A 115,343-nucleotide genomic window follows, 5' to 3' on the forward strand; every position below is an offset into this window, starting at 1 on the left:
AGCGCAAGGTCATAAAGATCCCCTGCTTTCTCCCGTAGGACGTATGCGGTATTAGCATCCCTTTCGGAATGTTGTCCCCCACTAATAGGCAGATTCCTAAGCATTACTCACCCGTCCGCCGCTAGCTCAGTTACCGAAGCAACCTCGCCCGCTCGACTTGCATGTGTTAAGCCTGCCGCCAGCGTTCAATCTGAGCCATGATCAAACTCTTCAGTTAAAATCATTTTGAAGCTTTAATCTAAACTTCCAAATCTGGCTCATCAATTTTCTGACTTAAATTTCGCTCAAATAAACTTCGAGTAATTTAAACCAATCAATCAATGAAATATTTTCGATCGATCAATCAGTAAAAATCCACACAAGTTGTTCTTCATAATCTCTTAATGATCTTCTCGATGCTTCGTCAGCATCAAGCTAGGTCGGCTATATTACGCTTTATTTCTAAAGTGTCAACTGGTAATTTAAATTATTTTAAACTTTCTTTCTAAAACCCAACTCAATCATTCTTAACCAAGTCATTGTTTTATCAGAAGTTTTAATCTTCATCACCGCCGATGGATGTGCATTATAGGGCAAATATTTCGCCTTGCAACCCCTCTTTTTAAGTTTTATCAGTTTTTTAATCCAAACGGTTAATTATTCAGCAAAATACTTCACTTTTCCACAAAATACTGTTTATTTCTTTTTCTTGATCATAAAAGGTTCAGGATTCATAACTACATCTGGCATTTTTTCTGGCTGATCATGTTCCTGCCATTTCAGTGCGCGGCAGTCGATATATTCACAATAGCCTCCTTCTCCTTGTTGTTGATCTCCATTTATAGCCAACTGATATTGAAAACTTCCGACATAACCTGCTGCAGCCCCAAATTTAAAATCACCACGACTCTGCGCCTGTAAATGAATTGAGGTGCCATCTTCATCTTGATAACGCCATTCAAACTCACGTGGCAAATACATACACTGACCTGTTGGCGTTTTTACTTTTGGATAAACCCGTTGAATATTAAATTGTACTTGCCCATCAAATACCCGAGTTTGCTCCGTGTTCGCATTTCGCAGATAGATTCGAGATTGTAAAATTCGATTCAACACATCACGACTTTGTAGCAATATCATTTGTTGCTGATGATTCAGATTAATCACTTGATAGCAAAAAAATGCCACAGCGAAATAAGGAAACTGGATTGAGCGGGCAAACTCAAAACTACCCAATTGCTCAATCTGAAAATGCTGATCTTTATAGCGTACACTTCCCTGACACTGACACAGCAAAGACCAATGTTCTGCCAAATTCATTCGCAATTTAGTGAAATATGAAATTGTAGAGCTTGTGGTGATCTTTAAATCAAAGCTAAGTTCGCTATCTTCACGTTGAATATGAAATTGCGGAAAGTGTCCAGTAATGCGCTCTTTATTGGCAAACTGAAAATACTCTGCAGTAAATACGCAATCATGTTGTATTGAATAATGATTGGACTGCCCCACCATGTGTGGGCTGCTACTACAAAGAATACTGGCTGTGTCTAAAGCTGAGGTTGTAATCACATTTTCAGGGCGCAGCATTGCGGTATTTAGGCTGCCCAATAAACCAATAAAGTTGAGATAATGTAAGGGTGCAGGCAAATTAGGAAGAATTAAGCCCTGATAGATAAATTTATAATGATGTTTTGGGGCGTGATAAGGCAGTTTGGCGGTTGCCGCAGGAGTTTGATTGAGTTGTTTGGAACGATCGAGAAAATCTTGAAACAGCTGCATATCAAACTCCTTGTGAGTTGATGCTTTTATGAAAGCTTAATTAACTCACTGCATTTTTTCTTGCCATAAAAGTGGTCACAAAACCTGAAAGTGCATAAATAATTGAAATCACTAAAATTCCAACAGGAATATTATAAGTCATGGCTGCAAGGATAAATACTGCGATTGGCAATACAAAAAACGGCACACGCTTACGATCAAAGGTTTTAAATGAATAATATTTAATATTGGAAATCATCAACAATCCTACTGCAATAATAATCACAGCATTGAGGATTTGTAGACCAATTTCACGAATATCATACAGTTCAGGAAAATCCCGTCCTACCCAAACCAGCGACACGATAATCAGCGCAGCCAAAGGACTTGCAACACCAATAAAGTAGCGTTTATCGACCACACCAATTTGCACATTAAAACGCGCCAAACGGAATGCGGCACAAGCCGTATAAACAAAGCAAGCCGCCAAGCCGATACGACCTAAATCATGCAAACTCCAGCTATACATAAGAATGGCAGGTGCAACACCAAAGGCGAGCATATCGGATAATGAATCAAACTGTTCGCCAAATGGACTTTGCGCACCAATCGCACGTGCCACACGACCATCTAAACCATCAAACAATGCTGCTAGAAAAATGGCATAAATCGCTTGGCTAAATTCGCCATTCATACTGGCAATAATGGAGTAAAAACCCGACAGCAAGGCTGCCGTGGTAATCAGGTTTGGCCACAGATAGATACCACGACGTTTCACCTTTTGCCCTTCACGGGTATGTTCTTCTTCCACCACTTCAAATGTAATTCCGTCATGCTCAAGATCACGGGAACTATATTCTCCTTCGGGTTTGGATGTGTTTGTCATTATTTTGTGTCCTAACTGTAACCTGAACGTCTATTTAAATTTTTTATTCGCCAACTAACCAACGCACTGCAGCATGTCCACCATGTTCTTGCATACGCAAGTGCGGGAACAACCATTGCAGGGCTTCATCTGCATCTTCAGAGAATTTCCATGGTGGATTAATCACCAATAAACCACAACCGTTTAAGCCCACAGGAGTATCGTCAGGCCACACACAAATTTCACAAATGAGTTGACGGCGAATCCCTGTTTTAAACATTTTCTTTTCAAAACGTTCAATCATGGCGCGGTCTTTAATTGGATACCACACCGCAAATACGCCTGTTGGCCATTTTTTATGTGCAGCTGCCAATAATTCAACCAACTGAGGGAAATCTTTACGTTCCAATTCATACGGTGGATCAATCATCACCAAACCGCGTTTTTCTTTTGGTGGAATGACGCCCAATAAACCTTCGTAAGCATCACGCTCATGTAAACCTGCGCGTTTGTCACGAATGTTATGACGCAATTGCTGGAATACATCGCGCTGCATTTCAAAAATAGTTGCTTTGTCGATGTCACGCATAGCTTGTAAAGCAAACCATGGCGAACCGGGATATGCACCTTGCCCATCCGTTTCACGCATTGCTTCAACCAGTTTTAAATACTGCTGTACGCCTTCTGGTGCCTGACGTTTGATTGAATCATCTAGTTTCACTAAACGATGAATACCATTTAAAAATTCGCCCGATTTTTGTGCAGGTGCTAAAGATAAGTCATATTTACCCGCACCGCCATGTGTATCGACATAGCGATAAGGTTTATCTTTGGCATTTAAACGTGTCAAAATTTGCAGCAATAAAACATGCTTCATGACATCGGCAAAGTTGCCCGCATGGAAATGGTGACGATAATTCATGTTTGGTTCATTCCTAAAATCAACCGACATTTTAGCATGAAAAAAAGTTTCATTCAGGAGCTTGTATTCCTCTAAAATAATCAGCTTGTCTTGCATTTTGTCTGAGTATCTATTTTATGGACGCCACACTGCTTCCAAAATCTTGGAATATTGATCAAATTCTTGAAGATTTAGATCTGCATGGTTTTGCCATGTTGGATGATGCCTATTCACCTGAATATCAACAACAAGTTCTAGCAGAGTGTAGTCAAAATTTAGATCAATTTCGTGAAGCAGCCATACAAAATGGTGTGGTCAGCAAAATTCGCAGTGATCATATTTTATGGATTCACGAAGATTTAAGCATTGCACAACAACATACCCAAACTCTTTTGGCTTTGGCCGAACAATTCAATCAGGCATTTTATTTAGGGATTCGTGAGGTCGAAGCGCATTTTGCCAGTTATCAAGCAGGTTCTTTTTATGCCTTGCACCGCGATAACCCACAACAAAAAAATGATCGGGTGATTTCTGCAGTCTATTATTTACATCCTGAGTGGCAGACAGATTGGGGTGGACAACTACGCTTACAAGACAAACATGGAGCATGGCAGATTATAGAACCACGCCCAAATCGGATTGCAATTTTCCAAAGTGATTTATTGCATGAAGTTTTACCTGCAACACAGCAACGTCTTTCCATTACCGCATGGCTCCGCAGCGTCAATCAACTTTGGTAAAGATAGACCGCATTTTTCAGATTATTGGCTTTAAAACTGTAAATTTGCCCCGATGTAGAGCAAATATTGCTATCAGGAATTCACCCATGCGCAACTCGACTCAACAGATTATTCAACGTATTGGGGAAACTGACCAACTTTTTTTACAAGGCAATACGCCTGAATTGGCATTAGAACGTGCCGATTTACGCTTACAATTGGTGAGTTTGAGCGAGTTACGCCAAGAACAGATTTACTTTTTGCAAGAAGCCATTGTGCTGTTGGAACAGGGTCGGATTGAATTTGAAGAAATGCCGTTGACGCTATATATCAACTTGTCTTTGCATTTAGCCAAAGCCTATATGATGTATTTTGAGCTGACCCGCGATGCAAAATACGCCTTAATTACCCAACAAATTTTAAAAGCCATGACTCATTATGTACATGGAGATATTTTCTTTTTCTTGGCTTATGCCAGCGCCAGTAAAAATGAAAGCGCACTGTGTCGCCACTGGTTAGGTAAGTACAGTAAAACTGCCGAATTTGATTTGGAACTCTTACAAATTCACCCTGCTTTTAACGCCTATCAAACCGAAGTCTGGTTTAAACAAATTCTCAAAAGCAGAATGCATTAAAAAAACGCCTCAGAACGTTCTGAGGCGTTTTTTTATACTAAAAATATTAAAAATGATAATGACTTGAACCTAAACAGCTTGTAAACGATAAGCATCTAAATGTAATTGTTGATTGAATTCATCAATCCAAATGGCCCAATCATCGTCTTGTACCAAATGACTGATTAAAAATTCACGTTGTGATTTATTCCAAAACGGCGCTTCATGTAAATTAATATGTGCAGGTAATTGATGCGTACGTACATACAATTCAATGGCTGCAGGGCTGCTGGCTAAACCGAGTTGGCTGAATAACATGGCTAATGATGGAGTATTTTGCATGAGCACCTTGCCCCCTTTTATTAGTTTCGTTGTAATTCCTTATTCAACCAACTTATAACAATTTGTATAAAAAACCCAGTCTTCCGACTGGGTTTGTTGTATCTTTTTGTGAGCACGCAGTTTACTGGCTCTTTTTAGATGAAAAGTATTTGATTTAACTTAAAAACTTTTAACTTAAATACCGATTAAACACTCGGATGTTGATCACTATGTAATTGCTCATTTAAGGTTTCAATCACAATGGCCCAGTCATCATCTTTTTTCCAATGGCTTTGTAGAAATTGACGCTGACCCTCTGTCCAAAATTCAGCACAGTGTAATTTGGTTTCTGCGGGCAATTGATGTTCACGAATAAATTGATCAATTGCAGCATCATCTGCATCTAGACCCAATTGTTGAAATAGCAGTTCTAAAGTTGGTTGTTGATCAAACATGACATCCTCCTTTAACTCTTTCTGTAATTAAGATGACTGTAACTCGCTTTATAAAAGCATTCAGCAGCAGCCGAGTTGCAGCATGTTATTTTTTGTACAACACAACTGTTTCTGTGCAAGTTTCAAAGCATGCAATACAAGTAAGAATGAATCAAAAATTGTTGATAAGAATCATGTCGGATGTTTAGCTTAAAGCTGTAAAGAGACTACAAAATAAAAAAGCCAGTCAAAATTTACGCTGACTGGCTGAATAGGTTTAGTTTTGAATTTAGCAACCTGTTAATTTTTCAGGTTGTGGCTTTTCACTTGGAAAGAAAATTGGGCGCAGTTTTACACCAATCGCATTCCCCATAAAAGCAAATACCAACCACAACCAACCATGCACACTTCCTGAAGCTATACCGCTGAAGTAAGCACCGATATTACAACCGTATGCTAAACGTGCGCCATAGCCAAGTAATAGGCCACCAACAACTGCTGCAACCAGTGAGCGACGTGGAATATTAAAGTTAGGCGCAAACTTGCCTGCCAAACTCGCTGCAAGCAAAGCACCGAGCATGATGCCAAAATTCATCATCGAGGTAATGTCATGCCAAAGTGAATTGGCCAGAGCTTTAGCATTACCAGGTTGTTGCCAGTAATCCCAAGCACTCACATCCATTCCTGCAAAGGTCGCCACTTTTGCTGCCCAAACTGCAAGCGCAGAGGTTACACCCCACGGACGACCTGCCAAGGCCAAGGTAGCAAAGTTAAGCAGGGTTAAAATAATGCCGCCCCAAATCAACGGCCAAGGGCCTTTCAAGAAACGCTTCCAGCCGTGCTGCTGACTTTGTGGCTCTGCCTCTAAACTGCCATGGCGTTTCTTTTCAACCCATACTGTCACGGCTGCAATTAACGCAAAAATAACGAAACTCAACAGCAGCGCAGGAATCACCCCAAAGCTTTCTACAATAGAAATGGGTGCTAAATGTGGTAGGTTAAACCACCAATCCAAATGTGATGTTGCAATCAACGAACCTAAGCAAAAGAAGAATAAGGTCACCAACATGCGGGCACTACCACCGCCAACGGTGTACAAAGTACCTGAAGCACAACCGCCGCCCAATTGCATACCAATACCAAAAATAAAGGCACCAATCATGACTGACATGGAAACAGGATTTACATTACCTTTGACAGGATTTCCAAATAATTCACCTGCGCCTAAGGCAGGAAAAAATAGCAATACCGCCAAACCCAACATAATCATTTGGGCACGTAACCCACGCCCGCGCCCTTCTTTAATAAATACGCGCCAGCTAGAAGTAAAGCCAAAAGAAGCATGATACAAGGTCATCCCCAAAGCACCGCCAATCAAAAATAACAGCGCTTGATTCAGACCAACAATTTGATAGGCACCCAAGGTACCCACAATTAATAAGATAAAAGCCACCCAAACCGAAACATTCGATCTTTGGGAAGCAGCAACAATAACAGACATGGAAGAGAGAATTTGAAAAAGGAAACCCGCGTATTCTACGCAATTTCCCCTACGCTGTTGGGCTGACTGCTTATTTTATCGCAGATAATTCATTCTTACATTTGATAAAAAATATAAGGTAATTTGATTCATAAGTCTTATTTTTATCAGAAATATGAACATAGAAAATAAAAGGCCAGTCAATAAAATTGACTGGCCTAACTCGTAACCGAGTTTTTAATTTAATCTAGAAGATTAAATTATTTAAGCATGTCAGCAATTGCTGCGCGCTCTTCTTCAAGTTCATTTAACGTGAAGTTGATACGCTCACGGCTGAACTCGTCGATTTCAAGACCTTGAACGATTTTGTACTCGCCATTTTCGCAAGTTACAGGGAAACCGAACATTACGCCTTCAGGAATACCGTAAGAACCATCAGAAGGGATACCCATAGTTACCCATTCGCCGTTTGTGCCAAGCGCCCAATCACGCATGTGGTCAATTGCAGCGTTTGCAGCAGATGCAGCAGAAGATAAACCACGTGCTTCGATGATCGCAGCGCCACGCTTACCAACTGTAGGAAGGAATACGTCTTTGTTCCATTCAGCATCGTTGATTTTGTCTTTTAAGCTTTCTCCATTTGCAGTTGCAAAACGGTAGTCAGCATACATTGTTGGAGAGTGGTTACCCCAAACTGTCATTGTTTTGATGTCAGAAACAGCAACGCCAGCTTTTTGAGCAAGTTGAGTTAACGCGCGGTTGTGGTCAAGACGTAACATTGCTGTGAAGTTTTTCGCTGGAAGATCTGGAGCAGATTTCATTGCGATGTAAGCATTCGTGTTCGCTGGGTTACCAACAACTAGAACTTTAACATCACGGCTAGCAACTTCGTTAAGTGCTTGACCTTGACCAATAAAGATTTCACCGTTTACTTTAAGAAGGTCAGCACGCTCCATACCAGGACCACGTGGACGAGAACCAACCAATAACGCGTAGTCAGCATCTTTAAATGCCACTTTAGGATCATCAGTACCGATCATGCCAGCCAATAATGGGAAAGCACAGTCGTCAAGTTCCATCATTACGCCTTTAAGCGCAGCTTGAGCTTTCTCAAAAGGAACTTCTAATAATTGAAGGATAACTGGTTGGTCTTTACCCAACATTTCACCGCTAGCGATACGGAATAATAGGCTGTAACCAATTTGACCAGCAGCGCCAGTAACGGCAACGCGAACAGGTTGCTTCATGTAATTATCTCCAATTGAGAGGATAGTCAATGCGATTAAATAGCTGTTCTATCTAATCTTAATAATCATAAACGCGAAAGATTGTACTCCAATCATTCAGCGGATGCATGCAAAAGCGCATCAAATTCCACAAAAGTCTGATAGAAAATATGAATAAAATTTCTCAAAAAGCTTAAAATTCAGAAATTACAGTCACCTAGCAAACTAGTAAGAACCTTTAATGACAAACTGATTCGGGCAATTTGATTCAATCGCTGCACCGCACTGCTTATAGCGTCCTGCGGTGTTATAACAAATTTTGATTTCAGTTAAATAACTTTTACCCTGATGGTTAGAGCACTGAAAATGCACGCTTTTTGATGACATACCTGAATTGGACTTGAGAAACAAACTCCGTAGTTGTGACAATTGCACCGTCTGCGTGTCTTGGCCTGTCAATACCGAAGGCACGTTCATCCGATCAGCATTGTTAATGATCATACGGAAATACTGACTGGCATTCATGGGCACACAACCACCAATGGCTTGCCACAATTGTACCCGTGCTGCTTCATCAGGCATGACCCGCGCCACCACTTTGGCTTGTAAAGGTGGCAACTTTGCCGATGATTGAGTGCTACACTCGCGCGCAGCAACTTCAGGATATAAGCCTTCAATATTCAGTGAGTAGCCTTCTAAACATTTACGCTTTTTGCTTTTGCTCGAATCGATTAAACACACGGCGGGCGTCATTTGCACGGACATCACATAGCCTTGCACGGGGGCAGAAAATGTATTTTGCGTACACAAAACCAAAGCTGTACCACTCAAACCGAGCAATGTAACTTGAATTGGCTGTAAAACTGTACTCATCCACATTTTCAATGCTTCAGCCCCCTAAATTCTTATACACCCAATGACTCACGCATCTATATATCAACACGCATGATCATCTAACTGTATCACTTGTAACATTTTCCTAAGGTGTATTCCGAGATGGAATATGTTGCATACGGCTACTCATTGATTGTCCACCCTGCCCCAACAGCACACCATAGTGCGTGGCATTGGTCATGACATGCTTGACATAGTCACGTGTTTCTAACAGTGGAATACTCTCAGTATATTGGTCTGCAGCAATCGCCTGAAACTCGGGCTGCCAACGGCGTGCACGGTTCGGGCCTGCGTTGTACCCTGCTGTGGCCAGCACAGGACTATTGCTTAATTGTCGCTGAATGGTCGACAAATAAAATGTGCCATAACGAATATTGGTATTCATATCACTTAACGCGGCAGGATTATAAGTTTCACCCATTTGTCGTGCAACCAAACGTGCCGTGTCTGGCATAATTTGCATGAGTCCACCTGCGCCGACATGCGAACGTGCAGTGGTATTAAAACGGCTTTCCTGACGCATCAATCCATAAGCCCAAGCAGGGTCAATACCTGCATTTTGACTGTGGCTCACAACATAATTACGATGTGGCATAGCATAACGGTAACTATAGTTGTGCTTATTCACAGTACGATCTGCTGCATAAATGGCACGATCATACCAACCCATATCGGTTGCACGTTTAGCCGCTGCCAAAATCAAGCCATCATCTTGTCTTAAATACGCCTGACGCACCGCCCAGTTCCATTCACGATTGACATAATTGGCAGGTGCATTAATTTCACGCAAGGCAAAGGCACGGTTAAAGTGAATATCCTGATTTAAACGCTGTAAATCATTGGTTGTCGGCTGGCTATTTACTGGAATGGCATTGTAACGCTGCCCAAGACGATCTTTCGCCAACAGGTTGTGATAATCATCACCCTGCGCCAGTTTTTTATAAATATTTTGTGCACTACGTTTCGACGCTGCATCATTGCGTTGTTCTGAAGCACGTGCCAACCAATATTGCCAACGATCTTCCTGTTTTTGAGTCACACTCATGCTGTCTACAGCACGAATCACACTTTCCCATGCGCCAAAACGAATCGCCTGACGGGCATAAATTTCTGCTTCTTCGGGACTAAAAGGTAAGCCATAACTGGCATCTAAGGCATTTAACACTTCACGGTTAAAATTGTTCTTCATGACTGTAGTGCCGCCAATATATCCCACAGCACGATATAAGGCTTTTTGTACCGCTTCTGGCGTACCTTCTACACTGCGTTTTAGTGAAGAAAGTGCCGAGTTTAAATCGCTATCGGCTAAACGTCCGATCGCATAGATAAGATAGGCATGGTCTTCATTGCTTGCTTTAGGCGCAGACCACAAATAATTCAGTGGATTGGCTTGAATACTGTTCAATTGTGCCAAACTGATATTCATACCTAAACTTTGGGCAGTCGCTAAAGCGAGTCCTGACTGCCCTGCACGCAATTGTGCCCATAAGCGTTGCTGTTTATCTTGCTGAGTCATTAACGGACTCGACAGCATCATCCGCCCCAAACCTGTACAAGATTCAGGTTGCGTATTGGTATTCAGCCACACATCTTTAAATTCTGCGACCACCAAAGGATCACCCGAACGGGTACGGACTTGTGCTATGGCACAGCTTTCGGCCTGATCAGCATTACTCACATAGGCAAGCACAGGTTGTGCACTGCTAAAATCGGCCTGTTTCACTTTTTCTTCGATGTAATCTGCTGCGAGTTTTTCTGCCATCGCTGATTGTGGATGGCGCTGTGCAAACTGAACAATTGCACTGGCAGGTTGCATGCCCAAATTGGTGTTCAATGCCCAGTATTCAGGATAGTAGCCCAAAACATCATTTTGCATGGCATATTGATACTGCTGCAATAAATCGACATCACCTGAATTGGCTGCACGCAGTGCATCATTAAACTGTTCATTTGCGGCATGCGTACCCGTCATCACGGCAAGCGAAACCAGACTTAGCACAAGCTTTTTCGTTAATTTATTATTTTGTTTCATCATTTGCAGCATTCGCTTGCCTTCAGTCATTTACTTCTGCCTCGAGATCCGCATCCAATCATTCAGCTTAGTTTAATTAGTCTAGAACCCAAGTTGTGTTCTGTTATGTAACCTTATGATTAGACACTATTAATCTTGAAATCAATCTTCCAACAATTTTACTTCACATTTCAAGTATGTGATGCACGGATTAAAGGCTGTCAGTTTATCTTGAATTCCTGCTAAAATACGCCCCTCTGTTTTATCTATTCCGTTTATTTTTATAAACGAACTCGTGAATTATCTCTTAGGAGCCTACATGACGGTTCAAACCTTCATCCCGAATGGTGCCCAAGCTGCCTCAGAAAACACTGTTACCCAGCCACAGCACACCCCAGCCGACGGTTCAGTTAAAAAACTGTATATCGAAACGCAAGGGTGTCAGATGAATGAGTATGACAGTCACCGTATGGCAGACCTTTTGGGCGACTCGCACGGCTATGTGCTGACCAGCAACCCTGCCGATGCCGATATTTTGCTCATGAACACCTGTTCAATTCGTGAAAAAGCCCAAGAAAAAGTATTTTCTGAATTAGGACGTTGGCGCAAGCTTAAAGAAAAAAATCCTGATTTGGTCATTGGTGTAGGCGGTTGCGTGGCTTCTCAAGAAGGCGACAACATTCAAAAACGCGCACCGTATGTGGATATGATTTTTGGCCCACAAACCTTGCACCGCTTGCCACAAATGCTTGATCAGCACCACGATCAAGTTGAAAAACCAAAGAAAGAAAAAATCAAACTGGTGGATATTTCTTTCCCAGACATCGAAAAATTCGACTTTTTACCTGAACCGCGTGTTGAAGGGTTTAAGGCCTTTGTATCGATTATGGAAGGCTGTTCAAAATACTGCTCATTCTGTGTCGTGCCATATACCCGTGGTGAAGAAGTTTCACGTCCTTTAGATGACGTATTGGCTGAAATTGCGACTTTGGCAGAAAAAGGTGTACGTGAAATTAGCTTGCTCGGTCAAAACGTGAATGGTTACCGTGGTGAGACTTTTGACGGCAAAATTTGTACTTTCGCAGATTTACTGCGTTTAGTTGCCGAAGTGCCTGGCATTGGTCGTATTCGCTACACCACATCACACCCTCTAGAATTTAATGATGATTTGATTCAATGCTACCGTGATTTACCGCAAATGGTGTCGCATTTACACTTGCCTGTGCAAAGTGGTTCGAATGATGTGTTACAAGCCATGAAACGTAACCACACTATTGATGTGTATATCGATAAGATTGCCAAATTACGTAAAGTACGCCCAGACATGCACTTATCTAGCGACTTTATTATTGGCTTCCCAGGTGAAACTGATCAAAACTTTGAAGAAACTTATCAGTTTATTCAAGATATGGATTTTGACCATTCTTATAGTTTTATCTACTCAAAACGTCCGGGAACACCTGCATCGGAACTCGAAGACACCACCCCTGAAGATGTTAAAAAAGAGCGTTTGGCCAAAGTTCAGCAATGGATCAAACAATCTAGTATTGATAAGACCGATGCCATGCTTGGGACGGTACAACGTGTCCTAATTGAAAATGTTTCCGACAAAGACCCGAACATTTTAGTGGGTACGGCCGACAATACACGTTTAGTAACATTTATTGGTGACCCTGCTTGGGTCGGACGCTTTGCGGAGATTGAGATTACCGAGATTAAAACTTTGAATTTAGTTTACGGTGAACTCTTGAATCTTGAGCCTGACGTGGCGTAATGTAGGAGCTAAAGTCCAATAACAGATTAAGGAATTCTCTTGACTGCAGCGATTCGACGTACAGTAACTTTTCCTGGCATTTCAATGGAACGTCTAAAAAGCATGCTCGGTGCTTATAACGGACATTTGAAACAAATCGAACAACGTCTAGACGTCCAAATTTCTCATCGTGGTGACGCCTTTTTTATAGATGGGGAAATTGATGCAGTTGAACGAGCCGAAACGCTCTTGCAACGCCTGCATGAAGAAGCGGAAAGCTCTGCACAAATTAGTGCAGACACGCTCCACATGATGATTCAGGGCAGTCAGACTGACCGTGAATTACAATCGGATGATGGGCAAGAGCATACTGGATTGGATGCTGTTTGGTTGCAAACCCGCAAAGGGCGCATTAATCCACGCGGTGCCAACCAAAAGCGTTATGTGCAACGTATTTTGCAAAGTGATATTTCATTTGGTATTGGCCCTGCAGGTACGGGTAAAACCTATTTGGCTGTTGCCTCTGCCGTAGATATGTTGGAACGCAATGAAATCCAGCGGATTCTATTGGTGCGCCCTGCGGTTGAAGCGGGTGAAAAACTGGGCTTCTTACCGGGTGATTTAACCCAGAAAATTGACCCGTATTTGCGTCCCCTTTATGATGCCCTGTATGAAATGCTCGGCTTTGAAAAAGTTGCTAAGCTGATTGAACGTCAAGTGATTGAAGTTGCACCACTGGCGTATATGCGTGGTCGTACCCTCAACCACTCTTTTGTGATTTTGGATGAAGCCCAGAACACCACGCCTGAACAGATGAAGATGTTCCTGACCCGTTTAGGGTTTGGTTCACGTGCAGTGATTACCGGTGATGTGACTCAGGTGGATTTACCACGTGGTCAGCAGTCTGGTCTGGCACATGCCTTACGTGTGATTGATAAAATCCCTGAAATTCATATTACTCGTTTCCATTCTCGTGATGTCGTGCGTCACCAGCTGGTTCAGAAAATTGTTGAAGCCTATGAAGGCTGGGACAGTGAGCAACAGCGTTTAAGTGCCGAAGCGCGTGCAGAACGTAAAGCGCGCCAGGAAGCATTAATTGCGGAAAATGATGCCGCAGCAGATGCACAGCACTAATCGCTGTGCGCTCTGCAACCTACTGAAGTATTAAGGATTCATTTTGAAATTAAGTCTCAGCCTGCAACAGGACATTCAAGCGCCTGAGCTGGTGTTAAAACGTGCCTATCTGAAAAAAGTAGTCGAAACCACTTTAAGACTTATAGACACCCAAAGTGATTGTGAAATTGGAATTGCCTGTGTCGATCATGCCGAAAGTCACAAGCTCAATCTGGAATATCGCAAAAAAGACAAATCTACCAACGTCTTGTCTTTCCCAAGCGATTTACCCGATGAAATGGCACAAGTTTTGCCGAGCTTCCCTATTGGGGATTTGGTAATTTGTATTCCTGTGGTTTTACAGGAAGCTGCAGAACAAGCCAAAACACCATTAGCGCATTTCACTCACATGCTAGTACATGGCACGCTGCACCTTATGGGCTATGATCATGAAACCTCAGATGAGGATGCCGAAGAAATGGAAGCTTTAGAAGTTGAGATTCTTGCCAAGTTGGGTTTGGATAATCCATACATGGAAAGAGATTGAATTTTAAGTTTTAGAAAATCATAAAAATAGCGGGCTAAGGCTCGCTTTTTTGTTTAAAACTACTCCCTCCCAATGGGAGGGAGAACATTCATTAGAGTCCCATGATTGCTAAATACCAGAAGAACATTGCTGCGTAAAGCAGAGAGTAGATTCTTGTTACTTGTCCACAAAGTCCTCTCTCCCTTTGGGAGAGAGCCAGAGAGAGCGAAAAACTAGCGCACCTCAAACTCAGCTTCAGCAGGGTCAAAACGCCACGTCCGTACAATCCGCAATTCAGAAATATCTTTCATTTTGGCATCAAATGCACCAAAAGGTGCGGCTTTACGCACCGAAGCTTTGGCTGCTTCATCTAGCATGGCATGTCCTGAACTTTCAATTAAACGAATGGCACGAATCCCACCATTGTTGTTCAAAATCACCATTAAACGTACTTCGCCTGCCAAATTCTGTGCTTTGGCTTGTTCTGGATAATAACGGTTACCATAAAATTCGACTTTTTGACGGAATTTTTCCATATAACCAGCGGTGTTGTCTTGCTTGGCCTGAATCCCATCGATGGTTTTAATTTTTTGCTGACGGCTAAAATTTTGTTGGCGTTGTAAATATTGCGCTTCAATACTGGCGACCATGGCGGCCTTAGCTTGGAATTGGCTATTCAACTCCTGCATGGCTTTTTTGCGCTGATTTTCTGCAGCCTGTTTTTGCCAACTGAGCGTGGTCATCAATACTTTTTCTTCAAAGTTTAATTCACGCTGTTGCTGCATACGCTCTAAACTTTCCAATTGCTGCTCCCCTGCACTTTGTTCAGTCATGGGTGCAGGCATATCACTCGACATGCGATGTTCTTCACGGAACGTACCTGAACCTTGCTGATCGGCTTGGGCTAAGAAATCTGCATCTTCAACTTTTGCATCGCTCATGCGTACCGATACCGCAATCTCTTTGACCGCAGCATCGCTTTGTTGCGGTGCAACAAACTGCACGGCCAAAATTAATGCGTGCAATACAGCAGCCACCAGCAACGCTGCAGCAAAAATAGGATCTTTCCACCAATCTTGCGTAGAAGGCATCAATTGAATTTTTTTTAGCATCACATTAATCCGACAAAACGTCTGATTCCCCAAGCCGCCAAATGCGGTATAAACTAAAGAGCATATTACTTTGCTCAGTTTTTGCTTTTCTGCAAAACTGCGAAGTTCATCAAAAAGCTGACTACTGAGCCTTAAAATCTTAAAAATGGTGCAATTTATTTTGCTAAACTGCAAGCTTCTATGCCTGTATTTTTAATACAATTCGACAAAATATTTGTATCTGTAAAGAATGAATGAACGACTTGGACGGCCGTATGCAAACCCTGATCACCAATATCTCTCAACGTATCCGTCAAGTGTACCAAAAAGCGGAAGGATTTATTGAGGATGAACGTGAATTTCCATTATCTCAGGTCTTCTTAAATGCGACTTTTCAGCGCTTTGTGACCGATAATGTGAAAATGTTGCAAGATCTGCACGCAGACTTACACGACGACTGGTTACGTCTTTATGCAACCCTAGATTACAACGGCTTGAACATCACTCTGTCTGTCGATTTAAAATTAGTACAGATGGAATTGAATAAAGATACTCAGCTGATTGTGTTTGAACAAATTAGTGACACGCAGGTGATTGAAGCAAGTTATCCAAGTTTTTTGCATAAAATCGCTGTGAAGTGCGCTTTATTTTACTATCAAAAAATACGCAATGATGACCCTTTAGGCATGATTTTAGAAAAACTCAAAGTCATTAAAGTCAAAGATGATTTGCTGCATTTAGATTTAAATCGCTGGTTGGGCAAAAGCCGCTCTATCATTGACACACTCAGCAAAGTTCATGTGAATCATGCGGTATTACGTGAAGCGGAATTGGTGCTCACTGGCAACGTCAATTTAACGGCGTTGTTCCGCAAAATGTCTGAAGAAAGACTAGAAGATGTGGAAGAATCTCTTGCAGATACGCAAGTCACACCGCTGAAACAAAAATAAAGCTAAGCTGAAACTTTAGAAGAGAATACATACAGGAAAACTACACAAGCCGCATAATTCCTAATTTTCTCTTCATATTCAACGCGTATAATGGCAACAAGCAAGCAAATTGCATCTCCCTACATACAGAGGAAATATCTCAGCAATGGCAAATCATGTATTGAAAAAAATGGGTATGGCAGCCGGTGTGTCTACAGCACTGTTTTTGGCTGGTTTCTCTAGCCAAACATTTGCCATGAGTCCTTTCCAAGCCAGTTATCAATTTAACTACAATGGTAAAAACTTAGGTTCTGCAACACGTACTTTAAGCCAAACAGGTAACCAATGGAGTTATGTGTTTGCTGCCAAAGCAGGCGTGATTGCCTCTGCTACAGAAACTAGCCGTTTTAGTTTTAATAATGGCAAAATTGGCTCATCTAGCTTTAGCCGCAGCAGTAAGATTTTGGTGCATAACAACACCATGAGTATTAACTTCAATCCTTCGGCGAAAACCATTAACACCAAAAAGGACAGCGACACCCGTTCTTTTGCGTGGAAAGCGGGCGTGTTGGATGAGTTGAATGCGGAACTGCAAATCCGTGAAGACTTAAAAAGTGGTGGTTTAAAATCGAGCTACTATATTGCCGATAATAAAGAGGTGGAATCACGTCGCTTTATTAAGCAAGGTTCAGAAAAAATCAAAACCAGTTATGGTACTTTTGATACCATTAAAGTGGTGCTGAAACACAACAAACCAAACCGTGATACGATTTTCTGGTTGGCACCAAAACTTGACTACTTGCCTGTCAAAGTTACCCACCAAGACAAAGACAAGTCTTATGGATTATTACTCACAGGCTATAAAGGCCCGACCAACTAATTTAGAATATAACTACTGAGCAAAGCTTGGCAGTTATTCACCATTTGGTAAATTGTTCTTGCATTTTTTCAGGTGCTTTTTAAAATACGCTTTTGCTTTGAAAAGCACCTGCTCTTGAGGATTCTCCCGTGCATGCACTAGAACAGAAAATTTTAGCCGAAGGTATCGTTCTATCTGAAGCGGTTCTAAAAGTCGACTCTTTCTTAAACCATCAAATTGACCCTGTGATGATGCAGCAAATTGGTCAAGAATTTGCGCGTTTGTTTAAAGATGCAGGCATCACCAAAATTATTACCATCGAAGCTTCTGGCATTGCACCAGCTGTGATGGCAGGTTTAGAGCTTGGCGTACCTGTAATTTTTGCACGTAAATATCAATCTTTAACCTTAAAAGATGATTTATACCGCTCTAAAGTATTTTCATTTACCAAGCAAACTGAAAGCACGATTGCCATTTCAAACAAACATATCAGCGCGAGCGACAAAGTCTTGGTGATTGATGACTTTTTGGCAAATGGTCAAGCTGCACTTGGTTTGGCAGATTTAATCCATCAAGCGAATGCAGAAGTCGTGGGTATTGGGATTGTGATTGAAAAATCATTCCAGCCGGGTCGTGAATTATTGCTTGAAAAAGGCTATCGCGTTGAATCATTGGCACGAGTAAAGTCTTTGGCAAACGGTACAGTTGAATTTGTACGCGATTAAGGTCGATTAAAACTGATGTTGGTTCATCATTTAAACCCGATGATCAAAGAGTGCTTAGGCGCTCTTTTTTTTATGCTTTTTTTAAACTTAAACAACTCATTTACATATATTGAATTTACAAAATAGCCGCGCTACGCCATTCTGCACTTGAAATAACAGTGATTCAGCAGTCTAGTTTTTCTGATTGCAGCTCTAGACAGCACTTTTTAGATCGTCTGCGTGCATTGATGCATGCGGCATGAGCATAAGGCAATTTACAGTCATGACACAAGACAATCCGTTGATGCAACACAGTATCACCTGTCCGAAATGTGGTTCAACTCAAGTTGAAAAACGCAACCATCAACAAAACTTACAAAAAATTGGTGGCGTGTTATTAGGCTCTGCAGGTACGGCAGCAGGTACAGTAGGCGGCGCAGCTTCAGGAGCTTCTATTGGTGCGGCAATCGGTACTGCCGCAGGACCTTTGGGCGTAATTATGGGCGGCACGATTGGCACGTTTGTCGGGGCAATTAGTGTGGGAATCACAGGCGGTTTTCTTGGGCATCGCTTTGGTAAAAAAGCAGGTGTAATTGTCGATCAGAATATTTTTCTGGATTTTCAATGCCTCAATTGCAAACACCGCTTTAAAGAAAAAATTCAAACAGCCAAGCAACTCTAAATAGCCCTAAATCAATTTCAAAAAAATGCTGCACATGGCAACACTTTTTGATTGTATCTTTTTATTTTGCAGTGCTGCTTGCAGAAGTCATCACAGTTTTTTGTGCCGCTAAATACTGTGCTTCCGCAGGTTGTTTTTCAATACGTTGTTCTTCTGGAAAACTCAGACTATGCACAATTTCAGTCGCTGCAACACTCGACCATGAACACCCTAAACTCATTAGACCTAACCCAATCAGCATCCACTTATTCATTTTCACTTTCCTCAATCTCTCATTTTTACAGCAGTCCGTTGTGCTCAATACATTAGGGTCTGTTGACAATTCGTCTATGTTTGCGGCATGAGAGATATATCTCGCAAGGTTTTTTAGCTGATATAAGGCATGGGACAGGAAATTTAGTCATTCTAAATGACTGGCACATAACGCAATAGCAGCAAAAAATATGCTCGCCCCGAAAGGCTGTGGCTAAAACTTTCTCAGATTGCGTTATGAAACTTAGCAATAATCTCGCTATTCCTTGCGTTTCATGCCTGATCTGCTCAGTTTTAGCCTACAGCGCAAGCCATTTATGAAATGTCAACAGACCCTAGCCTGCAAAAAAATGCTGCGTGAACCGTGACAGAAAACTCTGCTTTTAAAGCGGTTATTAGACGTGAAAAGAGAAAACTGAATATCACTGCAAATGGTGATTTTAGGTGAAAAGTGAACTTATTTTTTAGCACGCTCAATGCTACATAAGCCAATCGAATTCAAGTACAAAAGATAAAAGCGTAAAACGATATCCACATTTTACGCTTCATCTTAATTAAAGAAAGAATCTCACATGCCCTGTAATTTTTTTACCATTTCACCTAGGCGTTGTCCTTGCACTTCACAAAGGATTTTTTCATCCTGACTCAAAGCCTGATCGTGGCGCGGGCCGCTCACATGCGTTGCACCATACGGCGTACCGCCCGTTTTGGTATTTGATAAAGCAGGATGCGCATTATGCAATCCCATAATCATCATTCCGTGGTGAAACAATGGCGGCAACATGGTCAATAAGGTACTTTCCTGTCCACCATGCATCGAACCCGATGAGGTAAAAACGCAGGCAGGTTTATTGTGCAATGCGCCATTCAGCCACAGACTAGTGGTTTGATCCCAGAAATATTTCATTTCAGATGCCATATTGCCAAAACGTGTAGGTGAACCTAAAGCCAAACCTGCACAATTGGCCAAGTCATCCAAAGTACAATAAATATCACCTTCGGCAGGAATACTTGGCTCTGCTTGTTGCACCACGGTCGAGATATTTGGCACAGTTCTAATTTTAACGGGCATGCCACTAGCCTCCACCCCGTTGGCAATTAAATGTGCCATTTCTTTGGTAGAACCATATTTACTAAAGTACAAAACCAGAATATATGCTTGCATCATGCTAAGAAATCAGACTAAAAATGAAAACTATACGGTATTTTTCTGCTTTTTTGGTTAAGCTTAACCATGAAAACAGATAAAGATGATTAAAAAAGTTGAGACAGCCACTGTATGATCGTTGAGTATTTAAAGAAACTGCCTTTTTATGACAAACAATGGTTTCAATTTGTCTTATTTGTGCTGCGTCGCTTTGAAGCAGATCGCTGCCGTGAACAAGCAGGCTCTTTAACCTACACTACCCTGTTTGCCGTTGTACCTATGCTCACCGTATTTTTGGTGATCATCTCATCCATTAAGGCACTCGAACCTGCACGGCAACAATTACAACAACTGATTTACAGCAACTTTTTACCTAAAACCACCATCGCCTTTGATAAAGCCTTAAATGCCTTTACCGACAAATCTAGCAACTTAACCGTCATCGGGATTTTGTTTTTATTCGTGACCACGGTGATGATGCTGACCAGTATTGAAACTGTGTTTAACCGAATTTGGCGGGTTAAGGAAACCCGTGGCGGCATTATGGGTTTTATGCGTTACTGGACCATTATCTCATTAGGCCCTATTTTACTGGGCAGTGCTTTTGTCATTTCCTCAACTTTGGCATCTATGAATGTGCTGAGTAATAACTTTGCAGGTTATGAACTCAATGGCGCATTTATTTTATGGCTGATTTCATTTGCCCTAACCATTTTAGGTTTTTTTATTCTGAATTGGACCATTCCCAACCGCAGTGTACCTATTAAAGCCGCATTAATTGCGGGGGTTTTCAGTGCTGTTGTATTTGAATTTTTGAAAAACCTGTTTGGTTTTATTATGTCCAACTTCACCAGTTATGAAATTATTTATGGTGCTTTTGCTGCCGTACCTATTTTCTTACTGTGGATTTTCCTGTCTTGGAATATTGTGCTGTTAGGTGTTGAAATTAGTTATGCCTTGACCGCTTTTGAAGCCAGTCGCGAAAAAAAATGCCATCCGCTGCTCATGCTATTGGACTTACTGGAATTGTTTTACAAAAAACAAATGCGCGGAGAAAGTGTCACTGAAGCTGAAGCCTTAGATGTATTGGGACGTAATGAAATTGGGCGCTGGCCGTCTTATGTGCTGATGCTAGAACAACAAAATTTAATTAAACGTACTGAAAATGATGAATTTGTTTTGGTGCGCAATTTATCTCAGGTAGATTTTTGGAGTTTTTATTCACAGCTACCGTATTCATTGCCACGTCGTCAGGACTTGGCCAATGTCTATCCTGATGATGAATGGATGCAAAAACTTGGCCCCGTACTCAGTGAAACCGATGACTATTTGGCTGCCAAATTGTCGATTCCGCTCTCTAAGATTTTTGAAGAAAAATAATCTTGTACGCGCTCGCTAGATTTTAAATATCACCCATCTTCAAATTTAAACCCGTATTGAGCTACTAGGTTATTTGAAGATGATTTTTACATGACAACATTGCTGATGTTGAGTCTTGCTCAAGTTCATGGAAAAGCTGCAAATACTTATTTTCTTTTTAGTACTTGGGTTTTATGTTTAAACCAACATTGAGCATTCACCATCAACACCCCCAGCATGACCAAAACAGCCCCAATCATAAAACTTTGGCTCAAGCTTTCATTCAACAACCATACACCAAACAATACGCCAAATAATGGCGTTAAAAATGAAAACACGCCTAAACTGGATGCTAAATATTGTTTCAGCAACCAAAACCAAGCGAGATAGCTAATAAACGAAATCAATACCGCATGAAAAATCAAACTGCCTATGGCTAAGGCTGTCCAATGAATTTCAGCCTGTCCCATCCACCATGCCATCGGCAGTAAAATCAAAAAACCACCCATCAATTGGTAAAACAAAGTTTGTGTTGCAGGGGCTTCCGATAAACGACTTAGACGTACCGCAACAGTTGTGGCTGCCCAAAGTATGCCTGCACTCAGCGCAAGTAAATCGCCAAAAAGCATCTGGCTGAAGTTTTGGTGGCTCTCTTGTTGCACAGTATCACGCCATAAAAAAGTCACCGCTATGCCAGCAAAAGACAACAGAATCCCGCCCCATTGCAAGCGAGATAAACGCTCTGCAGGTAGTTTCCAATGCAACGCTAAAGCCACAAAAATAGGCGCGGTATATAGTAAAACCACCACATGCGACGCAGAAGTATATTGAATCGCCTGCCCTAACATAAAAAATTCTGCGGCAAATAAAATACCCACCAATATGCCTGCAGGCAGATATTCAGTCGAAGCCCATTGTGTATTTCTTGCAAGCAATAACAAAGGCAACACCATCACAGCAGACAAGCCTGAACGCAGTGCCAATTGCATCAAGGGTGAAATATCTGCCGCAGCAACTTTTAGCACCACTTGTTGCAGACCCCAAAAAACACACAAAATTAGCATCATACTGCTGGCTTTTGCATCAAGTGCTTGGCGTGAACTCATGGCTGAACCTGATCTGAGATAAAAAATAGACTTTAAAGTAAGCAGCGGACTCAACCTAAATCTTTTGGATATTCAACATCATTGAGTACTTGAGGAGTTTTGGCATTATGCGCGACTTTGCATAAAAAAAGCGACCTAAATAGATCGCTAATTTTTAAGGATTAACTTAATCATCTGTTGCGAAAGCAATATCACTGAGTCCGGCTTCACTCGCACGTGACATCACTTGCGCCACAGTATCATAACGCGCATCTTTATCTGCTCTTAACACCACGGTTGGCTGTTGAGCTTGCTGACTAGCATCATTAAAGCGGGTTTGCAACTCATCTAAACTAATGATTTGATCATCCCACGCCACTTCACCATTGGCATTGATACTGACCTGAATTTGCTCAGGCGGTAAATCAACAATTTCTGCGCTGGTTTGCGGTAAGGTTAATGGTATAGATGGGTTGGCAACGGTCGCTGTCACCAAAAAGATGATCATCAATACCAACATAATGTCGATCAGGGGAATAAGGTTCATCTCATTCATGCCTGAATCGTTGTCTTCACCCAATTGAAAAGCCATTAAACCTGACCTCCCACTAAACTTTGTTGTGTTGCATTCACTTCAGTTCTTTGAACAGAAGAATCTTGTTGCAACATGGTGTCAATCAACAAACTATGTGCATGATCTTGCAAATTTGTAGATAAGGTACGGTTCACACGCGAACAAATGTTGTAAGCAATCACGGCAGGAATCGCCACCGCCAAACCGAAGCCCGTCATAATCAACGCTTCACCAACAGGCGTTGCCACTTGAGCCAATCCCGCCTGACCGCTTTTTCCAACCGCAACGAGTGCATGGAAAATACCCCAAACTGTACCAAACAAACCCACAAACGGTGCTAATGACGCAATTGTACCCAGTACCGATACGCCTTTTTCTGCCGATGCTTTTTCTACCGAGATTTGACGCAATAAGGCTTGCTCAGCAACCGCTTTACGCTGCTCAAAATTTAAGGGCACCAGTTTTGCTTTAAGCTGATTTAAAGCCTGTGACAGTTGAGCATAAGCTTGTTGCTTCAATTGGCGCGTGCCTATCAAACGTAATGCGAAGATGGTCCATGTCGCAATCGACATCGCCAATAACACGAAATACAGCGTTTTGCTGACTGCATCTGCGTGTTGCCAATAGACGGAAAAGTTCATACTCGAACTCCTGTTGAAGGTTAGCCGTTAGGGTTCAATGTCAATTCAAAAGGCTGCTCAGCACGAATTGGATAAGCCACGCCATTTTCTTTGTACGGTTTGAATTTTGCACTACGCACTGCGCGTAAAATCTTTTGATCTAAAGCAGGTACACCACTAGAACGCGTAATTTGAGCATCGGTGATCACGCCTTTTTCATTGGCTTCAATCCGAACCACCACGTTACGGGTTTCTCCCTGTAAATCACGATTGGTATAAGAAGGTTTTGGAGAACGACTCCATTGCACGCCTGAGCCGCCAATCGACACTGTTTTTGGAGCAGAAGGTGCGACAGGAGCAGGTGCTGGCGCAACAGGTGCAACTGTCGGTTTCGGTGCAGGCTGTACCACTTTAGTTTCAGTCACCGTTGCTACAGGTGCAGGTTGCACCACACGTTCGACTGGTTTTTCTACGGGCTTCGCCACGGGTTTAGGGGCTTCTGCTTTTTTAACTTGCTGTACTTTTTCTACTTTTTTCGGTGGCGGTGGCAACGGTTTTTCTACCACAGGCACTTCTTTTACAGGCTGAGGCTTGGGTTTTTCAGGCTGTGGTTCAGCCTTAGGTTGCGGTGGCAACGGTTTAGGCTGTTCTTGAATTTTTACAAAGCGTACTTTTAAAGGTTCTTTTTCTATGGGCTTTAAGGTCGGAGTTTGCATTTGCCCCAATGCCCACAACACACCGACATGACCTAATGCAACCACAGCTAAAGCCGTCACAACTTTCTTTTTCATGGCATTGGGCATTTGTAGCATAGCGTTGGGAGATTGGTTCATTAAAGTCAGCGACCTTCAAAAGCAATTGCCAAACCATCACAGTTCCGAACGATCAAACTGATCGGTTAGCACAATTAAAGTAACGCAATAATAAATGAGAAGTGTTTTCATTTGCAACTATTTTTTAATAACAAACGTGAATCATCCAATAAATTTGCTATTTTAAAAACAGTTTAAATAAATGTTATAACATTACAATTTTAGCATAAAAAAACATGCCATGTCGGCATGTTTTAATTCGATTTTTAGATAGCTTTTACCCTATTGAAATACAACAGTTTTGTTGCCATCTACAATAATACGGTCTTCCAAATGCCATTTAACTGCACGTGCCAGTACATTACGTTCCACATCCTGACCCAATTCACGCAGTTGATCTACCGTAAAGTCGTGGTTTACACGCTCTACATCTTGCTCAATGATCGGACCTTGATCTAGGTCTGCTGTTACATAGTGTGCAGTTGCACCAATCAGTTTTACGCCTTTTTCATAAGCTTGTTTATATGGATTTGCGCCCACGAAAGCAGGCAGGAATGAATGGTGAATATTGATCACTTTCATTTCCCACTTAGAGACAAACTCTTCATCCAAAATTTGCATATAACGCGCCAATACCAACAAATCATTGCCTTGCATCAATTCATCAATTTTAGCGTAAGCTTCACGTTTATTTTCTTTATTAACAGGCACTACTTCAAACGGAATACCAAAGTTTTCTACCGCTTCACGCAAGGTGTCATGGTTCGACACCACTTTGGTAATTTCACATGGTAAACCACCACGTGAATGACGCCATAATAGTTCGAGCAAAGCATGATCAACTTTAGACACCAAAATGCCGACTTTTTTCACATCGCTGACCAAAGCCAAACGCCATTGCATTTCATAACGCTCTGCCACGTTAGAAGCAAAGGTTTGCAATAAGCTTTCTTTACGGCTTTGCAAGTGATCCAGTTCAAACTCAACACGCATGAAATAACGCCCGCCCTGAGCTTCTGTTGCGTATTGATCAAGCGCGGTAATGTTGGCTCCTTGATGATACAAAAAGCTCGATACAGCCTGCACAATACCTGGCTTATCTTCACAGGTAATCAGTAAACGTGCAGTATTCGCAGTCGTCATATTCATGTTGTTTTTAGTCACTACTTGGTTAAATTGAAAAACAAGCCGAGTATTCTAGCGCGTTTCTCAGACATTCTAAATAGCCATTCTCAGTCGCTTAGTCGGCTTGAGTATTTTTACTGGATGATAAACTCTCAAACAGTTCAGATGTGCCCAGCGTTTCTAGTAAACGCTCATAGGTTGCACGACTTTCACCCCGTAAATATGCCCCTTCAAGGAACAGCATTTGACGTAAAGCCTGCCAAATCCATTTTTCTTCCAAATGGTTTGAATCGGTAATGTGACCCGACATATATAAGAAGTTCGTCCAGTTGGTCAGCACAATCCAAATATTGATAATCAAGGCTTCAATTTCTGACTCAGTCATTTGCATCAGACCCGCATCCACAAAGGCCTGATAAATTTTTTGTCCCTGCTGCATGACCTGTCCTGCAAAACGTGGATACATTTTGCGGAAATCTTCATTGGTTTCGACCAAATGATAGACATCACGATGCAAAAAACGATAAGCCCACAGCTGACTACTGAGAACCTGAAAATAACGAATTTTGTCATTGGCATCTAAGCCACGATTTTCAGGCAAAGCCAGCATTTCTAAAGTTTCTTGCTGATATTGTTCCATCAGCTCTTTAATAATTTCGTTCTTATTGCGGAAGTGGTAATACAAGTTTCCTGGGCTCATGCCCAGTTCTGCCGCAATATGATTGGTTGTTACCGAACGCTCACCACGCTCGTTAAACAATTGCAAACTCAATTGCAAAATACGTTCTTTGGTTTTCAACGTTTTGGTTTGAGACATCCTAAAAACAACCATTCTTTAAAATTTGGGGGGCATGAAAACATAAAGTCACTTGACTGATTAGAGTAAATACTCTAAAAATTAACTTATATTGCTTTTATTGAATGGTAACATGCCATGAACAGTCAAACAAAAACAACTTCAATGACCCCACATTCACCCGATTTACAACGTCTGGATGATATTTTGGCATTGCAGAAATATGCCTATCAGCGTCATCCTGTCCCAAGTGCCAAAGAACGCATTGAACGCTTAGCCCGCTTAAAACGTGTGATTGTGAAATATCAGGATCAATTTGCCGAAGCCATTAACCGTGACTATGGCAACCGCGCCATTGCAGAAACCAAAATTGGTGAATTACTTACCTGCTTGGAACATATCAAATATTACAGCAAAAACCTGACCGACTGGATGAAGCCATCTAAACGTCAGGTTGGTATTATCCACCAACCTGCAAAAGCATGGGTACAGTATCAGCCTTTAGGCGTGATTGGCATTATTGCACCATGGAATTATCCATTATTACTGTCTTTAGGCCCACTCATTTGCGCCTTGGCAGCAGGCAACCACGCTATGATTAAAATTTCCAGTGCCTCGACCCATTTTGGACGAGTATTGGAAAACGCCTTGAGTGAAGCGTTCCCGCAAGAACTGGTGGCAGTGATTAATGGCGGCGGTAATCTTTCTGACGCCTTCAGCCATTTGCCTTTTGACAAAATGATTTTCACAGGCTCTACCGAAGTGGGTAAAACGGTGATGGCCGCAGCATCCAAAAACTTAGTCCCTGTTATTTTAGAACTAGGTGGAAAATCCCCTGTTTTGGTGCATCCATCTAGCGATATGGTCGATGTAGCGCAGCGTATTGCGGTAGGTAAACTCTGGAATGCTGGACAAACCTGTGTTGCACCCGACTATATGTTCTTGCCTAAAGGCAAAACTGCCGAATTTATGGAGCATTTCGAGCAATTTGTGACCGAAATGTATCCGCATATTCGTGATAACCAAGACTACACTTCTATTATTAATGACAAACAATATCGTCGCTTACAGGGCTATTTAGAAGATGCACGTGAGCGAGGTGCAAATATTATTGAAATTAATCCGCAAAGTGAAAATGTGGCTGCAACCCGTAAAATGGCACCAACGGTACTGACCAATGTCAGTCCAGACATGCAAATTATGCAAAATGAGATCTTTGGTCCAGTCCTGCCAATCTTAGAATATGAACAAATTGATGATGTAATCGAGTTTATTAATAGCCGACCGCGTCCTCTTGCTTTATACTATTTCGACTTTGATCAGGCGCGTGCCGACTATGTCGCACAGCGAACCCATTCAGGGCATTTCGGACTCAATACTGTATTGACCCACGTTGCACAAGATGACTTACCATTTGGTGGTGTTGGTGCATCGGGCATGGGGAAATATCACGGTCCAGAAGGTTTTTTCAGCTTGTCACATGAACGGTCGGTAATGTCTAATCCGAAGCTTTACAGCTTGAAGTTCATTCTCCCCCCATTTGATAAGCCGATTCATCGATTGATTTCGAAGACGCTTCTTCGTTAACTGATCAAGGCATGAGCTATCAAACACGCTCATGCTGTTTTTGAAGAAAATCGCTTGTCTTTTAAGCGTATTTTTGATATAAAACGCCCCTTGAATGAATTCATCCGTTTATTTTTGACTGGCCATACAGATTTGCTGTTGGCTAAATCAATGGAGTTACACCATGTCTAAGGTTTGCCAAGTTACCGGCAAGCGTCCAGTCGTTGGTAACAACGTCTCACACGCCAACAACAAAACTAAGCGCCGGTTCGAGCCGAACCTGCACAACCACCGTTTCTGGTTAGAAAGCGAAAAACGTTTCGTACGTCTTCGTTTAACCACTAAAGGTATGCGTATTATCGACAAATTGGGCATTGAAAAGGTTGTTGCTGACCTTCGTGCTCAAGGTCAAAAGATCTAAGTAAGGAGTCAGGACAATGCGTGATAAGATTCGCTTAGTTTCTACAGCTGGTACAGGTTATTTCTATACCACTACTAAAAACAAACGTACTATGCCGGAAAAAATGGAAATCAAAAAATTTGATCCAAAAATCCGTCAACACGTAGTTTTCAAAGAAGCTAAAATCAAATAATTTTAGCTTTTTTAAAAAACGACCTTATTCAGGTCGTTTTTTTTTGCACTTTTTTTGCCTCACTTGTTAAAATTTCCTCGTTTTCTTTTTTGGCACTATTTGTGCTTGTCTTATTTCAGTCTTTTGACCGCACCTTCACCATGGCTTAGGAGTTTCTCGTGCCTCATGATGTAGAACTCATCATCTTACTTGCCGTTGGTTTTAGCTTGGCACTGGTATTTGGCTATATCGCTGCGCGCTTACGCCTTCCACCGCTTATGGGCTATCTGATTGCAGGTGTCATCATTAGTCCCAACACACCGGGCATTGTGGCAGACATCCATTTAGCTAACCAACTGGCAGAACTTGGGGTGATGTTCCTCATGTTTGGCGTGGGCATGCACTTTTCCCTGAATGATCTCATGCAAGTCCGACGCATTGCCCTACCCGGTGCAATCCTACAAATTGCAGTGGCGACTTTATTGGGTGTGAGTGTGTCGATGATGTGGGGCTGGAGCTTTGGTCCTGCGCTCATCTTTGGCTTAAGCCTGTCCTGTGCCAGTACCGTTGTTTTGCTCAAAGCCTTAGGAGATCGCGGCTTGCTTGACTCCGTTAACGGTAAAATTGCTGTGGGTTGGTTATTGGTTGAAGACTTGGTGATGGTCTTGGCCTTGGTACTGCTTCCCGCAACAGCCGTATTACTGGGTGGACAAGCCATTGAAGGTGCAAATGATGAAAATATCTGGCTAACTTTGGGGCTAACCTTACTTAAGGTATCAGGCTTCATTGCCTTTATGCTCATTGTGGGCAAACGCCTTGTGCCCTTTATCATGCAAATTGTGGCACGTTTAGGCTCAAGGGAACTGTTTACCCTAACTGTAGTTGCAGCAGCGGTATCAATTGCCTTTGGTGCCTATAAAGTCTTTGGCGTATCGATGGCGCTCGGTGCATTCTTTGCAGGTATGGTGGTGAAAGAGTCTGACTTTAGCCATCGTGCCGAAGAAGAAACTCTTCCACTACGTGAAATTTTCTCAATCCTGTTCTTTGTAGCCGTGGGCATGCTGTTTGATCCACGTATTTTAATTGAAGAACCGATACACGTACTGGCTGTGGTCGCCATTATTATGGTGGGTAAAACCATTGCGGCAATGGCGTTGGTGCTGTTCTTCCGCTACCCACTCAACACGGCCTTAACTGTAGGTGCAAGCTTAGCGCAAATTGGTGAGTTTTCCTTCATTTTGGCAACCTTAGGCGTATCGCTACAACTGTTGTCGCTGGAAGGCCAAAACCTGATTCTGGCAGGAGCACTCATTTCTATTACACTCAACTCTTTTGTTTTCTCTGCAATTGAACCCGTGCAAAACTGGATTCGGGAACGTTCTTACTTGGCACGTTTACTGGAACGTAGCAGCGACCCATTAGCGATGCTACCCGATGAAGTCTCACAGGACTATTTACGTGATCAGGTCGTGATTGTTGGACATGGTGAAGTCGGACGCCGCATTACCCAAAACCTCATGGCTGAAAATATTAAGGTCGTGATTGCGGAAGAAAACCGTGAAATTGTCGAAGACTTACGCGAAAAAGGCATTGCTGCAGTCAGCGGCATTGCCACAGAAGTGGGTGTACTGATTCAGGCACATATTCAACATGCACGACTACTCGTTCTCTCGCCTATGGACATTTTGGATATTCATAAAATTGTGGATATTGCCAAAACCCTAAACCCTGAAATTCAGGTTTTGGTGTGTGCAGAAAGCAAAGCCGAAGCGGAAGTAATTCGTAAAGACAACATTGGTGAAGTGTATTTTGCCAAAGAAGAAATGGCGAAAAATATGAGCAATTATATTTTAAATCAAATTGAAATTGCCCATCATCAGCCACCAACGCATTGAGCATCATTCATCTAAAACCCATAGCCAAAATCACAAAAAGCGCACCGTTTAAGCTGCGCTTTTTTTGTTGACGTATAGATTGGCTTTCATTGTGTTGATGAAAAACTATCTAATAATGTCCATGATTTTAACCAAAGCAGATAGACAATCTATTCATTAAAGATAGCTCATCACCGAAAGACCTTTTGGGATTAACTCATAAATTGCGGCTGTTCATCCACAATTTCGGCATGCCATTCATTGACCTGCTTTTCCAACAAGCCAAATAATGCCGCCTGAATCATGTGCTGTGCCACAACAGCCGTCTGATCGCCCAATATGGCTTTGACTTCGTCATTGAACTGGATTTTGACCAATGGCTCTTTCTCTGAGCCTGCATTACGCAATGCCAACTCGCCACCTTCAAGCTGAACCAGCTCTAAAATTGCTTCCTGATTACCAAATAATTCTTTCAATTGCTCTATAGACATATATCCTCCATGCTCGACATGGCGGCAAAGGCGCTTGCACTTTGCATCGTTCAGAATATTTATATCGGGCTGATCAAAAATTTTTCAAGGGCTATTGGTCAGCTTAAAACTCCACCATCTCATTGCGAAAACCATCAATCAATTGGGTCAAATCTCGATGCCATTCGCGTAAAATTTTGGTGTCTGGCAACCATGCTTGCGGCGTTTGCGTGACTTTAATAATTAAATTAGATGATGTTTCATCTTCAGGTTCAGGCGCACTCGGTTCTGGTGTGTACTGACACAAGCGATACGCTCGCTTTAACTCTGCAATAAAGCCCGATTTACTCAGTTGCTGTAAAATAGCCACTTCAGGGGAAATCTGCCCTTTTGCGGCCATTAATTCTTCAATCGATTTAAGGGTCGGATTGCTGTCATTCAGGCGATAATAGCGTACCAATTCCTGCAAAAAAGCCAGTACTGCACCATGCAAATGAAATACCGCAGCTTCACGATGCGCCTGTGCTTGCTGAACGTGTTCGGTTTGTTCTGCCTGTTGGCACGAAAGGCGTGCGAAATATAATTTCTGATTGGTACGATCTGCATGAAAACGAGCAACACGAGACATGAGCCTTTCCTCAATTTAGCGGTCTAAGAGCTTTAGATTAAACCGATTTTTACATGATTCCCAATAAAAAATAGACTGTTTTTATACAACCTAAAATGCGCACCAATACAGTGCCCATATCAGAATTTGCATTAGAAAATGCGCATAAAAAAGGAGCATTTGTTGCTCCCTTTGAACTATTTTGAGGCAGGCTTATCTTCCGCCGCTTTGACTCGAATACCATGTCCATGCAGACGCAATGTGTTCAAGCCTTTAATGGCTTTCACAGCTTCACGTGCATGCGGCATTTCTACAAATGCAAACCCTTTAGATTTTCCTGTTGCAGCATCCAACACCAAATTACAAGATTCTACAGTGCCATATTCCTGAAAAAGTTTTAACAATTCTTCTTCAGTCACTGTGCGCTCTAAACTACGAACTAAAATTTTCATCTTACAACCTTAAAATAGGCAAAAAACATCAAAAAGCACTCGCCTACTCTACTTTTTGCAGGAAACCTTGTGGCATAGTTTAATCGAGATCTATACCAAAATCTAAATTAATCGCTTGGCGTTCCACCAAGGCACTTTTCACAGTTTGCTGACGGGTACGGTGATGAGTTTCCATGCTACACAACTGACGTGTCAAATCATTCAAAAAATAACTGTCTAGCTTGCGCCCCTGTTCATCTACCATGTCACGCGCCCACAAATTCAGATTTTGTTTGGTTAAAATCAGTTCATTTTGGGCGCGGGTCAAGGCCACATACAACACGCGACGTTCTTCTTCAATATCATCAAAACTGCCCTGCGCCCGCGAGTGTGGGTACTGCCCCGGTGTCACATTGGCCACATAACAAACTTTTTGTTCTGTGCCCTTGGCAGAGTGAATCGTAATCAAAGTGACCACATCGGTATCTGACTGACGTTCAATTTCTGAAATAGATACAGGATCGAGTACGTACTCTTCTAAAAATTCACTTAACTGCGCATGCTTGGCTGCCAATTGTTGTACCAACTGAAAATCTCCCTGACGACGATTCCAGTCTTTTTTATAATTTTCTGCCAATTGTTCCTGAATGGCTTCTATCCCCAAACCGACACAAGCAGCGACTTCATGCCGTAAAACGTCCATCTGCTTCATAATCAGTAAAGTTTTTTCAGGCAATTTTCCAAACTTTTCCAACTTTTCAATAATTTTATCCATGCTCGGTTCAAGCAATAGTTGTTGTGCCAACTTACTCGCACCGACATCACCCACGCCATTCCATAAAGTGAGAAAACGCATCCACGCAATATCATCTAAAGGATTGGCAATAACGCGCAATAAACTAAGCAAGTCTTTTACATGCGCAGTTTCCAAGAGCTTCATGCCGCCAATAAAACGATACGGCACACTTGCCGCAATACAGGCAGCTTCAATATGTCGCGCTGCAAAACTTGAACGCACCAAGACCATGTGATCTGACCACGGCGCGCCTTGCAAGAAATGTCGCTCTTTAATATCAATCGCAATCCATTTGGCTTCATCAAATTCATTCGGGAAAATATGCATTTTGGGTTTGATGCCATCACCACGATGCGCCTGCAACCGTTTGTTATAGCGAATCTCACTTTGATCTAACAACCAATTGGACAGGTCTAAAATTTCCTGCGTAGAACGGTAATTTTGCTCTAATTTGAAAATTTGAGCATTGGGTACGCGCTCTGTGAAATGATGAATATTTTCAAAATCTGCACCACGGAAACCATAAATCGATTGTGCATCATCGCCCACACAAAACAAACTGACCCGATCTTTTAAAGGCTCAAGCAAAGCCCATTGCAAAGGATTGGTGTCCTGCATTTCATCGACCAGAAGATGCTGACAAATTGACGCGACATAATCGACCAGACCTTCCGACTGCGCCAATGCCGATGCCACCACAGCCAAAATATCGTCATAATCGAGAAAGCCACGTGCACGTTTACGGCTTTCGTATTCCTGCATAATTTCAGCAATTTGATCTTTTAATGCCAAATATTCAGGCTGTTGCTTTTCTAAAGCCACACTCAGTTTTTGACGGGTATTCCGCGCAAAAGAATACAAATCACATAATTCTTGAGGCTTAGGCAACTGACTTGGATTTTTCTTATCATCTTTTCCGCGAATGAGGCGAAACATCATCAACTGATCATCACGATCAATAATAGAAAATTGTTCCAAGCCAAAAGCTTTAGGAATACGTCGTAACAAGTACATACAAAAAGTATGAAAGGTCGAAGCACGTAAGCCTTTGGCTTGCTCGCCCAGTGCCAACTCCACCCGTGCGACAATTTCACTCGCCGCACGGCGGGTAAAGGTCAAAATTTGAATTTGATTGGCTGGAATACCTTGATCAATCAAGTACGCTGCACGTGCCACAATGGTTTTGGTTTTGCCACAGCCTGCGCCAGCCAAGACCAGACTATGTTGATATGCTGTCGTGGCTGCTTGTTTTTGCTGGGGATTCAATTCATCAATTAGGCTGGCTAAACTCATAGTGACTCATCGTACTGGGTGGATGAATAGTTTAACAGATCGGTTTAGGAATAAACCCATGAATATAAATGGCTCGGTTCATGCCTAAACACATACTTTTACACAAGCTCTATTGTAGAGATGTGGATAAGTACATGCTTATCCACATTATTTCCAGCCCAATTCTATGGCAGTGATTTCGTTAATACGTGTCTGTTGTAACGATTCAGGCATTTTACTTTTGCTTTGCGAAAGTGGCACATAACCCGCCATCAGTTCAGCCTGTCGTTGTGGATACAATGGTTGCTGATTTGGGTCTGCATAACCAATCGGATAAATCGGCTGACCTGTGCTTAAATCATATTTATCTGTGGCACCAAAGGTATGCAGTAATTCATGCACCATCACCAACGTATTACGCTGACTGTGCGCAGCAGAAGCAAATAAATTCACCGAGCCAATTTTGCCTTTTTGCAAAGCGGTGGAATGCTTCAAAATTTGAGTTTGACTCGGATCATAATAATTCAGGTACAGTGTCACTGTTGCAGCACCATCACTGCTTTGTCGTTGCTGCCAAGCGTAAAAACGGAACTTTAAACTCCAAAGTACGGTGCTCAGTAGCGATGCTTGCTCAGGCACTTTTGGTGGCAACTCCTTTAATTCTCGCCCCTGTTTGAAATAAAGCGCAATGGGTTGCCCACGATACTGCAAAGAAGCTTGTTTTAGATAGTCTTGAGCAGAATTTAAATTATTGATATTTAACGTATTGATATAGTTTTGGGTATTTGATCGTCCATCGGCATTGATTGGATGTAACAATACGATGATGGGCTTATTCCAGTCTTGGTTCTGATCACGCCAAGCATTGACTGCGACGACCAGCAAAACCAGCAATAAGCATAAAATTCGGATTTTTTTCCACATACTTTAAATATCTTTAGGCAATCACTTTACCGAGTTTAATCTTATTATCTTTAAACTCGACCCCCACATCGGATTAAGATTCACAAAACCTCTCTGTTTTTTATTTTTCACATTTCAAATTATATGATCTAAAAAAATGCTGACCGAAGCCAGCATTTTGTAATTTGGATAATTAAGCCTCAACCCATTTACCATCTTGGTAAACCAATGACCATTTGGTTTGTTTGCCTTCAGGCGTTTCCGAACCAATATATTGCGCTTGATTCTTACGGCTGAATTTCACTAATGTTGGATTACCCTCTGGGTCTGCATCAGGTGCTTGCAAAATAAATTGATATTTTGGATCAAGCTGTTCTGCAACAGTACGCAATTCCGCGACTTTCGGCGCACGGGTTTCACGTACTTTCGGGAACTTACTGGCTGCCAAAAACAAGCCTGCTGCACCATCACGCAACACAAAGAAATCATCGTGTTTGGTTGAGCGTAAATGTTCCATTTTAATTGGATCAACACGCGGTGGCGCAGGCTGACCATTCTTGAGTACTTTACGTGTGTTTTCACAACTGGTGCAGGCAAAATAAGGGCCAAAGCGACCTGTTTTCAACTGCATTTCGCCATCACACTTGTCGCACGGAATGGTTGGGCCATCATAGCCTTTAATTTTGAACTCGCCTTCTTCTAGCTCAAAACCTGCACAGTCTGGGTTATTCCCACAAATGTGCAGTTTACGACCACCATCAATTACATAGCTGTCCATGGCAGTTTCGCAAATTGGACAGCGTTTTTTAGACATCAAATCTGCAGTTTCAGCGGTATCATCATCCGACAATGCGGCAAGCGACTCGACAGGAGTCAGGTTCAAAGTTCCCTTGCAACGTTCTTTTGGTGGCAAGTTATAGCCTGAACATCCCAAGAAAACCCCTGTTGTACCTGTACGAATCTGCATTGGACGTGAACATTCTTTACAATGTACTGCATCAACCTCTACAGGTAGATTACGGCGCATGCCTTGTTCGCCCTGTGCATTGGTCAAACGCTGCTTGAAGTCACCATAAAAACTGTTGAGTAAGTCTTTCCAGTTACGTTCTCCATCTGCAACTTTATCCAGCTGACCTTCCAAGTCTGCTGTAAAATCGTAGTTCATCAGGTTATTAAAACTTTCATCCAGACGATCTGTAACAATCTCACCCATTTTTTCGGCAAACAGACGACGGTTTTCCAGTTTGACATAACCACGGTCTTGAATAGTTGAAATAATCGCAGCATAGGTCGATGGACGTCCAATACCTTTTTTCTCAAGCTCTTTCACCAAAGAGGCTTCGGTAAAACGCGCAGGCGGTTTGGTAAAGTGTTGTGATGGATCAAGCTTCTCTAATTTAAGAATTTCACCGACTTTAACTGCAGGCAGTAACACATCATCATCCGATTTGTTTTGCCCACGCACTTTGGTAAAGCCATCAAAAACTAGCGTACGACCTTTGGCTTTTAACTCGACACCATTAGCATCAACCAAAATGGTCGATGATAAATATTCGGCTGGTGTCATTTGGCAAGCGACGAACTGACGCCAAATCAGATCATATAAACGCTGTGCATCGCGCTCTACACCCACCAAACTGTCGCCTTTAAGCGCAACATTAGATGGACGAATCGCTTCGTGCGCTTCTTGTGCGCCTGCTTTATTGCCATAACGATTTGGTTTAGCAGGCAGATATTTTTGACCAAACTCCGCTTCAATATGCGTACGCACCATATTGACCGCGTCATCACTCAGGAAGGTCGAGTCTGTACGCATATAGGTGATAAAACCTGCTTCATACAAACGCTGTGCCAGCATCATGGTTTTCTTGACTGAAAAACCAAGACGGGTACTCGCAGCCTGTTGCAGCGTTGACGTGATATACGGCGCACTTGGGTTGACTTTGGTCGGCTTATCTTCACGTGTAGATACGGTGTATTGCGCATCTTTAATCAAGTTCAGTAAAGCATCGGTTTCAGCTTTGTTGCGTAACTTGAGGGTTTTACCCGCTTGCTTAACCGCTTCTAGACGAATGTCATCTTTTTCAGATTTAGTATCTGCAAAGACTTGCCAATATTCTTCGGGTACAAAGGCGCGAATTTCACGCTCGCGCTCCACAACCAGCTTCACCGCAACTGACTGCACTCGTCCTGCCGATAAACCACGGGCAATTTTTTCCCAGAGCAGTGGCGAAATCATAAAACCCACCACGCGATCTAAGAAACGACGTGCCTGTTGGGCATTGACTTTGTTGGTATCTAAACGCGCAGGATGCTTAAAGGCTTCTTGAATCGCATTTTTGGTAATTTCGTTAAACACGACACGTTGATAACGTGAGTCATCTCCACCAATGACTTCTTTTAAGTGCCACGCAATCGCTTCCCCTTCACGGTCCAAGTCCGTTGCGAGATAGACTTCATCGACCTGCGATGCCAGTTTTTTTAATTCCGCGACAACATTTTCCTTGCCTGGCAGCACTTCATAATGTGCTTTCCAGTCATGTTCAGGATCAACCCCCATACGGTTGACTAATGCTTGTTGAGCTTTTTCAGCTTTCTGAGCCTCGGTCAGTTTGGTTCGGGTGGTGGTTTTCTTTTCTGTGGTTTTTGCGCTACCACTGGTTGGTAAATCACGAACATGACCAACCGAAGACTTCACAATGTAGTCCGAACCAAGATATTTATTGATTGTTTTCGCTTTTGCAGGCGACTCCACAATCACTAAGGCACGTTTGTGACCAGCTTCAGATTTGGCTGCAGTGCTTTTGGATGTGGACCGAGGAGCGTTCGCCATAAGTAACCGTATTTCCTATTTAATGTTTTAAAATTAACGTTCAGCCAAGCTATGTAAAAAGGCTTTCATCTCATCTAATTGAGTCGCGCGAAGATCGGCTTCTTCATCCCAATAGATTCCTACACAGTTTGCCTGCATATCAATAGCATAAATACCCTTTAATGCAATGGGTAAGTCTTGGAATTTATCATCACCATGTAGCAGCTCTAGCTTTTGATCTTTCACCAAAGCACGCATTAATGGTAAACGTGCATCGGCAATGAGTACGCTGTAATACGCCACCATACTGGCACGTGATTCCGTAGCTTTCGGAATTTTTGTCCAATCAGGTGCAACCACCAAACGTGGATGTAGTCCCATTTTTCGGGCTTTTTCACGCATCAATCCCAAAGCTTTTTCTCTTGGGCTAACGCGCAAACCAAAAATAGAGCCCATCACAAATATGATGATGGCAACGGCAACCCAAATTCCAGTATTTTCCATAGTACAACCTTTCTATTCTTATATTAGAGTTGCATAAGCACAATATAAAACGCAAGATTAAAATAAGCTGTGATTTATTTATTTCAACTGTTTTAGTCTATCTGCCTACAAACAGCTTAAAATTGTCTTACGTGAAAAGGCATCATTTTCAAAACTTTAAATGGTTGATAAATGATGAATTAAATCAGTCGCATCAATAAAAAACTATCTTGCAGATGGGTTTTAAATCGACTCATGCCATTAATCGAAAAATTCTAAAACTTAGCTTAAAAACATTTCATGACTATATAGAACTTCATGTCCATTCCAATAAATATAGCCTTTTTCTATCAGTTCTTTGAGCAATAAACGAATATCAGATTTTGGAAATAACTGTTCCAGCAAATCACGCAATTCATAAATATCTTTCGGCTTTTCACCTTTTAGCTCACGTAATTTTTTGGCAACTTCCCATTGCACAGGGTCAATTTGGCTAAAGTTTTTAAACAAACTGTGCTGAGGATGTACCTCTGCGGTTTCAGTTTTTGCCGCGATTGTAGGAATGACTGTCGCCTCTTGCGTAGATTCTTCCACGACATCTAGGTCAAGTTGTACCCACTGCTTCAGTACTTTTTTACGAAAGCTAATTTGCTCATCCACTCGCTTTACAATTTTTAGGTTCATCAACATGCCAACCACATGCTGCACTTTGTCTGCCTCAAGTTGCAAAATATTGGCAATCGAGTTTTTTAAAGCCTCTACGTTGGTTGGCTTGCCTGACATTTTTGCTAGTGCATCACAATACTTTTTTACCAACAGCAATTCAGGTTTGCTGCGGATTGCCGTTGGGCTTGGTAAACGATTTTTGCTTTTTCCAGATTGCGTATCAGGCTGAATATGAATCAAGTGACAGGCAATTTCAGATGCTTGCAACATTTCCATTAAAATCTGAATACTGTCTGCCGCAGAAATCACTTCAACTTGTGTTTCTGGCTCTAGCAGTGCCATCAGCTGCCCCACCACCACCGCATATTCAAACTCTTTGAACTCTGCGCGCGGGCTGTCTAAAATCATAAGCTGACCCGTACTGATCCAGCCTGCGAACTCGGTTAGATCCTGCAAGTTATATTCAAATTTTCCTGCACAATTAAACAGATACACACTCGGATGATGCTCAATAATTTCTCGCAACAAAGTCGCGGTAGGCAGGTTGTTTTCAAGGTCAAGTAATACAACTTTAGAGGACATAAACTTTAGCGGACACAATAGGGTTTAAAAGATTCAGGCACAGCAGCCGAGCATTACAGCGGGAAGTACAGCAAAGGTCAAATTAAAATCAGCACGGAAACTAATACCGTTGATTAAGTACGATTGATTAATAGTGTGGTGGGCGATTGGTCATCGGGTCAAATGGTGCAATCCCATCCGACAAATCTGCCGACTCTACCCGCTGATATAACAACTGCATTTGTTTCTTTAAATCAGCAATTTCCAGACTTTGATGAACCACTTGTTCATTCAATTGCTCAACTAAATCGTCCAAAAATGCAATTCGCACTTGCAAATCTTCAATGGGTGCGGAAAATGACGCCTGATCATCTATACTTTGTTTAGTCATTTCAAATCCTCATTTGAGATTTTTTAGGAAACACTATGGCCTATATTACTTTAAGGGATGTCCAACTCGCATTTGGTGGACCTGCCTTGCTCGACGGCGCGAATTTTAACCTAGAACGTGGCGAACGAGTGTGTTTGATTGGCCGTAATGGAGAAGGTAAGTCTACTCTACTTAAACTGATTGAAGGAAGTTTACTGCCCGATGCAGGTGAAGTGTCTATTCAAAATGGCATCACCATTGCCATGTTGGCGCAAGATGTGCCCATGGATTCAGGCAAAGTCGCCGATATTGTTGCTGATGGTGCAGGCGAAGCTGCTGCAGTATTAAAAGCCTATCACGAAGCCAATGATGCCTGTGTATTGGGCGATATGGATGCCTGTGACCGTATGGGGAACTTGCAACACAAGCTAGATCAGCTTGATGGCTGGGCGCTAGAAAATAAGGTCAATGCCATTTTAAGTAAAATGGGACTTGATCCAAATGCCGACTTGGCCGATTTATCGGGTGGACGTAAACGTCGTGTGTTGTTGGCACGTGCCCTACTCACCCAACCTGACGTATTGTTGCTAGATGAGCCGACCAACCACTTAGATGTGGAAAGTATTGAATGGCTAGAAAAATTTTTACTCGATCAAAATAATTTAACTCTACTGTTTATTTCGCATGACCGTGCTTTTGTCGATAGTATCGCCACCCGCATTGTCGAGTTAGATCGTGGTGTATTACGCAGCTACGAAGGCAACTATTCGCGTTATTTAGATTTAAAAGCGCAGCAACTTGAAGCTGAAGAAAAACAAAATGCGCTGTTTGATAAAAAACTGGCCGAAGAAGAAGCATGGATTCGTCAAGGCATTAAAGCACGTCGTACCCGCAACGAAGGACGTGTGCGTGCTTTAAAAGCCTTACGTGAAGAATCCAAAGCACGTCGCTTCCAACAAGGCAAAGTCAATATGGCAGCGCAGGAAGCCAATCGCTCAGGTAAACTGGTCTTTGATATTGAACATTTACAAGTGGCCTTTGGCAATCAAGCTCCAATTATCAAAGACTTTTCAACATTGGTATTACGTGGCGACCGTATTGGTTTAGTTGGTGATAACGGTGTCGGTAAAACCACCCTGATTAAAGCCATTTTAGGTGAAATTGAGCATGGTGGCTCTGTCAAAACAGGCACACAACTGGAAATTGCCTATTTCGACCAATTACGCAATGTCTTGGATTTGGAAAAGTCGGTCAAAGATAACGTGTCTGAAGGTTCAGATTTTGTTGATGTGAACGGACAACGTCGTCATATCTATAGTTATTTACAAGACTTTTTATTCTCACCAGAACGTGCGCGCACGCCTGTTAAAGCCTTGTCTGGCGGTGAACGCAACCGTATTTTACTGGCAAAATTATTACTCAAACCATCTAACCTGATAGTGATGGATGAGCCGACCAACGACTTGGATATGGTCACTTTAGAATTGCTTGAGGAAATGCTCAGCGACTATAAAGGCACCTTATTGCTGATTTCACACGACCGTGCCTTTATGGACAACGTGGTGACTTCAACTTGGGTATTTGATGGCAAAGGCAATATTGATGAATATATTGGCGGCTATCAGGACTATTTGCAGCAACGCCCAGACCAAACTGTGGTTGATCAAAAAAGTGATGTTAAAAAAGCCGTTGCCAAAGCCGAAGCGGCTGCAGCAGCACCAACGGCTAAAAAAGTAAAATTGAGCTACAAAGATCAACGTGCTTTAGAGCAGTTGCCAGGTGAAATTGAAGCACTGGAACAGGAACAAACCGAATTGGCTGAAAAACTGGCGGATGGTTCTTGGTTTGTAACAGATGCCAATGCAGCCACCAAAGCCTCACAGCGTTTGGCTGAAATTGATGAAGAACTGCTGGAAAAACTGGAGCGTTGGGACGAACTGGAAAACTTGGCGAATGGTAACTAGGGTCTATTGACACTTCGTCTACGCTTGTCCTGAAAGACTTCGCAAAACCGTTTTAAGCATCTTTCCCATTGGACGGATGCTTTTAAATTTTAAAATCGGTTCGTGCTAAACTGCAACGATACAACACTTTACACGGTCATTATGAGTCAACACACTGAATATCAACCAGGCGAATTTCAATGGTCTTTCCTGTTGCCAAAATATTGGGGCATCTGGATTGGCATTGTCTGCCTGATGATTTTAGCCATTTTGCCGTGGGCGATTCAGTATCGTTTGGCGCAGCTTTTAGGCAATCTTGCCTTTAACAGCATGAAATCTCGTCGTGTAACAACATTACGCAATTTGGAAGTATGTTTTCCAGAGTGGAGTGAGGCTGAAATTCAAGAGAATGCTCGACAAGTCTTTGTCGATCAGATGCTCGGCGTATTTGAAACCTTAAATGCGTGGTACTGTCCACAGTGGTTTAAAGGACGTACTCAGGTTGAAGGTTTAGAACATATTCAGCAAGCCCAAGCAGCTGGACGTGGAGTTTTATTGTTAGGCACACATTCTACTCTGCTAGATGCAGGCGGCTATGTCTGTGCACAATATTTTGACCCCGATGTGGTCTATCGTCCACAAAACAATCCCTTACTGGACATGCTGATTTACCGTTGTCGCGCCACCATTTACGGTCATCAAATTGACCACGATGACATGCGTGGTTTAATCCGCCACTTAAAAAATGGTCGTGCCATTTGGTATAGCCCAGATCAGGACTTTGGTTTAAAACAAGGTGTTATGGCGCCATTTTTTGGCGTGCCTGCTGCGACAGTTACAGCGCATCGTCGTTTACTTAAAATGACCAAAGCCGCAGCAATTCCGTTATATTTTTACCGTACAGGCAAGCTTTCCAACCCGCAATATAAAGTCTTGATTGAACCTGAACTGCTGGATTTCCCAAGCGCAGATGAAGTTGCAGATGCAACGCGCACCAATTTCATTATTGAGCAGCAATTACGGATCGCTCCTACCCAATATATGTGGTTTCATCGTCGGTTTAAGAGCCGCCCCGAAGGTTATGACAGTATTTACTAATCTGTACGGCAGAAGGAAAGATTCATGAAGGTCATGCAGTTATTACCCGAATTAAACAGTGGCGGGGTAGAACGCGGTACGCTCGAAATCGCCCGAGCCTTGGTCGCTCAAGGACATACGTCATTGGTGGTGTCGAATGGCGGACGGATGGTTAACCAACTCGAAGCTGAAGGTTCCACTCATTTAAAGTTAGCCATCCACAAAAAATCATTATCAAGCTTGTGGCAAATCCGTCCTTTACGCCAACTGATTATGCAACATCAACCTGATATTGTGCATGTACGTTCCCGCGTACCTGCATGGCTAACTCATTTTTCCCTAAAAGGTATTCCAGCCGAAAAACGTCCACACTTAATTTCAACTGTACATGGTTTTTATTCAGTTAACCGTTACAGCCAAATTATGACCCAAGCGGAAAAAGTGATCGCAGTTTCTGACAGTGTAGTCAAATACATTCGTGATCATTATCAAAACTGTCCACCTGAAGATATTGTCCGTATTTATCGTGGAATTGACCCTGCTGCATTTCCGCACGGGTATCAACCTTCGGCACAATGGATGCAACAAACCTATCAAGATTTCCCAGAACTTGAACATAAGTTTTTAATTTGTTTGCCGGGACGTATCACCCGCTTAAAAGGTCATGAAACATTGATTGATCTAATTGCGAAATTAAAAACCCAGTATCCACAGATTCATGCTGTTGTTGTAGGCGGTGCAGATGTTAAAAAAGCAGCTTATTTACAGGAACTGGAACGCAATATTCGAGATAAACATCTGACCGAAGCGATAACCTTTGTTGGACACCGTTCTGACATTCGCGAGTGGCTTGCGTTTAGCGATATTGTACTTTCACTTTCCAATCAGGCGGAAACCTTTGGACGCACTGCACTTGAGGCTTTATCTGTAGGAACACCTGTGATTGGCTGGAACCGTGGTGGTGTGGCTGAAATTTTGTCACAACTGTATCCGCAAGGGCTCATCGCAGCAGATGACCAAGTGGCTTTATTCAATGCAGTGCAATTGCATCTGGAAATACCGCAAAGTGTCACCCCTGTTGAATTGTTCAGCTTGGCAGATATGTGTCATCAAACCTTAGATTTATATCAGCAAGTTTTGCAGTCAAAACACACCTAAAGCCTTAAAACTGAATCGAGCTGATTGAAATTTAATTTGTTTAAAAACAATGAGAATGAAAAAATAAGCCCTAAAAAATCATCGCCCGAGTTCTACATCCTGTAAAACTCGGGCTCATGAGGTTGTGCTTTCAAAACTTATTGTTATTTTATTGTATGGTGTTCCTTACCTACATCATATCCTTGATGTTTATCCCTCAGCGTCGTCTTCCTTAATGGGATATTCCGTTCCCGAGTCCTTGTGCTGATGAATTAATCTTAACCAGACCAGTCAGAATAAACCATGCGTCATGTGCCTAAATCCGTGTAAGCCATTTCGTACACTTTTCGTTTAATTTCTAAACCGATTTATCCTGTGCTTTATACGGTTGTGCAATTTCATCGGTCACCAGTTTTTCTTCTTGCTCTGCTTTTTCAATCCCATCCTGAATCGCCTGTTGTGCTTCCTGCTCATCGGCATCGGTTTGCGGCAGTTCTTCCTGAATTCGATCAAACACCCGCCCAGTTTGCAATACCACATACACAGGAAAATGATCTGAACCAATATGTGCTAAACGCTGCATATCTACCAATGCAAAATCTGTACTATGAAATACATGGTCTAATGACCAACGCAGTAAAGGATAATCGGCATGAAAGGTATTGATATAGTGCCGCCCTACGCGCGGGTCGAGCAAGCCACTGATTCTTTGAAACAAGCGCGTAGTCCGCGACCACGCCACATCGTTTAAATCACCCATTACGATACAGCTTTCATCTAAATCTTTGATTTGATCGCCTACAATCAACAATTCGGCATCTCTTAAAACTGAATCTTTGGCTTCGGTAGGACTTGGTGGTTTAGGATGCAAACAATACAACTGTACAGGCTGCCCCGAAGGCAAAATCACACTGGTATGAATGGATGGAATTTCATCGCTGAGAATAAATTTGATCTCACTGTCTTTTAATGGCAAACGGCTATACAAATGCATGCCATATAAATTATCTAAAGGTGCAGCGACCCGATAAGGATAATCGGCTTCAATCACAGACAAGGCTTTCTGCCAAGCCAAATCAGTTTCTAGAGTCAATACCAAGTCTGGTTTTAAGGCTTGAATATGTTCAATCAACAGATGATATTTCTGATTTGGTGTCAGAACATTGGACACGATTAATGAAATTTGTTTTTCAGGATTTAGCTGTTCTGGACGAACTTGTTTGACCTGTTTTTTCCACAGCAAGGTGTAGGGCAAGACCATTTTGAGCTGATAAGCCAAAGCCGCAATCAGTCCAATTAAAATCACTTGGCTAGACACATCCCACGTCTGCTCCCAAATTAGGAGCAAAACAAAGGCAATGATGCCTAAAACCAAGATCTGTAAACGTGGAAAATCTGCGCCCCGAATCCACCATTCATCACGTGGAATCAGTGACCAAAAACTTAACCAAATGACTAATATTGCAAGCCCTTCTACCCAAATCATCTTGCTTTACTCTTTTGTATTTTTTGTCGTTTTTACATGAAAACCAAAGTTATCAATTTTGTATGTAACACAAACAAGAGATTTCACTCAATAATACTCATGTTTTGTTCATGTAATGCTTGCAGTTGCGCCCCCTTTTGATAGACTTATATTCCTTTATTGTTTTTTAACGCACCGAGGCAAAGTGACATGAAAGTAGGTCTGGTCGGTTGGCGCGGGATGGTGGGTTCCGTCCTTATGCAACGTATGGTTGAAGAAAATGATTTTGCTCATTTTGAGCCATTCTATTTCTCTACCAGTAATGCTGGCGGTGAAGCACCAGCGTTTGGTGGTAAGACTGCCCCAGCACTTATGGATGCAACAGATATTGAAAGTCTGAAGCAAATGGATGTCATTATTACCTGTCAAGGTGGTGATTACACTTCTGCCGTTTTCCCGAAGCTTAAAGCTGAAGGATGGAATGGTTACTGGATTGATGCTGCATCTACCCTACGTATGGATGATGAAGCGATTATCGTACTTGATCCAGTCAACATGAATGTCATTAAAGATGGCTTGGTGAATGGCACCAAAACATTTGTGGGCGGTAACTGTACTGTTTCACTCATGTTGATGGGCTTGGGTTCATTATTCCAAAACAATTTGGTGGAATGGGCAACTTCAATGACCTATCAAGCAGCTTCTGGTGCAGGTGCGCAAAACATGCGTGAGCTGATCACAGGCATGGGCTACTTGTATAACAACACCAAAGACTTGTTGGATGACCCACGTTCACCAATTTTAGACATCGACTCTAAAATTGCCGAATTACAACGCGGCGAAGGTTTCCCATCGGCAAACTTTGGTGTGCCTTTAGCGGGTTCTCTCATTCCATATATCGACAAACAGCTTGAAAGCGGTCAGTCAAAAGAAGAATGGAAAGGTCAGGTTGAAACCAACAAAATTTTAGGCAATCAGCAGATCGTTCCTATTGATGGTCACTGTGTACGTATTGGTGCAATGCGTTGTCACTCTCAGGCAATCACGTTGAAGCTGAAAAAAGACGTTCCATTGAACGAAATTGAAGATATGATTCGTCAATCAAGCCAATGGGCAAAAGTGGTACCAAATACACGCGAAGCATCAATGACCGATCTTACCCCAGTTGCAGTTACAGGGACTTTAACAGTACCTGTTGGTCGTTTACGCAAAATGAACATGGGTAAAGAGTACCTTGGTGCATTCACTGTAGGTGACCAATTACTTTGGGGTGCAGCAGAGCCATTACGTCGCATGTTACGCATCTTAATTGATTACAAAAATGCTTAAGCCTCGTCTTGAGCACTGAATCATTTTTGATTCTGTGATCAATCTCAACAAGCCAGTCAAATTTGACTGGCTTTTTTATGTAATCAACGTGTTAATATTTTACAATCGACCTACAACTCGCTACTCTATCCTTTTCGCCTTGCGATAAATGACCGAGCTAACAATTAAGATGACTGTATATAACAAATTAAAGATCGCCATTTTATCTATTTTGGCTTCACAGCAAATGTATGCAATGAATGTTGACCCGATTCAAATTCAGTCAACAACTGGGGAATTGCTCTATGCCGAAATCAACTTTCGTCAATCGAATGTGAATGAAGCGATTGATGTTAGTTTAGCTACGGCCGAAGATCTGATGTCGATTGGTGCGAGCCACCGTCCGCCTGGTCATCTTAACTTTTTTACACGTCGTAACAGCAACGGTACAGGGGTCATCACCATTACCTCATCTCGACCTCTAACCGAGTCTGAGTTGAATATTGTGGTCAAAATTAAAGAAGGTAATGCAACTCGCCTGCAACATATTCGTACACCATTAAAACGCAGTGCACCTGCGCCATTGGCCGCTATGCAACGTAGCAATGAACAAGCTTTAATGCCTGTTATGATTGTCAATGAGCAAGATATTGCTTTAAATTTACCTGTAAGTACGGCCTATCAGGTTGAAACACCCAAAGCAATTGAACAACAGGCTTTTGAAGCACCGCTAACCATTAAACGCAATACACCGCCTGCGTTAAACCATCAAGCAGTAACAGTGATTCAAACTGCGCCAAGCCGTAGCGCAGCGAGTGAAAATACGACTGTTGCTGCTCCAAAAGCAGCGCCAGCAAAAACAAATAACAACCCAACACCGACAGCATCTACAGCCACCACTTCAGTCACCGCACAACAATCGGCTGATCCATTGGTACAAAAATTTGCTGAACAGCAACGCACGAAGCAACTGGGACAAACTCAGCCTGCTGCTGCCGTGAAAAAGCCTGCACAAACAGCGGCTGCACAGGCTAAACCAAGCCCTGCCACAGCCATGCCTGCAGTCAATACCCAACACGTGGTGCAATCGAATGAATCATTATGGGCAATTGCCTCACGCATTGCGGGTGAAAATAACCGCCCTGTTGCTGAAGTGATGCAGCAAATTAAAGCCAATAATGAGCATGCTTTTATTCAAGGCGATGCCAATCGTTTGCGTCGTGGTGCGACCTTAAACTTACATGCACAAGCTAACTCTAAACCAGAGAAAAAAGCCGCAATTCCAAAACCAGAAACGGCCAGTGCACCACAATCAGGCAAAGCCAAATATCGTTTAAATCAAGCAGAAATGAGCCTTGTGGCAGAGAATCAACAAGACTCGACCCACGGTTCTGCCAAGAAGAACACACAATCCACACAAACTTCGGGTGACTTGTCATTAAAAGTTATGACATCCCGCGAGAAAACCGTTAAATTACAGAGAAACGTAACAGAATTAGAATTGGCATTACGTCAGAAGGATCACAGAATTCAATTACTCAACGCGCGCCTTGCCGAACTGCAACAACAATTGCAAAAACAACAAGCCGCAAATAAGCCAAAACACTAAATGTTACACACAATGATTTTTTTGGGATAAGGTCAAACAGGGACCACATCCTCAAGGGGTATAAACATGCTGATTTATGTGATTCCGTTTATTTTATTACTGGTGATCGCAATTTTCTTGAAAAAGCGTGAAGCAAGTAAAGAAGCCGAACCAAGCAACAAGAAAACAGCAGCGCCAGCCAAAACCAGTGGCAAGAAAACCACAACTACCAAAAAAGTTGCCCAGAAATCGGTGGTGGTTGAAGAGGTTGTTCCAACTCCACAACACTCTACCCCTGTACCTGTTAAAATTCAGACAAATATTGAAAATCTGATTAAGGAACGCAATTTCTTTGCTGCGGAAGCACAGATCAACCAGGCCTTAAAACGTGATAATTCTTTACACGGTCTGTATTTATTCTTGCTCGACATTCATTTACAGCAAAAAGATGAGTTTGCGATTGATCAATTACTCAATCATATACGCGCTTTGGGCCTTGATGATATTTTGGTTCAAGCAGAAGCTCAAAAACAAGTATTTGATGAGCAAAACAACAAAGCAATTGATGGGATTGATTTTCATCCAACGACTCCAGCGGATTTAGAATCGGCTCCTGTTGAACAAAAATCAACTGCTGATTTTGATGCCCTCATACAATCAAAAGATGATATCTCTTCTGATAGCTCTTCTTTTGACCAGTTACAGCACGAACTAACTTCAAATAAAACAGCAGCACCTGAAGCAGCTTTAGAATTTGATACCTCATCGTTAAATTTCAGCCCTGCTGCTGCACCTGTAGAAAAAGCAGCTGAGCCTGAAGTAAAAGCAGAACCTGCTGCTTTAGACTTTAATTTTTCTGTAGATACTGCACCAGCAACAGAGAAAACTGAAACACCCGCAATTACTCCTGAGCCAAGTACAAGTGCTACAGAAGCAGCCCAACCGCTTGAGTTTTCTTTTGATTTAGAACCGAATAAAACTGAAATAGTAGCATCTGAAACACCAGCAAATGCACCTGCTACAACTGAAGCCCCAAGTTTAGACTTTGACTTTTCAACAACAGAAACCCCTGCGACTGTTGAAGCAAAAACTGAACCTGCAACACCTGATTTTAATTTCACATTTGACAATACGCCTGCTGCGGAAACCAATCTTCAACCTACAACTGAACCAGAAATCATTGCTGCACCAAGTATTGCACTTGAACCTGCTGCAACCGTTGTCAGCACAGATGTTGATCTGAATGATCCATTGGTGAAATCATTCCCAGACTTATCTCAAGTGGATGAAATTCAGTTGAACTTAGACTTAGCGAGCCAATATGTAGAGTTGGGCGCTTATGATGCTACGAAAGCTTTACTTAGCGAACAAGGCGCAAATTATTCTGCTGAACAACGCCAACGTGCCGATCAGTTACTGAATCAAATCGCTTCTTAATTCAAATCAGATTAAGATAAAGCAGTCATTCTTGGCTGCTTTTTTTATGATGAAAAAAATTGCGTTAATCTATATGGGCGGCACTTTTGGCTGTGTCGGTGAACCACTAAGCCCAATGCCTGCGGAGCAATTTCTGCCACGCTTGGCACAGGTCTTACCCCTAAATTTAGAGATTGAATGCTTTGTTGCCCCTGTCATTAAAGACAGTAGTGCCTGCACAGCCGCAGACTGGTTACAGCTCATTCAATATATTCAAAAATTACAACACGATGATTTTCAACATTTCGTTATTTTACATGGCACCGACACCCTCAGCTATGCCAGCGCAGTCTTGGCACGTTTTTTAGCGCAAAGTACCCATGTCATTCTCACGGGTAGCCAATATCCCTTACTCAATGCACAAGGCACAGATACCCGTGAATTTAGTGATGCCTTGGACAACCTGAATTTTGCTTTACAACAGATTCATCAAGTGACTCAGGGCGTATATCTCGCCTTCCATCATCAACTGATTCATGCCGCAACGGCACTGAAACAACACACCACCGAGTTAAATGCATTTATAGGTCAGTCAGCTTTGGTTTGCACGGAGAGCAAATCGCAGAATGAGCCAGCATTCAACATTAGCTCTCAACATATTGAAAAAGCCCAGCACTTTAACTGCCTGAACTGGATGTTACAGCCAATTGCCATTTCCGCTTTGGTCGATAATTTAAAAGCCTTACAGCAACATCCCCCACACTGCCTGATTTTACAGAGTTATGGCACAGGCAATATGGCAATCAATGCCGAAGTGATTGAGTTAATTCAGGCCTTGCAAGCTCAACAATGTGCCGTCATTCTCACCACACAAGTCACTTTTGGTGGCATGCAACAACGCTATGCGATCAGCCAGTGGTTACAGGACAGCAAAATTTTAATCAGTGATTGCCAAAGTCACGCAGATCTTTATGCCAAAGCCTTAAAAATGTATTTACAATACGACAGCCTTGCACAGTGGTATGCGCATTGGCAGTCTTCAGTGTGATTTGAGGTGATTATGCAGCGTTTTGCAATCGGAATTGAGTTTTGTGGCATTCGGTATCGGGGTTGGCAAACCCAGCAAGCAGGCGTACCTAGTGTGCAGGAAACCATTGAAAAAGTTCTGAGCAAAATTGCCGATGAACCCATTATTTTACATGGTGCAGGACGTACCGATGCAGGCGTGCATGCAACCAATATGGTGGCACATTTTGATACGCATGCCATTCGCCCTGAACGCGGTTGGTTGATGGGTGCCAACAGCCAACTACCCAAAGACATTGCAATTCAATGGATTAAAACGATGGATATGGACTTCCATGCTCGTTTTAAGGCTCAGGCACGGCGTTATCGCTATGTCGTGTATAACAATCCACAACGCCCTGCCTTGCTGCACAAACAAGTCACTCACGCTTATTATCCCTTAGATGTCGATAAAATGATTGCGGCTGCACAGAAATTTGAAGGGACACATAATTTTGAAAGCTTTCGTGCCGCAGCGTGTCAGTCCAATCAGCCTGTCCGTCATGTCAGCCATTGCCGCTTAATTCGTCACGGCAATTATTTAGTGTTAGATATTCAAGCCGATGGTTTTTTACATCACATGGTTCGCAATATCATGGGTTGTCTATTGGAGATTGGACAAGGTTTATATGACATTGCGCATATTGACCAAATTTTTGCAGCTCAAGACCGTAAAGCAGCAGGAATTACCGCCCCACCCGATGGCTTGTATTTTATTCAGGCACACTATCCTGAACAGTTTGATTTACCGAAAGTTCCCTTAGGGCCACATTGGTTAAATATGCCGGAATAATTTAATCCCTTCCGACCTCCCTTTTCCAAAGAGAGGAGCTCCATTTCGAGGCTTTAAAACGAAAGTCCCCCTTTGAAAAAGGGGGATTTAGGGGGATTCTGTTTAGGAAAGGTTTTAAATTTTCAAACTTAACGCTGCTTGCGCTTTCTATATTCCACTGGGGTTTCATTGGTCCAGCGTTTAAAGGCACGATAGAACGTACTTGGCTCTGAAAAACCCGTTAAGTACACAATCCGCTCCACGCTTTCATTGGTATTCGATAATAATCGTTTAGCCAAACGACATCGATAATCGGACAGAATTTGCTGAAAACTGGTATTGGCTTCGCTCAATTGGGTACGCAAACGGCGTGGCGTGATATTCAATTGCGCCGCTACTGTTTCCAATGTCGTTTCACCGCTTTCTAAAGTTGAACCAATGGCACGGCGTACTTCACCAACCAAGTCATAACGCGCCAGCTCCTGCAGCTTTTCCAATGCCAACTGTTCGTGTAATTGCAATAACTCAGGTTCTGCCTGCCATAGTGGATAATCCAAAATACTCGGATCAAAATACAAACGCGTTTCTTTCTGCCCCAAACTCACAGGACATTCAAAGACCCGAAAATATTCATCATCTGCAGCGCCATCACTGAAGTTAAAGTCGATATAAATAGGCTGAAAACGACCTTCGGTAATGAATTTAAAGAAGCGTAAAACACCCGACATGGCACATTCAGAAAAATGACGATTGACGATATTTTCTGACCACGGCTGCACGCCATTGGTTAAATAGCAGCGTCCATCTTCCACCACCAATTTGGCATCAAAAGCATCACTAATCAGGCGTTGATAAGCCAAAGCACGTTTTAGGCCTTCACCAAAGTTTTCTGAAGAAATAAACAAATGTTCAATCACTTGCCCGCGATAAAGTGGCAAATGCTCCCCCAGATGTAAACCAATATCAGGGTCTTTACTGACTTCCTCAGCCGCAACCCAAAACGCATATTGTGCATTTAAAGGCGTACGCTCATTGGCTTCGACCTGATTTAAGGCCACACCTGCTTTTGTTAAAATATCTTCGGTTGGCAACCCCGCACGACGAATCGCTTGGTAGCCTAAACGCAATACAACCGATGCATCAGTTAGCTGACCCACGCAAAAACCTTCCTTGTATGTACTTCATTTATACTTAAAAAGATTGAAATTAGATTAACTGCGATTGACCGAACTGACAACCTACCCAAGCCCATTTTTACAGAAAAAGTATAAACCGATGATTCGCTTATTTTACTAACAGATGCGCTGTGTATAGGGTAAAGCATCTTGTTTTTTTCAGAAAAATTGCCTATAATTTGCGCCTTTCCAATTTGATACTCAGGTAGGCTATGGCCAATAAAGAGGAACTCATCGAGTTCGAAGGCGTTGTCACCGAAACGCTTCCTAATACTATGTTTCGTGTACGTTTAGAAAACGGTCATGAAGTGATTGCTCACATTTCTGGTAAAATGCGTAAACACTATATTCGTATTTTAACAGGCGACAGTGTGAAAGTTGAAATGACACCTTACGACTTAACGAAGGGTCGCATCACTTACCGCGCACGCTAAGTTTTAGAGTAAGCTAAAGCCACTTTCGGAGTGGCTTTTTTACGTTCACTTAAAAAAATTCTGTTTAGCTTTTCATTCGCCCTCGCAGCTTATCGAATCACCACATTCTTTTCTTGCATTGCCTTCTACAATAAAGTTTTGAGCAAGGGAGAAAAAGCATGTTATTTCGATCCTGCGTTGCTTTGGTTATTACTTCGTTTCTAGGCATTACTTTAGTTGCCTGTAGTAGCCATCCATCTCAATCAGTCATAAGCCGTGACGTCTATTTACAACAATTTGTTGGTCAATCTAGCACTTATATTTTGTCACACTTGCAGTTAAGCCAAATAGACTATCAACAAGTGGGTACAGTCGAACAAACCAAGCGAGCCTTACGTTATCAGGTCATTCGCCCCGTACGGATTCCTATTCCAATGGCACAGCATCCAACCACAGGAATTGGCGCAGTTCCGCTAAACATGGGCATCCCCAGTCATGAAAGTTATGATGTGGCGCTGTCCTGCTATATTATTTTTCACTTAGAACACAACATTGCGACATCTGTGTCTTATAGTGGGCGACACTGTTAAATAGACACCACGCTATTAAACAGCAGCACTAAATTTTTTGCACAAAAAAACGCAGCCCGTAGACTGCGTTTGCTTTAAGCCAATCGCATTTAGATATACGATTTGGCTTAAGTATCTGAGGTGTTGAAATTAGTTCAATGCCGCAACCACAGCCTGACCCATTTCTACTGTACCGACTTTGTTCATGCCTTCAGACATAATGTCGGCAGTACGCAAGTTTTGGTCCAATACATTGCCTACCGCATCTTCAATGGCTTTAGCTGCCGCTTCTTCACGGAAGGTGTAACGTAGCATCATTGCCACAGAAAGAATGGTTGCCAATGGGTTTGCCAAGTTCTGACCTGCGATATCTGGCGCTGAACCATGACAAGGCTCATACATACCTTTGCCATTTTCGTCTAAAGATGCAGATGGCAACATACCAATAGAACCTGTCAACATCGCCGCTTCATCAGACAAGATGTCACCAAACAAGTTACCTGTCACCAATACGTCAAATTGTTTTGGCGCGCGTACCAATTGCATCGCTGCGTTATCGACATACATGTGCGACAAGTTGATTTCTGGATATTGTTCTGCATGTAACTGAGTCACAGTTTGCTTCCACAACTCAGTCACTTCTAGTACATTGGCTTTATCCACCGAACATACTTTACCACCACGCAATTTCGCCATTTCAAACGCGACTTTTGCAATACGTTTGATTTCTGACTCAGCATATACGTCGGTGTTAAAACCTTGTTTTTCACCGTTTTCTAATTCACGGATACCGCGTGGCTGACCGAAATAGATACCACCCGTCAACTCACGCACGATTAAGATATCTAAGCCCGATACAATTTCAGGTTTTAAGCTTGAAGCATCTGCCAATTGCGGATACAAAATTGCAGGACGTAAGTTAGCAAACAAATTAAGTTCTGAACGCAATTTTAATAAGCCACGCTCAGGACGGATTGAGCGTTCAATGTTGTCCCATTTTGGACCACCGACTGCACCCAATAAAATTGCATCGGCTTTTTTGGCTTGCTCAGATGTTACTGCTGGGTACGGTTCACCATGTGCATCAATTGCAGAGCCACCCAATAAACCTTGTTCCCAAGTCAAACCCAAATTGAATTTTTCATTGACACGTGTCAGCACTTGCTCAGCAGCTTTCACAATTTCTGGACCAATGCCGTCACCAGCTAAAATCAAAATATGTTTTGACATGAGATTTTCCATTGTTCTTGACAGTCAAAGACTGTGGGATTAAATTTTTTGTTCTACAAACTCACCCAAGCCATTTAAGACATTGTAGGGTTTGCAAAAACGTCGAATAGTTTTGTTGTTTTGCACCAAATCTACACATAAAGGATCTGGCGCAGACACATTTAACAAGCTGCCTTTACTACGACTGCGGTCACGATACATTCTAAAGATATATTTTTGATTGGCATTAAACTTATGAATCACATGTAATTTTTCTGCACGGTCTTTAGAAATGGGATAAAAGCGAATCACCAATTCATGTTGTTTAGGCGGTACAGACAAATATAAGGCATTGGATTTATTTAAGGATGATTCCTGTAAACGCACTAAATCCTCTTGAATGGCAGCACGTGTAACACGATGTTTTTCTGAATCGACAATAGTGAGGGTATTTAAACGCTCAAACTCACAATCATCTGTACCCGCACAGTAAATCAGTGCATTGGATTTGCTTTGTTCAGTTTCTTTCACCTGTTTAATGCGTGCTGTATTCCACGTTTGGCATGCGCTTAGCGTAGTGATACATAATCCAATGACAGCAAGCCGACCGAAAATTTTAGTCATTATTCGCCCCTAACCTCACCTGTTAGATACAAAATATAAAAATTATTATGTGCCGATGTTAGCAAGAGTTAGGCAGCGATGCTATGACAAATTTCAGCGAATTTATGCCTGAATTTCGGCAAAAACCCATGGACGCGACTGCTTAGTTTTCTCTTCATAAGCACGAATGTCATCGGCTGCTTGTAATGTTAAGCCAATATCATCCAAACCATTCAATAAACAGTGCTTACGGAATGGATCTACTTCAAATTTAAATGCCGTACCGCTTGGTGTGCGTACTTCTTGCGCGTCTAAGTCGATGGTTAATTGATAGCCTTCAGTCGCCGCACACTCTTTAAATAATTGCTCGACCTGCTCTTCAGACAAGATCACAGGCAACATGCCGTTTTTAAAGCAGTTATTAAAGAAAATGTCGGCAAAACTTGGCGCAATAACGGTACGGAAACCATATTCATTCAACGCCCAAGGCGCATGCTCACGGCTTGAACCACAACCAAAGTTGGCACGTGAAATTAAGATTGAAGCACCCTGATAACGTGGCTGATTCAATACAAACTCAGTATTAATCGGACGTTTTGAATTGTCCTGCCCCGGATAACCTTCATCTAAATAACGCAATTCATCAAATAAGTTATCGCCAAAACCTGTGCGTTTGATAGATTTCAAAAACTGTTTTGGAATGATTAAGTCTGTATCGACATTGGCACGGTCTAATGGTGCAACGATACCTTGTTCAACGGTATATTTTTTCATGTTTAATTCTCACTGAATCCGCAACCTCTCCCTTGCCCTCTCCGATAATGAGAGGGAACGCCATCTCTCTGAGAGAAGGCTGGGATGAGGGCATAACTTAGAATGAACGTACGTCTACAAAATGACCTGCGATTGCTGCCGCAGCTGCCATTGCTGGACTCACCAAATGGGTACGACCACCGTTACCTTGACGACCTTCAAAGTTACGGTTTGAAGTCGATGCACAGTGTTCACCCGGTTGCAATTTGTCTGCGTTCATTGCCAAGCACATTGAACAACCTGGTTCACGCCATTCAAAGCCTGCTTCTACAAACACTTTGTCTAAGCCTTCTTGTTCCGCTTGTTGCTTAACTAAACCAGAACCTGGAACCACCATCGCCTGTTTAATACTTGCTGCAACTTTACGACCTTTAATCACTTCAGCGGCTGCACGAATATCTTCAATACGCGAGTTGGTGCATGAGCCAATAAATACGCGGTCTAATTGAATATCTGCCAAAGACTGACCTGCAGTTAAGCCCATATATTGATAAGCACGCGTCCAGTCATTGCGCTGTACATCATCTTTCGCCTGCTCTAAAGTTGGTACGGCTTGTGATACTGGAATGACCATTTCAGGTGAAGTTCCCCAAGACACTTGCGGCTCAATTTCTTCGCCTTGTAATACCACTACGGTGTCAAAGTGCGCGCCTTCATCTGAGTGTAAAGTATTCCAGTAAGCAACTGCTGCATCCCATTGCTCGCCTTTTGGTGCATAGTTACGACCTTTCACGTATTCAATGGTTTTGTCATCCACAGCGACCATACCTACGCGCGCGCCTGCTTCAATCGCCATATTACATACTGTCATACGTCCTTCAATCGACATATCACGGAATACTTGACCACCAAACTCAATCGCGTGACCTGTACCGCCTGCAGTACCAATTTTACCAATGATCGCTAAAACGACATCTTTCGGTGTAACACCTTGACCTAATTTGCCATCTACACGCACTAGCATGTTTTTCATTTTCTTTTGAACTAAGCATTGGGTTGCTAATACGTGTTCAACTTCAGACGTCCCAATACCATGCGCTAAACACCCAAATGCACCGTGAGTCGCTGTATGTGAGTCACCACAAACTACGGTCATACCTGGCAAAGTTAAGCCCTGCTCAGGCCCAACCACGTGTGCAATCCCCTGACGGATGTCGTTGATGTCAAACTGCACCACGTTAAAGGTTTTACAGTTGTCATCTAAAGTTTGTACCTGAATACGTGAAGTATCATCTTCAATACCTGCAATACCGTCCGCACGTTCTTTTTTAGACGTTGGTACGTTATGGTCAGGCGTTGCCACGTTGGCACTTAAACGCCACGGCTTACGTCCTGCAAGTTGCAAACCTTCAAAGGCTTGTGGAGAAGTCACTTCATGCAATAAATGACGGTCGATATACAATAAAGTCGAGCCATCATCACGTTGAGTGACCAAGTGATCATCCCACAATTTGTCGTACAAAGTTTTTGCAGCTGGATTTTGTGCTTGTTGGTTTTCGCCTGCCATGTCAGATCTACTCCACTGGACTGGGTAATTTTTTCATTAATTTGATTATAACCGCGAATTTGTATAAATCTAATTTATCATTTTTATTAATTTAAAAACTTTTAGGAATCGTTATTTGTAGAAAGAAAAAAATTATAAATATGTCATTAATAAGCAGAGAAATGATCATTAGAATTTAAAATAGTTGAAAATAATCAGGGCATCTATCAAATATCCTACAGGAAATCGATAGATGCTTTCTGGCTAATTATTTAATGAGCCTATACCAGTAATTTTCTTATACTCTTTTCCAAAATCCGAAAAATTTGGTTGTATTTTGTCTTCAAGAATTTTATCAAAATAATTTCGACAAGGTTTTTCAATAGATTTTTCTTTTTCTTGCAAAGCATTCACAATTATTTGGGTGTTGGGGTTATATCTATCAAAATAAGACACGATATTAGACTCTTTTAACGCCTCTTTAACCTCACTATTGTCTACGCCAAAATATTTAGCAGCGGATAGTCGAGCGGGATAAGTGACTAAATTAAATTTAGACTCAGGAATTTGATCAAGTAATTCAGGCGTCTCAGATAAGTTATTCTCATATTCTTTTAAATAACTTCTAATTCCTTTAAAAAACTCTTTATCTCGTTTTTCCTTATAACGATAAGTCCGCTCTAATTCTTGCAGAAACAAATTCGCATCTAACTTATTTTCCATGTGAGCTACACCATAAGCTCCACAAACTTGAAGTTTCAATTCATTTTCAAAATCATAACGCTGAGCATCTAATGCCGCTTCCAAAAGATCATTTTCAGGAAAATCTTTAAGATATTTATTTTGCCCACAACCCACTACTATCAAACAACCAAGTAATATGAATAATTTATTTTTCAAAATAACCCTCTGATTTTTTATTAAAAAAATATATTAATTGAAAAGTAAAGATAAATTCAACATCTATTTTTCCGATTGTTTTTCTCAAAATATACGTTTTTACAGATTTAATGAGAATGATTATTCTTTATCCATCGATTTGTTATATCTTTATGTATCAAGGAATCTCTCATGGCTCACGTGCAAAAATTCGTTGTCAAAAATCAGCGTATGTTCAAGAAAACTTTTAGTTATTATGTGATGCATATTACTGTTGCCATGTTGGTTGGCTATGTAGTCACGGGTAGTGTGAGCATGGCGATTGCATTGAGTTTACTGGAACCTACTGTTCAAGCCGCGGCATTCTTTTTCCATGAAAAAGTGTGGGAACAAAAACAACGCCCATCGAAACCAATACCATGTCTTAAGCGTATGCGTATTCCTGATACAGGTCACGCCTCTCGGCGTGATTTTTATTTATTGCATGTAAAATCTTATATTTAATAGAAAAATAAATTTAACCGCACAACTTTATAGCAATTTATACAACTTTTCCTTTGATTTATTCTTAAATTATAACAATAATTAAATTAAGCATAAAAAAACTTTATAGGTGATTAAGATGAATCTTGCAGCCTTCGAAGCTTTTGTAAAAGTCATGGAAACGGGTTCTATTTCTTTGGCCGCAGATCAACTGTTTATTACCCAACCTGCGGTGACCAAACGCATTCACAGCCTAGAAGACTATTTTGGCGTGAAACTCTTTGAATCGGCAGGTCGTGGGGTGCAAGCCACGCATGCAGCACACTCACTATTGCCCAAAGTCAAAAACTGGCTGAATGAACTGGGCGATATTCACCACACCCTCAGTCATGAGCAAGGACAGGTTCAAGGCAAACTGAAAATTGGTACCAGTCATCATATTGGTTTACACCATTTACCCAATCATTTGCGTGAATATGTGCAAGAATTTCCCAACGTCACGCTAGATGTGCATTTTGTCGATTCTGAACAGGCACATGAACAAGTTTTGGCGGGCGATTTAGAACTGGCTTTTCTGACCTTACCGCCTAAATTAGATGAACGTCTGTCTTATGTCACCATTTGGAATGATCCATTGGTGTTTGTGGTTGCGCCTTTTCATCCTCTTGCACATCAGAAAAACCTGCAATTGACCGATTTACTCGCCTACCCAAGTTTGTTGCCTGCCGCGCAAACCTATACCAGTCAAATCACTTTGGCAGAATTTGAAAAGCAAGGCGTCAAACCCAAAGTCACCATGAGCAACAATCCGTTAGAATCAATTCGGATGTTGGTGTCAATTGGTTTGGGATGGTCTGTTTTACCTAAAACGTTGGTCAATCAGGACTTACAACAGTTAGATATTGACTTAGAAATGAACCGTCAATTGGGCATGGTATGGCATCCAGGGCGGACGCAATCACGCGCTGTTTTAGAATTAATTGAGATGATGAAACACTAGAAGATTCATCCTTTCTTTTGAATGAAAACACCCTCAAACACGATTGTATTGAGGGTATTTTTTATTGGCTTAATTTAGGTGCAAGTGAGGTCTTAACGATTCACCGAATCTTCATGTAAAGATTCATTCAATTGATCTACCACAATTGCCCATGAACCATCCGATTTCATTTTTTCGACGATAAACTGACGCTGTGCTTCCGTCCAAAATTCTGCCTCGGCAATTGTTGTTTCCGCATTCAATTGATGCGTTTCAATAAATTGCTGAATCGCGGCTTCACTGGCATCCAAACCCAGTTGTTCAAATAAATGTGTCATTCTTGGGCGTACACCACTCATTTTTTCACTCCTGATCATTTTTAATTCTTGTCTTACCTTAGCATGCCTATTCTAAAAATGAATGACATAATCCAACATTGCAATAAATAAAAACAAAAAATAAATCAATAAGCTAGTAAAAGCCAGAGTAGCAACACCTCAAAAAAATTCAGACTTAAATTGACCAGTCCTGCACATCCCAACCTTGCTCTTCAGCCAAAGCCTGTAAACGTGCATCAGGATTTACAGCAATGGCGTGATCTGCATATTCCAACAAGAAACGATCATTAATCGAGTCTGAATATGCCCAAGATTCTGTCACTTCACGCCCTGCAAGCCATTGCTCCAAACGCACCAACTTGCCTTGTTGATAACACGCAGTATTAATGACTTTGCCTGTATATTTACCATCGACCACTTCGGCATTGGTGGCAATAATTTCACTAATACCAAACTCACGGAAAATAGGTGCAGTAATAAAGTCAGATGTTGCTGTAATCCCCACCAATTCATGCCCTAATTCTTGATGACGCTGAATAGCTTTAAACCCTTCAGGGCGCATTTGTGGACGAATCACCTTTTGCATAAATAATTCATGCAAATCTGTGAGGTACTGATTGTCGTGCTGGGTTAAAAACTCAAATACAAATTCGTTATATGCAATTGGGTCGAGTTGCCCTGCTTTGTAGTCTTCATAAAACTTGTCGTTCATGGCGCGATGGCGAACAGGATCGACCAAGCCTTCACTTACCAAAAACTCACCCCAAGAATGATCTGAATCAGTATTTAACAAGGTGTGATCGAGATCAAATAGCGCCAATTTCATGAAAATACTCGTAAAAACTGAAATTTAAGAAAAAAATTGTAAATCTATCTCCGCTAGTCGATAGAAATTCGTTAAGATCATAGCAATTTTAACATTATTTACACTTTGCGTTTTCGAGTTGGAGAAAAGAAATCATCATCCCCGAGTGCAAAGTCATAAATTAAACAATATTTAGGTAGCCAAATGATCGACTCAGAAGGTTTCCGACCCAATGTCGGGATCATTTTGGCAAACGAGTTTGGACAAGTTTTATGGGCAAAACGCATTGGTCACAATGCATGGCAATTTCCGCAAGGAGGTATCCAATATGGAGAAACCCCTGAACAGGCACTTTATCGTGAGCTGAGAGAAGAAGTTGGCTTACTGCCCGAACACGTCCAAGTTATCGCGCAAACTAAAGGTTGGCTGCGTTATCGTTTGCCACATCGGTATATACGCACGGATTCGGATCCCGTATGTATTGGTCAAAAACAGAAGTGGTTTTTATTGCAACTGACAGCGTCAGCGCATCATATTCGGCTGAATTTGTCAGATCCACCCGAATTTGATCAATGGCAATGGGTCAGTTACTGGTATCCGCTTGGTCAGGTCGTCAATTTTAAACGTGACGTCTACCGTAAAGCGATGGTGGAGTTGTGCAATCAATTGCCCCTGAAAAAACCTTAAAATTTGCATGAAGATGTAGATTTTTTAGCTTATTGTTATAGGGTCATCTGTGGTGTAAAACTGACCTCAAATCATTGATTGGAATATGGAGTAGCGCGTATGTCGAACATGCAACTGGATACCCTTAGACGCATTGTACAAGAAATAAATGCGTCCACCAGTTTGCATGAATCACTCGATATTATGGTCAATCAGGTCGCAGAAGCCATGCATGTGGATGTCTGCTCTATTTACCTGTTAGATGAACGCAATCAACGCTACTTGCTCATGGCATCAAAGGGTTTAAATCCTGAGTCCGTGGGGCATGTGTCTCTACATACCAGTGAAGGTTTGGTCGGTTTAGTCGGACAACGTGAAGAAATTGTCAACCTAAACGATGCGCCCAAACACGAACGCTTCATGTATTTACCCGAAACAGGCGAAGAAATTTATAATTCCTTCCTTGGCGTGCCTGTCATGTATCGTCGTAAAGTGATGGGCGTTCTTGTGGTGCAAAATAAGGATAAACAAGACTTTTCTGAAGCGGCAGAATCCTTTTTAGTGACGCTCTGCGCCCAGCTTTCTGGTGTCATTGCGCATGCGCATGCCGTGGGCAATATTGATGTATTCCGCAAACCCAACAACCTGCCTGCCTACAAAACCTTTCAGGGCGTATCGGGTTCAGGTGGGATTGCACTGGGTCGTGCGGTAATTCTGTATCCCCCTGCAGATTTGGCGGCTGTGCCTGATCGTGAAGCTGAAGACATTAGTGAAGAGTTAGAATTACTAGACAACGCACTAGATGCAGTGCGTCAAGAAATTCAGGCACTAGATGACAAAATGCAGGATGCCTTAATGGCAGAAGAACGCGCTTTATTCAGTGTGTTCCTACGCATGCTAGATGAAAATGCCCTGCCTGCAGAAATTAAAGAACTGATTCGTGAAGGTAACTGGGCGCAAGGTGCGGTGCGTATTGTGATTGACAATCACATTGCCCTATTTTCACAAATGGAAGATGACTATTTACGCGAACGTGTTTCTGACCTGAAAGATTTAGGGCGTCGTATTCTCGCCTCTTTACAAGAAGCCGATGCCAGTCACCGTGAACTGACCGATGAAAGTATTTTAATTGGCGAAGAAATTTCCACAGCAGCTTTGGTAGAACTGCCTGTCGATAAAATTGCAGCAATTGTCACCACCGAAGGCGCAATGAATTCTCACATGGTCATTGTGGCACGTGCTTTGGGTATTCCAACCGTAGTTGGCGTAACTGAGTTGCCGATCAACAGCCTAGACGATGTGGAAATGATTGTAGATGCGCACCAAGGTCGGGTGTTTATCAACCCGCCACGTCGCATGCGGACACGCTATAAAGAAATTCAAAAAGAAGAAGAACAGATTGCCAAAGACCTCAAGCAATATGAAACCAAAGATGCCATTACCCCTGACGGCGTAGCGGTAAAATTGTATGTCAATACAGGCTTGATGATTGACGTGGTGCGTGGCGTACAACGCGGTGCTAAAGGTGTTGGTTTATATCGTTCTGAAATTCCATTTATGCTACGTGACCGTTTCCCGGGCGAAGAAGAACAGCGTGCTATTTACCGCCAACAGCTCAGTCACTTTGCCAACAAACCTGTGGTGATGCGTACGCTAGATATTGGCGCAGACAAGGACTTGCCGTACTTTTCGATTGAAGAAGAAAACTCAGCCTTGGGTTGGCGCGGGATTCGCTTCACGCTAGATCATCCTGAAATTTTTTCTTCGCAAATTCGTGCCATGCTCAAAGCCAGTATTGGTTTGAATAATCTGCATATTTTGCTGCCAATGATCACCAGTGTCAGCGAGGTTGAAGAAGCCTTGTATTTGCTAGATCGTGACTTGCAAGCAGTACAGGAAGAAGAACAGGTTAAAATTAACAAGCCTAAAATTGGCATTATGGTAGAAGTGCCGAGTGTACTGCTGCAAATTGATGAATTTGCCCCATTGGTGGATTTTTTCTCGGTGGGGTCAAACGACTTAACCCAGTATTTATTGGCAGTTGACCGTAACAATCCGCGCGTGGCCAACGTCTATTCACACTTTCACCCTGCAGTACTACGCGCCTTAACCCGCTTGGTAAAAGAATGTCATAAATATGATAAGCCCGTGAGTGTCTGTGGTGAAATGGCGGGAGACCCGCTGTCTGCGGTACTCTTAATGGCGATGGGCTTTAATACCCTGTCGATGAGTTCAAGTAATATCTTGCGGGTGCGTAAAGCAATTTGTCATGTACCGATGACCGATGCGCAACATTTATTAGATCAGGCGTTAAAAATGAATAATCCGCTGATGGTGAAAAGTCTGATGGAATATTATTTTAAAACCCATGGCTTGGGCGATATGGTGAAACTAGCGACACGTATCGTATCTCCATAAAACTTAGTTTAAGCCTCAAGCAACACACCATTCACTCCAAAAACAACAAGGGCGATAATCATCGGAATATCGCCCTTGTTTGTGTTTGCTATAGCCTCGTTTGGCATTTTTCTTACGGTCTACAAAAACCTGACTTTTGTTGACCTCGTGCATGTGCTTGGCCACAAAGTTATGCTGAATAAGCTCAGGCTGTTTTTTCTTTGCCATTACGCTGTTCCTTTCGGTTGATCATGGAAATGAGCAGTGTCGCTACTCTTTTAGATGGAGATGTTGAGGGAAAATTCAAGCCAATTGCTTCTGCATAACGTGACTATTCTCTCACCAATGTTCCATATTAAATTGGGAAGCCGATCATACGCTTTTTTGTACATTTTACAAGCGATTTTCACTCAATAGTGCTAAGATAAAAAGAAGGGTAAATAAATTATTGCCGCCACTTTATCAGATTTTTCTGACGGTTATTTTTGAAGGCTATTTTAAAGAACACTCAGCGGCTTTACCCATACAATTATAGCATAAAATTCTAAAAAATTTTATTACCTTTCAAAGACTTATTAGTTATAAAATCCACTAGAAAAACTGCAATGATTGGCTAATATGAATATAGAAGATCAGTTTAACAAGACCATTAAAAACAGGAGTCAAATTCATGATTTATGAAGTTTCTGGAGATATTTTACTGAGCGAAGCACGTGCGATTGCTCACGGTGTTGCCCCTAACGATAACTTTGCAACAGGTTTGGCTTTAAGTCTGCGTGAGCACTGGCCTGCGCTATATAAAGACTTCCGCAACTATTGTCATATTTACCATCCTAAAGCGGGTGAGCAATGGACTTGGGTCAATGCCGAAGGTCAACGCATCGTCAACCTGATGACTCAGGAAGCGGCTTATGACAACGGTTCAAAACCAGGTAAAGCATCGACAGAATACGTCAACCGCACTTTGAAAAACTTAAAACAGTTGATTGAAGAAGAGAAAATTGAAAGCTTGGCGTTACCGCGTCTTGCAACAGGTGTAGGCGGTTTAGATTGGGAAGATGTACGTCCACTCATCTACAAACACTTAGAAGATTTGGATATTCCAATTTACATCTACACTCTATATCAAAAAGGTGTAAAAGCTGAAGAGCCTGCGAAATAAGTTTCGCTGAAGCAATCAGCTTTGCTACAAGCGAGCGTGATTGATCACGACTCGACTGCAATATACGGTTCAATTCACCCGTTTGGTTTTACCAAGCGGGTGAATTTTTTGTGCAGAATCAAGTAGCAAGGGATGCTATGCTGAAAATGCACGCTGCAAGATGGATGCAACATCGACCTGTTTAGGTTTAAGCATACCCACCACTTGCCCATGCAATGCACTATAACGCGACTGAATAAAACCTTCTGCCACAAAACTTGGCGCATAACGCAACAACAAAACCGCTTGTGCCAAAATCACCAAACGGCTCACCAAAGCACGTGCCATAAATCGTAAATCGTTGCTGTTCGTGGTCTGCAATAACTGCTGCAAACCATCTAATTCACTGCCCAAAATAGGATGAGTAACGGCAGTGCGAGCAAAATCCTGCAATAACACCTGAATCAGCTCAGGTTCTCGCTGCATAGCGCGTAGTACATCCAGACACATGACATTGCCTGAACCTTCCCAAATGGTATTTACAGGTGCTTCTTTGAAAATACGTGCCATGATGCTGTTATCGACATAACCATTGCCACCAAAAACTTCCATCATCTCACCTGTAAGTTCCACCGCGCGTTTGCAAGTCCAGAACTTTGCAGCAGGGGTCATTAAACGCTTCCATGCCAAAGACACAGCATCATCGCTTTCATAACAATGTGCCAAATGAAAACTGAGCTGTACCGCAGCTTCAGTTTCCAAAGCCAAATCTGCCAAGACTGCCTGCATTAATGGCTGATTCGCCAAAGTCTGTCCAAATGCTTGACGTTGTCGAGTATAGGCAAGGCATTGCACCAAGGCTTGACGCAGCATGGCACTACTGCCCACAGCACAGGTTAAACGAGTGTAGTTCGCCATTTCAATAATGGTGGGAATACCGCGCCCTGCTTCGCCAATCATGATGCCCCACGCCTGCTGAAATTCGACTTCAGAACTGGAGTTACTCCGATTTCCCACTTTGTCTTTTAAACGCTGTACCTGAATATTATTTTTTCTGCCATCTTCTAACCAACGCGGTACAAAGAAACAAGCCAAACCATCTTGTTCGGTATTGGCGACCACCAAATGTGCATCACACATTGGTGCAGAGAAAAACCATTTATGACCTGTGAGCAAATAGGCTTGCCCACGCCCTGTTGCTGCGACTGGAATGGCAAGCGTTTGGTTGGCACGTACATCTGAACCACCCTGCTTTTCGGTCATGCCCATGCCCAACCAAATAGATTTCTTTTGTGAAATCGGCACATCACGCGGGTCATATTCATGCGATAACAGTTTCTCACCCATGCTTGCCCACAACTCAGGTTCACGCTGAATGAGCGGAATGCTGCCTAAAGTCATAGAATTTGGGCATAAATTACCGCACTCAACCTGTCCTGCCAAATAAAAACGACTGGCCCAATCGACCCATTTTGCCGTAGATTGCGGTTGTTTAAATGGATGTGCATGCGTGTCAAACTTGCGATTCAGCGCCATCCAGTGATGCCACGCAGGATGAAACTCCACTGCATCTTTACGGCGTCCACGTGCATCGAAGGCATGTAAAATAGGCGTATGCCGATTGGCTAAATCGGCATAGTGATAATATTCTGCCGATGCTGCAATATGTCCCAATTCGCTCAGTCGAGTCTGATCTTGACTGCCATAACGGGTTAAAATTTCTTGTAAAACCGTATCGGTTTCAAATAAGTTATAGTCTTGTAATTCATCAAACTGATTTTGAATTTGATGGGTCATCCATGTCTGCATTGTGTCACTCCTAGACAAACGCGATGCTATCATTGCATTTAGTATAGAGAAAAATATGTGCTCAGGTGTTCGGCTTTATTTATGAAAAATTCTGAGGTTCAAGTGCGCCGTAAGCCGCGCCAATCGCGGGCTAAACTGACTCAAGAGGCTTTACAGGAAAGTTTTGTTCGGCTTTTGCATGAACGCTCGGCAGCTGAAATTACCATTCGTGAAATTACTAATTTGGCAGGTGTCGGTTTAGGCACTTTTTATGAATACTTTGCCAAGAAAGAAGATTTACTGGCATTGACGATTCACCTGCAAGTCAAACAGCATGCAGAACGCTTAAAAAGTTATGCCCAACAGCAACTTGAGTTATCCACAGTTATTGAAATAAACCGCTATATCGCAACAATCATTCAGTTTCAGCTTCAGCAAATTCAGGCACAACAATGGCTTTGGGCACAGACTTTTTTACTGGAACGACAAGTTTCACACATTGAAACTTACCAAAAAAGTTACAGCATGATGCTGCAAATGTGGCAACAGATATTCGCACCTGTCATACATAATGCCGAACTACAACTGCGCCTTGCTTTGAATCTGCACCGCATCAGCTATGGCTTTATTTCACAAAGTTTATTAATCAATCCGCATTTTCAAGATTGGGGCACCTTGTACACCGATATTTCACTAGCAATTCAACCGTTTTTAGTCTCTGTTTCAGATATTTAATGCAGCAAAACTGATTATTTAGTTTACAAAGATCTATCGAATACACCAATCATAAACAATAAATTTATCTATTTGTAAAATTATAAAAATCGTTTTACATTAAAATGGTGAGATTTGAAAAGCTTTCATCTACAAAGCCCGATCTGCATGGTATTGTGGTGTTGTAGTTGATTTTTTAAACAAACAAAACGGTTCATGGCCGCTTGTTTTAGAAGCTAAATTTCTAATACAGCCCACCACATGATGATCACAATAATGGAGAACAACGATGAGCCAAGAGATAAAAAAATGCCCTGTAACGCATTTAACCACCGATGCAGGCGCACCTGTTGTAGATAACCAAAATAGTATGACTGCGGGCGCACGTGGCCCACTCCTTACTCAAGATTTATGGCTCAATGAAAAGTTGGCAAACTTTGTACGTGAAGTAATTCCTGAGCGTCGTATGCATGCCAAAGGTTCAGGTGCGTTTGGTACGTTTACGGTCACGCACGACATCAGCCAATATACCCGTGCCAAAATTTTCTCTGAAGTTGGCAAAAAAACTGAAATGTTTGCTCGTTTCTCTACCGTTGCAGGTGAGCGTGGCGCTGCCGATGCAGAACGTGACATTCGTGGTTTTGCTTTAAAATTCTATACTGAAGAAGGCAACTGGGATTTAGTCGGTAACAACACACCAGTGTTCTTTTTCCGCGACCCACGTCAATTCCCTGACCTGAATAAAGCGGTAAAGCGTGACCCACGCACCAACCTGCGTAATGCGACCAATAACTGGGATTTCTGGACTTTGCTGCCAGAAGCACTGCACCAAGTCACCATTGTGATGTCGGATCGTGGTATTCCTGTGGGTTATCGTCACATGCATGGTTTTGGTAGCCACACCTATAGTTTTATTAATGCCAATAATGAGCGTTTCTGGGTGAAATTCCACTTCCGCACTCAACAAGGCATTCAAAACCTGACCGATGCAGAAGCAGCAGAATTAATTGGTCGTGACCGTGAAAGCAGCCAGACCGACCTTTATAATGCCATTGAACGTGGTGATTTCCCGAAATGGACACTGTTCGTGCAAATCATGCCTGAACTGGATGCAGAAAAAGTCCCTTATCACCCATTTGACCTCACCAAAGTTTGGCCGAAAGGTGATTATCCACTGATTGAAGTGGGTGAGTTTGAACTAAACCGTAACCCTGAAAACTACTTCCAAGATGTTGAACAGGCTGCCTTTGCACCAAGTAACCTTGTACCAGGGATTAGCTACTCGCCAGATCGCATGTTACAAGCGCGTTTGGTCAACTATGCCGATGCTGCGCGTTACCGTGTTGGTGTGAACCATTCACAAATTCCAGTGAATGCTGCACGCTGCCCTGTGCACTCGAATCGTCGTGATGGTCAGGGTCGTATGGATGGTAACTATGGCAGCTTGCCGCACTATGAGCCAAACAGCTTCCACCAATGGCAAGAGCAACCACAATACCGCGAACCACCGCTAAAAATTCGTGGCGATGCAGATTTCTGGGATTATCGTGAAGATGATAGCAACTATTTTAGCCAGCCGCGTGCCTTGTTCAATTTAATGAACCCTGAGCAAAAACAAGCACTGTTTGATAACACGGCACGTGCAATGGGTGATGCTTTAGACTTTATTAAGTATCGTCATATTCGTAACTGTTATGCATGTGACCCTGCTTATGGCGAAGGCGTTGCAGCGGCTTTAGGCATGACCGTTGCCGATGCGCAAGCAGCACGTGCCAGTGACCCTGCACTTGGTCAGCCTGGCGTACTGTAATCTTTGTAGTTAAAGATCAAGTCAGTCTGAACAGCAAGACTTTAAACACCAAAACAAAGCCCCTATTTCGATAGGGGCTTTGTGTTCTATATCTATCATTGCCACTTTTCAGTAGCGTGAAAAGTAGCGTGTCACTTTTATTTAAGGTCAAGTTTTTAAAAGATTAAACAATTAATTTCTTACCTTCACGAATACAATAAAACGGATTCATTAATTTAGATGAACGCTTCATGGCATGATGCAAGTCTGCCTCTGGTTGCTCACGCCCTTCATCGGTCAGCTCAAAAGTGCGGTAATGAATGGCCAAAGAACATTTGGAATGTAAATCTTTATGGGCCTGAAAGGCATCTTCAGGGTTCATATGCATATAACGCATCAGATTCCGTGGCTCGTAAGAACCTATAGGTAAAAGTGCCACGCGCGGTGCGCCAATGCGGGTTTGGATTTCTTTAAAGTGTGGCGAGTAACCTGTATCGCCCGCAAAGAAGCAATGATCTTGCCCATGCAAAATAGAAAAACCGCCCCATAACGCCATGTTCTGATCACGTGCGCCACGCCCTGAACCATGTTGTGCAGGGGTGTAGACAATTTTCACTTCTTTAAATAAAGCCGATTGCCACCAGTCCATTTCAATCACATGCAAATCAGGCGGCAAATACCAAGCATTGCCCAAACCTGTATAAATAGGCATGGCAAATTGATGATTCAGCCATTTTAAGGTGGCTAAATCCATGTGGTCATAATGGTTATGGCTCAAGAAGACGGCATGAATGGTCGGTAAATCTTCCAGTGCAATCCCTGCAGGACAGGCACGTTTAGGCCCTCGCCCCTGTTTCGGACTGGCATGCTCTGCCCAGACTGGATCGGTTAAAAAGTTATACGGTCCAATTTGAATCAGCACCGTTGCATGCCCCACAAACCAAACTTGCCAATCATCCAAACTGGCGTGTGGACGTAATTGTGGCAAAGCACTTGGCGCTGTAAAAAATTGCTGTGCTTCTTGTTGCGGATTGACATTCCAACTGTTCGATTTGCGTTTTAGCAACCATTTCAATAAATCAGTTTGGCTGCGCCCCTCAGGACACGCAATCGGATTAAAAAACTGCGCTCCATCATAATGATTTGAAGGCAAAAACTGCAGCTTGGGTTTACGCCAAGTATGCGACCAACAGGCTTCCGTTGGCAGTTGAAAATGCTTTTGTTCCATGTTGTTCATGTAAGCCCAATAATATATAGCGCATCTGCCATGATGCTTTTTATCCTGATCTGTTCAGAAAAACACAGCTTTGGTTCATGTGTTGACTCTATCACGCATAGTAGCGAAATCAAGCAGACTATTTCTTTTATGTTTTTGTTGTTTTGAGGAAAAAGTCGTATCGACAGCAGCGCAAAGATTGCAAATTTACACCGTATAAAAAATTTAGGCTGTAGAAAAACCTAAACACGGGTAAAGCAATGCGAGCTTAGCGTTTAGCAAAATATTGTTCGCGCCATTCTTTCCAGAAATACATCACAATCCCGAACATCACCACGGCAATGCCAATAAACGCATTCATGCTGATGTGTTCATTATTTAAGGTCGCACCTAAAATTAACGCGATGATGGGAGTCATCACATTACTTAAAGATACGGTTGAGGCATTTAAACGACGAATCAGCCAGAAATAACACAGCATGGCGACAATAGACGACATGATCATGGTAAATACAAAACCAATCATGGCTTGGCTGCTTGGCATTTGAGTCGGGAAATGCGACCAAATAAAGGGAATTAATAACAATGACCCTGCCGATGATACCAATAAAGAACCTGTGGCTTGTGACATCGGCTTTAAAGGAGCATTGATTTGTTTGACCCAAAAAATTGAGCTGATATAGGACAGCATACTGATAAACATCAACACCACGCCCCATGGATTCACTTTGCTGTCGGCAGAGTCTGCAAAGACAAAGCTGAGTCCTGCAATCGCAATTGCCATCCCTGTCCACTGTAAGGCAATCAATTTTTGCGTGCGTAAAATCACATGACCAATCAAGCCTGCGATTAAAGGAGAAAAACCAAAAATCAGCGCCATTAAGCCTGAAGTTAAATAATTGGCAGCCAAGTAAATAAATAGCTGTGCACCAATTAAATTCAGACTACCCGCCAAATAGCTTTTCACTGAGGTGTGATCAAAAGGCAGTGGATCGCGCATCAGCTTGAGCAAGCATAGCGCAATCACGGAAGCCCCAATGTAGCGGATAATCAAGACCCACATAGGGTGAATTTCCTGCACACTCCAGACAATCGCCAATGGCGTGGTCGCCCAGATTAATACTAACAAGGCATAAATACTGGCAGTTACCACAACAGGAGATGTATTCGCATTCATCACTTGCTCAACATAAAATGGACACTTTTCTTCGGCAGATAAAAAACAGACCCAAGTTGCCTCAGGTCTGTTTGATATCAGTTCAAGCTTACTTCACCAATTTGCGAAGCTCTTGGCTCACATCTAAATATTTGTCTGCTTCAAATACGGCCTGTTTGCTAATCAGCTTTTTCAGATGACGCATGTCTTTGGCAGCGTTCACAGTAATCCCGCCTACAATCACGCCATCAGTCACACCAAACAGTACGAATGAGGAGTCGCTGCGTTTAGTCGCATCCATCTCACCCCGTACATGCCATTCTGCTGCCGACATATCACCAACGAACTGGTAGTTGATGTCGAGCTGATCAGTCCAGAACCAAGCTGGATTTGCAACAGGATGCGCCACGCCCATAACATGACGTGCAAAAATGCCTGCTTGCAAGTTAGCATTTTCCCAAGTTTCTACACGACGATGGTTACCACATTCACGAAGTTGTGAAGCAACATCGCCCGCAGCATAAATATCTGGGTTTGAAGTTTGACAGTTTTCATTCACATGCACCGCAAAGTCTGCATCTAAACCTGCTTCAACTGCCAGTTGTGCGTTTGGAATAATCCCAATACCGTAAATCACCGCATCGGCACGTAGTTCTTCGCCACCTTCTAGGGTCACGACAATTTCTTCACCATCTAGCTTGCAATCTGCAATTTGCGTAGACAGACGTACATCAACTCCTGCCAATAACTGCTGTTGCAGTAAAAACTCACTCAAGATGAGTGGTGATGAACGTCCCATCACCATTGGTCCCATTTCAATGACAGTTACCTGACAGTCTTTAAAACGTGCAGAAGATGCCAACTCTAAACCAATCACACCACCACCAATTAAGATGATGTGACGACCCGCTTGTAATACAGGGACTAAGGCTTGCGAGTCTTCAAGATTACGCAACGTGTAAACGTGTTTACCTAAGGCATCAAAATTTGGCAAGCGACGTGCAGCACCGCCTGTGGCAAGCAACAACTTGTCGTAGGCAATGACCTCACCATTTTGCAATTCAACCGTATGTGCTTCGGCATTGATTTTGCTCACGCCATTGCCACGAATAGTGGTCACACCTAGTTCTGCCAATTTTTCTTCCGACAGAATCTCGATTTTGGTTTCTTCAGGACGTAAAATTACATCTTTAGACAGCGGTGGACGCTCATAAGGCAAATGTTTTTCATCACCAATGAGGATAATTTTGCCTGCATATTGGTTGCCACGCAGCTCAAGAATGGCACTCGCCCCTGCCTGACCTGCTCCCACAATTACAATTGTTTCTACGCTCATGGACTTAACCTTTTAACTCGGCAGATACGATGCCAAAGCCCGCAATCCACTCACTAATATCTTCATAGCAATGTGTGGTCATCTCATACGCACCCAGCTCATCCAATGCCGCAAAAGCAGCCATCCATGAACGAACTTCCTGACCACCACGGCCGCCATCACGACGAATTTCAGCTTCAGTCATGGCTTCCATTGCCGCAAAATCTGCATGCTTGAATTTTTCAAGTAAAGCAATATCCCACTCTGGGCTAAGCGGCACTGCGACCGATGTATCACCCGCTGCAAGTTTTTGCCCAACAGCAATAATTTTGGCTTGGCGTGCATGACGTGCTTCAGCACTTGGGTTACGCCCTGCAATTAAAAACTCTTCAACTTCAGGTGGCACTGAACCCATTTGTGGTGTTGGTGGATCGTGCGACAAACCACCTGTACCTAAAACAAGAACACGTTCATTTTCAAGATTTAAAGACTTGATAAACTGCCCCACAGCACGACCCAAAGCAATGGTACGCTTCGTGGTTGGCATTGGTGCAGCAGCACCATTGATAAATACAGGAATGGTTGGGTAACGGTCTAACTGACCATCGCATAAGAAGTGTAAAGGCTGAGTCACCCCATGATCGGCCTGCATACGATACGAGTACGCCACATCTACGCCTTCATCCAATACACGACGTACCATAGCCAAAGCTTTGTCTTCAGGCACATCAATACGATCATTGTCTTTGCCGTAGTCCCAGTCACCCGCAGCCGTTGCGCGAATACCCACACAGAAACTTGGCATCAAATCATAAAAGAAACCATTAAAATGGTCTGGACCAAACGTGATGATTAAGGTTGGATCGTAAGCTTTGACTTCTGCAGCAAGTTGCTCAAAGGCAGCACGAACTTTTTGTTCTTTGGATTGATCTTGCGGTGTTGCAAATTCCATTAAAGGACTGTGCGATGCACAAATGAGTTTAACGGCCATGAGAGACTCCTAAATAAGGAAGGCAGCCCAGAGAAAGGCTGCCGATTCGTCTATTGAATTTAGACTCAATTTTATTCGTCAAAGAAACCTGCACGTGGTTGACGTAAACCACGAATACCCAGACCACATTCTGCATTGATCAGAACGCCAGTCAGTGGACGGTTATTTTGACGAGATGCCAAGAGCACATAAGAACCTGTCATATCTTCTGGCTCAGGCAAGAAGTTAAGCGGCATACCGCGTGCAATTTTTTCAGGGTCACGCGCATCGAGTAAGCCAAGGTTTTCCTGCCCCAAAGAGGCTGCACCCTTAATATTGACATTCATCGCTGAAGGCGCAACGGCATTGACACGTACTTTAGGTGCCAACTCATAAGCCAACTCTTTCATGATGCCAACACCTGCATGTTTAGATGCAGTGTAAACAGGGCCACCGCCTGAAGAATACAGCGCAGAATTGGATAAGGTTAAGATGATAGAACCTTCAGATTTCACCAATTCATCTAGTGCCGCTTTTGCACCCAAGATTAACGCCTTGGTATTAATGCCCATGATTTCATCAAAGGCTTTTTCAAGCTGCTCACCCGAAGTATTGACGATATCTGCATAATGATCCCAGATCCCCGCATTGCCAATAAAGCAATCCAGTTTTCCAAAACGCTCCACAGTGGCCTCTACAGCACGGACATTGTCTGCATAGTTGGCAACATCACCAGCGACAGCCACAATTTGATCACCAAAACGTTCTTTTAAGGCATCAACTTTAGATTGTGAGCGCTGCAATACGCCCACATGCGCACCTTCTTCAAGGAAGCGTTCTACTAAAGCCCAACCCAAACCAGAACCGCCACCTGTAATCAGTGCCACTTCGCCTTTTAGCCAACCCATGCTTACTCTCCTGCCATTTCTACGTATAACGCACCATCTTCAACCACCACAGGGAAGGTTTGAATTGGGTCAGTTGCTGGCAAGCATAAAGCTTGACCAGTTTTCAAACAGAAACGTGCAGAATGTAGTGGACATTCAACCGTGCCATCATCTTCAAGATAACCTTCAGACATAGACGCATTACCGTGTGAACAACGGTCGTTCATGGCAAAGAAATCACCACCGTTGTTGAATACTGCCAGTGCTTCGATACCGTTTACACCGCAGTCCACTTTTAACGCTTCGCCTTCGTCTAATTCGTCAACTTGGCAAACAAAAATCTTATTCATTAGAAGAATACACTCAGGTTGTGTGAGTTATACGTTACTTGGTCAAGCACAATCTTACGGTTGAAAATTTGGAAGCCTAAGCCACCTTCAACACGACGGATTTTGTCATTACGCTTACCACAGTAAATCGTCACGTCTTTCTCTTTTTGAGTACGGTACAGTAAGTAAGTTACGTGTACATCGTATTCACCTTCAACGTCTGTTGCTTCAACAATCACGTTGCTAACCATGTGCGTTGTACGCGATGGCGGCTCTTCCGCCCACGCCATACCCGTTTCTAAACGTGCCACACGGCGCTCAAGCAAGTGTTTGTTGTCGTTGAACACCCAAGTGGTTGGTGGCTCAACTGAACGACGACGGTCACGGGTTTGCGCATTCGGTGTAGTACGCAAGGTATAAGAAATGTCTTCTGCCATGAGTTCTAACCACTCACGGAATTTCCAGTCGTCCAGCAACTTTGCTTCGCGATACAAGAATTGGCTAACTTCGTGTTGAAGTTCTAAACTGATTTGACTCATTTCACTAGCTCCTTCTCGTATTCGTCAGCTGCTTTTTCAACATCTTCCCATTTTTCATGGATCAGCAAATCTGCCCAACGGCGGTACATACCACGTGCTGCAGTTTCAGAGAAAATGTAGTTGGTAATACCCGGAATACCATCTTCACGGATTTTTTCGTTACCTTTACCCATCTCAACAATCAGTTTGTTTTGACGCGCTTTATAACCACGTAATACTTTTTGAATTTCAATCCAGTTTTCAGAGTCGTCTTGCTCTAGGAAACCTGCAGGACCGAATGCACGTGTTGCAGAACGCTCAAAAGCGTCTTTCACTTCTTGAGAAGCTTCAGCATCGGCAATACAGAATGCCCATACTTCAGTTTTGTTCGGGCCACGTGGGTGCCATACGCGAAGTGTTGCTGTACCGTTCAACCAAGACAAGGTTGGGAACATCGTGTTGTGACCAGCCAAACGTAGGGCACGAACTTCACCTAAACGCTCTTTAACTTCGTCATACGTTTCACGGAAATAGTTAGCAACTTCGCCATCTACCCATACGTTTGCATCTGGTTTTTCTGTAAAGAAGAAACCTGAACCGTGACCACGTGAACCGTATTGAAGTGCGTCTTTCGCAGTTTCCCAAACAGGACGAGCGGTTTGTGCAGCACCCAATTGTTTACTGCTGTCATCATCTGGTTTTGCACCCAAAACCTGAATGGCAGATGCGTGAGAGAACAATGCGTGGTATTGGTCAGAAGCAAATTGTTCTGCAGCAAATTTCCAGTTACAGTCAATTTCCCACTTGTGTACACCACCAATAATTTCTGTACCACCCGGACGACGATCCACCACGCCATCTAAGTACCAAGCGATGTCGCCCATGTATTCTTCTAGGTCAGGAGTTGTTTCATCCCAACAACCGAATACCAAGCCTTTGTAAGACTTCACACGGTTCACTTCCACCAAGCCCCATTGCTCTTTACAAGCACCTTGAGGATAAGCACGCTCTTCTAATGGAATATCTTTGAGTGAACCATCAATACCGTAAGACCAGCCATGGTATGGGCAAGTAAATGCACGCGTATTACCACAGTCTGCGAAGCTCACACGCATAGAGCGGTGACGGCATTGGTTTAAAAATGCTTTGATTGAACCGTCTTTTTGACGTGCCACAATAATTGGATCTTCACCCATGTAGGTGTTGAAGAAGTCGCCAGCTTTAGGAATTTGGCTTTCATGACACAGGAACAACCACGTACGGCCGAACACGCGTTCAAGTTCTAATTCGTAGATATCTGGATCTGTATAAATAGATGGAGTGATACGTCCATTTTGTGCATCGACCAAAGCGTCGATTTCGCGCACATCAATTTTTCCACTCATGAAAAGCTCTCCTGTGACCAACAACGGCACAAAGTAAATAGACTCAACTTTGGATGGATAATGATTTTTTAGGGACGTTTAGTGAAATATTTTTTTTGTTTCAATTAATAGATTTTATAGATTAATAAAACTTTATATTATGCGATTAAAACATTACACAATGATAAAACCCTATTTATTTCCTAAATGACACAATAATTTTCATCTGATGGTTGTTTATAGATTATACTTTTATTAATCTATAGTAAGACATATTTTGAATTAATCTTTGGAATGGCTGTATGGAATTACGTCACCTTCGCTACTTCATTACCGTGGCTGAAGAACTCAACTTCAGTAAAGCGGCGCTTAAGCTTTATACGGCTCAACCTTCGCTGAGTCAGCAAATTAAAGACTTAGAAGAAGATGTTGGCGTTAAACTGTTAAACCGTACCAAACGCAAGGTTGAACTGACCGAAGAAGGCGCTGTATTTCTGGAACAGGCTCGCCTGACCCTTGCCCAAGCCGACAAAGCCGTTGCCATGGCACGTCAGGTTTCACAAGCCAAACAGCAAATGCTGCGTATTGGCTTTGTACCTGTGGCGGAAATGAAAATTTTCCCTTTTGTACTGCCTAATTTACGGGTACAAAACCCAGATTTGAAAATTGAATTGCTCAGTTTGAACAACACTGAGCAAATGAAAATGATTAAAAAAGGTGAACTCGATATCACCTTTACCCGCCACAATATCAACAGTGATGAAATTGAGAGCCAGTTTGTACTGCGTGAACCGTTAATTTTTATTTTGCCCAAAGATCATCCGTTAGCAAAATACGAACGCATTCCTGTCAAAGCATTGAATGGTATTGATTTTATTATTCCTTCGGCAGAAGCTTCGTATAATCTGCATCACCTGATTGTCGATTTTGCCAAACAGCACAACATTGAACTAAACATTGTGCAAAAAGCTGACAACATTTTATTTAATATCAACTCGATTGGTATGGGCTTGGGCTGCACCATTTTACCGGGCTATGTTGCCCCCCTCACCATGGAAAATACCGTCATCCGCCCACTTGATGTAGAACTTCCGCATTTAGATTTGTACGTCAGCTACGGCAAAAACAGCCATTCCGCTGCGGTACAGAAATTTATGGAACTGCTCACACGTGTGTTCTATTTGGACATCAACCGCGAACAATAATTCTAAAACCACTCGCGTTTTTCAACCTTTCAAAAGTGCTTGCTGCTTGATGTAGTAAGCACTTTTTTTGTGCATCCTAAATGCTAAAACAAAGCTTTAGACTTAAGTCTAAACTTATTTTTTTAATCTTTTTCTGAACTACTGCTCATTCTTACACTCAAACATTCGCATTTTTGCAGTCTGCTTTTTCCTCGCTTCGCTACCACATTTCCTGCAAATTACAACTTAAGTCTAATAAGTTAAAATAGGCACCCCATCGCTATTTTCTAAAATTAAGCCGATGATAACAGGCAGTAACACCTTTAGATTGCACATCCAGAAAGGATCAAGAATGATAAAAACACCCTTCAGCAGAATGAAAACAGGGATTCAATATCGTCCTTATTTTTTTATCAGTTTTGTGATTACCATTGTGCTGTATGCTATTTTTCAGACCCTCACTGCATGGTCATGGTCAAGCTGTTTATTGATTAGCTGGAATATCGCGATTTCCTGCTATTTGGTTTTAACCATGCGCAGTTTGTGGCACAGCGATCATGCACATATTTTACAACGTGCCCAACAACAAGATGCCAGCAAATGGCTGATTTTATTCTTGGTATTTCTAACCTTAGTGATGTGCTTTATTGCGATCATTGTCGAGGTGAATTTATTTGCACAAAGTGAGTTTGTGCGCATGGGACATTTTATTTTATCCATTACCACTATTTTATGTGCTTGGTTTTTTATGCACACCATTTTTGCGATTCACTATGCGCATGACTATTATTTGGCACTGCAACAGCAGCAAGAAGGTGGTTTGGATTTTCCCAAGACGTCGCATCCAACCTATCCTGACTTTTTATATTTCAGCTATGTGATTGGTACATCTGCACAAACCGCCGATGTCTCGATTAGCTCACAACCCATGCGGGTACTGAACACGCTACATATTATTTTGGCTTATAGCTTTAATACCACTATTTTGGCAATTTGCATTAACTTGGTCGCGAGCTTTATTCAGCACTAAATTGGGTACATAAAACATCCATAAAAAAGGATGGCAAATTGCCATCCTTTTTTACCTCACTGCGCTTAATTTACGCCACGTGCAGTTAAGTAGTTTTTAATCACAGTGTTAAATTCTTCCGCTTTTTCAACCTGTGACCAGTGACCACATTGGCTGAAAATGTGTGCATCGGCATGTGGCACAATATTTAAAATATCCCATGTACGCGATACTGGAATCACCACATCTTGTGTACCGTGAATCAGCAATACAGGCACAGTGATGTCTTTCATTTTGTCAAAGTCGAGTGGGAACTCGAAACGGTCACGGTCACGCGCGCCCACAACATCCATTAAACGGTCTGAAGCATAGTCATTTTTTGCAGAAGCAAAACGGACTTTGACCAACTCATCTGTAATCAAGTCTTTATTTACCACGAACATTGAAAGCGTCTTTTTAATGCCTTCTTCAGTCAATACAGGATTTGCATGCGCTTTGAGGGCTGCAGTCTGTTTTGCACCGCCTGTACCCATCGAGATAATACCAAGAACACGCTCTGGGTAATCCAATGCCAACTGGAATGCCAACCAGCCACCCAACGAGTTACCCACCAACCAAGTTTTTTCAATGCCTAAGGCATCTAAAGTACGCACAGCATGATCGACCCATGCACGGATGCCATATTGTGTTCCTGGTGCAACCACAGTTTGACCATAGCCAATGGTATCAATGGCGATACAACGTGCTTGCTCACCAATTTGTGGCAAGTTTAACCACCAGTTTGCAGCAGCCGATACGCCTGTACCTGAACCGTGTAAAAATAGAATAGGTGTACCTTCACCCACTTCGTGATAATGCGTTAATTCGCCTTCTGCTGTTTCAATCCATTTATCTTCTAAGCCAAAGAATGGATCTGTTGTATAGTCAGGGATTTGAACAGTGCTCATATATACTCCTCGTACAGTCTTTAGCTTGCGTTTGGCTCTAGGTATAGAATTTGACGTCAAGTGGACTCATTCAACATTACTTTTTACAGGCTTATATTACCTGTTCACACAGCATCAACTGATACAAATTTACGATCACAACCCATAAAAAAACGATTAAACAACTCTTTGAATTTTATAACTTTAATAAAATAAAAGTCTTAATTTATATAAGGTATTTATTCAGTAAATATTAAAAAAAGAGCGACTATAAAAAGCCGCTCTGATTTTTATCTAGCTTTAGAATTTATAAGTGTAAGTCGTGGCGATACGGTGTTCTTCTAAGTCATTCGCAAAGTTAAAGTTGGTATCGATGAACATGTACTGAAAACCAAGTCCTTTAAGTTTACCTTCAGGCACAACATAATTTACGATTACATTCGTTTCGTTTTCTTTACCCTCTTTAAGCGACTGACCAGCATTGTTGGTTAACTTATGGTAAGTACCATCTATATTATCACCGCGAAAATGACGTACTGTCGCTGTTAAACCAGATACACCCACATCGGCAAAATTATAGGTATAACCCAAACTCCAAGAACGCTCATCTTTACGAATGAAGCTCGCCACAGACCAGTTGTCTAAGTAAGGCTGCGGCACCCACCCGCCCAAGGTCGGGAACATTGGGGCTTTTGTACCGTGCTCACCAAACATTTGTTGATAACCTAACTGTACAGTGTGCATCCCATTGTTGATTTTTGCACCCGCAGACACGGCCTGGCTGTCAATATTACCATACAGCTTGTCACCCGATTCGCTGTTGTCAAAATAGCGTACATGGGTATCCAGCTTAGTTTTTTCAGCCAAAGTCGTTTTATAGTTTGCAGCGACATAATGTTGTTGATAGATGTTGGTTACATCCGCATACCAATAACTTCCACCTACTTTAGGGGTAAATTGATGATCTACTCCCACAAGATACATGCCATCGTCTGTGCTTAATTTATTCGCTTCAGCAGCAGAAAAATTATTTTGAGGGAACAACGTAAAATCTTGGTATTGGTTATCATAACGTGCATTAATACCGTCTAAATAAGCCAAAGTTAATTTAGTATCTTTTAAATCCTTTGATTCTAACCATGCACCGCTATAAGTCGTTAACAATTGACGCGATGGGTCAAAAAACACCACAGGTGACATTGGTAATAAGTCACCTACTTTTAATTCAGTTTCAGAAAATTTAACTTTTAGAGTTGCACCGACCTTACCAAAATGATCTTTTGACTCTTTACCATCATGCGGCAAAACCCAGTCTGCATTTTTATCACGACCATTGAGTTTTACTGCGTGTTGAACCAGAAGATCAGCACCCACCTGAATTACGCCTAAATCGTGATAACCCGATTTAGCATCCAAGGTGACTGCTTGTGACCATGAACCAAAGTTCCCCGCAGGGTTGTCTTTAATTTGACGATCTAAATAAAAATTCTTAAATTTAAGTTGAACATTGCTGTCGTCAATAAAATCTGCCTGAGTTGCAGTTGTCCCTAAAGTTGCTGTCGCAGCAAAAAGTGCTATCCATAAATTGTGACGATGCATGCGTTTTTCCTATTCATCCAATAAGCGAATCTTGGCATCATGCAAAACTCTTGTCATGAAAAAAATCCGACCACAGTATTAAGCTTTTCTACAAATTCAGCACTTTCTGTATCGAGCAGCTTTTTTCCAAGTTTTTTAATTCTTTTTAACGATAAAAAATTAAGCTCAAAATCCTCACTAAATGAATTTTTATTTGAATTCACTGCTTAATTTAGGTGAAAAACGCTGTTATTTTTTGCATCATGTGAAGGATTAATCTTTTTTAACTTTAAACCCATGTGTTAGCGTTATTTTCTATAAACCGAACTTATAAGAAAAACATTTTAATCAGCACAAAATTCAGCACGTTTTACATCTTTCACAGCATAAAAAAGCACCCCAAACGCATTTGGAGTGCTTAATTCAAGCCTGCTTTATATTAAAAACTTAGGCTTGCATTTCACGTGCTTTAGACATAGTCAATGCCAAGTCTTCAATCATATCTTCCTGACCGCCCACCGTACCGCGACGACCAAGCTCAAGTAGAATTTCACGCGCAGATACGCCATATTTTGCTTCGGCACGTTTTGCGAACAATAGGAACGATGAGTAAACACCTGCATAACCTAAAGTTGCTGCATCACGGTCTGCACGAATTTGATGCGTCATCATTGGAATGATCAAGTCTTCAGCAATATCTTGCACTTTAAACAAGTCCACACCTGTTTCCATTTGCATACGGTTTGCGACCGCTACAAACAATTCAAGTGGTGTATTACCTGCGCCTGCACCTAAACCAGCCGAAGCCAAGTCAACACGGGTTGCACCTGCGGTCACAGCCGATACAGAGTTCGCAACGCCCATGCCCAAGTTATGGTGACCATGGAAACCAATTTCGATGTCTGAGCCGAGGTTGGCACGTAAAATACCTACGCGATCAGTCACATCTTGAGGCAACATATAGCCTGCAGAATCTGTTACATAGATACAGTTTGCACCGTAAGACACCATTTTTTGTGCTTCTTCGAGCAATTTTTCTGGAGAAGCCATGTGCGCCATCATCAAGAAGCCCACAGTGTCCATACCCAGTTTACGTGCTGCAGTAATGTGCTGTTCAGAAACGTCTGCTTCAGTCGAATGTGTCGCCACACGAATGGTTGCCACGCCTACATCATGCGCCATTCTCAAATGATCAACTGTTCCAATACCTGGCAGTAATAGTGCAGAAACTTTTGCCTGTTTCAGGTTTGGAATCACTGCTTTCAGATATTCTTCATCAGTAGCGGCTGCAAAACCATAGTTCACAGAGTTACCACCTAAGCCATCACCGTGTGTGACTTCAATTAAAGGCACACCTGCATCATCCAAAGCAGTGGCAATCGCAACCATTTGCTCTGGCGTGGTTTGATGGCGCATTGGGTGCATACCATCACGTAAAGTCATATCATTAATAATAATCTTAGACATTTTGGTATTCCTTAAGCTTCAGCAGTTTTGAAAACGTGTTCTGCAAACATTTCTGCAGTACGTGCAGCCGCTGCAGTCATAATGTCTAGGTTACCTGCATATTTAGGCAAGTAATCACCCAAACCTTCAACTTCCAAGAAAATTGAAACACGGTTGCCATCAAAAACAGGGCCGTTTACAAGTTTGTAACCCGGTACATATTTTTGCACTTCTTTGATCATGGCATGCACAGATGCTGTAATCGCTGCCTGATCTGGCTCACCTTCCACCAAGCAGTGAACGGTATCACGCATCATTAATGGTGGTTCAGCTGGGTTAATGATGATGATGGCTTTACCTTGTTTTGCACCGCCAACTTCTTCAATCGCGCCTGCAGTGGTACGGGTAAATTCATCAATGTTTTTACGTGTACCCGGCCCCACAGATTTAGTTGATACCGTTGCAATAATTTCACCGTATTCCACAGGTTGAACACGAGAAACTGCAGCCACCATAGGAATTGTTGCCTGACCACCACAAGTCACCATGTTGACGTTTGGCACTTCGCCCGCTTCAAGCAACGCTTCAAGGTTCACTGGTGGTACGCAGAATGGGCCAATTGCTGCAGGCGTTAAGTCAATCATCAACACGCCAAGTTCATTCAGTTTGCGACTGTTTTCTGCATGCACATAAGCGGAAGTTGCATCAAAAGCAATTTTAATGTCATCTTCAAGTACGTGAGGAAGAAGACCATCTACACCGTCACTTGTGGTTTTTAAACCCATTTTTGCCGCACGAGCTAGACCTTCAGATGTTGGGTCAATTCCCACCATCCACACAGGCTCTAACCATTCACTGCGTTGTAATTTATAAAGCAAATCTGTACCAATATTACCTGGACCAATCATTGCACATTTAATCTTTTTCATGCATGTACTCTCTTAGAATCTCGATTTATTCCGCAGCAAACGCAGCTGTCACTGAACCAAAGCCTTCAATTTCGACTTTAAATTCTTCACCTGGCTGTGCAACAACCATAGGACCTAAAGCACCAGTTAAGATGATGTCGCCTTTTAACAATGGACGACCACGGCGCACCATTTCATCGGCTAACCACACGGCAGCGTTTAATGGATTTGCTAAACAAGCTTTACCCACGCCTTGAGAAACTACTTCTTCACCACGGGTCATCACCATTTTGCAGTTCACCAAATCCAGTTTTTCTAGCTTGACTGGTTTTGAACCTAGAACGAATGCAGCAGAAGATGCGTTATCGGCCACGGTATCAATCAAACTAATTTTCCAGTTTTCAATACGGCTATCGACCACTTCAATGGCAGGCAAGGCATATTCAGTCGCGCTGATAATATCCGCATACGTGTGTTTTTCTTTGGTTAGATCTTGGTTAATCACCAATGCAATTTCTGCTTCTACTTTTGGCTGAATCAGCAAACCTGCAGGAATCGCTTCACCATCACCATAAGCCATATCGGCAAACAACATGCCAAAGTCAGGCTGATCTACACCCAGTTGTGCTTGAACCACTTTAGAGGTCAAACCAATTTTACGCCCCACCAAACGACGACCTTCTTTTAAGGCACGTTCGGTATTCACTTCTTGAACGGCATAGGCAATATCTACGTCAGCACTTTCACCACCAAGTTCTGGGCGGATTGGCGCAATCGCAGTTTGAGAGAGTTCGGCAGTACGTAATGCTTGCGCAACTGATTCAACAACAGCAGAATTCGACATCAATGTTTCCTTAAACTGCAAAAATTGGGCATATACCCCGAGATGTTGGAAAGGTAATAATAGAAAATAGGGATGATGACCCCGATCTTGTCCATTCTCAGGACAAGCTATCCAGCTCAGAGGTATGTAAACTGATTAAGAATCGGAAAAATGGCGGGTTTATGCCAATACTTATTTTCTTTTTTTCAATAGCTATTAGCTATTAATCTATTTTTATAAAAAGCAAGCAAAACAGTTGTCTGTAGGCTATGACATTATTTTCCGAGTCATTGACTCGGCAATTCGCAGCAATCTTAAAATGTCTTAATCCTAACTTTAGACTAAAAGCTAAGCCTTTTTATGACGCTCCCAAAAGTACATAAAAAAAGAGCAACCTGAAATTTTTCAAGTTACTCTAATTTCAAATTCATCTAAATTGTTTTACTGGGTTTAACTCGCCTGACGTAAACGATATTGCTGCACTAAAAAATCATGCAAACTCGGCACATCATCTGCAATGGTTAAAGGCTGATAACGCTGCAACACCTCTACACTATGCACGCCATAACTCACGCCTACACGCGGCATGGCAATGTTTTGTGCCATTTCCAAATCGTAAGAAGTATCACCCACCATAATCGCTTGCTCGACCTGCACATCGGTACTGCTCAAAATTTCCTGCAACATTAAAGGATCAGGTTTAGATTTGGTTTCACTTGCAGCACGTGTCGCCACAAACAAATCCTGACTTTTGGTTTGCGCCAACACTCGGTCTAAACCTTTACGGCTTTTGCCTGTTGCCACTGCCAATTTCAGTCCCAAACCTGACAACTCATCGAGCATATCTGCCACACCCTCAAACCAAGCATCGGTTTTTGAGTGTTCGACATAGTGTTCTGAATAGCACTGCAAAATCGCTTGATGCAGCTCTGGCACTTCAGGAAATAAACGCTGTGCCACTTCAGGCAAACCCAAACCAATAATACTTTTAGCCGCAGCATCGGTCAGGGGTTGCTGAAATTGTTGTGCTGCGAACTGCAAACTCGCCACAATTTGACCGACGGAATTAAATAAGGTGCCATCCCAATCAAAAATGATGAGTTCTACAGGTTTATTCATATTAGGTTCCTAAATTTGATTCGGCTTTTAAATTCCCTCGCTTTACCTTAACTCAAAAGGATAAACGACCAAGAATCAGCACATATATCACAACAAATATTCGATACGCGAAGGGCGACATGGATGTCGCCGTTTCGCTGTGGCACAGAGATGTTCCATCAGCGAAACAAAAGTTTTTTGTTACTTTTCATCTTTGAAAAGTAAGGCATAGCCTATACACCAAAAATTTAAATTAAAAACTATAAAATGTGGCTGTGAATTACCCCTAAAAACCTCATCTCCTTGTTGCGAAACAATGTTCCTCATCTTTAAAAAGAAGCAAGCTGCTATCGCACAACAGAGAGTTACAAAAATTAAAACTCAGGTGGCGCCGTCGGCTTATCCGCCTTTTGCGCTCTCAACTGCGCCACCAAACTCTGCATATCTTCAGGTAAAGGCGCTTCAATCACAGGATAGCCTGGAATTTCCAAACGCATGGCATGTAAGCACAAACGACGTGGCGCAGGACCCCGATATTCAGTTTGATGACCATATTTATCATCACCTACTAGCGGATGCCCAATGCTTAAACCATGCACACGAATTTGATGGGTACGTCCTGACAACGGCGAAGCATATACCAAGCTTGCATGCATAAAACGCTCAGCCACATTCCACTGGGTTTTAGACTCTTTACCTTCTTTAGACACACGTACACGACGTTCGCCATTCGCCAATTCATAACGATGCAACGGCGCATCAATCAATTGTTGATCCAAACTCACCTGCCCTTTGACAATGGCAGCATAAGTTTTTTGGATTTTATGTTCGCGCAATAAATCTTGCAGGGTTTTTAAGGTACTGCGTTTTTTGGAAATCATCACCAAGCCTGAAGTATCACGGTCAATACGGTGAATCAATTCCAAATATTTTTTACCTGTCGCAGCACGTAAGCCTTCAATCAACCCGTAGGCAACGCCACTGCCGCCATGGACTGCAATGCCCGAAGGTTTATTCACCACCATCAAGCCTTCATCTTCATAAATCACACGGCTCAATAAACCCTGTGCCACCTTGTCTGAAATTGGAGCAGCACTGTCGTCTTTTTGTTCATAGCGAATCGGCGCCACACGAATTTGATCGCCAATATTCAGTTTGGTTTCTGCTTTAATGCGCTTTTTATTGACCCGCACCTGCCCTTCACGAATCAAACGATAGATGCGACTTTTAGGCACCCCTTTTAAACGACTAAACAAAAAATTATCGATGCGTTGACCCGCTTGATGCTCATCCACTTCAAACCAAGTGACACTTTGCCATTGTTGGGTAGAATTCATACAGTTAAGAGACCTAATAAAATACTAAAATTGATTAAAAACTGATCATTTAGGCTATGCTTTACACAAGAAACATAAGCTTAGCCCATAGGCAGATGATGCAAGGTTTGATATAGTCAGCGCACGGAAACCATCGTCAGTGGGTTCACGTTGAATCTTTTCAGGTTTTTCTGAAATAGAGCAATCAACCAACATCCCACTACATACGAGCAGGTCCCAAAAGAATTATGCCGACGCCGAAGGCTTATTATATCGGCAAAAAAGCAAACTGTTGCGTTTAATTGTACCTCAGGTACATAAATCAGTTTGCCTGAAAAAATATGTCGCCAACTCTAGTTGGTTTTTAAACGTAAACTGATACACATCAGATTAGTCGCACCCTGAAAACCACTTCAGGCTAAAGCGTTTGATGTATTGGATCTGCACAATTTGTAAAGATACGACGATAATTCCGTATCAAGACACTCTATCTATGAAAGAAGAGATGATCTTCGAGCAATGTGACAGTGAAAGTTACACACATCCAATACACCGCTCGTCCGCCAGTGAAGCGATCAGGTGACTTTATCCGTTTAAAGGTTAAAGCCGTATTGCCATCATCAATACGTGAATCATACACCGCAGCCCCACACAAAAAGGCCGGTAAAAAAAGCTCAGACCACAATTGGTTTTTTTGAGATCTGAGCAGTTGATCCGTGATGCTTGATGTTCGCTACGTGTCTAGCGATTTTTTGCTGTGTATCACTATTAGGTGTTACACCCATGAAACGTATGTTGATTAATGCAACACATGCCGAAGAAATTCGCGTTGCACTTGTCACTGGTCAGCGTCTTTACGATTTCGATTTAGAAAATCGTACCCGTGAACAAAAAAAATCGAATATCTACAAAGGTCATGTGACCCGTGTAGAACCTTCTTTAGAAGCCGTATTTGTTGAATACGGTGCAGGTCGCCAAGGCTTCCTGTCGATGCGTGAAATCGCAAACTCTTATTACAAAGCCGACCCTCGCCAAACTTCTAATATTCGTGAACTGATCACTGAAGGCACTGAGCTTTTGGTACAGGTAGAAAAAGAAGAACGTGGCAACAAAGGTGCTGCGCTCTCTACCTTCATTTCTTTGGCTGGTCGTTATTTAGTGCTTATGCCAAATAACCCGAAAGGTGGCGGTATCAGTCGTCAAATTTCAGGTTCTGTGCGTGAAGAACTCAAAGAAATGTTGGCATCTTTAAACGTGCCACGCGGCATGAGCGTGATTGTACGTACTGCGGGCATTGGTCGTTCACAAGAAGAATTACAGCTTGATTTACAACACTTGCTTGACCTTTGGGCGCAAATTCAAAACACCGCAAGCTCTGGTCCATCGCCAATGTTGGTACACCAAGAAGCAGGTGTGGTGACACGTGCGATTCGTGACTACTTACGTGATGATGTTGCCGAAATTTTAATTGACTCAGAACAAGCTTATAACGAAGCCTATAACTTCGTAAAAGCCGTGATGCCACGTCAGTTAGACAAGCTAAAAACCTATACTTTAAATGAGCCGCTATTCGCGCATTTTGGTATCGAAAGCCAAATTCAAACAGCTTATGAGCGTGAAGTTAAATTGCCTTCAGGCGGCTCAATTGTCATTGACCAAACTGAAGCATTAGTTTCAATTGACATCAACTCGGCTAAGTCTACCCGTGGTCAAGATGTTGAAGATACTGCGCTTAATACCAACCTTGAAGCTGCCGAAGAAATTGCGCGTCAATTGCGTTTACGCGACATCGGTGGTTTGGTGGTCATCGACTTTATCGACATGTCCAAAGATCGCAACCAACGTATGGTTGAAGCCAAACTTCGTGAAGCGACACAAAGTGACCGCGCACGCATTCAATTTGGTCAATTATCCCGTTTTGGTTTAATGGAAATGAGCCGTCAGCGCTTACGTCCATCACTTGAAGAAGCGACTGGCTACGTTTGCCCACGCTGTCATGGCACAGGTATGGTACGTGACCTACGCTCTTTATCACTTTCAATTATGCGTAAAGTGGAAGAAATTGCGCTACGCGAACGTCATGGTGAAGTTCAAGTCGAAGTACCTGTTGAAATTGCAGCATTCTTACTGAATGAAAAGCGTCACAGTCTGGTTTACCTTGAGCAAACTTCAAATGTGCGTGTGACTGTATTACCTCACCCACACTTAGAAACCCCACATTACGAAATTTCGTATAATCCTGAAGGTTTTGCACCAACCAGCTATGAACGTACTGAAGCAACCCGTTCAAGCGAAAAAGAGTTGGGTTATGAATCTTCTGAATGGCATTTAGAAGAAGCAGATCAATCGCACAGCCACGCTGCTGCACCTGCGGCTGAAAAAACCTCTGCAAGAAAACCACAAGCAGCACAGCAAAATAAAGCATCTGCACAACAGCAGCTTGCACCTGCGGCAGCCACAACAGCTGCAAGCCCATGTGCATGGTTAGAAAACCTGTTTGTTCAAAAGCAAGCCAGCACCATTGATCAAGCACGTAGTGCCAACAATGCAGCAGCAGCCATCGAGCAAATGGTGAATAGCGGTGCTGTGAGCCGTGGTCAGTTTGGTCAAATTGCAACTGCATCTGCTGCCCCTGCTGCAAGCAGTCAAAATGTGTACCTTGCACCATCGACAGTGGCACAAAAAACTGAACGTGACTCTGCAGATAAATCTGCTGAACGTGAAGACAAACCTGCTCCGCGTCACAACAACAAAAAGCCGCGTCACAGCAACAACAATAACAAGCACAAAGAGCAACGTGAGCCGCAAACTCAGCACGATAATCAACAACATCAAGTGCATGAAGAAGTGGTTCAGATGTCGCGTCAGGAGCAACGTCAGGAAGCGCGTGAAAACAAACGCAACTCTCGTCGTCAGCACAACAATGACCAAGCACCACAGCAGCAAGAAGCTCAAAATAACAATGAGCAGCAGCAAAATGCCGTGCCACGTCGTGACCGTCGCAACCAACCTCGTCCAGAACGCCCAAATCGTCACCGCGACCCAAGCGTATTGAATGAGCAAGCAACGACTACGGCAGTGGCTTCTAATCATCCGAAAGTGGAGTTAATTGACGCACCGCGTCAAGAGTTCAATACAACGGCTTTGGTGGTGAATGTCGATCAGGCTCAAACTGAAATTGTGGCATTGAATGCTGCGCCATTAGCGGCTGAACCAGTCACAGCAGTAGAAGCAACTGTGCCTGAAACGGTTGCTGAACCAACTCAAGCTGTTGCTGCGGTAGAAGCTGCTCCAGTTGTTGCAGAAGAAACAGCTGCACCTGCGGAAGTACAAGCACAACCGACTGCGCCTGCAAAACGTGCCAGCAACGATCCGCGTCAGCGTCGTCGTCAGCAACGTGAAGCTCAAGCACAGCAAGCAGCTGCACCAAAGTTAACACCTTCACAGGTGCCAACTTTAGCGCAATACAGCATTGGTAGCCTGATTCGCCACGTCTATGGCGAAGATTGTTCAGTTCTGATTGAACAGTTTGGTTTAATTCCAACGTTCAATCGTGCTTTGCAGAAGTTCACTGACGAGTATGCTGCAAGCCTTGTTAGCACTGCGCCTGTGGCAGAGAAAAAACCTGTCACACGTGATGTGGAAGTTGCCAAAGCTGCTCCTGAAGCTGAGCCTGCACCTGTGTTAGACCTAACACCACCAAAACCAGTGTCAGATAAGCGTGTTGCCAACGATCCGCGTGAGCGTCGTCGTTTAGCCAAACAAGCTGCTGAGCAAGCATTGGAACAAGCCAAGCAAGCACAGGCAGTAGAAAAAGCTGAAGCGGAAAGCACACCTGCAGCAGAGCCAACGACTGACGTTGTGGCAGCTACAGAAGGATCTGTAGAAGCAAGTTCTACGGTAGAAACGTCTGCAACAGTAAGCACTGAAGTCGAAGCAACTACAGAAGTAAACCCTGAAGCAGTGGCTACAACTGAAGCTACTCAGCCAGAGTTGAACGCGCAAGACGACCTTGCACAAACTGTCACTGAAACTGCAGCAGCGCAAGAAGAAACTGCCGTTGAAGTGGTCGCACCTGTACAAGCGGAATTGGCTGTAGACGACCTAGTCGAAACTGCTGAATCTGAACAGGACAAAGCAGAGAAAGAGAAAACTGCGCGTCCGCGTCGTCCACGTGGCCGTCCACCTAAAAAAGTAACTCCGCCAACTGAGTCGTAATTCGCACTTTTGCAGCGGAATAAAAAAATCCAGTCATTTTAATGGCTGGATTTTTTTTGCTACTTTAGAGCCAACGCGGTGCTGACTTAAATTTAAGCGAGCTAATTTGAACTTAGGTGTTTTTGATTTTTAACAGCTTTTCTAAAAACACCTAACAAAGCTGAAAAATTAGGTTGATTGCACTAGGACTTAGGGATTACAAAACAACAAGACGCGATGCTTTGCAGATGCAACGGATGATGACAAAAACAGGATTCTTATGAACCAGATGACAAAAAGCGATTTAATTGGCTTAACGGATGTTGCGGCAAAAATTCCGCAGTTTATGACTAAAGTGCCCCACCTGATCACAGGGTTAAAGCAAGCCTATTTACGCACACCCAATACGCCTGCAGGCTTAGGTCTTGCGTTTGAAAAAGCCGTGCATCGTAACCCGCATGGTTGTGCCTTGATGTTTGAAGATCAGCAGTACAGCTATTTGCAGCTCAACGCATGGGCTAACCAAATTGCACATTACTATTTAAGCATTGGCGCACGCAAAGGTGATGTCATTGCGGTGATGTTGGAAAATCGCCCTGAATTAATTGCCAGTGTCATTGGCTTAGCAAAAATTGGCGTTACCGTGGCTTTAGTCAATACCGCACAAGTTGCCAAAGTTTTGGCGCACAGCATCAATTTAGTCAAACCAATTGCCGTGATTGTGGGTGAAGAATGTCGCCAAGCTGTTGCCGATATTCGCCAAGAACTTGAGCTTACAGAAAATCGACTGTATTGGTTTGCAGATCAAAATACCCGTACCGATGCTGGCACTGCCCCTGAAGGTTTTCAAAATTTAGCGCAATGCATTGCATCATTCCCAAGCTTTAACCCTGCCACCACACAGTCAGTACAGGGCAAAGATGGGCTGTTTTATATCTATACCTCAGGTACAACAGGCTTACCTAAAGCGGTGATTTTCACCAATAGCCGTTGGACGTTGGCTTATGGTACCTATGGTCATGTCTTGGGTTTAAATCAGGATGATGTGATGTACTGCACTCTGCCGCTGTACCATGCCACAGGTATTGTGGTGTGCTGGTGTGGCGTAATTGCAGGCAGTGCCACCTTTGCCATCCGTAGAAAATACTCCACTTCATGCTTCTGGCAAGATGTACACAAATTCAATGCCTCTGCGATTGGCTATGTGGGCGAATTGTGCCGTTATTTAATGGATGCGCCTGCTTCTGATTTAGAGCGTGGGCATCGTGTGACCAAAATGATTGGCAATGGCATGCGTCCTAATATTTGGAGCAAATTCAAAACACGCTTTGGCGTTCAGGAAATTCTGGAACTGTATGCGTCTAGCGAAGGCAACGTCGGCTTTAGCAATGTGTTTAACTTTGACAACACGGTTGGTTTTTCACCGACACCTTATGCGGTCATTCAGTTTGATAAAGAAAAAAATGAACCCGTACGCGATGCCAAAGGCAAATGCATGAAAGTCAAAAAAGGCGAAGTCGGCTTATTGATTGGAAAAATCACCCGTCGCTCACCGTTTGATGGCTACACCGACCCTGAAAAAAACAAGGCGGTGATGATGCAAAACGTGTTTAAACAAGGCGATGCCTATTTTAACACGGGCGATTTAGTCCGCGACATTGGCTTCCGTCACGCACAGTTTGTTGATCGTTTAGGTGATACCTTCCGCTGGAAAGGTGAGAACGTATCCACCACAGAAGTAGAAAACATTGTCAGTGACTATGAAAAAATTGCTGAAGCTGTCGTGTATGGCGTTGAAATCCCACATACCAATGGTCGTGCAGGTATGGCTGCGATTACCTTAAACGAAGGCTGCCAGTTAGATGAACAAGACTTGCGTCAAATGCTGGTGGAGTTTAAAAAAGCAATGCCCGCTTATGCAGTACCCGTTTTTTTACGCATTCAAAAGCAAATGCAAACCACAGGTACATTTAAATATCAGAAGAACACCCTGAAAACTCAAGGTTTTGATTTAAAACAGTGTGATGAAAAAATTCTGGTGTTATTGCCAAACCAATCTGCTTATTGCGAGCTGACCCAAGAAATTTACGACAATATTCAACAATATCAATATCGCTTCTAAGCCACTATGTTGCCTATTTTTTGATTAGATACGACAAATTTGTTGCATTTATAATCAAACATAGGCAACTTTTTTATTTTTTACTTGCGCTCGCTTCATATCTTGCTACAATACGCTCCATCAAACGAAGTGGTGCTTAAAACCCTCTGGTTTTTCTTGCACTTCACAATCAAGCCTGCTTGATTGCTGGTTCAGGGTCGTTAGCTCAGTCGGTAGAGCAGCGGACTTTTAATCCGTTGGTCCCGCGTTCGAATCGCGGACGACCCACCATTTCCTTGATCAACCTTAGATGGGTCGTTAGCTCAGTCGGTAGAGCAGCGGACTTTTAATCCGTTGGTCCCGCGTTCGAATCGCGGACGACCCACCATCTTCTTCAAGGTTGATACTTTAAAAATGATCATCGTCATTTTTACTCCTCTGGGTCGTTAGCTCAGTCGGTAGAGCAGCGGACTTTTAATCCGTTGGTCCCGCGTTCGAATCGCGGACGACCCACCATTCCTTCTAAAAAATCTTTAAATTACCAGTCATCACAGCACTGTTCTGTGGATCGTGCAGTTTCGTAATTTACTATAGAATTCCCGTATTCTGCCCTATTTGACTAACACTTTTATCCACTACACCCTGCTCCATTCAGTTGTAGAAGATGTGCCATCATTGATAAATCATGCTTTACACATCCCAAAGAAAAACTTGATGTAAAAAAACAAAAGCCCAAAAGTTTTTCACTCATGGGCTAAGAATTGAGTTGAATCAACAATTAACTTGCTCTGATTAAATGATAATTTTGCGAAGGTAAGGGATTGGTTTTAAAGTATTCACGATTATTTTCTGTCGCAATCGCAATTTTGTTTTTATCCATAATTAAATTATGATCTTGATCAACATTATAGTAAAAGTTCACCCCAGAGGCGCGTGCCACCACAATTTGATGCGCGTCTTCATCATAGAACCATAAGTCTTTGCGGTATTTTTTTTCATTGTCATAACTGATTTGCCCCGCATTGACAAAAATACGATGCGCTGTCCCATCAGGCAATAAGGTCAGAATATAATCGACTGTTCCGCGTTCGCACATAACAAACTTATCTTCACAGCTAATCTGAATGGTATAGCGTCCCACATAAGTTAGATGATTCTCGGGAATATGATGTTCCGTTGCAGCCGTTTGTATGGGTGCGGTTGCCTGCCCTGCCACCTCAGTCAGTCTTTTGGTTTCTGCCTGTTCTGTATATTTTTGCACTGCAGCTTGCTCAAGTTGTGAGTCATCGCATCCAAGCAATGCCAATGCACTCCATATTGAAACTGCGCAAATATTTGATTTAGCTGACACACTATCCCTCATATAGAGTGACCAGACTGAATACTCAGTCCTATTCAAACCACTGAATAGGCAGCTCGATGTAAGCCATGCTTTTCCTCAATCCTTTGTGGTCAAGCGCTTACTCTGCCCATCGCTTCTTTAGGATATTTTAGGTGGATGCTGGTTTAAGCAACACCAAATGTTACATAACTTTACTAATTGCCTTGCTTACCGCCCTTTAAAAACCCAAGTGCATCACCATTTTTATTTTATATATAGATGATGTGCTGTGAAGCTAAACATCAGCCTGTATTTATTTTGAATTTTAGATCTCTTAAGGAGAATTAGATGGCCAATGTTGGTTTATATCGCTCAAACCGCTCAAATATGATTGCTGGGGTTATGGGTGGTATTGCTGAACGTTTTGGTTGGAACGCAAATTTACTGCGCTTAATTTTTGTGATTGTTTCCGTGATGAGCGCTGCCTTTCCTGGCATTTTGGTGTATTTGGTGTTGTGGTTGGTGATTCCTAAACAGAACCAGTCGAATACAGCAAACTATACTCAGGGCTACACAAGACCTGTGCGCACAGTCAATCCTGATCAAGACCGATAAATAGTATTGAAATTTTAAAGACTGACCACATCTAAGATTTATAGGTTTTAATCGTTTACCGATTCACTCGTAGACACCACCCTATTCACACAACTTTCTTCTTTTTCGCTACGATTGCTCCCCCAAGCATCGTAGCTTTTTTTTGCCTTTCAACCTGCACCATATTTCAGAGTGTCATAACAGTTCAGTGTTTTCAGAATTGAAGCGTGTTGAATTCGCATCGACAATGTGAGTCAATCAATTCGTCTTTACAGCAAGCTGTTGATTCAAGACGGCAATCATGTCGGCACGGCTAATAATCCCCACCAAACGCTGCTGATCTACCACAGGAATATAGTTAAAAGAACGCTCGACAAAGTACGGCACAAGGTCTTGAATACTTTGTTGCGGTTGCACCGTGACCACTTGGCGCAACATGATATGCTTTACTTGATGTTTCCAGCTATAAGGCAAGTCTGTTGCGTGTTTAAACCATTCCACCACTTCATACAATGCCAAAGTTCCCACCAAATGTTGTTCTGTATCAATGACTGGCAAACTCATTAAATTCATGTGTTTGAATTTTTCTAAAGCACTGTGAATATCCTCATCTTGCTGCAAACTAACCACATCTTTACTCATAATATCAGCACAAGTCAGTGCTTGAGTTTGTCGTTTACTGGCTTTGTGCTGTGCTTCTAAAATGATTTTTTGTAAGTCGTATTCACTAATATCTAGCAACTGGGTTTGTGCATCTAAAACATCTTGAATATCTTGCGGCTGAATAGTGGCTTTTTGAGTAGGTGTTGGGTCTTGGGTACGTTGATTAAACTGTGGCGCTTGAGGATAAGGCTTGCCAATCATGCGGTTAAATACGATTGCAATCACCAGCAGCAAAACTGAATTGAGCAGCACAGGATAAAAGATAAAGTGATAACCCAGTTCACGTACGGCATCTCCGCCAAGCACTGCGGTAATGGCCACTGCCCCACTCGGTGGATGCAGCGAATCGGTGGTCATCATCAAGAAAATAGATAAAGCCACCGCCACACTAAAGGCTTCTGTTAAATTTGGAATATATAAAGCACAGCTCACGCCCATAATTGCTGCAATGCTGTTCCCAACTACAATATTCCACGGCTGCGCCAAAGGACTTGCAGGCACAGCAAACAACAACACTGAAGATGCACCCATTGGTGCGATATACCATGCATTAATATCGCCCAATACCCACCAACTGATCAGTGAAGATAGTGCCAAACCCAGCAACGCCCCCAACCCACACAGCAACCTTTCTTTCAAAGGCAAAACTTTGAAATTTGGTTTAAGTGTATTTAGCCAGTCTAGTTGTGAATGAAACACGGGCAGGCAATCCAGTGGTGACAATTGGACAAGATTATAAGGCAATCATTTAGTAATGATGTATTTGTTTTATATCTTTCATTTATCAGTGAATTTGTAAAACCCCAAACCACCAGCCGCTAGTTGTGCTTTAACCTTTGCCAGCACACCTCAAAATCCTTATAATTGAGCACAATTTTTCTCTAATTTTAAGTGGATGACCATGAGTCGCGCCATATCGCATATTGATACCTTTCAAGGCTTAATTCTTGCCTTACAAAACTACTGGGCGGAGCAAGGCTGCGTCGTTTTACAACCTTACGATATGGAAATGGGTGCAGGGACATTCCACACCGCAACCTTCCTACGTGCTTTAGGTCCAGAAACATGGAATGCAGCATACGTTCAACCGTCACGTCGTCCTAAGGATGGTCGTTATGGCGAAAATCCGAACCGCTTACAACACTACTATCAATTTCAGGTAGTGCTGAAACCAAACCCAGACAACATCCAACAGTTGTATTTAGATTCTTTAAAAGCGATTGGAATTGACCCATTGGTGCATGACATTCGCTTTGTAGAAGATAACTGGGAATCTCCAACACTCGGCGCTTGGGGCTTAGGTTGGGAAGTATGGTTAAATGGTATGGAAGTGACTCAGTTCACTTACTTCCAACAAGTCGGTGGTGTTGAATGCTACCCTGTAACAGGCGAAATCACTTACGGTCTTGAGCGTCTTGCAATGTACTTGCAAGGTGTAGACTCAGTTTACGACTTGGTTTGGACTAAAGGACAGTTTGGTACCGTGACGTATGGCGATGTGTTCCATCAAAATGAAGTTGAACAATCGACCTATAACTTTGAATATGCGCCTGTTGATAAAATGTTTGAACTGTTTGACTTCTATGAAGTAGAAGCAAGCCGTTTAATTGCAGCAGAATTACCATTACCTGCGTATGAACAAGTGATTAAAGCATCTCACTGCTTTAACTTGCTCGATGCGCGTGGTGCAATTTCTGTGACTGAGCGTCAGCGTTATATTTTACGTGTACGTACCTTAGCACGTTCTATTGCTCAAAGTTATGTAGCCGCACGAGCAAAACTAGGTTTCCCAATGGCTGAACCGCATTTACGTGATGAAGTCTTGGCGCAGTTAAAAGCACAGGTTGAAGCGGAAGCCAAAGCGCAAAATACTGAGGAAAGCAAATAATGTCTAAACATACAGTTTTATTTGAACTCGGTTGCGAAGAACTCCCACCGAAAAGCTTAAAAACCTTACGCGATGCCTTACTTGCAGAAACTGAAAAAGGTTTAAAAGATGCAGGCTTAGCTTTTGATGCAATTGAAGCCTATGCAGCGCCACGTCGCTTGGCACTTAAAATTGTCAATGTAGATGGTGCGCAAGCAGACACCCAAAAACGTTTTGATGGTCCTGCTGTTCAAGCCGCCTATGATGCCGAAGGCAAACCGACCAAAGCTCTGGAAGGCTTTATGCGCGGTCAAGGTATTACGGTTGATCAGGTTTCTACTTTCCTAGCAGGTAAAGTTGAAAAAGTCTGCTACCTAAAAGATGTGAAAGGTCAAAGCCTTGATGCATTGTTGCCACAAATTCTACAAACTGCGTTGGACAATCTGCCAATTGCAAAACGCATGCGCTCTGCCGCAAGCCGTACTGAATTTGTGCGTCCTGTTAAATGGGTGGTGTTGCTCAAAGACAACACCGTGGTTGAAGCCACGATTCAAGATCATCAGGCAGCTAATGTGACTTATGGTCACCGCTTCCATGCCCCTGAAGCAATCACACTACAACACGCCAATGAATATTTAGATGCGTTACGTACGGCTAAAGTCATTGCTTCTTTTGAAGAACGTCAAGGAATAATCGACCAACAAGTAAAAGCGTTGGCAGATGAAGTTAATGCAATTGCGATTGTGCCTAGCGACCTACGTGATGAAGTGACTGCATTGGTTGAATGGCCTGTTGCACTACGTGCCAGCTTTGAAGAGCGTTTCCTTGCTGTGCCGCAAGAAGCGTTAATTACCACTATGCAGGACAACCAAAAGTATTTCTGTTTGGTGAATGCTGACAATAAACTTCAACCTTACTTCATTACTGTTTCCAATATTGAGTCTAAAGACCCGACTCAAATTATTGAAGGTAATGAAAAAGTGGTGCGCCCACGTTTGTCCGATGCTGAATTCTTCTTCTTGCAAGACCAAAAACAACCACTTGCATCACGCAAAGAAAAATTGGCCAACATGGTTTTCCAAGCGCAATTGGGTACGCTGTGGAACAAATCTGAACGTATTGCCAAACTGGCTGTTGCTTTGGCGCCAATTACGGGTGCAAATCCACAAGATGCTGAAAAAGCTGCTTTACTTGCAAAATGCGACTTAACCTCTGAATTGGTGGGTGAATTCCCAGAACTTCAAGGGATTGCGGGAACTTACTACGCACGTCTTGAAGGTGAAAATGACGAAGTTGCAGAAGCACTGGGTGAACAATACTTACCTAAATTCGCGGGTGACGTTCTGCCTAAAACCAAAACGGGTACAACGATTGCCCTTGCGGATCGTCTAGATACTTTAACTGGTATTTTCGGTATTGGTCAGGCACCTACAGGTTCTAAAGACCCATTTGCGCTACGTCGTTCTGCCATTGGTATCCTGCGTCTAGTGACTGAAAATGAACTTGATGTATCTATCGAAGACCTGATCAAGCTGGCATTGGCTGCTTATGGCGATGTATTAAAAGATCACGACAAGACTTTGGCAGATGCTGTTGCATTCCTTGAAGGTCGTTACCGTGCGAAATACGAAGACCAAGGCGTTGCAGTAGATGTGATTCAAGCTGTTCAAGCTTTATCACCAAAATCTCCACTAGATTTTGATAAACGTGTGAATGCGGTAAATCACTTCCGTGCCTTGCCTGAAGCGGCTGCATTGGCTGCTGCAAACAAGCGTGTTGCCAACATTTTAGCCAAAGAAACCGCACCTGAAGGAAGCGTCATTGAAGCTAACTTGGTGGAAGATGCAGAAAAAGCACTATTCGCTGAACTTGCAAAAATCACACCTGTGGTTGAGCCATTATTGGCAGCAAAAGACTACACCACTGCACTCTCTCAATTGGCTGCATTACGTGCGCCTATTGATGCCTTCTTTGACAGTGTCATGGTGATGGCTGATGATGCTGAGTTGAAAGCTAACCGCTTGCGTTTACTCGCGCAATTACGTGATTTATTTACACGTGTTGCAGATGTAAGTGTGTTGCAGCACTAAAGTCTTAATTGCTTGTAAGTTAAAAGAAACCCCGCTATAAATGAGTGGGGTTTTTTAATAAAATTTATTATGCAAAATATCGAAGAATGCAGAGATAAAATCTTTATATTACTTGGAAAGCAACTTATTCGCTTCCAAACCGTAGAAATGCGATTAAAGTCTTTATTAAAACTCAATCGGTCTATCAGCTTTGAAAAAAACTCAGCTCCTTTAATCACAGAACCATTAGTCAATAATCACACATTAGGTGGATTGAGCTCTAAAGCTTTGAGTTCTCTTTTCATCCGTACACAGCAAGATGAAAACTCAATTGCAAACGATGTTAAAAATTCTATTCGTATTGATATGAGAGTAGAATTTAATTTATCCGAATGTAGTTATCAGCAACTAAACTCTCAATTACAAGAGTTTGTTGCAGATCGTAATTTCGTAACACATCACTTTCAAGAAAAGTTTAACTTATCAGTGCTTGATGAATGCCATAATGCTATAGACTTTTTATTATTATTAGAGAAAAAACATAAACCCTTTTTAGATCAATTCGAGCAATATTGTTTAACTGCACAAACAGGAATAGATGCTCAAATTTCATACTTAAAATCCAACTTATTCAAAACACATTTTATTTTTCCAGTAGATGAAATCTACCAAGAAATTAAGACTCAAATTGAAAATAACCATAAAAATAATGGGTGGATTTCTCTTACAACCATCGCAGCAATCATTTTAAATAAATTCCCTGATTCTAACAAAAAGATCAAACTCGAATATGGATTTAAAAATCTTCACGATTTAGTTCTTAACAGTGGCCTTTTCTTACTTAAATCTGAACCGACATTGAAAGGAGAGAGAATACTGATTAAGCTAAACAATCAAGACGTCAATTTTACAGTTATCGAGAAATAATTATTTCTAGAAAACTTAATATCAGTTCCCTATACTCAACCTAACAACACTCAACAAGAAAACGAGCTTATGAAACTTAAAACACTCATTTTATCGGGTTTAACTTGCCTTTCTCTTAGTGCGTGTACTTCTGCACCTGTCATTTCACAGCTCACAGCAGGTGTTTTACAAGAAGTGAAAAACATTGAAGTTTACCCAGACACTGTCAATAACAGCGCCAAACTCACAAAATTTATTGATAAATGCGTGATCGAATTTACAGGCACACTGCAAGCAGGTCGTTCTATTGAACAATGGGCATTTAAAGGCAATGCATTAATTTCAGCTGGTTCTGCAACATTTGCACAAGATGGGACTAGCATAGCAACTCACTTTGACTTACATGATGCAACCGTGCAAAAAAACTTTATTACCCTACGCAACCATTTTCATAAAGATGCGCTTGCACAATGCAACTAAGCTAAAAACAGCTTTGAATGTATCTTGATGTAGCAAGATTGTTGGACTTTCAATATAAATGCAGCATCACTTGATATTTCAAACTAAGATGATAAAAGCAGTGTAGCCATTGCTGCCCTGCTTTAAAAACTCTCCAGAGTAACAAGACCCACAATTTTATGTGGGTCTTCTTCTTTAAGCCTGAAATGCTGCCATAATTTCAAATATTTTAAAGTTTCAAACACTGTAAATTTCACCTAAAAATACATCATACTTGCGAAAAATAAACACTGCAGATCATCTAGGCTTTATACAATGCAGTACATTCCATTCAAAACCTTTCAACGACCAGTATTCGGCATCCTAAGAGGCACAGCACAATGAAAAAGATCAATATCAGCATTTGTATTGGACTATTGTTCAGTAGTGCTTCGGTGTGGGCACAAAGTAGTGCTGCACAAACTCAAAGTAATAAACCAATTCAGCCTTATGCAGACAATCCAAACCTCTTACATGTTTGGGCATATAAAACTCAGGAAGGTGTGATTCAGGCAGCACAAAAAGTCGGTGAAGTAACCGAAAAAGGTATTGAAAAAATTCGCCCATCGGCACATCAAGCTTTAGACAACGCCAAACAATTGGGCAGTCAGGGTGCGGCTCAAGCCAAACATACTGGGCAGCAACTTGCCAACAATGTAAATACTAAAATTCAGGAAACCAAAGAAGTGATTACAGGACAAAGTGACCATGCCGTGCCTATCTATCAAGCACCATTAAGCGCGCCTTCACAGCATGTAGCCCCAGCAGCCACCAACACAGCACCTACTCAAGAAGCACAGACTCAGGCTGCACCAAATGCAGAGGCTGAAGAAGAAATTAAAGTGATCAAGCTATAATTTTTTTGATTTATTTTATTGGTTTGCTTGAAAAGCACAAAAATAACTCAGTGCAAATAAAAAAGCCTGCATTTAATCTGCAGGCTTATTCATGTGATAGCGTATCGATTTTTGAACTTGTCGGAATACATAAGCGCCTAATCCCAACAATACCAACAAACCTAAAGCAAAAAATAAATAAGCCTTCGGCTCAGGCGCATCTGCAAATAAAGTCGCAGATAAAATGAAACTGGACAGCAAAACAAGCACAGCAGGCATCAACAACTTGGTCATACATACTACCCTTGGAATGATCAACAAAACCATGTTTTAAGATCATCTTAGCCCAATGGCAAAACAATACAAGTGTCTAAAATTTAAACCATCTAAATAATGGATCAAACTTTGCAGCTTACTGTTCCAGTTCTAGGGTAAATTTGGCAGTATCTGGCAAATCTTCCACAAAGTCGTTGTCGCCAAACTCATCACTGCTCAGGTTCAAATCTTTATAGCTCAACACAAAATAGTCGCTATATTTTTTCAATATTAGTGGGTGCATGCCTGCAGCAAGTGCATCTTGTTCCTTGCATAGTTTCATGACATGACGATCATTCATACTAATTAAATAGCGTTCATCATTCAGATAAATTTGCACCAAACCACTGCCCTTTGCATAAATTGGAATCAGGAATTTATGGTTTAAGGCAATCGCATGTGCGGCATAGCTCTCAATTTTTTGGCTGATGATGTTAAACACCAAACCATGACCAAAATGGTCGAGCAAGACATTACGATTTTCATACGGTAACTGAATTTGTAAGCCAAGTTTGTTTAAATCGTGCTGATCGACCTGTTTATTGCTAAGCAAGGAGCGAATCAGGTTTTGTTTCAACTTGGCATCAAAAAAGTTACTGTCTAGCTGTAAGTTATTGTATTTTAAAATACGACCTAAAGACCAGCGATGGTTCGGCAAGACATTTTCAATCACTTTACGATAGTAAAACTTGCTGTTCTTTTTCACCTTGCGAATTTTTTGGTAAAAGAACGGCGCATCAAAAGAATGGGTTAAAAAGTCATTCAGTAATTCAGAGTTGGCTAAAATCGCAATCGCATCATGCCCTGTAAATGGCAAATGTAAGGTATGTAAATGCGGAATTAAAGGTTGAATTTTTAAATAGTGCCCACGATCTTCAGCATAATATTGGTCATAGACCACAATATATTCACGCTGTGCCGATACATCTTGCGCTTGAATGCGCATATTGGCATTTAAATCTGCCTGATAAAACATGTTATAGCGTGGGTCGTGAATATCTTCAGGGTCAATTGAATACTGCGGCACCAAAGCCACAATACGGTTTAAATCCAGCAAATTGGAATATTTAATTGCTGCATAGCCGCCCATTGAGCCGCCATAGCCCACTCGAATTTTAAACGAGGCAATCAGGTCTTGAATGGCTGCCAACATGGCGCGCATAGAAGCTTCAGGAAACCATGATTTTTCCTTAGGCATGACCCCAATCACATTAAAATGAAACTTTTCCAGTGATTTTTCGGCATTAATAGACGTTCCTTTGGCCCGTGTAATTAAATCGCCAAAAGAAAAAATCAGCTCCTGAGATGAGCCTTTCATGAAAATAGCGCGGATATGTCCGTCTTCAAAAATTATGTGTTTGTCCATTCCCACACCGGCGCCAAGGCGCTGAATTAAACCGTTACTTTAAACTTGAATACACTGTACGCAAGTTCAAAAGTGAATATGTTATTTTATAGATGCACAGCAGATTAAAAATCGCAAAATATGACACAATCTCTACATCCTGCCGCACAACAAGGCTTTGCTTTAGGGGCAAACCTATATCAACAAGTTCGCCCCAGTTACCCGCAAGAAGTCGATGTTTTCCTGCAAGATCGGCTCCAAGTTCCACTGAATAGCAATATTGTAGACTTGGGTTCTGGCACAGGAAAGTTCCTGCCACATTTGCTCAAACTGACAACTCAGCTTATAGCGGTAGATCCAGTTGCCAACATGTTAGCCCAATTAAAGCAACTTTACCCGCATGTTGAGACAATTCAGGCACGAAGTGAGCAATTACCACTGCACGATCAATGTGCAGATTTGGTGAGCTGTGCGCAATCTTTTCATTGGTTTGCCAATCTGCAAAGTTTAAAGGAAATTCACCGAATCTTAAAACCTCAAGGTTATTTGCTGTTAATTTGGAATCAACGTGATATTTCGGTCAATTGGGTCAATGCACTGGCAAAGATGATTTTGCCTTTTGAGGGCGATACCCCGCGTTTTCACAACCAAGACTGGCGTCAGGTATTTGACGATACAGATTTATTCCAACTTACTCACGAGCAGCAATTTCATCACACGCATGTTGGTACAGTTGAACAAGTCGTGTCTAAGCGTTTGCTTTCGACCAGTTTCATTGCTGCGATGCCAACCGAACAGCAACAACAACTTAAAAAACAATTTGAGCAATTAGTATTAGAATATACGAATAAGTATGCGCAAGATGAAATTGAATTTCCCTATTGCACGCATGTTTATGTCTATCAAAAAAGTTGAATATGACTGGAGCGAATAAATGCAAATAACCTTTAAACACATGATTGCTCCCTTAACAATTTGTTTGGCGTTCGCCCTCAGCGCCTGTGAGCGCAGCAAGATAGAAAATGCAGACAAACTCAGTCCTGAAGATCAAATCATGCAAACTCAGGTCGAGCAAGTCGCGCTTCAGCCCTTTGAAATGACTGCGGATGACCCACATGACATTCAATTGCTGATGGATTATGAACAACGCCATGACCAAATGAGTAATGATTTGGAAGATGAGTTAGAACGCTTGCATGAAAACAAACAACTCGATGCTGCATTTGCTAAAAATCGCCTACAGGACAACATTCAATCTGCCTTGAGTATGCTCAAAGAACTGGATTTAAAGACGCCACAAGGGCGTTATATTCAAGGCTTAATGAGTCATTATTGGGAACAGCAAGCGCAATATCTGGCAGCTCAAAACACTACTTCTGCACCTTATCCTGTCAGTAAAGCACAACGTCAACAAGGTTTAGCAGACTTGTTACAGGCGCAGCAACAACTGGAACATTGGCGCGGGCAATATCCACAACTGGATCAATAACGTATTTTTACGGACGCTGCTGTAAATATTGATGCACCCCTTCCGCGGCAGCGCGACCTGTCGCAAAACAGGCTGTCAGCAAATAGCCGCCCGTTGGTGCATCCCAATCCAGCATCTCACCACAAAGAAAAACGTGAGGATTAGAATTTAATTGCAATTGTGCAGACAACACCTCGCGCTTAACCCCGCCCGCACAGCTAATTGCTTCTTCAATAGGACGAAAACCCTTTAAAGGCACCGTTAAATTTTTAATCTGCTGCGCCAATTGCATAGGCTGCTGCCAAAGGGCTTTATCCACCAACTCACGCACGACTGCAGACTTCACGGCATCCAAACCCGCCTTACGCCAAATATTGCTTACAGACTGTTTTTTTGAAGGTTGCAACTTTTGACAAAGTTGCTCAATGCTTAAATCGGGCAATAAATCTAGGTGTAGTTGCATCGGTTGATGTGCAAGTTGCAACTGTCGCAACGCTCGCCCTTGCTTATAAATTAAGCCACTTTCCAAACCATAATGGCTAATCACAATATCGCCCATGCTCGCTTCAGCACCGCTCACCCATGCTTGTACACGTTTTAAAGGTTGCCCAAAAACAGGCTGCATATAGTTAGACCAATCACACTCCACCCCTGCATTACTGGCTTGAAAAGGCCGAATTTCATTGGCAGATAACCAATGCTGCCATGCACCATCGCTGCCTAATTTCGACCACGACACTGCCCCACATGCCATCACAATGGCGACAAACTGCTGTTGTTCAATGTGACCTGTACTTAGATTTTGAATACTGAGTAGATTATTATTTAAATCACATACCTGATGCCGATAATGAAACTGCACGCCTGCATCAACCAAGCGTTTTAACCATGCGCGCAGCAAAGGTGCAGCTTTCATTTCTTTTGGAAAAATCCGCCCCGATGAACCTACATAAGACTGAATACCTAAACCCTGCATCCAGTTTTGAATCCAAGCCGCATCCCATTGTCGAATCCACGGCGCCAACCATTCCGCCCGATCATAACGCTGAATAAATTGTGCAATTGGTTCGGCATGTGAAATATTCAGACCCGTTTTACCTGCCATCAAAAACTTGCGTGCCGCCGAAGGTTTCTGCTCATAAACATGCACATCATAGTCAAACTTACTCAGCACTTCGGCAGCCATTAACCCCGCAGGCCCTGCTCCTATAATTGCAATGCGCTGTTTCATGCCTGTTTACTCAATTGTTGCACTTGAGTCTGCAAGCGCTTTCGCCTCAACTGCAGCAGGTGTTAAAGTTGGCTGCTGTCCTTGCAAAGGCTGAAAATCATCAAAACGGGTTGTATAAGCGGCTGGTTTGCTGATCTGCAGTTCCTGACAACGCTCGCCACGTGCTAAATATTTGATTTCAAAGTGAGTGCGTGCGGAATCTACTGGAACATCCTGCTGAATAAATGGCAATTTCCACACTTCGATCAGCTGTTGCCGTGCTTCTGCAATATATTCAGGAATATTACTCACCAAAGTAATGCTGCCGCCTGCTTTTAAGCGTGACAACAAAAACTCAAAAAACGGCATATTCAACCAACGCTGGGTGGCATTATGCGGTTCTGGGTTCGGATATAAAATAAAGAATTGCTCAACTTGAGCAGGAAATAAAGCATGTACAATCCATGGAATTGCATCGGCATGTACTATTTGCAAGTTACGCTGACCTTCAAGTTGATGCTGTTTTTGCATCGCCAAAAATTTTTCACGGGTGCGCTCAATTGCAATCAACTTGTGCTCAGGATGCTGCCCGCTAAACAATAGGGCGTGTTTACCTTTTCCGGCCCCAATTTCCACACAAACCGATTCATTGGCAATGGCTTGAAAATCACGAGGGGCATGCATACGCTGTGCTTGAAATTGACGAATTGGCATAATCAGATCAAACTTACAAAATTCGGCACAAGTCTACCAACTCAGGTGCTATTTGCATAATCCAATCCTGTATTTTTCATAGGAGTTCAGCATGCCTCGTACTTTTCCTTGCCCACGTTGTGGCGAATCTACACAATGGGAAGACAATCCTTTTCGTCCATTTTGTTCTGAGCGTTGCAAGCTCATTGATTTAGGTGCGTGGGCAAATGATGAATATCGTTTACCCACCCAAGATGCTCCGCAAGCAGAAAACTCTGAGGAATAAGCAATAAATTTCCACGCCAAATATTGCCTAAAACTACACACAGTTTCATGGAATTTTTCACATTTTTAGAAAAATTATTCAAAATTTAGTTGTTCTATAATTGCTTTCAGCAGAATTAGCACAGGTTATACTTTGCACTATTCGTGACTCCGTCACTGCACATAACAATAAAGAAAGCAAAAAATAACCTAGGAACATTTCACCATGGAAATCATGTTAAAAGGAATTGTAATGCTGTGTATTTTACTCTCTACCAGCAGTTTAGGCTTTGGACTGTACGCGCATGATTTACTCATGCTGTGCATAGGCATCTTACTGACAATTTTCACAATGCTGTTTGCAATTGAAAGCAAACAAATGCTGAATAATCCCTTTCGCAAATAAAAAGTCAGCGACTGCTGACTTTTTCTTAAAGCATAAATACACACTGCTTTTAACCTGCTTGCCCTGCTACAAACGGGTTATGCTGTTTTTCAAATCCAATGGTACTGATGGGACCATGCCCCGAAATAAACTGAGTGTCATCGGGCAAACTAAAACATTCGCGCTGAATTGAATCTAATAATTGTTGATGATTCCCACGTGGAAAATCGGTGCGCCCAATCGAGCCTTTAAATAGCACATCGCCTGTCCACAAGACGCCATATTTTGCATTATAAAACATCACATGGCCTGGGGTATGCCCTGGTGCATAACGCACTTCAAAGCTTTCTTGACCCAATTGCAGCACTTCACCACCCTCTAACCACTGTGTAACCGTGACTTGTTCAGGGATAGGAAAACCATAACGTGCAGACACTTCTTGCAGTTGATCTAACCAAAAAGCATCTTGTTTCTGCGGGCCAATCACAGGAACATTCCAGTGATGTTGCAATGCACCAACAGCACCCGCATGGTCTAGATGCCCATGAGTTAACCACAAAGCTTTCACCGTTAAACCCAAAGCTTCAACTTCAGCTTTCAGTTTTTCAGGCTCGCCGCCTGCATCAATCAAAATCGCTTCTTTGCTTTCAGCATCCCACACAATCGAGCAGTTTTGCTGAAAAGCGGTAACGGGAACAATTTTGACTTGCAACATGGTGGCGAACCTCAAAAATTAATGGCTTAGTGTATGCTTTACAGCATCAAGATTAGCTTGAAGTAATTGTTTGAGCAAATCCAAATGATCGACACGGGTATTCAGTGCAGGAATATAGGCATATTCTTTGCCACCTGCTTGTAAAAACAATTCTGCGTTTTGAATCGCCAATTCTTCTAGGGTTTCCAAACAATCTGCAGAAAACGCAGGACTCATAATTTGCACTGACTTCACGCCCTGCTGTCCCCATTCTTCAAGTAAGACATCGGTATAGGGTTTGACCCATTCTTGTTTGCCAAAACGTGACTGGAAGCTAATTGCCCACTGATCATCATTTAAATTTAAAGCATCGGCAAGCAATTTGGCCGTGATCCGACAACGCTCTGCATACGGATCACCCTTATCGGCATACGGCTGTGGAATGCCATGAAACGACATCAATAATTTTTCTGCCACACCATGCTCGGCTTGAAATTCACGCACACTTTGCGCCAACGCCTGAATGTATAAAGGATGCTGATAATAATCACGAATGATGGATAAGCCCGGCAAATTACGCTGCTGTGGCACCCATTTGGCAACGGCATCATATAAAGGTGCAGTCGAAGTTGCCGAATATTGTGGAAATAAAGGGAACAAAATCACGTGATCTTGAGGATTTTGACTCAAAGCTGCCAAAGCCTGTTGAATACCCGGATTGCCATAGGTCATTACAGGCACAATCTCTAATTCAATATCTGAATACTGTGGTATCAACTGTTGCTTTAAAGCCGCAACCTGTTGCAACAAAATTTCCCGCATGGGTGAATCTTGCTGCCATACCATAGCATAAGCATGTGCAACACGCTTAGGACGAAATGGCAAAATGAATAAGTTCAAAATGATTTGCCAAATCGGTTTGGGAATTTCAATCACGCGCTGATCAGACAAAAACTGCTTTAAAAAACGGCGAACCGCTGCTGCAGTCGGTTCATCAGGCGTACCTAAATTGGCTAAAAGAACGGTTACTTTGGGTTTTGCTGTAGACAACATCCAGCCCTCGTGTCTGATGATTGAGCCCGACTACTTTAACAGTTTTTTCACTCTGTATTGAGAGATTAATACGGTGTTTTAAATGAATAAACCCGATCGGTATCTAGCAAATTGCTCTCTAAAAGTTTTTGCGCTTTTGCCGTGGTTTGCCACAACATCCGCTGACGATCATCACGCCCCGCCTGCACAATCCAGTCATTTTGACGCATTTGCATTTTAATCTGATGCAAGGCCCGAATATTGATTTGGGCACGTGCAACTGCATGCGCACGTGGCATGATCCGACGTGCATCCTCCAAACCAGTTTCATTCAAATATTCATTCATGCGTTTCGAAAAATATTCTTCAGGGGTTGGATGAATAAAAGTATTGCCTAAAATTGCCAACAACTGCGCCCAACTTAAACTTCGCTCAACTTTCAGCTCTCTAAAGTTACCATCCTGATAGGCATGCATGCGATATTCAAAACGATATGATTCATTCATCGACACTTTAGATACGCTTAGAAACGGGTCTGCTTCGCGCTGTCCCACATCGGTTTCCAGCTGACGTAACTTACTTTTTAAACGTTCAATTTCATCATGCAAAGCTTGTGTATTTTGCGGGCGCACCCAACCAGAAGTCGGATAACGTTCTAGCATTTGCGACATATTAAAGCGGACAGCAAGCTCTAAATCACGCAGAGTGCGGTAGCTAAACACCTGATCGACTTCTTGTTGTAATAATTTACGGAACTCTTTGAATTTTTCACGCAATTCAGGTTTTTCATCATGTAAAGATGAATCACGTGAATCTGGGTCTTCGTGCATAAATACAATGATCGGCTTTTGCTTGGTGACTGCATAAATATACTCTAAATGCATATACCCCACGCCCGACACCGATTGCTCACCGTACTGGCTGCCCAATAGAATCACCACATAATCACAATCATCAATTTGACGGCGTGCAAATGCAGTGCTGAGTGGGGTACGTTGTTCTAAACCCCACGAAAAAAAACCCATTCCCACCAATGTTTGTGCCAAGATCACTCGTTCTGGCTGCATATCTGCCCCAGACGTCGAGATAAAGACCTGATAGCGCTTATCGAGCATTGGTTTCCCCTCTCCTATTGCCATTACAAGTCGGTCACCGTCTACTTGTAATGCCTTTCCCCAATCATAAAAAAATTATCTTAAAGTCAGTCCACAGTACTCACATTTGCGATACTCCAAGAAATATTGCCTGGAATAAGATGCTGCAACACGGGCTTTAATTGTTCTGCATTGTTCCCGCTGACATAACACGCAATTTGTAAAGTATCTGCCAAACTTTGTTCAAATAATAACTCATTTTTAATTAAAATGCGGGAAGTTTGACGCGCAACGGCAATTCCTGAGTCAATTAATGTCAGTTTCTGACCAAAAATGGACTCAATCGCAGGTTTTAGGAAAGGATAATGGGTACAACCGAGCACCAAATAGTCCGCGCCCTGATCGACCACAGGTTGCAAACTCTGCTGTAAGGAACTTAAACATGCCTCACTCATTTGCGCCCCTTGCTCAACAAAAGGCACTAAATCTAGATTGGTGACATTCAAGACTTGCACTTGAGCAGGAATCGCAAAACGCTGCATCACATCTTTAATAAGTTGTCCGCGAAAAGTCGCAGGCGTCGCAAGTACAGCCACAGTTTTGCTTTGGCTATTTAATACGGCAGGCTTTAAAGCAGGCACTAAACCAATAATGGGAAAATCTTCGCCGTAATGATCGCGCAGATAATCTAGACTAAAAGCAGAAGCAGTATTACACGCCACGACCGCAACTTTACAACCTTGTCGATATAACCATTCGATTGCAGCTGCAGTGAGTTCTCGAATATTTTGATCATCACGTGGGCCATACGGCACATGTGCAGTATCGGCATAATAAAGGATGCGCTCATTGGGCAAATATTCTGCAATTTCAATGGCAACTGACAAGCCTCCTATGCCCGAATCAAAAATACCAATTGGCGCACTGGCTTGTGCTTTTGGCATGGCTTGATTTAAGGGAGAAACAGGATGAATGGCTGTCATAGCAAGAGATTCAGCAATACAAAATGGGATGAATAAAGCTTAAACCTCAGCTGCTTAAATGCAAGTGCAAATCACCACTTTTCAACGATAAAATCGTTTCGCCCTGCGCATTTTCACTCAGCTCGCCCAATTCCACCAAATGTAAAAAAGCCGCACGCTGAATCAGGGCATTAATACCAAAACGCACATGCACATAAGGACGCAGCTCACCTGCATATTCACGCATAAAAATAGGATGCTCGGCATCAACAATCACAATATCCTGATGTGTAGTGATAAGTTGAATATAATTTTGCTGTCCGATTTCGACCACATCAACCTGATTGATGAACAAAGGCTCATCTTCTACCTGGATTTCAATTTGTTCCACTGGGGTTTTTAAATAAAACTTGCCCTGCTCTTTCCATAACACACTAGAAAACAGATCAACCAATGCCTGACGTTTGATCAATTGACCTTCGTGCCACCATTCTCCATTGGCTTTGACCAGCAAATCCATTGCTCCACAATGCTTTGGATGCCATTGCTCCAAAGGAGGGATTGATCTTTTGTGACCTGACTGTCCAGTTTTTATATATTGTGCAATGTGCATTAAATTTTTATTATCAGCCGTAGCTACATTTTCTGTCGGTTTGATTGAATTATCGTCATGCTTCATGCTGCAGTACCTTACTGACGGAAAAATAATACGATTCAGCCAATTGGCTAAGACTCGGTTTAAAACTATACTAGCTCACAATACTTACCCATACTGTAAAAGACACGATTAAATTTGTGTCTGGCAACTAAAAATACTCATGGCAGCACCGTTGCTTGATGCGGTTGCCACCTTCAATTATATGAGGAGTCCTACATGGAACACATCGAACGTGAATCGATGGAGTTTGACGTAGTCATCGTAGGCGCAGGCCCTGCGGGTCTTTCTGCTGCGATCAAAATTCGTCAACTTGCAATTGAAAACAATTTAAATGATCTGTCCGTTTGTGTGGTCGAAAAAGGCTCTGAAGTTGGTGCGCATATCCTTTCGGGTGCAATTCTTGAGCCTCGCGCCATCAACGAGTTATTTCCTAACTGGAAAGAAGAAGGTGCGCCTTTAAATGTGCCTGTGACTGAAGATAAAACTTTCTTCTTGATGTCACCTGAAAAAGCTCAGCAAGCACCGCATTGGATGGTGCCTAAAACCATGCATAACGATGGTAACTACGTGATCTCGTTAGGCAACGTGGTGCGTTGGTTAGGTCAAAAAGCCGAAGAATTAGAAGTTTCTATTTTCCCTGGCTTTGCGGCATCTGAAATTCTTTACCATGCCGATGGTACGGTTAAAGGCATCCAAACTGGTGACATGGGCATTGGTAAAGATGGCGAGCCAACGCATAACTTCACACCGGGTTATGAACTACATGCCAAATACACCATTTTCGCAGAAGGCTGTCGTGGTCATTTAGGTAAGCGTTTAATCCAGCAATTCAATTTGGATAAAGATGCCGATCCGCAACACTACGGGATTGGTATTAAAGAACTTTGGGAAATTGACCCTGCAAAACACAAACCAGGTTTAGTCATGCACGGTGCAGGCTGGCCATTAAGTGAAACAGGTTCGTCAGGCGGTTGGTGGTTATACCACGCAGAAAACAACCAAGTGACTTTGGGTATGATTGTGGACTTGTCGTATACCAACCCACACATGTATCCATTTATGGAAATGCAGCGCTGGAAAACTCACCCTCTAATTAAACAGTATCTAGAAGGCGGCAAGCGTATTTCTTATGGTGCACGTGCTGTGACCAAAGGTGGCTTTAACTCATTGCCAAAATTCACCTTCCCAGGTGGTTCTTTAATTGGTGATGATGCAGGCTTCTTAAACTTTGCCAAAATCAAAGGCTCTCATACCGCCATGAAGTCTGGCATGCTTTGCGGTGAAGCAGTATTTGAAGCGATTGCTGCAGGTGTCGCAAAAGGCGGTGACTTGGCGATTGCTCGCGTAACTGAAGGCGAAGATTTCTTTGTGAAAGAGCTAACGGCTTACACTGAAAAATTCAACAACAGCTGGCTGAAAGAAGAACTTTATAGCGCACGTAACTTTGGCCCTGCAATGCATAAGTTTGGTCAATGGATGGGTGGTGCGTTTAACTTTATCGACCAGAACGTGTTTAAAGTACCATTTACTTTGCATGATTTAGTGCCTGATTTCAGCGCACTCAAAACTGTAGATGCTACCAGCTTTAAACCGAACTATCCAAAACCAGATGGCAAGCTGACTTTTGACCGTTTATCTTCAGTGTTCGTATCGAATACCGTACATGAAGAAAATCAGCCAGCACACTTAAAGTTGACAGATACCTCTATTCCAGTGAACTTAAACTTACCTAAATGGGATGAGCCTGCACAGCGCTACTGCCCTGCGGGTGTTTATGAAATCATGGAAAATGATGATGGTTCAAAACGCTTCCAGATTAACGCAGCCAACTGTGTTCACTGTAAGACTTGTGACATTAAAGACCCATCACAGAACATCACTTGGGTAACACCTGAAGGTGGCGGTGGTCCGAATTACCCGAATATGTAATTGCGAATCGCAATTGAGAAACCCAAAAGCAGTGCCTCGGCACTGCTTTTTTATACACAGTTTACAAAATTACCAAGGTCTCATAATCCCTTACATTTTTCAGGTATTTCTCTATTCAAAAGCAGGCGATTGAATAACTTTCCTTGTTATGCTGTTTTTGCTTATTTTT

The 115,343-nt window shown here is 42.5% G+C and carries 109 protein-coding genes, 3 tRNA genes, 1 rRNA gene and 1 pseudogene; 49 read left to right on the top strand and 65 right to left on the bottom strand.

Annotated elements, in window-relative coordinates:
• The 4 genes from HX743_RS04255 to HX743_RS04270 form a co-directional block, all read right to left on the bottom strand.
• Positions 1–217: ribosomal RNA gene (locus tag HX743_RS04255) — 16S ribosomal RNA — on the bottom strand; the annotation flags it as partial.
• A gap of 458 nt (positions 218–675) precedes the next feature.
• Entirely contained in the window at positions 676–1,758 is a 1,083-nt protein-coding gene (locus HX743_RS04260; RefSeq protein ID WP_104853049.1) for a DUF6670 family protein, read from the bottom strand.
• 40 nt (positions 1,759–1,798) lie between these two features.
• Positions 1,799–2,623, bottom strand: a complete 825-nt coding sequence (pssA, locus tag HX743_RS04265; RefSeq protein WP_004976213.1) for a CDP-diacylglycerol--serine O-phosphatidyltransferase — start codon at positions 2,621–2,623, stop codon at positions 1,799–1,801.
• Positions 2,624–2,666: 43 nt separating this feature from the next.
• Positions 2,667–3,524, bottom strand: coding sequence for a 23S rRNA (adenine(2030)-N(6))-methyltransferase RlmJ (locus HX743_RS04270; protein WP_178318588.1), 858 nt, complete (start codon positions 3,522–3,524; stop codon positions 2,667–2,669).
• Positions 3,525–3,640: 116 nt separating this feature from the next.
• On the opposite strand from HX743_RS04270, the gene HX743_RS04275 reads away from it, so the two are divergent.
• Positions 3,641–4,243, top strand: coding sequence for a 2OG-Fe(II) oxygenase (locus HX743_RS04275; RefSeq protein ID WP_178318589.1), 603 nt, complete (start codon positions 3,641–3,643; stop codon positions 4,241–4,243).
• Between the two features lie 86 nt (positions 4,244–4,329).
• The gene (locus HX743_RS04280; RefSeq protein WP_178318590.1) at positions 4,330–4,857 is read left to right on the top strand and encodes a hypothetical protein; all 528 of its coding nucleotides are present in this window, start codon (positions 4,330–4,332) and stop codon (positions 4,855–4,857) included.
• A gap of 69 nt (positions 4,858–4,926) precedes the next feature.
• Here the strand turns inward: HX743_RS04280 and HX743_RS04285 are convergent, their stop codons facing one another.
• The 6 genes from HX743_RS04285 to HX743_RS04310 all read right to left on the bottom strand — a co-directional run bounded on the left by HX743_RS04285 (position 4,927) and on the right by HX743_RS04310 (position 11,163).
• Positions 4,927–5,184, bottom strand: coding sequence for a DUF2789 family protein (locus HX743_RS04285; protein WP_178318591.1), 258 nt, complete (start codon positions 5,182–5,184; stop codon positions 4,927–4,929).
• 179 nt (positions 5,185–5,363) lie between these two features.
• The gene (locus HX743_RS04290; RefSeq protein WP_096901745.1) at positions 5,364–5,612 is read right to left on the bottom strand and encodes a DUF2789 family protein; all 249 of its coding nucleotides are present in this window, start codon (positions 5,610–5,612) and stop codon (positions 5,364–5,366) included.
• A 268-nt stretch (positions 5,613–5,880) separates the two neighbouring features.
• Entirely contained in the window at positions 5,881–7,092 is a 1,212-nt protein-coding gene (locus tag HX743_RS04295; protein ID WP_178318592.1) for a YeeE/YedE family protein, read from the bottom strand.
• A 239-nt stretch (positions 7,093–7,331) separates the two neighbouring features.
• Positions 7,332–8,318: a malate dehydrogenase gene (locus HX743_RS04300; RefSeq protein WP_104853045.1), complete on the bottom strand. Its 987-nt coding sequence runs from the start codon at positions 8,316–8,318 to the stop codon at positions 7,332–7,334.
• 204 nt (positions 8,319–8,522) lie between these two features.
• Positions 8,523–9,170 carry a ribonuclease I gene (locus tag HX743_RS04305; protein WP_178318593.1) on the bottom strand — a complete coding sequence of 216 codons (648 nt, stop codon included), beginning with the start codon at positions 9,168–9,170 and terminating at the stop codon, positions 8,523–8,525.
• Positions 9,171–9,276: 106 nt separating this feature from the next.
• On the bottom strand, positions 9,277–11,163 hold the full coding sequence (locus HX743_RS04310) for a lytic transglycosylase domain-containing protein (protein WP_178318655.1): 1,887 nt from the start codon (positions 11,161–11,163) through the stop codon (positions 9,277–9,279).
• A 358-nt stretch (positions 11,164–11,521) separates the two neighbouring features.
• Between HX743_RS04310 and miaB the strand changes: the two genes are divergently transcribed.
• Genes miaB through ybeY form a run of 3 tightly spaced genes read left to right on the top strand, consistent with a single transcriptional unit; the run spans position 11,522 to position 14,615 of the window.
• Positions 11,522–12,976: a tRNA (N6-isopentenyl adenosine(37)-C2)-methylthiotransferase MiaB gene (gene miaB, locus HX743_RS04315; RefSeq protein WP_004976194.1), complete on the top strand. Its 1,455-nt coding sequence runs from the start codon at positions 11,522–11,524 to the stop codon at positions 12,974–12,976.
• Between the two features lie 39 nt (positions 12,977–13,015).
• Entirely contained in the window at positions 13,016–14,089 is a 1,074-nt protein-coding gene (locus tag HX743_RS04320) for a PhoH family protein (protein ID WP_096901739.1), read from the top strand.
• 43 nt (positions 14,090–14,132) lie between these two features.
• A complete protein-coding gene (gene ybeY, locus HX743_RS04325) occupies positions 14,133–14,615 on the top strand; it encodes an rRNA maturation RNase YbeY (RefSeq protein ID WP_178318594.1) in 483 nt (160 codons plus the stop codon).
• 212 nt (positions 14,616–14,827) lie between these two features.
• Here the strand turns inward: ybeY and HX743_RS04330 are convergent, their stop codons facing one another.
• The gene (locus HX743_RS04330; RefSeq protein ID WP_214129012.1) at positions 14,828–15,685 is read right to left on the bottom strand and encodes an energy transducer TonB; all 858 of its coding nucleotides are present in this window, start codon (positions 15,683–15,685) and stop codon (positions 14,828–14,830) included.
• Positions 15,686–15,960: 275 nt separating this feature from the next.
• Here HX743_RS04330 and HX743_RS04335 point away from each other — a divergent pair, with 275 nt between their 5' ends.
• The 4 genes from HX743_RS04335 (at position 15,961) to HX743_RS04350 (ending at position 18,859) form a co-directional block, all read left to right on the top strand.
• Positions 15,961–16,635, top strand: a complete 675-nt coding sequence (locus HX743_RS04335) for a hypothetical protein (protein WP_004976182.1) — start codon at positions 15,961–15,963, stop codon at positions 16,633–16,635.
• Positions 16,636–16,780: 145 nt separating this feature from the next.
• The gene (locus HX743_RS04340; RefSeq protein WP_004976176.1) at positions 16,781–17,494 is read left to right on the top strand and encodes a DUF3108 domain-containing protein; all 714 of its coding nucleotides are present in this window, start codon (positions 16,781–16,783) and stop codon (positions 17,492–17,494) included.
• 128 nt (positions 17,495–17,622) lie between these two features.
• Positions 17,623–18,198 carry a xanthine phosphoribosyltransferase gene (locus HX743_RS04345; protein ID WP_004976172.1) on the top strand — a complete coding sequence of 192 codons (576 nt, stop codon included), beginning with the start codon at positions 17,623–17,625 and terminating at the stop codon, positions 18,196–18,198.
• A 262-nt stretch (positions 18,199–18,460) separates the two neighbouring features.
• On the top strand, positions 18,461–18,859 hold the full coding sequence (locus tag HX743_RS04350) for a hypothetical protein (RefSeq protein WP_178318596.1): 399 nt from the start codon (positions 18,461–18,463) through the stop codon (positions 18,857–18,859).
• A 61-nt stretch (positions 18,860–18,920) separates the two neighbouring features.
• Here the strand turns inward: HX743_RS04350 and HX743_RS04355 are convergent, their stop codons facing one another.
• Together HX743_RS04355 and wrbA are read right to left on the bottom strand one after the other, a co-directional pair.
• Positions 18,921–19,112, bottom strand: coding sequence for a hypothetical protein (locus tag HX743_RS04355; protein ID WP_004976167.1), 192 nt, complete (start codon positions 19,110–19,112; stop codon positions 18,921–18,923).
• 567 nt (positions 19,113–19,679) lie between these two features.
• Positions 19,680–20,276 carry an NAD(P)H:quinone oxidoreductase gene (gene wrbA / locus HX743_RS04360; RefSeq protein WP_178318656.1) on the bottom strand — a complete coding sequence of 199 codons (597 nt, stop codon included), beginning with the start codon at positions 20,274–20,276 and terminating at the stop codon, positions 19,680–19,682.
• Between the two features lie 114 nt (positions 20,277–20,390).
• Here wrbA and HX743_RS04365 point away from each other — a divergent pair, with 114 nt between their 5' ends.
• Positions 20,391–21,638 (top strand): YihY family inner membrane protein, encoded by a 1,248-nt coding sequence (locus tag HX743_RS04365; protein ID WP_131261034.1) that lies wholly within the window; start codon positions 20,391–20,393, stop codon positions 21,636–21,638.
• A gap of 146 nt (positions 21,639–21,784) precedes the next feature.
• On the opposite strand, the gene HX743_RS04370 is transcribed toward HX743_RS04365, so the two are convergent.
• The 6 genes from HX743_RS04370 to HX743_RS04395 form a co-directional block, all read right to left on the bottom strand.
• Entirely contained in the window at positions 21,785–22,723 is a 939-nt protein-coding gene (locus HX743_RS04370) for a DMT family transporter (RefSeq protein ID WP_136144062.1), read from the bottom strand.
• A gap of 166 nt (positions 22,724–22,889) precedes the next feature.
• Positions 22,890–23,294: a biopolymer transporter ExbD gene (locus HX743_RS04375; RefSeq protein ID WP_004976158.1), complete on the bottom strand. Its 405-nt coding sequence runs from the start codon at positions 23,292–23,294 to the stop codon at positions 22,890–22,892.
• A complete protein-coding gene (locus HX743_RS04380; protein ID WP_096901723.1) occupies positions 23,294–23,917 on the bottom strand; it encodes a MotA/TolQ/ExbB proton channel family protein in 624 nt (207 codons plus the stop codon). Before HX743_RS04380 ends, HX743_RS04375 begins: the two co-directional genes overlap by 1 nt.
• Before the next feature lie 20 nt (positions 23,918–23,937).
• Entirely contained in the window at positions 23,938–24,729 is a 792-nt protein-coding gene (locus tag HX743_RS04385) for an energy transducer TonB (RefSeq protein WP_104853035.1), read from the bottom strand.
• Positions 24,730–24,990: 261 nt separating this feature from the next.
• Complete coding sequence (gene purU / locus HX743_RS04390; protein ID WP_004976151.1) at positions 24,991–25,857, bottom strand: formyltetrahydrofolate deformylase; 867 nt, start codon at positions 25,855–25,857, stop codon at positions 24,991–24,993.
• A 91-nt stretch (positions 25,858–25,948) separates the two neighbouring features.
• Positions 25,949–26,650, bottom strand: coding sequence for a TetR/AcrR family transcriptional regulator (locus tag HX743_RS04395; protein ID WP_004976150.1), 702 nt, complete (start codon positions 26,648–26,650; stop codon positions 25,949–25,951).
• Positions 26,651–26,767: 117 nt separating this feature from the next.
• On the opposite strand from HX743_RS04395, the gene HX743_RS04400 reads away from it, so the two are divergent.
• From HX743_RS04400 to HX743_RS04415, 4 genes are all read left to right on the top strand, one after another.
• Entirely contained in the window at positions 26,768–28,216 is a 1,449-nt protein-coding gene (locus tag HX743_RS04400; protein ID WP_178318597.1) for a coniferyl aldehyde dehydrogenase, read from the top strand.
• A 163-nt stretch (positions 28,217–28,379) separates the two neighbouring features.
• Positions 28,380–28,616 (top strand): 50S ribosomal protein L28, encoded by a 237-nt coding sequence (rpmB, locus tag HX743_RS04405; protein ID WP_004976147.1) that lies wholly within the window; start codon positions 28,380–28,382, stop codon positions 28,614–28,616.
• A 16-nt stretch (positions 28,617–28,632) separates the two neighbouring features.
• Complete coding sequence (rpmG, locus tag HX743_RS04410) at positions 28,633–28,788, top strand: 50S ribosomal protein L33 (RefSeq protein WP_004976146.1); 156 nt, start codon at positions 28,633–28,635, stop codon at positions 28,786–28,788.
• Between the two features lie 158 nt (positions 28,789–28,946).
• Positions 28,947–30,662, top strand: coding sequence for a cation:proton antiporter (locus HX743_RS04415; RefSeq protein ID WP_178318598.1), 1,716 nt, complete (start codon positions 28,947–28,949; stop codon positions 30,660–30,662).
• Between the two features lie 191 nt (positions 30,663–30,853).
• On the opposite strand, the gene HX743_RS04420 is transcribed toward HX743_RS04415, so the two are convergent.
• The 9 genes from HX743_RS04420 to HX743_RS04460 form a co-directional block, all read right to left on the bottom strand.
• Positions 30,854–31,132, bottom strand: a complete 279-nt coding sequence (locus HX743_RS04420) for a hypothetical protein (RefSeq protein WP_131261040.1) — start codon at positions 31,130–31,132, stop codon at positions 30,854–30,856.
• A 103-nt stretch (positions 31,133–31,235) separates the two neighbouring features.
• Positions 31,236–31,739 carry a DUF6586 family protein gene (locus HX743_RS04425; protein ID WP_096901716.1) on the bottom strand — a complete coding sequence of 168 codons (504 nt, stop codon included), beginning with the start codon at positions 31,737–31,739 and terminating at the stop codon, positions 31,236–31,238.
• Between the two features lie 176 nt (positions 31,740–31,915).
• Positions 31,916–32,170 (bottom strand): RNA-binding protein, encoded by a 255-nt coding sequence (locus HX743_RS04430; RefSeq protein WP_178318599.1) that lies wholly within the window; start codon positions 32,168–32,170, stop codon positions 31,916–31,918.
• A 79-nt stretch (positions 32,171–32,249) separates the two neighbouring features.
• The gene (locus tag HX743_RS04435) at positions 32,250–34,238 is read right to left on the bottom strand and encodes an ATP-dependent helicase (RefSeq protein ID WP_178318600.1); all 1,989 of its coding nucleotides are present in this window, start codon (positions 34,236–34,238) and stop codon (positions 32,250–32,252) included.
• Positions 34,239–34,385: 147 nt separating this feature from the next.
• Positions 34,386–35,141, bottom strand: coding sequence for a hypothetical protein (locus HX743_RS04440; protein ID WP_178318601.1), 756 nt, complete (start codon positions 35,139–35,141; stop codon positions 34,386–34,388).
• A 172-nt stretch (positions 35,142–35,313) separates the two neighbouring features.
• Complete coding sequence (gene topA, locus HX743_RS04445; RefSeq protein ID WP_178318602.1) at positions 35,314–37,953, bottom strand: type I DNA topoisomerase; 2,640 nt, start codon at positions 37,951–37,953, stop codon at positions 35,314–35,316.
• Between the two features lie 33 nt (positions 37,954–37,986).
• Entirely contained in the window at positions 37,987–38,436 is a 450-nt protein-coding gene (locus HX743_RS04450; protein ID WP_178318603.1) for an ammonium transporter, read from the bottom strand.
• Positions 38,437–38,697: 261 nt separating this feature from the next.
• Positions 38,698–39,663, bottom strand: coding sequence for a hypothetical protein (locus tag HX743_RS04455; protein WP_178318604.1), 966 nt, complete (start codon positions 39,661–39,663; stop codon positions 38,698–38,700).
• Positions 39,664–39,790: 127 nt separating this feature from the next.
• On the bottom strand, positions 39,791–40,033 hold the full coding sequence (locus HX743_RS04460; RefSeq protein WP_004976120.1) for a SlyX family protein: 243 nt from the start codon (positions 40,031–40,033) through the stop codon (positions 39,791–39,793).
• A 35-nt stretch (positions 40,034–40,068) separates the two neighbouring features.
• Between HX743_RS04460 and HX743_RS04465 the strand changes: the two genes are divergently transcribed.
• The 3 genes from HX743_RS04465 (at position 40,069) to HX743_RS04475 (ending at position 44,190) form a co-directional block, all read left to right on the top strand.
• A complete protein-coding gene (locus HX743_RS04465) occupies positions 40,069–41,976 on the top strand; it encodes an ATP-binding cassette domain-containing protein (protein ID WP_178318605.1) in 1,908 nt (635 codons plus the stop codon).
• 141 nt (positions 41,977–42,117) lie between these two features.
• Positions 42,118–43,053 carry a lauroyl acyltransferase gene (locus HX743_RS04470; RefSeq protein ID WP_178318606.1) on the top strand — a complete coding sequence of 312 codons (936 nt, stop codon included), beginning with the start codon at positions 42,118–42,120 and terminating at the stop codon, positions 43,051–43,053.
• A 24-nt stretch (positions 43,054–43,077) separates the two neighbouring features.
• Positions 43,078–44,190: a glycosyltransferase family 4 protein gene (locus HX743_RS04475; RefSeq protein WP_004976117.1), complete on the top strand. Its 1,113-nt coding sequence runs from the start codon at positions 43,078–43,080 to the stop codon at positions 44,188–44,190.
• A 337-nt stretch (positions 44,191–44,527) separates the two neighbouring features.
• Here the strand turns inward: HX743_RS04475 and HX743_RS04480 are convergent, their stop codons facing one another.
• Positions 44,528–45,655: an endonuclease/exonuclease/phosphatase family protein gene (locus HX743_RS04480; protein ID WP_178318607.1), complete on the bottom strand. Its 1,128-nt coding sequence runs from the start codon at positions 45,653–45,655 to the stop codon at positions 44,528–44,530.
• 189 nt (positions 45,656–45,844) lie between these two features.
• Between HX743_RS04480 and asd the strand changes: the two genes are divergently transcribed.
• The 5 genes from asd to truA all read left to right on the top strand — a co-directional run bounded on the left by asd (position 45,845) and on the right by truA (position 51,804).
• Entirely contained in the window at positions 45,845–46,963 is a 1,119-nt protein-coding gene (asd, locus tag HX743_RS04485) for an aspartate-semialdehyde dehydrogenase (RefSeq protein ID WP_004976115.1), read from the top strand.
• Positions 46,964–47,132: 169 nt separating this feature from the next.
• On the top strand, positions 47,133–48,551 hold the full coding sequence (locus HX743_RS04490) for a FimV family protein (RefSeq protein ID WP_250316199.1): 1,419 nt from the start codon (positions 47,133–47,135) through the stop codon (positions 48,549–48,551).
• A 66-nt stretch (positions 48,552–48,617) separates the two neighbouring features.
• A complete protein-coding gene (locus HX743_RS04495; protein WP_178318609.1) occupies positions 48,618–49,967 on the top strand; it encodes a fimbrial protein FimV in 1,350 nt (449 codons plus the stop codon).
• A gap of 46 nt (positions 49,968–50,013) precedes the next feature.
• Positions 50,014–50,994, top strand: a complete 981-nt coding sequence (locus tag HX743_RS04500; RefSeq protein ID WP_178318610.1) for an asparaginase — start codon at positions 50,014–50,016, stop codon at positions 50,992–50,994.
• Between the two features lie 12 nt (positions 50,995–51,006).
• Positions 51,007–51,804, top strand: coding sequence for a tRNA pseudouridine(38-40) synthase TruA (truA, locus tag HX743_RS04505; RefSeq protein WP_004976106.1), 798 nt, complete (start codon positions 51,007–51,009; stop codon positions 51,802–51,804).
• Positions 51,805–51,932: 128 nt separating this feature from the next.
• On the opposite strand, the gene HX743_RS04510 is transcribed toward truA, so the two are convergent.
• Positions 51,933–52,940 carry an AraC family transcriptional regulator gene (locus HX743_RS04510; protein WP_004976104.1) on the bottom strand — a complete coding sequence of 336 codons (1,008 nt, stop codon included), beginning with the start codon at positions 52,938–52,940 and terminating at the stop codon, positions 51,933–51,935.
• Between the two features lie 230 nt (positions 52,941–53,170).
• Here HX743_RS04510 and infA point away from each other — a divergent pair, with 230 nt between their 5' ends.
• Together infA and HX743_RS04520 are read left to right on the top strand one after the other, a co-directional pair.
• Positions 53,171–53,392, top strand: coding sequence for a translation initiation factor IF-1 (gene infA / locus HX743_RS04515; RefSeq protein WP_001284370.1), 222 nt, complete (start codon positions 53,171–53,173; stop codon positions 53,390–53,392).
• A gap of 158 nt (positions 53,393–53,550) precedes the next feature.
• A complete protein-coding gene (locus HX743_RS04520; protein ID WP_104853020.1) occupies positions 53,551–53,961 on the top strand; it encodes a hypothetical protein in 411 nt (136 codons plus the stop codon).
• Positions 53,962–54,090: 129 nt separating this feature from the next.
• Here HX743_RS04520 and leuB read toward each other — a convergent pair whose 3' ends face one another.
• The 5 genes from leuB to HX743_RS04545 form a co-directional block, all read right to left on the bottom strand.
• The gene (leuB, locus tag HX743_RS04525; protein WP_178318611.1) at positions 54,091–55,170 is read right to left on the bottom strand and encodes a 3-isopropylmalate dehydrogenase; all 1,080 of its coding nucleotides are present in this window, start codon (positions 55,168–55,170) and stop codon (positions 54,091–54,093) included.
• A 39-nt stretch (positions 55,171–55,209) separates the two neighbouring features.
• Positions 55,210–55,773 carry a hypothetical protein gene (locus HX743_RS04530; RefSeq protein WP_178318612.1) on the bottom strand — a complete coding sequence of 188 codons (564 nt, stop codon included), beginning with the start codon at positions 55,771–55,773 and terminating at the stop codon, positions 55,210–55,212.
• Positions 55,774–55,875: 102 nt separating this feature from the next.
• A complete protein-coding gene (leuD, locus tag HX743_RS04535; RefSeq protein ID WP_004976094.1) occupies positions 55,876–56,526 on the bottom strand; it encodes a 3-isopropylmalate dehydratase small subunit in 651 nt (216 codons plus the stop codon).
• Between the two features lie 97 nt (positions 56,527–56,623).
• On the bottom strand, positions 56,624–58,072 hold the full coding sequence (leuC, locus tag HX743_RS04540; RefSeq protein ID WP_178318613.1) for a 3-isopropylmalate dehydratase large subunit: 1,449 nt from the start codon (positions 58,070–58,072) through the stop codon (positions 56,624–56,626).
• A 243-nt stretch (positions 58,073–58,315) separates the two neighbouring features.
• Complete coding sequence (locus tag HX743_RS04545) at positions 58,316–58,951, bottom strand: hypothetical protein (RefSeq protein WP_178318614.1); 636 nt, start codon at positions 58,949–58,951, stop codon at positions 58,316–58,318.
• A gap of 171 nt (positions 58,952–59,122) precedes the next feature.
• Here HX743_RS04545 and HX743_RS16345 point away from each other — a divergent pair.
• A pseudogene (locus HX743_RS16345) lies at positions 59,123–59,332 on the top strand (DUF2061 domain-containing protein); the annotation flags it as partial.
• 220 nt (positions 59,333–59,552) lie between these two features.
• Entirely contained in the window at positions 59,553–60,413 is an 861-nt protein-coding gene (locus HX743_RS04555) for a LysR family transcriptional regulator (RefSeq protein ID WP_136144730.1), read from the top strand.
• Between the two features lie 92 nt (positions 60,414–60,505).
• Here the strand turns inward: HX743_RS04555 and HX743_RS04560 are convergent, their stop codons facing one another.
• Both HX743_RS04560 and HX743_RS04565 read right to left on the bottom strand, forming a co-directional pair.
• Positions 60,506–60,751, bottom strand: coding sequence for a DUF2789 family protein (locus tag HX743_RS04560; RefSeq protein WP_136144729.1), 246 nt, complete (start codon positions 60,749–60,751; stop codon positions 60,506–60,508).
• Between the two features lie 154 nt (positions 60,752–60,905).
• Positions 60,906–61,556, bottom strand: coding sequence for an HAD family phosphatase (locus tag HX743_RS04565; protein ID WP_070155338.1), 651 nt, complete (start codon positions 61,554–61,556; stop codon positions 60,906–60,908).
• A gap of 183 nt (positions 61,557–61,739) precedes the next feature.
• Between HX743_RS04565 and HX743_RS04570 the strand changes: the two genes are divergently transcribed.
• On the top strand, positions 61,740–62,222 hold the full coding sequence (locus HX743_RS04570; protein WP_004976084.1) for an RNA pyrophosphohydrolase: 483 nt from the start codon (positions 61,740–61,742) through the stop codon (positions 62,220–62,222).
• A gap of 99 nt (positions 62,223–62,321) precedes the next feature.
• Positions 62,322–64,619 (top strand): phosphoenolpyruvate--protein phosphotransferase, encoded by a 2,298-nt coding sequence (ptsP, locus tag HX743_RS04575; protein ID WP_178318616.1) that lies wholly within the window; start codon positions 62,322–62,324, stop codon positions 64,617–64,619.
• 15 nt (positions 64,620–64,634) lie between these two features.
• On the opposite strand, the gene HX743_RS04580 is transcribed toward ptsP, so the two are convergent.
• Positions 64,635–64,826: a hypothetical protein gene (locus HX743_RS04580; protein ID WP_004976081.1), complete on the bottom strand. Its 192-nt coding sequence runs from the start codon at positions 64,824–64,826 to the stop codon at positions 64,635–64,637.
• A 442-nt stretch (positions 64,827–65,268) separates the two neighbouring features.
• Between HX743_RS04580 and HX743_RS04585 the strand changes: the two genes are divergently transcribed.
• Complete coding sequence (locus tag HX743_RS04585) at positions 65,269–65,760, top strand: macro domain-containing protein (protein WP_004976080.1); 492 nt, start codon at positions 65,269–65,271, stop codon at positions 65,758–65,760.
• Between the two features lie 135 nt (positions 65,761–65,895).
• Here the strand turns inward: HX743_RS04585 and HX743_RS04590 are convergent, their stop codons facing one another.
• On the bottom strand, positions 65,896–67,548 hold the full coding sequence (locus HX743_RS04590; protein ID WP_178318617.1) for an acyl-CoA dehydrogenase family protein: 1,653 nt from the start codon (positions 67,546–67,548) through the stop codon (positions 65,896–65,898).
• An 81-nt stretch (positions 67,549–67,629) separates the two neighbouring features.
• Between HX743_RS04590 and HX743_RS04595 the strand changes: the two genes are divergently transcribed.
• Positions 67,630–68,262: a TetR/AcrR family transcriptional regulator gene (locus HX743_RS04595; protein ID WP_178318618.1), complete on the top strand. Its 633-nt coding sequence runs from the start codon at positions 67,630–67,632 to the stop codon at positions 68,260–68,262.
• 268 nt (positions 68,263–68,530) lie between these two features.
• Entirely contained in the window at positions 68,531–70,051 is a 1,521-nt protein-coding gene (locus HX743_RS04600; RefSeq protein ID WP_096902685.1) for a catalase, read from the top strand.
• 163 nt (positions 70,052–70,214) lie between these two features.
• Here HX743_RS04600 and HX743_RS04605 read toward each other — a convergent pair whose 3' ends face one another.
• The 8 genes from HX743_RS04605 to hcaE form a co-directional block, all read right to left on the bottom strand.
• Positions 70,215–71,267 carry an MBL fold metallo-hydrolase gene (locus HX743_RS04605; protein ID WP_178318619.1) on the bottom strand — a complete coding sequence of 351 codons (1,053 nt, stop codon included), beginning with the start codon at positions 71,265–71,267 and terminating at the stop codon, positions 70,215–70,217.
• A gap of 247 nt (positions 71,268–71,514) precedes the next feature.
• Positions 71,515–72,423: a DMT family transporter gene (locus tag HX743_RS04610; protein WP_004976074.1), complete on the bottom strand. Its 909-nt coding sequence runs from the start codon at positions 72,421–72,423 to the stop codon at positions 71,515–71,517.
• An 88-nt stretch (positions 72,424–72,511) separates the two neighbouring features.
• Positions 72,512–73,738 carry a 3-phenylpropionate/cinnamic acid dioxygenase ferredoxin--NAD(+) reductase subunit gene (gene hcaD, locus HX743_RS04615; protein WP_178318620.1) on the bottom strand — a complete coding sequence of 409 codons (1,227 nt, stop codon included), beginning with the start codon at positions 73,736–73,738 and terminating at the stop codon, positions 72,512–72,514.
• Between the two features lie 4 nt (positions 73,739–73,742).
• Positions 73,743–74,708: a 3-carboxyethylcatechol 2,3-dioxygenase gene (locus tag HX743_RS04620; protein WP_168460355.1), complete on the bottom strand. Its 966-nt coding sequence runs from the start codon at positions 74,706–74,708 to the stop codon at positions 73,743–73,745.
• A 71-nt stretch (positions 74,709–74,779) separates the two neighbouring features.
• A complete protein-coding gene (hcaB, locus tag HX743_RS04625; RefSeq protein ID WP_178318621.1) occupies positions 74,780–75,595 on the bottom strand; it encodes a 3-phenylpropionate-dihydrodiol/cinnamic acid-dihydrodiol dehydrogenase in 816 nt (271 codons plus the stop codon).
• Between the two features lie 2 nt (positions 75,596–75,597).
• A complete protein-coding gene (hcaC, locus tag HX743_RS04630) occupies positions 75,598–75,924 on the bottom strand; it encodes a 3-phenylpropionate/cinnamic acid dioxygenase ferredoxin subunit (RefSeq protein WP_178318622.1) in 327 nt (108 codons plus the stop codon).
• Positions 75,924–76,442 carry a 3-phenylpropionate/cinnamic acid dioxygenase subunit beta gene (hcaF, locus tag HX743_RS04635; RefSeq protein ID WP_154321079.1) on the bottom strand — a complete coding sequence of 173 codons (519 nt, stop codon included), beginning with the start codon at positions 76,440–76,442 and terminating at the stop codon, positions 75,924–75,926. Before hcaF ends, hcaC begins: the two co-directional genes overlap by 1 nt.
• Positions 76,439–77,806: a 3-phenylpropionate/cinnamic acid dioxygenase subunit alpha gene (hcaE, locus tag HX743_RS04640; protein WP_154321080.1), complete on the bottom strand. Its 1,368-nt coding sequence runs from the start codon at positions 77,804–77,806 to the stop codon at positions 76,439–76,441. Before hcaE ends, hcaF begins: the two co-directional genes overlap by 4 nt.
• A 281-nt stretch (positions 77,807–78,087) precedes the next feature.
• Here hcaE and hcaR point away from each other — a divergent pair, with 281 nt between their 5' ends.
• Together hcaR and HX743_RS04650 are read left to right on the top strand one after the other, a co-directional pair.
• Positions 78,088–78,990: a DNA-binding transcriptional regulator HcaR gene (gene hcaR, locus HX743_RS04645; protein WP_178318623.1), complete on the top strand. Its 903-nt coding sequence runs from the start codon at positions 78,088–78,090 to the stop codon at positions 78,988–78,990.
• A 331-nt stretch (positions 78,991–79,321) separates the two neighbouring features.
• Positions 79,322–79,999 (top strand): DUF1345 domain-containing protein, encoded by a 678-nt coding sequence (locus HX743_RS04650; RefSeq protein ID WP_096901303.1) that lies wholly within the window; start codon positions 79,322–79,324, stop codon positions 79,997–79,999.
• A gap of 65 nt (positions 80,000–80,064) precedes the next feature.
• Here the strand turns inward: HX743_RS04650 and HX743_RS04655 are convergent, their stop codons facing one another.
• The 7 genes from HX743_RS04655 to HX743_RS04685 all read right to left on the bottom strand — a co-directional run bounded on the left by HX743_RS04655 (position 80,065) and on the right by HX743_RS04685 (position 88,094).
• Complete coding sequence (locus tag HX743_RS04655; RefSeq protein WP_004976044.1) at positions 80,065–80,925, bottom strand: alpha/beta fold hydrolase; 861 nt, start codon at positions 80,923–80,925, stop codon at positions 80,065–80,067.
• A gap of 279 nt (positions 80,926–81,204) precedes the next feature.
• Positions 81,205–82,503: an OprD family outer membrane porin gene (locus tag HX743_RS04660; RefSeq protein WP_178318624.1), complete on the bottom strand. Its 1,299-nt coding sequence runs from the start codon at positions 82,501–82,503 to the stop codon at positions 81,205–81,207.
• Positions 82,504–82,929: 426 nt separating this feature from the next.
• Positions 82,930–83,949, bottom strand: a complete 1,020-nt coding sequence (dmpG, locus tag HX743_RS04665) for a 4-hydroxy-2-oxovalerate aldolase (protein ID WP_178318625.1) — start codon at positions 83,947–83,949, stop codon at positions 82,930–82,932.
• Between the two features lie 11 nt (positions 83,950–83,960).
• A complete protein-coding gene (locus HX743_RS04670) occupies positions 83,961–84,857 on the bottom strand; it encodes an acetaldehyde dehydrogenase (acetylating) (RefSeq protein WP_004976037.1) in 897 nt (298 codons plus the stop codon).
• 25 nt (positions 84,858–84,882) lie between these two features.
• Positions 84,883–85,680: a 2-keto-4-pentenoate hydratase gene (locus tag HX743_RS04675; RefSeq protein ID WP_178318626.1), complete on the bottom strand. Its 798-nt coding sequence runs from the start codon at positions 85,678–85,680 to the stop codon at positions 84,883–84,885.
• 429 nt (positions 85,681–86,109) lie between these two features.
• Complete coding sequence (locus tag HX743_RS04680) at positions 86,110–86,778, bottom strand: HAD-IA family hydrolase (RefSeq protein ID WP_178318627.1); 669 nt, start codon at positions 86,776–86,778, stop codon at positions 86,110–86,112.
• Between the two features lie 353 nt (positions 86,779–87,131).
• Positions 87,132–88,094: an RluA family pseudouridine synthase gene (locus HX743_RS04685; RefSeq protein ID WP_178318628.1), complete on the bottom strand. Its 963-nt coding sequence runs from the start codon at positions 88,092–88,094 to the stop codon at positions 87,132–87,134.
• 762 nt (positions 88,095–88,856) lie between these two features.
• On the opposite strand from HX743_RS04685, the gene HX743_RS04690 reads away from it, so the two are divergent.
• The 5 genes from HX743_RS04690 (at position 88,857) to HX743_RS04710 (ending at position 94,887) form a co-directional block, all read left to right on the top strand.
• Positions 88,857–92,291: an Rne/Rng family ribonuclease gene (locus HX743_RS04690; RefSeq protein ID WP_178318629.1), complete on the top strand. Its 3,435-nt coding sequence runs from the start codon at positions 88,857–88,859 to the stop codon at positions 92,289–92,291.
• A 259-nt stretch (positions 92,292–92,550) separates the two neighbouring features.
• Positions 92,551–94,392, top strand: coding sequence for a long-chain-acyl-CoA synthetase (locus tag HX743_RS04695; RefSeq protein ID WP_178318630.1), 1,842 nt, complete (start codon positions 92,551–92,553; stop codon positions 94,390–94,392).
• Between the two features lie 194 nt (positions 94,393–94,586).
• Positions 94,587–94,662: transfer RNA gene (locus tag HX743_RS04700), tRNA-Lys, on the top strand.
• A 21-nt stretch (positions 94,663–94,683) separates the two neighbouring features.
• Positions 94,684–94,759 (top strand) — tRNA-Lys (locus tag HX743_RS04705).
• 52 nt (positions 94,760–94,811) lie between these two features.
• Positions 94,812–94,887: transfer RNA gene (locus tag HX743_RS04710), tRNA-Lys, on the top strand.
• 262 nt (positions 94,888–95,149) lie between these two features.
• Here HX743_RS04710 and HX743_RS04715 read toward each other — a convergent pair.
• Positions 95,150–95,722, bottom strand: a complete 573-nt coding sequence (locus tag HX743_RS04715) for a hypothetical protein (RefSeq protein ID WP_178318631.1) — start codon at positions 95,720–95,722, stop codon at positions 95,150–95,152.
• Between the two features lie 318 nt (positions 95,723–96,040).
• Here HX743_RS04715 and HX743_RS04720 point away from each other — a divergent pair, with 318 nt between their 5' ends.
• The gene (locus tag HX743_RS04720; RefSeq protein ID WP_004976022.1) at positions 96,041–96,307 is read left to right on the top strand and encodes a PspC domain-containing protein; all 267 of its coding nucleotides are present in this window, start codon (positions 96,041–96,043) and stop codon (positions 96,305–96,307) included.
• 237 nt (positions 96,308–96,544) lie between these two features.
• Here the strand turns inward: HX743_RS04720 and HX743_RS04725 are convergent, their stop codons facing one another.
• Positions 96,545–97,648 (bottom strand): HPP family protein, encoded by a 1,104-nt coding sequence (locus HX743_RS04725; RefSeq protein ID WP_178318632.1) that lies wholly within the window; start codon positions 97,646–97,648, stop codon positions 96,545–96,547.
• A 202-nt stretch (positions 97,649–97,850) separates the two neighbouring features.
• On the opposite strand from HX743_RS04725, the gene glyQ reads away from it, so the two are divergent.
• The 5 genes from glyQ (at position 97,851) to HX743_RS04750 (ending at position 103,146) form a co-directional block, all read left to right on the top strand.
• Entirely contained in the window at positions 97,851–98,837 is a 987-nt protein-coding gene (gene glyQ / locus HX743_RS04730; RefSeq protein ID WP_019836027.1) for a glycine--tRNA ligase subunit alpha, read from the top strand.
• The gene (glyS, locus tag HX743_RS04735; protein ID WP_178318633.1) at positions 98,837–100,906 is read left to right on the top strand and encodes a glycine--tRNA ligase subunit beta; all 2,070 of its coding nucleotides are present in this window, start codon (positions 98,837–98,839) and stop codon (positions 100,904–100,906) included. The genes glyQ and glyS overlap by 1 nt, the downstream gene beginning before the upstream one ends.
• Positions 100,907–100,975: 69 nt before the next feature.
• Positions 100,976–101,812, top strand: coding sequence for a hypothetical protein (locus HX743_RS04740; protein ID WP_178318634.1), 837 nt, complete (start codon positions 100,976–100,978; stop codon positions 101,810–101,812).
• A gap of 69 nt (positions 101,813–101,881) precedes the next feature.
• Positions 101,882–102,271, top strand: coding sequence for a hypothetical protein (locus tag HX743_RS04745; RefSeq protein ID WP_178318635.1), 390 nt, complete (start codon positions 101,882–101,884; stop codon positions 102,269–102,271).
• Between the two features lie 359 nt (positions 102,272–102,630).
• The gene (locus HX743_RS04750; RefSeq protein ID WP_178318636.1) at positions 102,631–103,146 is read left to right on the top strand and encodes a hypothetical protein; all 516 of its coding nucleotides are present in this window, start codon (positions 102,631–102,633) and stop codon (positions 103,144–103,146) included.
• Between the two features lie 72 nt (positions 103,147–103,218).
• Here HX743_RS04750 and HX743_RS04755 read toward each other — a convergent pair whose 3' ends face one another.
• Together HX743_RS04755 and HX743_RS04760 are read right to left on the bottom strand one after the other, a co-directional pair.
• The gene (locus HX743_RS04755) at positions 103,219–103,419 is read right to left on the bottom strand and encodes a hypothetical protein (protein WP_178318637.1); all 201 of its coding nucleotides are present in this window, start codon (positions 103,417–103,419) and stop codon (positions 103,219–103,221) included.
• A 118-nt stretch (positions 103,420–103,537) separates the two neighbouring features.
• Positions 103,538–104,806 (bottom strand): hypothetical protein, encoded by a 1,269-nt coding sequence (locus HX743_RS04760; protein ID WP_178318638.1) that lies wholly within the window; start codon positions 104,804–104,806, stop codon positions 103,538–103,540.
• A 120-nt stretch (positions 104,807–104,926) separates the two neighbouring features.
• On the opposite strand from HX743_RS04760, the gene HX743_RS04765 reads away from it, so the two are divergent.
• Both HX743_RS04765 and HX743_RS04770 read left to right on the top strand, forming a co-directional pair.
• Positions 104,927–105,700: a class I SAM-dependent methyltransferase gene (locus HX743_RS04765; protein WP_178318639.1), complete on the top strand. Its 774-nt coding sequence runs from the start codon at positions 104,927–104,929 to the stop codon at positions 105,698–105,700.
• 19 nt (positions 105,701–105,719) lie between these two features.
• Positions 105,720–106,274, top strand: a complete 555-nt coding sequence (locus HX743_RS04770) for a hypothetical protein (RefSeq protein ID WP_178318640.1) — start codon at positions 105,720–105,722, stop codon at positions 106,272–106,274.
• A gap of 7 nt (positions 106,275–106,281) precedes the next feature.
• Here HX743_RS04770 and HX743_RS04775 read toward each other — a convergent pair whose 3' ends face one another.
• Together HX743_RS04775 and HX743_RS04780 are read right to left on the bottom strand one after the other, a co-directional pair.
• Entirely contained in the window at positions 106,282–107,484 is a 1,203-nt protein-coding gene (locus HX743_RS04775; RefSeq protein ID WP_178318641.1) for a TIGR03862 family flavoprotein, read from the bottom strand.
• Between the two features lie 6 nt (positions 107,485–107,490).
• Positions 107,491–108,183, bottom strand: a complete 693-nt coding sequence (locus HX743_RS04780) for a tRNA (guanine-N(7)-)-methyltransferase (protein ID WP_250316201.1) — start codon at positions 108,181–108,183, stop codon at positions 107,491–107,493.
• 85 nt (positions 108,184–108,268) lie between these two features.
• On the opposite strand from HX743_RS04780, the gene HX743_RS04785 reads away from it, so the two are divergent.
• Both HX743_RS04785 and HX743_RS04790 read left to right on the top strand, forming a co-directional pair.
• Positions 108,269–108,442 (top strand): DNA gyrase inhibitor YacG, encoded by a 174-nt coding sequence (locus tag HX743_RS04785; protein ID WP_019836038.1) that lies wholly within the window; start codon positions 108,269–108,271, stop codon positions 108,440–108,442.
• A 204-nt stretch (positions 108,443–108,646) separates the two neighbouring features.
• On the top strand, positions 108,647–108,826 hold the full coding sequence (locus HX743_RS04790) for a hypothetical protein (protein WP_004975984.1): 180 nt from the start codon (positions 108,647–108,649) through the stop codon (positions 108,824–108,826).
• A 49-nt stretch (positions 108,827–108,875) separates the two neighbouring features.
• Here HX743_RS04790 and HX743_RS04795 read toward each other — a convergent pair whose 3' ends face one another.
• From HX743_RS04795 to HX743_RS04815, 5 genes are all read right to left on the bottom strand, one after another.
• Positions 108,876–109,520 (bottom strand): MBL fold metallo-hydrolase, encoded by a 645-nt coding sequence (locus HX743_RS04795; protein ID WP_178318643.1) that lies wholly within the window; start codon positions 109,518–109,520, stop codon positions 108,876–108,878.
• Between the two features lie 18 nt (positions 109,521–109,538).
• Positions 109,539–110,552, bottom strand: coding sequence for a ferrochelatase (gene hemH, locus HX743_RS04800; protein ID WP_178318644.1), 1,014 nt, complete (start codon positions 110,550–110,552; stop codon positions 109,539–109,541).
• A 65-nt stretch (positions 110,553–110,617) separates the two neighbouring features.
• Complete coding sequence (locus tag HX743_RS04805; RefSeq protein ID WP_096901324.1) at positions 110,618–111,646, bottom strand: DUF4062 domain-containing protein; 1,029 nt, start codon at positions 111,644–111,646, stop codon at positions 110,618–110,620.
• 86 nt (positions 111,647–111,732) lie between these two features.
• Positions 111,733–112,608: a glutamate racemase gene (gene murI, locus HX743_RS04810; protein WP_004975969.1), complete on the bottom strand. Its 876-nt coding sequence runs from the start codon at positions 112,606–112,608 to the stop codon at positions 111,733–111,735.
• Between the two features lie 46 nt (positions 112,609–112,654).
• On the bottom strand, positions 112,655–113,266 hold the full coding sequence (locus HX743_RS04815) for a DUF1285 domain-containing protein (RefSeq protein WP_004975967.1): 612 nt from the start codon (positions 113,264–113,266) through the stop codon (positions 112,655–112,657).
• A gap of 195 nt (positions 113,267–113,461) precedes the next feature.
• Between HX743_RS04815 and HX743_RS04820 the strand changes: the two genes are divergently transcribed.
• A complete protein-coding gene (locus HX743_RS04820) occupies positions 113,462–115,174 on the top strand; it encodes an electron transfer flavoprotein-ubiquinone oxidoreductase (protein WP_178318645.1) in 1,713 nt (570 codons plus the stop codon).
• Positions 115,175–115,343: the final 169 nt, after the last annotated feature.

The sequence above is a fragment of the Acinetobacter sp. Swhac1 genome, assembly GCF_013390985.1.
Classification (GTDB): Bacteria; Pseudomonadota; Gammaproteobacteria; order Pseudomonadales; family Moraxellaceae; genus Acinetobacter; species Acinetobacter towneri.

Coding starts and splice junctions, on each gene's coding strand:
- HX743_RS04260 (WP_104853049.1), bottom strand. CDS start 1,758: ATGCAGCTGTTTCAAGATTTTCTCGATCGTTCCAAACAACTCAATCAA.
- pssA (WP_004976213.1), bottom strand. CDS start 2,623: ATGACAAACACATCCAAACCCGAAGGAGAATATAGTTCCCGTGATCTT.
- HX743_RS04270 (WP_178318588.1), bottom strand. CDS start 3,524: ATGAATTATCGTCACCATTTCCATGCGGGCAACTTTGCCGATGTCATG.
- HX743_RS04275 (WP_178318589.1), top strand. CDS start 3,641: ATGGACGCCACACTGCTTCCAAAATCTTGGAATATTGATCAAATTCTT.
- HX743_RS04280 (WP_178318590.1), top strand. CDS start 4,330: ATGCGCAACTCGACTCAACAGATTATTCAACGTATTGGGGAAACTGAC.
- HX743_RS04290 (WP_096901745.1), bottom strand. CDS start 5,612: ATGTTTGATCAACAACCAACTTTAGAACTGCTATTTCAACAATTGGGT.
- HX743_RS04295 (WP_178318592.1), bottom strand. CDS start 7,092: ATGTCTGTTATTGTTGCTGCTTCCCAAAGATCGAATGTTTCGGTTTGG.
- HX743_RS04300 (WP_104853045.1), bottom strand. CDS start 8,318: ATGAAGCAACCTGTTCGCGTTGCCGTTACTGGCGCTGCTGGTCAAATT.
- HX743_RS04305 (WP_178318593.1), bottom strand. CDS start 9,170: ATGAGTACAGTTTTACAGCCAATTCAAGTTACATTGCTCGGTTTGAGT.
- HX743_RS04310 (WP_178318655.1), bottom strand. CDS start 11,163: ATGACGGGTACGCATGCCGCAAATGAACAGTTTAATGATGCACTGCGT.
- miaB (WP_004976194.1), top strand. CDS start 11,522: ATGACGGTTCAAACCTTCATCCCGAATGGTGCCCAAGCTGCCTCAGAA.
- HX743_RS04330 (WP_214129012.1), bottom strand. CDS start 15,685: ATGCCTTCTACGCAAGATTGGTGGAAAGATCCTATTTTTGCTGCAGCG.
- HX743_RS04335 (WP_004976182.1), top strand. CDS start 15,961: ATGCAAACCCTGATCACCAATATCTCTCAACGTATCCGTCAAGTGTAC.
- HX743_RS04340 (WP_004976176.1), top strand. CDS start 16,781: ATGGCAAATCATGTATTGAAAAAAATGGGTATGGCAGCCGGTGTGTCT.
- HX743_RS04350 (WP_178318596.1), top strand. CDS start 18,461: ATGACACAAGACAATCCGTTGATGCAACACAGTATCACCTGTCCGAAA.
- HX743_RS04355 (WP_004976167.1), bottom strand. CDS start 19,112: ATGAATAAGTGGATGCTGATTGGGTTAGGTCTAATGAGTTTAGGGTGT.
- wrbA (WP_178318656.1), bottom strand. CDS start 20,276: ATGCAAGCATATATTCTGGTTTTGTACTTTAGTAAATATGGTTCTACC.
- HX743_RS04365 (WP_131261034.1), top strand. CDS start 20,391: ATGATCGTTGAGTATTTAAAGAAACTGCCTTTTTATGACAAACAATGG.
- HX743_RS04370 (WP_136144062.1), bottom strand. CDS start 22,723: ATGAGTTCACGCCAAGCACTTGATGCAAAAGCCAGCAGTATGATGCTA.
- HX743_RS04375 (WP_004976158.1), bottom strand. CDS start 23,294: ATGGCTTTTCAATTGGGTGAAGACAACGATTCAGGCATGAATGAGATG.
- HX743_RS04380 (WP_096901723.1), bottom strand. CDS start 23,917: ATGAACTTTTCCGTCTATTGGCAACACGCAGATGCAGTCAGCAAAACG.
- HX743_RS04385 (WP_104853035.1), bottom strand. CDS start 24,729: ATGAACCAATCTCCCAACGCTATGCTACAAATGCCCAATGCCATGAAA.
- purU (WP_004976151.1), bottom strand. CDS start 25,857: ATGAATATGACGACTGCGAATACTGCACGTTTACTGATTACCTGTGAA.
- HX743_RS04395 (WP_004976150.1), bottom strand. CDS start 26,650: ATGTCTCAAACCAAAACGTTGAAAACCAAAGAACGTATTTTGCAATTG.
- HX743_RS04400 (WP_178318597.1), top strand. CDS start 26,768: ATGAACAGTCAAACAAAAACAACTTCAATGACCCCACATTCACCCGAT.
- rpmB (WP_004976147.1), top strand. CDS start 28,380: ATGTCTAAGGTTTGCCAAGTTACCGGCAAGCGTCCAGTCGTTGGTAAC.
- rpmG (WP_004976146.1), top strand. CDS start 28,633: ATGCGTGATAAGATTCGCTTAGTTTCTACAGCTGGTACAGGTTATTTC.
- HX743_RS04420 (WP_131261040.1), bottom strand. CDS start 31,132: ATGTCTATAGAGCAATTGAAAGAATTATTTGGTAATCAGGAAGCAATT.
- HX743_RS04425 (WP_096901716.1), bottom strand. CDS start 31,739: ATGTCTCGTGTTGCTCGTTTTCATGCAGATCGTACCAATCAGAAATTA.
- HX743_RS04430 (WP_178318599.1), bottom strand. CDS start 32,170: ATGAAAATTTTAGTTCGTAGTTTAGAGCGCACAGTGACTGAAGAAGAA.
- HX743_RS04435 (WP_178318600.1), bottom strand. CDS start 34,238: ATGAGTTTAGCCAGCCTAATTGATGAATTGAATCCCCAGCAAAAACAA.
- HX743_RS04440 (WP_178318601.1), bottom strand. CDS start 35,141: ATGTGGAAAAAAATCCGAATTTTATGCTTATTGCTGGTTTTGCTGGTC.
- topA (WP_178318602.1), bottom strand. CDS start 37,953: ATGGCGAACGCTCCTCGGTCCACATCCAAAAGCACTGCAGCCAAATCT.
- HX743_RS04450 (WP_178318603.1), bottom strand. CDS start 38,436: ATGGAAAATACTGGAATTTGGGTTGCCGTTGCCATCATCATATTTGTG.
- HX743_RS04455 (WP_178318604.1), bottom strand. CDS start 39,663: ATGTCCTCTAAAGTTGTATTACTTGACCTTGAAAACAACCTGCCTACC.
- HX743_RS04460 (WP_004976120.1), bottom strand. CDS start 40,033: ATGACTAAACAAAGTATAGATGATCAGGCGTCATTTTCCGCACCCATT.
- HX743_RS04465 (WP_178318605.1), top strand. CDS start 40,069: ATGGCCTATATTACTTTAAGGGATGTCCAACTCGCATTTGGTGGACCT.
- HX743_RS04470 (WP_178318606.1), top strand. CDS start 42,118: ATGAGTCAACACACTGAATATCAACCAGGCGAATTTCAATGGTCTTTC.
- HX743_RS04475 (WP_004976117.1), top strand. CDS start 43,078: ATGAAGGTCATGCAGTTATTACCCGAATTAAACAGTGGCGGGGTAGAA.
- HX743_RS04480 (WP_178318607.1), bottom strand. CDS start 45,655: ATGATTTGGGTAGAAGGGCTTGCAATATTAGTCATTTGGTTAAGTTTT.
- asd (WP_004976115.1), top strand. CDS start 45,845: ATGAAAGTAGGTCTGGTCGGTTGGCGCGGGATGGTGGGTTCCGTCCTT.
- HX743_RS04490 (WP_250316199.1), top strand. CDS start 47,133: ATGACTGTATATAACAAATTAAAGATCGCCATTTTATCTATTTTGGCT.
- HX743_RS04495 (WP_178318609.1), top strand. CDS start 48,618: ATGCTGATTTATGTGATTCCGTTTATTTTATTACTGGTGATCGCAATT.
- HX743_RS04500 (WP_178318610.1), top strand. CDS start 50,014: ATGATGAAAAAAATTGCGTTAATCTATATGGGCGGCACTTTTGGCTGT.
- truA (WP_004976106.1), top strand. CDS start 51,007: ATGCAGCGTTTTGCAATCGGAATTGAGTTTTGTGGCATTCGGTATCGG.
- infA (WP_001284370.1), top strand. CDS start 53,171: ATGGCCAATAAAGAGGAACTCATCGAGTTCGAAGGCGTTGTCACCGAA.
- HX743_RS04520 (WP_104853020.1), top strand. CDS start 53,551: ATGTTATTTCGATCCTGCGTTGCTTTGGTTATTACTTCGTTTCTAGGC.
- leuB (WP_178318611.1), bottom strand. CDS start 55,170: ATGTCAAAACATATTTTGATTTTAGCTGGTGACGGCATTGGTCCAGAA.
- HX743_RS04530 (WP_178318612.1), bottom strand. CDS start 55,773: ATGACTAAAATTTTCGGTCGGCTTGCTGTCATTGGATTATGTATCACT.
- leuD (WP_004976094.1), bottom strand. CDS start 56,526: ATGAAAAAATATACCGTTGAACAAGGTATCGTTGCACCATTAGACCGT.
- leuC (WP_178318613.1), bottom strand. CDS start 58,072: ATGGCAGGCGAAAACCAACAAGCACAAAATCCAGCTGCAAAAACTTTG.
- HX743_RS04555 (WP_136144730.1), top strand. CDS start 59,553: ATGAATCTTGCAGCCTTCGAAGCTTTTGTAAAAGTCATGGAAACGGGT.
- HX743_RS04560 (WP_136144729.1), bottom strand. CDS start 60,751: ATGAGTGGTGTACGCCCAAGAATGACACATTTATTTGAACAACTGGGT.
- HX743_RS04565 (WP_070155338.1), bottom strand. CDS start 61,556: ATGAAATTGGCGCTATTTGATCTCGATCACACCTTGTTAAATACTGAT.
- HX743_RS04570 (WP_004976084.1), top strand. CDS start 61,740: ATGATCGACTCAGAAGGTTTCCGACCCAATGTCGGGATCATTTTGGCA.
- ptsP (WP_178318616.1), top strand. CDS start 62,322: ATGTCGAACATGCAACTGGATACCCTTAGACGCATTGTACAAGAAATA.
- HX743_RS04580 (WP_004976081.1), bottom strand. CDS start 64,826: ATGGCAAAGAAAAAACAGCCTGAGCTTATTCAGCATAACTTTGTGGCC.
- HX743_RS04585 (WP_004976080.1), top strand. CDS start 65,269: ATGATTTATGAAGTTTCTGGAGATATTTTACTGAGCGAAGCACGTGCG.
- HX743_RS04590 (WP_178318617.1), bottom strand. CDS start 67,548: ATGCAGACATGGATGACCCATCAAATTCAAAATCAGTTTGATGAATTA.
- HX743_RS04595 (WP_178318618.1), top strand. CDS start 67,630: ATGAAAAATTCTGAGGTTCAAGTGCGCCGTAAGCCGCGCCAATCGCGG.
- HX743_RS04600 (WP_096902685.1), top strand. CDS start 68,531: ATGAGCCAAGAGATAAAAAAATGCCCTGTAACGCATTTAACCACCGAT.
- HX743_RS04605 (WP_178318619.1), bottom strand. CDS start 71,267: ATGAACAACATGGAACAAAAGCATTTTCAACTGCCAACGGAAGCCTGT.
- HX743_RS04610 (WP_004976074.1), bottom strand. CDS start 72,423: ATGAATGCGAATACATCTCCTGTTGTGGTAACTGCCAGTATTTATGCC.
- hcaD (WP_178318620.1), bottom strand. CDS start 73,738: ATGAGCGTAGAAACAATTGTAATTGTGGGAGCAGGTCAGGCAGGGGCG.
- HX743_RS04620 (WP_168460355.1), bottom strand. CDS start 74,708: ATGGCCGTTAAACTCATTTGTGCATCGCACAGTCCTTTAATGGAATTT.
- hcaB (WP_178318621.1), bottom strand. CDS start 75,595: ATGGGTTGGCTAAAAGGCGAAGTGGCACTGATTACAGGTGGCGGTTCT.
- hcaC (WP_178318622.1), bottom strand. CDS start 75,924: ATGAATAAGATTTTTGTTTGCCAAGTTGACGAATTAGACGAAGGCGAA.
- hcaF (WP_154321079.1), bottom strand. CDS start 76,442: ATGAGTCAAATCAGTTTAGAACTTCAACACGAAGTTAGCCAATTCTTG.
- hcaE (WP_154321080.1), bottom strand. CDS start 77,806: ATGAGTGGAAAAATTGATGTGCGCGAAATCGACGCTTTGGTCGATGCA.
- hcaR (WP_178318623.1), top strand. CDS start 78,088: ATGGAATTACGTCACCTTCGCTACTTCATTACCGTGGCTGAAGAACTC.
- HX743_RS04650 (WP_096901303.1), top strand. CDS start 79,322: ATGATAAAAACACCCTTCAGCAGAATGAAAACAGGGATTCAATATCGT.
- HX743_RS04655 (WP_004976044.1), bottom strand. CDS start 80,925: ATGAGCACTGTTCAAATCCCTGACTATACAACAGATCCATTCTTTGGC.
- HX743_RS04660 (WP_178318624.1), bottom strand. CDS start 82,503: ATGCATCGTCACAATTTATGGATAGCACTTTTTGCTGCGACAGCAACT.
- dmpG (WP_178318625.1), bottom strand. CDS start 83,949: ATGTCTAAGATTATTATTAATGATATGACTTTACGTGATGGTATGCAC.
- HX743_RS04670 (WP_004976037.1), bottom strand. CDS start 84,857: ATGAAAAAGATTAAATGTGCAATGATTGGTCCAGGTAATATTGGTACA.
- HX743_RS04675 (WP_178318626.1), bottom strand. CDS start 85,680: ATGTCGAATTCTGCTGTTGTTGAATCAGTTGCGCAAGCATTACGTACT.
- HX743_RS04680 (WP_178318627.1), bottom strand. CDS start 86,778: ATGAATAAACCTGTAGAACTCATCATTTTTGATTGGGATGGCACCTTA.
- HX743_RS04685 (WP_178318628.1), bottom strand. CDS start 88,094: ATGAATTCTACCCAACAATGGCAAAGTGTCACTTGGTTTGAAGTGGAT.
- HX743_RS04690 (WP_178318629.1), top strand. CDS start 88,857: ATGAAACGTATGTTGATTAATGCAACACATGCCGAAGAAATTCGCGTT.
- HX743_RS04695 (WP_178318630.1), top strand. CDS start 92,551: ATGAACCAGATGACAAAAAGCGATTTAATTGGCTTAACGGATGTTGCG.
- HX743_RS04720 (WP_004976022.1), top strand. CDS start 96,041: ATGGCCAATGTTGGTTTATATCGCTCAAACCGCTCAAATATGATTGCT.
- glyQ (WP_019836027.1), top strand. CDS start 97,851: ATGAGTCGCGCCATATCGCATATTGATACCTTTCAAGGCTTAATTCTT.
- glyS (WP_178318633.1), top strand. CDS start 98,837: ATGTCTAAACATACAGTTTTATTTGAACTCGGTTGCGAAGAACTCCCA.
- HX743_RS04740 (WP_178318634.1), top strand. CDS start 100,976: ATGCAAAATATCGAAGAATGCAGAGATAAAATCTTTATATTACTTGGA.
- HX743_RS04745 (WP_178318635.1), top strand. CDS start 101,882: ATGAAACTTAAAACACTCATTTTATCGGGTTTAACTTGCCTTTCTCTT.
- HX743_RS04750 (WP_178318636.1), top strand. CDS start 102,631: ATGAAAAAGATCAATATCAGCATTTGTATTGGACTATTGTTCAGTAGT.
- HX743_RS04755 (WP_178318637.1), bottom strand. CDS start 103,419: ATGACCAAGTTGTTGATGCCTGCTGTGCTTGTTTTGCTGTCCAGTTTC.
- HX743_RS04760 (WP_178318638.1), bottom strand. CDS start 104,806: ATGGACAAACACATAATTTTTGAAGACGGACATATCCGCGCTATTTTC.
- HX743_RS04765 (WP_178318639.1), top strand. CDS start 104,927: ATGACACAATCTCTACATCCTGCCGCACAACAAGGCTTTGCTTTAGGG.
- HX743_RS04770 (WP_178318640.1), top strand. CDS start 105,720: ATGCAAATAACCTTTAAACACATGATTGCTCCCTTAACAATTTGTTTG.
- HX743_RS04775 (WP_178318641.1), bottom strand. CDS start 107,484: ATGAAACAGCGCATTGCAATTATAGGAGCAGGGCCTGCGGGGTTAATG.
- HX743_RS04785 (WP_019836038.1), top strand. CDS start 108,269: ATGCCTCGTACTTTTCCTTGCCCACGTTGTGGCGAATCTACACAATGG.
- HX743_RS04790 (WP_004975984.1), top strand. CDS start 108,647: ATGGAAATCATGTTAAAAGGAATTGTAATGCTGTGTATTTTACTCTCT.
- HX743_RS04795 (WP_178318643.1), bottom strand. CDS start 109,520: ATGTTGCAAGTCAAAATTGTTCCCGTTACCGCTTTTCAGCAAAACTGC.
- hemH (WP_178318644.1), bottom strand. CDS start 110,552: ATGTTGTCTACAGCAAAACCCAAAGTAACCGTTCTTTTAGCCAATTTA.
- HX743_RS04805 (WP_096901324.1), bottom strand. CDS start 111,646: ATGCTCGATAAGCGCTATCAGGTCTTTATCTCGACGTCTGGGGCAGAT.
- murI (WP_004975969.1), bottom strand. CDS start 112,608: ATGACAGCCATTCATCCTGTTTCTCCCTTAAATCAAGCCATGCCAAAA.
- HX743_RS04815 (WP_004975967.1), bottom strand. CDS start 113,266: ATGAAGCATGACGATAATTCAATCAAACCGACAGAAAATGTAGCTACG.
- HX743_RS04820 (WP_178318645.1), top strand. CDS start 113,462: ATGGAACACATCGAACGTGAATCGATGGAGTTTGACGTAGTCATCGTA.